Below are 115,343 nucleotides of genomic sequence, written 5' to 3' on the forward strand. Positions count from 1 at the left end.
CGCAGCAGCAGGCAGCGCGGCGGCAGAGTCCGCAGCAGCACGCACTACAGCGGCGGGGCGCGCAGCGGCAGGCAGCACGTCGGCAGGGCGCGGGTCGGCAGGCAGCACAGCGGCAGGGCACGCGGCGGATGGCAGCGCGGCGGCGGGTACGCCGAGTAACTGTGCTCGGTCGGCGAGGTCGGTTGCGGTCCACTCGCGGGCGGCCGTGGTGAGCGTCTCCCACGGATCGTCGGCCACCGAATCCAACCCCAGGATTGCGGGCACGGAGTCGACATCGTCTTGGCGGCTCAAGGTGATCGCGCACCAACCGTCCGAGGTGCGCAGCAATCGACCGGCTCCGCCCGCCGTCTGCTGACCGCCGCGTCGTAGGTTCAGCAATCCGGCTCGACCGGCCAAGAGCAGCCCCGGATCGGCACGAACCTCGGCGCCGATCTGCGCGGTGATTCGTGCCAGCGCCTCGGCGGTTTCGAGGAGTAGTCCGTATGCCGCCGCCGGCGAGACAGTAGGAGCGCCGTCGGGGCGTCCGGTCAGATCCATGGCGCCGGACGCCGCCCAGGCGAGCGCCGCGCACTCCGGCTGCGTTTCGATCGGGCGCGACAGGACATCGGACGGGCACAGCGACCGCACCCAATCTCGCAGCACCGCTGCCGTAGCCGAGGTATTCGTGTGCGATCAACTCCTCGTCTGTTCGACCGCGTCGACCATGCCCCACTCCAGTGCGGCCGCCGCGGTCAATCGCTGTTCGGTCAACATCAGCCAGGCCGCGCGCCAGCGGCCGATCCGCCGCGGCACGCTGACGGTACCGCCCGCTCCGGGCACCAGACCCATCCGCAGTTCCGGGAATGCGAAATAGGTATCGGGGGCGGCGATCACCGTGCCCGCGAATGCGGCCACCTCCGCGCCCGCACCGATGCATGCTCCGTGGACGCGCACCGTGACCCGGTCCCGGATGCGGTCGATGATCCGCCATGGCGCCCGGTCCAGCCGGACCAGATACGCAGCCACCAGATCCGTCGCCGTACCGAATTCGTCCAGATCGCCCCCGCTGCTGAAAACTGGTCCGGCCCCGTTGATTTCGACGGCCGTGAGCGCGGGATCGAGGTCGGCCAGGCGCACCGCCTCCAGCAGGTCCTCACGCAGCCGCATGCTGAGTGCATTGCGTCGCTGCGGGTGATTCAGCGTGATCGTCAGGCGATCGTCGTCGCGGTGCGTCCGGACCAGGGCATGCTCCGGTGGTGTGACTGTGCGCGCCGCGCCGCGCTCGGCCAGCCAACGCTCGAATTCGTTGCCACCGAGGAGCATCGAATACACCGCTGCCTCCGCCGCCAGCGCGGGCACGGTCGGCAATCGCACCGTCTGGCGCAGCAACTGTCCACACGCGACGGCCGCGCGGGGCGAATGCTGCACCGCCGCCCCCAACAGATCGAGCGCGGCATCGATATCGTCCACCACAACGGCCTGCGGCAACGGGTTCGCCGCGGCATCCGTGGTGAGAGTCAGCGTCGTCGCCGCCAGCAGTGGCGTCAGGCCGGGTGTCGCAGGCCCACGCAGCACCCCGATGACGAGCGGTAGCGCCTGATTCATCCGTTCGGCGGTCCGGGCGATTCGGGCCGGTGGTTGCGTACCGAATGCGTCCAGCGGGACCACCACCATCGGGGTGGCCGGAGTTCCGTCCGCGGTGAGGTCCACCGCGAACTCGTCGAATAAATCGATCCCCGAATCCGGCATAACTAAAAGCTAGCCGCGTCGACGAGACGGACCAACTGCATCGACGCTCCAGTCGTCCGTGGTCGGAACCGACCGGAAAGAGTATACCTAATCTGGTTAGAGTAGCTCACGTCCGATTCTCGACCCGGAAGGCCGACAATGACCGATCAGCCCGATGTCCTCGTGGAACGCACCGACACGATCGTGCGGCTGACCCTCAACCGCCCCGACCGGCTCAACGCCCTGACTGCCGACATGATGAACGAGGCCGCGACGGCCGTCGAGAAATTCGGCGACGATCCGACCGTTCGGGTGTTCGTCGTGACCGGCAACGGACGCGCATTCAGCTCGGGAGCGGATCTTTCCAACTCGGCCAGCAATGGTCCACAGGTCGCGACGATCGACGCGGCCAACCGATTGATCCGCGCCCTGCGCGCCGCGCCCCAACCGGTGCTCGCGGCGATCAACGGTCCCGCGGTCGGCGTCGGATGTTCACTGGCACTGGCCGCGGACATCACCGTCGCCCGCGAATCCGCCTACGTCCTGCTCGCCTTCGCCAATGTCGGCCTGATGCCCGATGGCGGTGCGACCGCCATGGTCCCGACTCTGATCGGATATGCCCGCGCCGCCCGCATGGCCATGCTGGCCGAGCGCATTCCCGCACCGCTGGCTGCCGAATGGGGTTTGATCGGCCAGGTGGTGCCCGATACCGACTACGATGCCGAAATCGCAAGGCTGACAACCAAGCTCGCCAACGGACCGACGGCGGCATACACCCGTACCAAGCGCGCATTCAACGCGATGGCCCTCGCCCAACTCGACCAGGCGCTCGACCTGGAACGCGAAGGTCAGTCCGCCCTTTTCGAGACCGCTGATGTCGCCGAGGGCATCGCGGCGTTCAAAGCCAAACGCACGCCAGGTTTCATCGGCCGCTGACCGAGTTCGTCAGATACCACAAAATTCAGCGGAACCTGTTTCAGAGGCTTCACAAAAGCCCTGCTCAGCGCGGATAGCACAGCGCCACTGTGTGATTGACACCGAGGAGGACGACTCGTAGCTTCGGCGGACCGGAACGCGATCCGGCCCGACGAAGGGAACTCAGCGTTGATACGGCGTGCGTGGTCAGATCTCTGGTCGGTAAGAACTTGGTGGCGCGCAATGACTTCGGCGACGGCGAGTGTCGCGGCAGCAGCCGTGCTGATGCCCGCGCACGCGGAGCCGAGCGACGCCGAGCGAGCCGAAGTGCCGGTAATCTCGACATCGGCGATCGCCTCGGTCACCGAATCCGTTGTAACCGTGCGGATTCCGCTGCCGGAGTCGGCCGGACCGCATCCGAGTGCCTGCGACCAACTGTCGTATCTGCGCTACCGCGACATCGCCGGTCCGCCTCGCTCGGCCGATGCGGACGCCGTTCTGGTCGCCCAGCCCGGCATCTTCGAAGGTGCGGGAGCGTTCGACAGCGTCGCCCGTAACACCGTAGCCGCGGCCGCGGAAGTCGGTCGGCACGTGGAATTCTGGGCGCTGGATCGCCGTTCCAACTGCCTCGAGGACCACACCGGAATCCACGCCGCCCGCGCCGACGGAGACGTCCATCGCGCTGTCGACTACTACTACCGCAACGCCGAGATCAACGGTCACCGGTTCGAAGGCTATCTGCTCGACGACCGTTCGGCCTGGCTCGGCCACCTCGGCATCGCACAAACCGTGCAGGACGAATTCGACCTGCTCACCGCCGAGCTGCCGGATCCCACGGTACGCGGACAGAAGGTGCTGTGCGGCGGCCACTCGCTCGGCGGCATCGTCACCGGCGTATTCGCCGAATGGGATTTCGGCGGCGTCGCCGGTGGTGATCAATGCGCGGGCTATTTCGCACTGGACTCCGCGATCGACACCTCGCTCTCCGCGCTCAACGGCATCCCCGACATGGTCGATCTGTCCATAGGCGGCCGCGGCTACGATGCCGTGACCGCCGGGCTCGTCAGCGGCGCACTCCCGCGAGTGCTGGCACTACCGGCGGTCATCAACCCGGAGACGATGAACCTGCTCGGCATCGCGGGGCTGGCCGCATATCTGGCGCCGGACACCGAATCCGATCTGGCACACGACATTCCGAACAGCCTCAACCAGGACGCCACCTATCGGGTGCTGATGTCACGCGATGCCGCGACCGCGGCCACCGGCTCGCCATCGGTCCGCGACTTCCGAGTCACCAACGCCGCCGTGCTCGGCGCCTTCCTCGACGCCAACTCCCAGCCACTCGCACTGCTGCAAACCGGGTTCGGATTCTTCGACGGTGGCCCGGTAGCCGAGAAGAACTTCCCGGTTCCCGGCGACATCGCCGCGATACCCGCGCTGCACGGACTGACCGGCACCATGCTCGGTCCCGATCGCAAGGCGATCCCGGCAGCCCCCAACGGACCGCTCTACACCTGGCGCGACTACGACCAACTCGCCGATGTCGCCGTACCGGTCGACAGCCACGGGGTCCCGTTCACCGATTCCGGACAGGAGGTCACCGACCTGCGAGACCTCTCGCGCAGTCTGGCGGCACAGCCCTTGGACTTCACCGAGTGGTACTTCCCGACCAAACTGGCCAGCGATACCTACCAACTGCACGCCCCCGACATCGCTCGGCACACCACCCATCCCGGCGCCATCGACGCCCACCCCACCATCAATCTGATCGGCGGCTCCGGAATCGCCCTCGCCAGCGGACATCCCGGCCGCGGCAGCACCGTGATCGCCCCCGGCTACCACCACCTCGACGTACTCACCGCCGCCACGAACCAGAACAACCGGCAACCCGAAATCGTCTCCACCACACTCGCCCGCTTCGTCCTCGACACCACCGGTCCACACTGACCGAGGGACGATGGTGTACCCAGGTACACCATCGTTTCGGGACCTCACTCCCTGGGCTCGCCCCTGTGGCGACGGCATCGTTGATGCCAACGAAGTCGTCGGCCGCGCACCGAGCCGACGGTGAATCCAGAGAGGACAGCCAGCATGGCAACGATGAAGTCGGTTCAGACCAGCACACCCGGCGCGATCACAGTGGTCGAGGAGCGGCGCCCGACGCCTGGCGCGGCCGATGTGCTGGTGCGGATCCGGGCGTGTGGAATCTGTGGCACCGACGCGACCTTCGTGCATATGGGCGGTATGCCGAAGGTGCTCGGGCCGCAGGTCAAGGCCGAGGCCCTGACGCCGGACCAGATGCGGCCGGTGCTGCTCGGCCACGAACCGGCAGGCGAGATCGTCGAGGTCGGAGCCGATGTCACCGGCCTGCAGATCGGTGATCACGTGGTGGTCAATCCGCAGGCCGCCCCGTCGGGCATCATCGGTTGCGGCGGACCGCTGGGCGGTATGAGCGAATATCTGCTCATCGAGAATGCCGTGGTCGGCACCAGCATCGCCATCGTGCCGGATTCCGTGCCCTTCGCCGTGGCCGCGCTCAACGAGCCGATGGCCGTATCGCGGCATGCCGTGAACCGCTCCGAGGCGAAGCCGGGTGATAAGGCGATCGTCTTCGGTGCGGGCCCGATCGGGCTCGGCGCGGTGATCTGGCTGAAGCTGCGCGGCGTCGAGCACGTTGTCGTCGCCGATGTGATCGCCTCCCGGCTCGACAGCGCCCTCGCGGTGGGCGCGGACGCGGTCATCGACTCCGCCACCGAGGATGTCGCCGCCCGTCTCGGTGAACTGCACGGTTACGGGAGCAACGCCCTCGGCGCACCGCGCCCCGACACCGACATCTACATCGATGCCGCCGGAGTCGCCGCCGTCGTCAACACCGCCCTCGCCACCGGCAAGTGGGGCGCCAAACTGGTCACGGTCGCCGTGCACAAGAGGCCCGAACCGATCGACCTGGGTGCCATCCTGCGCAACGAGATGACCATCATCGGTTCCCAGGGCTACCCCTCCGAGATTTTCGAGGTCACCCCCGAGATCAGCGAGCACGCCGACCGCTTCGCCCGGCTCATCAGTCACCAGGTCCCGTTCTCCGATGTGCAGAAGGCGTTCGAATTGGCCCTCACCCCTGGCGCTGCGGAAAAAGTGGTCGTCACCTATGAATGAGCCGCAGCCTGCTTCCGCGTGCCGAGATCGGCGCTGGCGGGCCAGGGTCACCTGAAATAGCATTCTCTGAAATTAGAGAGCTGTTCTCATACCTGGCCCCGACTCGACAAGGACTGTGAATGACCGAAGTTACGGCGCGGCAATCCGAACACGCCGAGCCCACACTCCGCACCACCGCAGGCGCGGTCCGTGGGCGACGGGAGAACGGCTTGGTCGTATTCCGCGGGATTCCGTTCGCGCGGCCACCGGTCGGTGCCGCGCGCTTCGCGGCACCGCAGCCGGTCGCCGAGTGGAATGGCGTGCGGGATGCCTTCGAGTTCGGCCCACCGCCGCCGCAGGAGACCTCGTTCGGCAACCGCTCCGGCAGTGTCGTCCTGCCGAAGGGCGACGACTGGCTCACCGTGAACGTCTGGACACCTGATCCCGACCCAGCTGCCCGTAGGCCGGTGCTGGTTTGGATCTACGGCGGCGCCTACAAGCTCGGTTTCTCCGGCAGCCCCGGCTACGACGCGCAACATATCGCACGCGACGGCGACCTCGTGGTCGTCACGCTCAACTACCGGCTCGGTATCGAGGGTTTCGCGCGCATCGACGGCGCACCGGCCAACCGCGGTCTGCTCGACCAGGTCGCCGCCCTCGAGTGGGTGCGCGAGAACATCACCGCGTTCGGCGGGGACCCCGATCAGGTCACTGTCTGCGGGGAATCCGCCGGCGCCGGGTCTATCGCGGCGCTGCTGGCCATGCCGAGCGCGGCCGGACTGTTCCGGCGCGCGATCCTGCAAAGCCTGCCGGGCACGTTTTTCTCCGACGAGCTAGCCACCGATATCGCGACCGCCCTCGCCGCACAGATCGATCTGCGGCCGACGGTGACGGACCTGTCAGGTGCGGATCCATGGATGTTGACCGACGCGGGAGCCAAGGTCGGCGCCTCGATGCGGCAGTACCAGCGATGGGGCGCGGTTTCCCACACCATTACCGCGTTCTCGCCCGTGGTCGACGGTGACGTACTGCCGAAGGCGCCGTGGCAAGCGCTCGCGGATGGCTCCGCCCGCGATGTCACGGTGGTCGTCGGGCACAACCGGGACGAATTCCGGCTGTTCCTCGCCCTCAGCGGCCAACTCGGCACGATCGATGACACACAGGCGGCGCACGCCCTGCAGGCGTTCGGCCCGGGATCCGACGGTGCGCACGCATACCGCACGGCATTTCCGTCCGCCGGACCGGAAGAGCTGTTCGAACTGGTTCAGACGGACTGGCTGTTCCGGATGCCCGCACTACACCTGGCCAATGCCCAGGCAGCAGGCGGTGGCCGCGTCCATCTGTACGAGCTGACCTGGCCCGCGCCGGGCAACGGCGGCGTCCTCGGCGCCTGCCACGGCCTCGACGGACCACTGTTGTTCGCCGCCTTCGGCGCCCACCTCGGCCCGCTGCTCCTCGGTCCCGAACCGTCGGCCGAAGCCCGGGAACTGTCGGCGTATATGCGTAGGCGCTGGAGCGAGTTCGCCAGGACCGGCGAACCGGGCTGGGCCGCTTACGATCCGGAGCAGCGCCTGACTCATATCCTCGATGCGAACCCTTCGGTCATCCGCTACCCCGAGGAAACCTCGCGCGGTCTGTGGCGCGACCACGTCTTCGCGGCGCTGCCACTGCTCGGTTAGGGCGCTCGGTGCGGTGCTCGCGGCGGATAGCGCTCGCGGCGGGGCCGCACCGAGGATGGCCGGGCAGATCGACCGGCCCAGACCTCAGCCGAGAGTCTTTGTCGTGCGGGCTACTTCGCTGGTGTTCGTAGCGCAGCCGATCCGGCGATCGGACCAGCCGCACTACGGAACCAGCGGGGCGATCACCGGAGCGTAGTCGGTGATCGCCCCACCGGGGCAACTGCGTGAGGTTACGAATGGGCCGGAGCCGCAGGCGCATCGGTGCCGTGCTGAGCCTGCAACTGGTTGTACTTCTGTGTTCCGGCAGCAAGACCGACCGGGATAGCCAGGGCGAGACCGCCGACCGTAGCTCCGAAGCCGCCCACCGCGACCGCACCGATCAGGCAGGTCGCCGCGAGCGCGGGGACCGTCAGCGTGCCCGCCGAGATGAGCGTCATCAGCGTGCCGCCCGTTGCCATGCCGAACGGACAGCCCACTACCGCGCCGAGCACCGAACCCACCGCGGAACCCACTGCAAAGGCAGCACCCATATGCGGGTTCGCAGCCTCGACAGCCTGATTGAAGTTCGACATAGGATCACCCGCCACCGGGGCCGCGGCTGCGGTGATCGGAAGCGCCGCAGCTGTGGTGGGCGAGTCGGAGACAGCCGGTGTCGAGTCGGCCTCGTCCTGGATCGGAGATCCGGCAACCGTCCGGCCCGTAGCATCACGGACGTCGAATTGGCCCTGCTGCATGACTACGGTGCCGAAAGGTGTGCTGAGCACCGACTTTCCGACGGCGAGGTCGTCGCTGAAATGCACGCCGGGCGCAACGTCGGTGATGACGGATTGATTCTGCTCGGCATCGACGGCCACCGCGGTATCCGCGTCGGCGCGCGCGGTACCGGCGGCGATCGCGACCGCTGCCGCGGTCAAGGTGGTGACGGCCATGCCACGAGTCTTGAGGTTCATTGTTATCTATCTCCTGGGTCGGGTGAGCTACTGGGCCGAATCGGGGTTCGGGACCTCTTCGGCGATCAGCCCCTTGGAATGCAGCGAGTTGTATTGCTGGCCAAAGGCATTGCTCATCGCGGGTGAGCCGGTCACGATGCTGCCGACGGTCCCACCCAGGAAGCCGAGGGTGCTCGCACCGATGATGCAGCCGCCGACTATCCCTACCGGTGTCAACACGGCCGTCGGGAGCGTGAGGGCACCGCCGGTCACCGCGCCCAACGGGCACCCGACGACCACACCGATCGTCGTCCCGACCACCCGGCCTGCCGTGGAATCGTTGGCGAAGGCGCCAGTGATCGAGGTGAAGGCGTTCAGGTATTCCTGCCCGGGATCCGCGGGCGTCGCACCGGCCTGCTGGGAACTATCGACTACCGCGACGGAGGACGGCGTGGCGGCCTGGTCCGGTTCGGCGGTCGCGGTTCCCGCGCAAATCGTGCTGGCCACGACCGCAACGGCCGCCCATCCGGCCGCCTTGGGTATCTGATGCATGTTGCTGCCTCACTGATATTGGAGCTGAAGAAGAGCGAGAATCACGATCTCATAGAACGAGAATGCTGATACCAGTAAGGGTGCAGCCGAGAAATAGAAAGACATCATGCCTACATGCAAGATTGGCATGGCGACGCACACGATAACCAACTTCTTCCCTACGCGAATCTCTCTCTCCGTTGAGAGAATGTCATTCTTGCAAGGGATGCGGGCAGTTAGAGGTGCTTTTGCGAATATTTGGCGGCTACTGTTGGCCGGGCAGCAAGGTGAGAAATAGCGCGTGCGCATCGGCGCACAGTCGGTCGCCGTCGTGCAGGGTCGCGACCAAGAAGATCTTGCGCCCCTGCTGCCGCTCGACTCTGGCGCGGATGGTCAGCTCTGTATCGAGCGGGGTAATGGACCGGTAGTCGACGGTCAGTGATGCGGTGCGGATCGCCGCCCCCGAATAGGCGACCCCACTCATGCCGAGCACGGTGTCGAAGGCGAGCGCGATATGTCCGCCGTGCACCGCCGAATTGCCGCCGAGATGGAAGCGGCGAAAGGTAATACGAGCCGATACGCCGTCGCGGTCGGAGCGGTCCACGACGAACGGCGGCAGGGTGATGTTGCCGTTCGCGGGCACGTCGGGCCGAACCCAACCGGGCACCGACCATTCGTCGACCAGGACCGTGTCCAACAGTCCGTTGAGCTCCTTCAATGTGGTGATGGATTCCAGCGCCACGTCATCGGAGGGGCAGGCCAGTCGCACACGGTCCATCAGGCCGCGAATTTGTTCGATGAACTCCCCGTAGTGCGGACCGCCACGGGAGATATCGGGGGTTCGATCCAGCGACCGAGACCGTGCCGGCCGAAACCCACCTTCGTGGTGCTCCTCGGTGGGTAACGGCTCGAACTGGCTCTCATCCATGAGAATTACATTATCGCCCGGCCCTGCCGCACTGCGGACCGCCGCCCGCCCTACGGAACGGCAGCACCGTCGTGGGTGATGGCCTTTCCGTTCAACTGGTCACCCAGTTGCGCGAGATCGTAGGACTGCCTGGCCAGCCAGAAGCGCAGGAATCCGGTCAGCGAATAGCGCAGGAACAGCGCCGATCCGACCACGCTCGCGGCCACGCCGCCGAGTGCGAGGGTTATCGCATCGCGTTGTGCCAGTGGGTCTTTGGTGCCGTGCGCCATGAAATAGGACACCACGGCCACCAGCAGGCCGAGCACCATGAGGGTCACTCCGGTGCGCAGCCACAGCACGGCCCGGCCGGCCGCGGGGTCGGGAATCTTGGCTTCGTTGAGTTCGCGGACGAAGCGGTCCGCACGTGTTTCGGTCATTCGGAGCTTCCTAAGTAGAGGGCCGCCAGTTCGTCGCGGATGCTGTCGGGGTGGCCTTGTTTTTCGATGCGACCGCGCACGAGCACGGCCGCGTGGTCGGCGATATCCAGTACCGCGGCGGCGAACTGCTCGACGACCAGGACGGCCACGCCCTGGCGGGCGATTTCGGCGACCTGCTCGTAGAGCTGACCGACCACCAGCGGCGCCAACCCCATGGACAGTTCGTCGAGCATGAGCACCGCCGGATCGGTGGCCAGGCCGCGGGCCAGAGCGAGCATCTGCTGTTCGCCGCCGGACATGGTGCCTGCCGTCTGATCGGCCCGCTTCCCGAGAATCGGGAAGCGGGTGAAGGCGATCTCCTGGATCTCCTCCCGGGAGCGACCCGTGAAGGTCATCATCAGCAGGTTGTCGCGAACCGACAGATTGGGGAATACGCCGCGTCCCTCCGGGATCAGGCATACCCCGGCCCTGGCCAGGTCGCGTGGGTCGGCACCGGTCATATCGCGTCCGCCCAACCGAAGTTGGCCGGACGCGACCGGATGCACACCGGCGGCGACCTGCAGTGTGGTGGTCTTGCCCGCGCCGTTCGGCCCGAGCAGGGCGACCACCTGACCCCCGACGACGCTCAGATCAATGCCGTGCAGCACCGTGATCGCGTCATAGGCCGCGCGCACCTCGCGCAGTTCCAAAAGCGGGCCGGCGACGAGATCCGGTGTCGCCGGTGCTGTTTCGATGCTGTCCACGGTCATGCCGCCCCCAGATAGGCCGCGAGCACGGTTTCCTCGCGCCGGATCACCTCGGGTGGGCCCGAGGCGATGACCTTGCCGAGGTCGAGTACATAGACCTCGTCACAGACATTCATGACCAACCCCATATCGTGTTCGACCAGCAGCACCGCCGTCCCGTCGGCGGCCAGCGAACGCAGTAGCGCCGCGAATCGTTCGGTCTCGCTGTGGTCCTGACCGGCCGCGGGTTCATCGAGCAGGATGAGTTCGGGTCGCGCGGCCAGCGCCCGGCCCACCTCGATCAATCGGCCGGTCCCGGTCGGTAGCGCGTCGGCACTGCTGTCGGCGACTTCGCGCAGATCCAACCGTTCGATGATCTCGTCGACGACCCGGGCGGCATGCCGACGCTGCGGCCCGAGTTCCGCGGCGACCAGCAGATTGTCACGAACGCTCAAGCGGCCGAACAGTTCCAGCCGCTGGAAGGTGCGAGCCATCCCGAGCCGGGCGCGGCGGGCCGTGCCGAGCCGGGTGACATCGCGCCCATTGATCAGCACCCGCCCCGAGGCCGGTTTGCGCAGACCACAGATCACGTCGAAGAACGTGCTCTTGCCCGCACCGTTCGGACCGATCAATCCGGTGACACGACCGGCTTCGGCCACCAATCCCGCGCCGTCGAGCGCGCGGTGGCCGCCGAAGACGACGCTCACATCCTCAACTTGCAGCAGCGGTGGCACGGCTCAGCACCTCCTCGTCCTTGGTCCGCCATGGCCGCCGAATCCCCCACCATTCGACCGGTATTTCGGGTTCAGCCCGCACGCGCTGCCGCGCGATCCAGACGCGGGCTCCGACGACGACGAGCACCAATCCGAAGAACAAATGCCAGCCGGTGATCACATCAGCCAGTCGAAGCACCCACAGCAGCACCGAGCCGACCAGCACCACCGGCATCACCACACGATCGCGGAACATCGGCAGCCATTCCTCCCGCATGGTGGCAATCGCGCCCTGACCGAGCATGCCGCCCGCGAAGGCGATACCGCCCAGCGAAGGCAGCACCTGGGACAGGTTCAACAGCGACGGCCAGAGCACCGGAATCACCAGCAGCGGCCCGGCGTAAGCCACGCCGGTGAAGAAGCCGCTGCCGACCGCGCCGAGACCGGCGATCACCACGATCAGGAAGATCGGCAACCCGGAAACCAGGTTGAAGTGATCGGAGGTGACCGCCCGCAACTGCATGCCGTACAGCGCACCGCCGAGTCCGGCGATGGCCGCCGAGAGGGCGAACACCAGTACCTTCGCCATCAGCAGATCGCCGCCGAGGGTCGCGTACGCGGCCTCGCTGTCGCGCATCGCGATCAAACGTCGCCCGAACCGGCTGCGCCGCAGCATCGCTATCGCGAAGCCCGCCGCCGCCAGGCATACCGCCGCGAATACGGTCACCTGGGCGGTGCTGTCGAGATGCAGGCCGAACAGTCGTGGCCCGACCAGACTCACCGAGCCCTGTTCGAAGAAGTTGATCTCCACGCCGAATATGTGCACGGTCGGCAACGTGAATACCCACCGGTCCAGGACGACCGAGAACGCCACCGTCGCCAGGGCCAGATAGACCCCGGACAGCCGGAGCGCGGGCAATGCGATCACCGCACCCACCGCACCCGCGACAGCCATTGCCAGGAGCAATGCCCACCACTGCCCGTCCGCGCCGTACTGGGCATAGATGACCGCCCCGATTCCGGCGATGCTGAGCTGACACAGCGAGATCTGCCCCGCGTATCCGGCCAACGGCACGAACGACAACCCGATCACGCCGAAGGCGAAGATCTGCCCGTAGGTGATCAGATCGGCCTCGCCGAGGACCGTGGCCAGCACGACGCCCAGCGCCACGACCACCGCCGCGAAGGCGGCCGATCCCGAAACCGTCGGCAGCGGAACCGGACTGAGCCGCCGATCCCGACCGCGCAGCCGACCGTGCGGGAACAGCAGCAGCGCGATGAACAACAGCAGCGCGGGCGCGGCCAGCCGCAGACCCGGCAGATATTCGTTCTGTGGCAGGTAGCCGGTGAGGTAGCTCTCCAGACAACCGACCACGATCGCGCCGAGGAATGTCATCGGCAGGCTGCGCAACCGGCCGAAGATTGCCGCGGTGTAGGCGCTGACGATCAGCAGCGACAACTGTGGTGCATCGAGTGCGACGGTCGGCGCCACCAGGATGCCGCCGATCGCCGCCAACTCGATGCCCAGAATCCACGCCACTCGGTTCGCCCGCCGCGGGTCGGCGCCGGTCAGACCCACCAGTGCACGATCGTCGACCGTGGCCCGCATCTCCGCACCGGTCCTGGTGCGGTACAACAAGATCCGCAGGCCAACGGCCACCGCGATCGCGACCGCCATCGTCAATGCCTGATGCCAGGTGATGGTGACCACGCCGAAGTGCACCGGTCGCTGATCAGCGAAGAACTTCGGCAGAGTGCGGGCGGTGTTGGGATCCCACACCCATTGGGCGAGCAGGATCAGACCACTCAGCAGAGCAATGGTCATCACCAACTTCTCCGCGTCACCGAGGCCCTGGGTAGGGGCCAACGCCTTCGCGAAGACCAAGCCGAACAGCGGCGCGAAGACCAGCAGCACCGCGGCGACGGCCAACGGCGCGGGCACGCCCCAGCCGATATGCAACTGCCAGTACACGAACGCCGAGACCATGCCCGCCGCACCGTGTGCGAAATTGAAAACACCGGTTGTGGTGTAGGTGAGCACCAGGCCGCTACCGATGATCGCGTAGATCGCCGCGGTGCTCAGCCCGACGATGCCGAAGGCGAGGAATTGCTCCATTCCCGGACGACTCCGCTACTTGAAGTCGTTGATGCTGAGGCCGACGTCGGCGAGGGTCAGGCCCTTGCCGTAGTCGTTCTTGTACACGTACGCGTCCATATCGCATCGGTACGGGCCGTTATCGGGTTTGAAATCGGCGGGCTGCTGCCAGCCCTGCGGGGTCGCTTGCACGATGTTGTAACACTTCGGCAGCGCTGCCCCGGTCGGCCGCTCATCCGCCGGCGCCTGCAGGCCGCCCGCGGTCCACGCCGTCTCCTTGACGGCGGCGTCGTAGACGCACTTGCGGGTCAACTGGTCACCGCAACCCGCGGCCGATTTGGCGAAGAGCAGCCACGCGGAGAACGCACGCAGTACCGGGTAGGTGACATCTTTACCGGGGGCGTACTTGGCGAACAGATCCTTCACCAGCTTGACTTCCGGCACTGTCGCGGCCGCCTCGACCGGCGCGACGCCACCCAGATCGGCGAAGTTATTCTGCCCCGCAAGGGATTTGCCGGCCAACTGCAGGAACTGCGAGTTGTAGGCGTTGCTGTTCGCGTCGATCCAGTCCAGCTTGTAATCCATCCCGGTCAGCACATCCTCGAGTTTGGCCAGACTGCGGAAATCGCCGAGGAAGATCAGACCCTTGACGCCCTTGCTCTTGATCGACTGCGCATACGGTGTCCAGTCCGCGACGCCCATGGCCGGATAGAGCTCGTTGTAGATCACCGAGGCGTTCATCGCGGTCAGCGATTCCTGGTATTTGGGCACCATCACCTTGGTCGACGGCGAATCGCCGGTGATGATGCCGACGGCACCGGCGGAGGCCGGATAGGTCGCCATCAGCCACTGGTTGTAACCGATGTAGGGGTTGTATGGGCGAGATATCGAAACACCGCCACCGACCTGTAGGTCGGATCCGGAGTTCTTGACATCGACGATCTGCGCCGGGAAGTCCGGCAGCAGGCACTTCAACCGATCCTCGGTGCCGAGCGAATCCAGCGCGGCGCCGCCACCGACCAGCGCGAAGTCCTCGCGGCAGGCCTCGATCATCCGCTGGCGGACTTCCCTGAGCTTCGAATCGCGCACGGTGGCCACCAGCTTGCGCCCGCCGATACCGCCGGCGGCATTGCACCAGGAGGTGAAAACGTTTGCCGCATCGATGAATTCGGTGTTCTTGGTGAACCCGACGTCACTGAAGACACCGACCTTGATCTCGCCCGCGGTCACGCCCTGCGCGGACGAACTCGACGGCTTACCGGCCTGGCAGACGTTCTTCAGATCACCGAAGTCGCCCGACGCAGTCGAGCTGGTGGTGTTGGTGCCCTCGACTTCCTCACCACCACGACTACAGCCGGCCGCCAGCAGCGCGGCTGCCAGCAGAGCAACGAGTATTCGCTGCGATTTCACGTTTCCTCCTCTATGGGACGCCACCGCGATCGGTCGAGGCCCGCGTCCCTGTCCTTCATCGAGCGGCGCCCCTACCGGATCTGGTGCTCTCGCCGCTGGGAAAGCAGCTTTCCACATTAGGAGAATCAAGACGGTCGATTTGGGAAATGTGGACTACATCAAACTTCCGCGACTGCTCGACCAAGCCCACCCCGCGACAACCCGCACGCACGCGATTGCCACCAGACAGGAATGAGAATAGGATTCTCACAAATAGTGAAGGAGGATCTCATGTCGGCGCAAACTCCGTTGCCGTATCCGCTGTTCGACGCGGACAACCACCTGTACGAGACCAAGGAAGCACTGACCCGCCATCTGCCCAAGCGGTACGAGGGCATCATCCAGTACGTCGAGGTCAACGGCCGGACCAAGATCGCGGTGCGGGGACAGATCAGCGAGTACATCCCCAACCCCACCTTCGAGGTGGTCGCGCGTCCGGGCGCCATGGAGGACTACTTCAAGAACGGCAACCCGGAGGGCAAGAGCCGCCGCGAGATCTTCGGCAAGCCGATGAAGGCCATCGACGCCTTCCGCGAGCCCGGGCCGCGCCTGGCGCTCATGGACGAGCTGAAGGTCGACCGGAGCCTGATGTTCCCCACCCTGGCCAGCCTGGTGGAAGAGCGCCTGCGCGATGATCCGGAAGCCATCCACGCCATCGTCCATTCATTGAACCAGTGGATGCACGAGACCTGGTCGTTCAATTACAAGGACCGGATCTTCGCGGTGCCGGTCATCACCCTGCCGATCGTCGACGAGGCCATCAAGGAACTGGAGTGGGTGGTCGAGCACGGCGCCAAGGCGATCCTGATCCGCCCCGCTCCGGTGCCGGGCTTCCGCGGCCCGCGCTCGTTCGCGCTGCCGGAATTCGATCCGTTCTGGAAGCGGGTGGTCGAACTCGGCGTCGCCGTGACCATGCACACCTCCGACAGCGGCTACGCCCGCTACACCCAGGAATGGGACGGCGCCAACGCCGAGATGCTGCCCTTCGTCACCAATGCCTTCAGCATGGTCAACGAATGGCGGCCGGTGGAGGACGCCGTGACCTCGCTGCTGTGCCACGGTGCACTGCTGCGGCATCCGGAGCTGAAGGTCGCCATCATCGAAAGCGGCGCTGCCTGGCTGGGCCCGCTCATGAACAAACTGTCCGAAACCTTCAAGAAGGCGCCCGAAGGCTTCGGCATGCAGAACCCGATCGAGACCATCAAACGCCAGATCTTCGTCAGCCCCTTCTACGAGGAGGGCGTGAGCGACCTGATCGACCTCATCGGCGTGGATCGGGTGCTGTTCGGGTCCGACTACCCGCACCCCGAGGGCCTGGCCCAGCCCACCCACTTCGCCGACATGCTCACCCATCTGCCGGTCGAGGATCAGGCCAAGATCATGGGCGGCAACCTGGCTGGTCTGCTCGGCGTATGAGTGGTCAGGCCCGGAGGCGGCAGCGAAGCGTAACCACGCAGGGCCCCGCTCATGCGCCAAGTAGGCACAGCGTATGACCTGGGAGACCATCCCGCAGATGGTCATGAGTGCGGCCGACCGCTTCGGCGGCGCCGAAGCGGTCGTGGACGGACCATTGCGGATCAGCTTCACCGAACTGGCGGAACGTGTCCGCCGGGCCGCGGGCGCCTTCGCGAACGCCGGAGTCGAATCCGGTGACCGAGTGGCGATCTGGGCGCCCAATTCGGCCGAGTGGATCATCGCGGCATTCGGATTGCTGAGCGCGGGTGGCGTGCTCGTCCCGGTCAACACCCGGTTCACGGCCGAGGAGGCCGACGATATCGTGCGCCGCAGCGGGGCGAAACTGCTGCTGGTGCAGCAGGGCTTCCTCGGCGTGGACTACGCGGGTCCGGACGGCGTACCGGTGATCGACCTGAAGTCGGAATTCCTGCCCAGCGGCGCGCCGTTCGAACGGCAGGTGCGCGGCGCGGATATCGCCGACATCATCTATACCTCGGGCACGACCGGAAAGCCCAAGGGCGTCATGATGAATCATCTGCAGACCCTGCGGCTGTATTCGGAATGGTGCGAGCTGGCCGATCTACGGGAGGGCGATCGCTATCTGATCGTCAATCCGTTCTTCCACACCTTCGGATACAAGGCCGGGATCATCGCGTCGCTCATCCGCGGCGCGACGATCCTGCCGGTCCCGGTCTTCGATGTCGATCGGGTGCTCGAGCTGGTCGAGCGCGAGCGGGTGACGATGCTGCCCGGTCCGCCGACCCTGTATCACTCGCTGTTGCAGGCCAAGGACCGTTACGAGCTGTCGTCGTTGCGGACGGCGGTCACCGGGGCCGCCGATATTCCGGTCGAACTGATCCGCCGGGTGCACGAGGAGTTGCCGTTCCGATCGATCATGACCGGATACGGGCTCACCGAGGCGGGCACCGCGACGGCGTCGCGCCCCGGCGACACCTTCGAGCAGATCGCGACCACCGTCGGGACCGCCTGCGACGGCATCGAAGTGCGGATCGCCGATGACGGCGAGGTGCTCGTCCGCGGGTACTCCGTCATGCAGGGCTACCTCGACGATGCCGAGGCGACCGCCGCTGCCATCGACCCCGAGGGCTGGTTGCACACCGGCGACCTCGGCAGCCTGGATTCCGACGGACGGCTGCGGATCATCGGCCGTAAGAAGGATATGTTCATCGTCGGCGGCTTCAATGCCTATCCGGCCGAGATCGAAGGCGTCCTCCTCGAGCATCCGGCCGTCGCGCAGGTAGCGGTGATCGGCGTTCCCGACGAGCGGCTCGGCCAAGTCGGAAAGGCGTTCGTGGTGGCCACCGGCCCGATCTCCGAACAAGAACTGATCGGCTGGGCCAAGACCCGCATGGCGGGTTACAAGATCCCGCGTTTCGTGGAGTTCCGAGAAGCGCTGCCGTTGAACGCCACCGGGAAGGTGATGAAGGATCACCTGCGGTAGGCCTACCGCAGATTCCCGATCACCTTAGCCCCGAATTCGGCCAGCGTCTCCGGTGCGGCGAAATCGGTGAACCACACATAGAACCGCTCGACGCCCAGCTCGACGAGGTCGCCGAAGTGTGCGGCGAGTTGTGCCGCGTCACCGACGACAAGGCCGTCGACCAGCTGACCGAATCGCCGAGTGCTGCGCGCGTGAACCTCGGCGGCATCCCGGCCATGGCCGACGAAGCCGACCATCTGCTGGACGGATGCCCGCGCCGATCCGATCTCGGGCAGCAGTTCGGTCAGCCGATTCAGTTGCGGCGCAGGCAGATTCCACCAGGTCGCATAACCGCGCGCCAATTCAAGCAGGGGCGCACTGGTGCCGCCGATGACAATCGGAATCGGTGTACTCGGTGCCGGCACCTGCACCGGTCCCTCGGTATTCGGTGCGCCCCAATATTGGTGCAGCAGTTCCAGACTGCGCCGCAGCCGATCCCGTCGCGCGGGCGCTCGGTCCCGGGTGATATCGAATCCCACCAGTTCGTGCGGTACCGAACCGGCGCCGAGGCCGAGTTCGAATCTGCCGCCCGACGCCTCCTGCAGCGTCACCGCCTCCTTGGCGAGCACCGCCGGATGCCGGAACGAGTCGCACAACACCAGATGTCCGATCCGCAGCCGCTCGGTTCGCGCGGCCACCCATGTGGCCACCGTCATCGCCTCCCAGAGCGGCAGTTGTTCGGCGCCGGGCGCGACCAGATGGTCGATGAACGCAATGCCGTCGAACCCGCTGGCCTCGGCCACGCGGGCCCGTTCCACGATGTCGTCGACGCGCAGCTTGATCTGCGGCAGGAACAGAAACCACTCGGGCGTCGGATTGTTCACAGCGCCAGGCCACCGTCGACGGCGACCGTCGCGCCGGTCATCGCGCTGCTGTCGGGCCCGGCCAGAAAGGCGAGGACGCCGGCGATCTCACCCGGATCGAGCAACCGTCCGATCGGCTGTTGGCCGGCGAATCCCGTCACGTCGGGCAGCCGGTAGAGGCGCGCGATCTCGGCCAGCAGTGCGGTATCGGCGGAGCCTGGACTCACCGCGTTCGCGGTTACCCCGGTACCGCCGAGTTCCGCACCGAGTGCCCGAATCAGTCCTGTCACACCGGCTTTCGCCGCACAGTAGGCGGCAAGCTGAGGCAGACCCTTCGTCGCGGCGGCCGAAGCGACGGCCAGGAACCGCCCCGATCGCGGTGCGGGCCGGGCCAGCAGTGCCGGAACGGCCGCCCGCGCCAGATTCACGACCCCGCCCAGGCAGACATCCAGGACCGCGCGCTCCTGCTCGATCGGCATCTCCCACAACGGAACTCCACCGGCGATCACCCCTGCCGCTGCGACCACCGCATCCAGCCCGCCCCAAGTACCGACCGCCTCGGCTACCGCGGCCTGCAGCGCAGATGGATCGCGCACGTCGGCGATATACGGTCGCACCGCACCGACCCGGTTCACCCGACTGCCCGCATCGGTCGCCACCGCGACGAGTTCGCGTTTACTTCCCATCGGATAGGGCAGCGCGGGATCGTCGCTCGCCAGATCCACCGCGAGCACCGACCAGCCCCGAGACGCCAATTCCAGCACCGTCGCCGCCCCGATCCCCCGCGCGGCGCCGGTGACCAGCGCGACCCGCCGATGCTCCGAACGCGAAGTCACGCCGACCTCCGAACCGCCGGATGATCGGCAACCGGTCGATGTCGATGCGGATAATCCTGCGACAGCTTCGGCGCAGCCAGGCGGTCGATCCCGGCCGGCACCGAATCATCGCGTCCACCTACACGTTCCGTACCCGCCCCGCTGCGCTGCGGCCCACGCAGTTCGGTGCACAGTTCCGAGTTCTGCCAGATGGGTTCGAATCCGCCTGCGGCACGGATGTTTCCGGCGCGGTACCGGTCGGGGCCGGCGAACGGACTCGCGTAGACATAGCCGACCGGGTCGATCAGACACATCATCCGGCCCGCGCCGGGCACGCTCGATCCCGGCAGTGATTCGCCGAAGCCGGACAGATCGTGCTCGCGCAGCCAGTCGTCGAGCATTCGCCGCTGGTTCGCCGTCGGGTGCAACTCGTCCCAGGTGTCCGTGCCGCGGCCCGACGGGCGCAACGGGTTCAGTCGCAGCTGCGCACCGAACATATCGGCAATCGCCTCGAGCGCGTCGAGATGGCCGACGTTATATCTGGTCACGGCGACGGACAGCTCGAATCCATAGACGCCCGAGGAGGCGAGTAACTCCATCGCGCGCACCGCCGCCCGGTATGCCCCGGTGCCGCGCACCGCGTCGTTGACCGCCTCGGTCGCGCCGTCGAGGCAGATCCGCACGTCGATACTGCCGTTCCCGGCGATCCGCCGCGCGGCATGGGGAGTGATCCGAATTCCATTGGTGGAGAACTTCACTCCGATGCGCTTGGCGGTGGCGTAATCGACCAGTTCCCAGAAGTCCGGGCGCACGGTCGGCTCGCCGCCGCCGATATCGACACGGCAAATGCGCATCCGCTCGAATTCGTCGATCAGCGCCTTGCATTCGCCGGTGCTCAGCTCACGCGGATCGCGGCCGCGAGTGCTGGACGAGCAGTGGATGCAGGACAGATCGCAGGCGTGGGTCAGCTCCCAGGTCAGGCAGGTCGGCGCCGCGACGGTTTCGCTGGTGTTGTCGATCATGGGGACTCCCGCGTCATTGCTTGCGCCACCAAGGTGGGAAATGCTGTTCTCGCCACAGGATAATGACATTCTGCAATGGAAACAAGGAAAACGGGGCCGCACCCATTCGGAATCAGGCGACGGCTTCCTCGCCGACGAGGGTGGTGCGGTGCATCAACCGGCGTGAGCTCACCTCGTAGGGCTGGGCACGGTGCAGCATGCCGGTGTTGTCCCACACAACCAGGTCGCCGGGCCGCCATTGATGCCGCAGAGCGAACCGCGGCTGGGTCGACCATTCGAGCAAACGATCCAGCAGCGCCCGGCTCTCGTCGGCCGGCAAGCCGACGACCTGTGCCGCGGTCGCGCCGATCAGCAGCGACTTGCGGCCGTTCTTGCGCGTCCACACCAGCGGATGCACGCGGGTCGGCACCTTCGCCCAAGCGGCTCGCTCCCGATCCGTCGGATCAGGATTGGCCAGCGATTGCGCATGCGCGAAACTGTGCACCACGCGCAGGGTTTCGAGTTCGGTCCGCTCCGCATCCGGCAGCGCCGCGTAGGCGGCGAAGGTATTGGCGAATTCGGTGTCACCGCCGTCGGCGGCCACCTCGAGTGCGGTCAGCAGGGTGGCCTGCTGCGGGACCGCATCGGTCGCGCCATCGATATGCCAGAAGAATGTGCCCTCCCGATAGGCGGCCAGCACGCTCTTGGCCGGATCTCGGGTAATGGCAGATACCTCCGGATGCGACTTCTCCCCGCCGAACGGCGCGACCACCACCTCGCCGAGCAGGCGGCTCAGCGCAACGAGCGCGTCATCATCGATATGGGCGTCGCGGTAGATCACCACCCCGGATCGGTCGAGGGCAGCCCGCAGGTCGTCGGCAACGCGCCGGTCGGCGAGTTGGCGGCCGGACAATCCGGTGATTTCCAGTCCGATGTGGTCGGTCACGGGGATGGCGGTGACGGTCATGATGCGCCTCTTCGGTACGGCAGCACGTGGGTCGATACCCTGCACATGCTGAACAAGTGCCCAAACTCGATAGGTGCATATGCTTAACACCGTGACGGATGACAGGTCAAGGGGCCGCGCGAGCACGGACGAGTCGACGACCACGCGCGGTACCGCCCGGGTGCGCCGCGTCGGCGCGGAGGATTCGGCCACCCGGCTCGCCATCCTGGATGCCACCGCGCGGATCATGCTCGAGCAAGGACACGCCGCGGCGACGTCACGGCGGGTCGCCGCGCTGGCAGGGGTCAAACCCGCGCTGGTGCACTACTACTTCCCGACCATGGACGACCTGTTCCTGGCGGTATTCCGCCGCGGCGCGGAGGCCAATCTGGAGCGGCAGCGCCGAGCCGTGTTCTCCGAGCAGCCGCTGCATGCACTCTGGCAGCTCAGCCGGGAACCGTACGGCACCCGGCTACAGCAGGAATTCATGGCGCTGGCCAACCAGCGCCCGGCCATCCGGACCGAAATCGCCGCCTATATCGAACGTTTCCGCGATATCCAGGTGACCGCGCTGACCTTCATCGCCCGGGCCAACGGTCTCGACCTCACCCAGCTGCCGCCGGTGGTGATTTCACTGCTCATCGCCAGCGTATCCGGGGTCATCGCGACCGAGAACGCCGTCGGCGTCACGCTCGGCCACGCCGATCTGGTCGCATTCGTCGAGCAGTACCTGGACAGGTTCGAGGCGACCGCACGCACCGCGACCACGATCGAGGCCGCGGATTCGTGATCCGCGGCGTGTGCTCAGTCCGAGTTTGAGCGCTAGTTCAGCATCCGAACCGAGGTAGCACGCGGCTCCGACAGCCCGCGGTCGATATCCGGTGGGAATTTGTCGACCACGCCCGCGCGCAGGGTGTATGGTCGATCTCACTGCGAGAGTGGCATTCTCCCAAATGAAGATTGACCATCTCTCCGCTTGTCGAGATCGGGGTGACGCACACCCCCGGCGTCGCACGAACAGCGAGGAGTCACGTGAACATCGACGACATGATCCTGGTGAGCATCGACGACCACGTCGTCGAGCCGCTCGATATGTTCGACGGCCGGGTACCGAAGAAGTGGGCCGATCTGGCGCCGAAGGTGATCGTCGACGACAAGGGGGTCGACCGGTGGGTCTACCGGGGAAAACCGACGGGTGTCACCGGGCTCAACGCAGTCGTTTCCTGGCCGCCGGAGGAGTGGGGGTACGACCCGGCCGGTTACGCGGAAATGCGGCCCGGTGTCTACGACATCCACGCCCGCGTACGGGATATGAACGCCAACGGCATCCTGGCCTCGATGTGCTTCCCCACCTTCGCCGGATTCAGCGCCGGTCACCTGAGTCACTTCAAGGACGAGATCACCGTCGCGATGATCCAGGCATACAACGACTGGCATCTCGAGGGCTGGTGCGACATCTACCCTGGCCGGTTCATTCCGAACGCCATTCTGCCGCTGTGGGATCCGCAGCTGGCCGTCGCCGAGATCCAGCGCGTCGCAGCTAAGGGCTTCCGTGGTGTCACGATGGCGGAACTGCCGCACCTGCAGGGCAGCCCCAGCTATTTCGACGAGGACTTCTGGGGACCGGTCTTCGGGGCGCTGAACGAAACCGGTCTGGTCATGAACCTGCATATCGGCACCGGATTCGGGGCGCTCAAGCTGGCGCCGGACGCGCCGATCGACAATCTGATGTGCCTGGCGCCGACGGTCTCCCAGATCACCGTCCAGGATCTGCTGTGGGGTCCGGCATTTCGCAACTATCCCAATCTGAAGGTGGCGCTGTCGGAGGGCGGCATCGGCTGGATCCCGTTCTTCCTGGATCGCTCCGATCGCCACTACACCAATCAGAGGTGGCTGCGGCGCGACTTCGGCGGCAAGCTGCCGAGCGAGGTCTTCCGCGAGCACGTGATCGCCTGCTACGTCACCGACCCGACCGCACTCACCTATCGGGACGCCGTCGGGATGGACATCATCGCCTGGGAATGTGACTACCCGCACTCGGACTCGCTGTGGCCCGACGCACCCGAATTCGTGCTGAAGGAACTGAACGCCGCCCACGCCGACGACACCGATATCAACAAGATCACCTGGCAGAACGCCTGCCGTTTCCTGAATTTCGATCCGTTCGAGCACACCCCGAAGGAGCAGGCCACCGTCGGCGCGCTGCGAGCGAAGGCCGCTGGTTGGGATACCTCGACGACGACGCGGCAGCAATACGCCGAAGCCTATGCCCAGCAGGCACACTGATCGAGGAATGACGATATGAAGTTGATGGTTTTCTCCCGCCCGCAGCCCGGCCGGGACGAGGAATACAACACCTGGTACGGCGAAGTCCACGTACCCGAGATGCTCGCCATCGATGGCGTGAAATCCTGTACGCGCCATCGTCTTCGGACCACCGAGGACCAGCCCACCGAATATCTGGCCGTCTACGACATCGACGGTGATATCGACACCGTGATGAAGGAACTGATGGCCCGGTCCAAGGACGGCCGGATGCGGCTCAGCTCGTCGATCGATCCGGCCAACACGCGGATGACGATCTGGGAGCCGATCTGACCCGCAGCCTACGGGCAATTATCGACAAAGAATGTAGGTGATCGCGCATGTTGACGCTGCGTGACGGGGAACAGATGCCGCTGATCGATACCAGCGTCCATATCTTTTTCCGGTCGAATCCGGATTTCCGGAATTTCCTGCGCGAACCGTTTCGCAGTCGTGGGATTCCGGATGTGGAGATGGACTGGTATGGCGCGCCGGGCGGGGAATACGCGCCCGGCACCACCGGGCCGGGTGGTCACTATCCCGGCTCGGACCCGAATGTCGTCGGTCGGCATCTGTTCGATCGGCGTGGCGTCGATATGGCGATCCTGCATCCGATGACGCGTGGCATTCTCCCGGACCGGCATCTGAATACGGCCGTCCTGGCGGCCCACAACGAGATGATGGTGACCCGCTGGCTGGAATCAGGTCACTACGCCGAGCGATATCGCGGCACGCTGCGGGTGAATCCGGACGATATCTCCGGTGCGGTGCGCGAAATCATGCGCTGGCAGGGACATCCGCGGATCGTGCAGCTCGGTATCCCGCTGCAATCGCGGGAACTGTACGGGAAACCGCAGTACTGGCCGCTGTGGGAGGCGGCGCAGGAAGCCGGGTGGCCGGTTGCGGTGCATATCGAAACCGGCAGCGGGATCGAATTGCCGCCGACACCGTCCGGGCATCCGCGCACCTACGAGCAGTACGCGGCGTTCATGCCGCTCAATTACATCTACCACCTGCTCAATATGATCGCCGAGGGCGTATTCGAGCGCTTCCCGAAGCTGCGGTTCGTCTGGGCCGACGGCGCGGCGGACATGCTGACGCCGTTCATGTGGCGGATGGACACCTTCGGTCGGCCGCATCTGGAGCAGACACCGTGGGCGCCGCGCATGCCGAGCGACTATCTGCCCGATCACGTGTACTTCGTACAGGGCCGCATGGACGGACCTGGCGAGGTCGAATTCGCCGGTGACTGGCTGAGTTTCACCGGTAAGGAAAACATGATCATGTTCGGCTCCAGCTATCCGCACTGGCAACTCGCCGATCCGGCGCTGCTGCCGTCGGCCTGGAGTGCCGAACAACTCGCCAAGGTCTGCTGGCGCAATGCCGCCGAGCTCTACGGCATAGACGTCCCCACCGCGGCCGTGCGGTGACTCCCCCTGCTGGATGAGCGGAGGCAACGATGACACAGGCAGCGACTCGACCGCGGGTGCCGAGCACCGAGCTCGTTCCGGTGCGAGTCGTCGACTCTGACGTGCACCCGGTTCCCCGGCCGGGCCAGATACTGGAATATCTGCCGGAGCCGTACCGGAGCAAGATCGTGTCCCACAAGGTGGGCAGCACGATCTATTACGACGCACCGGATTTCGCGCACGCGTTCGCGATGCGGGTCGACGCGTTCACCCCCGACGGCGGCTTTCCCGGCAGCGACCCGGATATGGCATTCCAGCAGTTGATCGTGGAGGCCGGTTCGGATATCGCGATCCTGGAGCCGGGTATCAAGGCCGAACGGCTGCCGGAATGGACGCAGGCCATCTGCGGCGCGCACAACAGCTGGCTGGCCGAGCATTGGCTCGACGGTCACAACAACTGGCATCAGCGCTGGCGCGGTTCGATCTGTGCGGCGGCCGAGGATCCGGCGGGCGCGGTCCGCGAGATCGAGAAGTGGGCCGGACATCCGTATATGGCGCAGATCCTCATCCGCGCCGAGCCGCGGCCCGCATGGGGCGACCCGCGCTACGACCCGGTGTGGAAAACGGCGGTCCGCCATGACATTCCGGTCAGCTGCCATCTGTCACGCGGATTCGCTGAGACGCTGCCCGCGCCGCCGGTCGGCATTCCGAGTTACAACCACGACTTTATGGTCAGCTATTCACTTTTGGCCGCCAACCAGGTGATGAGCCTGATCTTCGACGGTGTCTTCGACCGCTTTCCGAAACTGCGGATAGTGCTCGTGGAGCACGCCTTCACCTGGATCCTGCCGCTGATGTGGCGGATGGACGCCATCTACGCGGCGCGCAAGCCGTGGCTGGATATCACGCGCAAGCCGTCGGAATACGTCAAGGAACACATCAAATTCACCACGCAGCCGCTGGACCATCCGGAGGACAAGACCGAGCTGACCAAGGCGCTGGAATGGATGGAGTGCGAGAAGATCCTGCTGTTCTCCTCCGACTATCCACACTGGACCTTCGACGATCCCCGGTGGCTGATCAAGCATCTGCCCGCGCCCGCGAGGGAAGCGATCATGTACCGCAACGGAATACAGACCTATCACCTGCCGGAGTCGGTGCCCGCGCTGCCCGGACAGACGAGGGTGTGGTGAGGTGAACGAACCGAGACTGGCGCGGGGTCGCGAGCATGTGGTGGCCACGGTTGCCGAGATTCCGCCCGGCACCCACAAACTCGTGCCGATCGGGCGATACGGCGTCGGTGTCTACAACGTCAACGGCACCTTCTACGCGATCACCAATTACTGTCCGCACGAAGGTGGACCGCTGTGCTCGGGCCGTGTCAGGGGGCGCACCGTGGTCGACGAGTCCGCACCGGGTGATGCGGTGGAGGTGCGCGATCAGGAATTCGTCTACTGCCCGTGGCATCAGTGGGGTTTCGAACTGGCCACCGGCACCACCGCGGTCAAACCGGAGTGGAGCATCCGCACCTATCCGGTGCGGGTGGTCGGCGAGGACATCCTGATCACCGCCTGAAGGAGCAACGATGCCAACGGTCGAAGTCAACGGCGGCGATATCGTCTACGAAATCCTCGGTACAGCCGGACAATTGATCGTGCTGACGCCGGGCGGCCGGTACAGCAAGGATTTTCGCGGTGTGCGGCCACTGGCCGAGGCGCTGGTCGCGGGCGGTCACCGGGTGCTGCTGTGGGACCGGCCCAACTGCGGCGCATCCGATGTGCAGTTCTTCGGCCCGACGGAATCGCATATGCGAGCGGAGAGCCTGTACGGACTGCTGCGAGCCCTCGACACCGGACCGGTGGTCCTGGCCGGCGGCTCCAGCGGCGCTCGCGATTCGATGATCACCACACTCCAGTACCCGGATATGGTCACCAAGCTCATCCTGTGGAATATCGTCGGCGGTGTGCCGGGCCTGTTCAATCTCGGCGCCTACTATGTGCTGCCGAATTTGATCGCCCTGCGCGGCAAGGGGATCGAGAGTCTGGTGGAACTGCCGGAGTGGCAGGAGCGCATCGAGCAGAACCCGAAGAACCGCGACCGGTTGCTCGCCCTGGATCGGGCCGAACTGAATCGAGTGCTGCTGCGCTGGCTCGACGCCTACGTCCCCAAGCCGGGGCAGACCATCCCGGGTGTCCCCGATGATCTGTTCGCCGACATCGAGATTCCCACCCTGATCATTCGCGGCGGCAAGGATGATCCGGACCATCCCAAGCGCACCTCACTCGAAGTGCACTGCCTCATCGAGGGTTCCATGCTCATCGATCCGCCGTGGCCGGAGGATGCCTGGGAGCGCTCGTTCGAGGCGCGGGCCCGCGGGGAGGACGTCGGCGGATTCGATACCTGGGTGCTGGCCGCACCGGCCATCCTGGACTTCATCGCGGGCTGACCGCGGTTCAGTCCACGATCAACTGGACCTCGCAATTCAGCGCGGCCTCCAGCGCGGTCCGAATCCGGCTCTCCGGAATGCCTCCGATATCCGCGGCCGCGATCCGCACGGTGACGATGTCGTAGCCCTCGCCGCTGTCGACCCGGGACAATTCCCCGGTAATCCCGAAACCGGCCAATACGCCGTGCGCATCGTCATCGGTGCCGTGACTGACGAAGGTGGCCGGTCCGGTTTCCGGCCGGGTGCCGAATATGTCGGCACACAGAGCGGCGACGGTCTCGCGCAATTCGGCAGCGTCGGTGCCGGGGAGCGAAACCCGCAGTTCCCGATGCTGCTCGGTCGGCATCGATAGCACCCGCATCCCGCTCTTGTTCGCCTGTGCCGCAAAGTATTCCGAACGTTCGCGCAGCGTTTCCGGCGCCAGCTCGCGCGCCGGATCGACCGTGAGTCGAATAACCGCGATCCGCATATCTTCAGAACCCGAGATCGGCGAGCAGCCGCTCGCTTTCGGACCAGAGGCGGGCGGCGGCGGCATCGTCGAGGGCGACCGGTGCCGGTGTTTCCACACTCTTCCGGTGGAAGTAGCGCCCACTGTCGCGACCGCCCTCGGGATCGCTAGCCAGCCACGTCAGGGTCTCGGCCGGTTCATCCGGAGGCACCGTATCGGCCGCGGCCATATGGGCTCGCATCGCCGTATCGCCGTGTGCGGCGAAATTACTGGCGACGACACCCGGATGCATGGCCTGCGCGACGATCCGGTCAGGTGCCGCACGTCGCGCCAGTTCGCGGGTGAACAGAATATTGGCGAGTTTCGCACGGCAGTAGGCCGCTGTCGGGTGAAAGGCGTTCAGGCCCTGCGGATCCGCCCAATCGAAGCCCTCGGTCGCACGGTGCGCGCTCGACGATACGGCGAGCACACGCACAGATCCGGATGGCAGGCCCGCCGCACTCTTCCGCAGCAGCGGCATCAGTTCTCTGGTCAGTAGGAACGGGGCGAGGTGGTTGGTGGTGAAGGTCGCCTCGGCGCCTTCCGCGGTGATGATCTTCCGGTCCCGCACGCCACCCGCATTGTTGATCAGGACATCCAGACGCGTTGTGCGGCTCGCGATCTCGGCGGCCAGGCGCGCCACCTCCGTCATCAGGGTGAAGTCGGCGCGCACCATGTCGAGGCCGCCGCCGTCGCGCGCGGCGGCCGTGATCCGCGTTCGCGCGGCTGCACAACGCTGTCGATCGCGACCGACACCGATCACCTGCCAGCCGCGTGCCACCAGCTTTTCGGCGGTCGATGCGCCGATGCCGGAACTGGCTCCGGTCACGACCGCGACCGGACGATCTACCTCGAATGTCAAAGTCATTGCCTCTCAGTCATTTCAGCGGGGCCGAAGGCCGTCGAGCAGGAGGCCGACGGTGAATTGGACCCGCTCGTCGAGTTGTCCGGGAGTGGGTGGGCGACCGGCCACAATGGAGCGCACCTGACCGCCGACGACCATGCTCATGAACGCGCGGGCGGCCTGATCGGAGTTGGTCGCGGCGATCGTCCCGGCGGCGATCGCGCGGTCGAGGACACCGGCTACGAAGTCGACCACCGGCCCGGCACTCAGTTCGTAGTTGGCGACGAAGATCTCCGGAAAACGATAGCTCTCGGTATTGATAATGCGTTGCAGGCGTAGCCCGTTCGGGGTCATCACCTGGTCGATCCGCAGCCGAGCGACGGCGGTCAGCGTCTCGGCCAGATCTCCGTTATCGAAGCCCGCGAGCACGTCCGGGGGCACGACCTGCCGCTCGATGGCGCGCCGGACCGCGGCGAGGAATAGCGACGCTTTTTCGGGATAGCGGGCGTAGACGGTGCGTTTGGTCATATTCACGCGACCGGCGATCATCTCGATCGTCGCCAGCTCATAGCCGTGCTCCAGGAACAGATCCAGTGCGGTATCGAGCAATTCCTCGTGCCGCGCCTCGGCCTGTGCCCGAGTAGGCCGCCCGGCCGCGCGCCGAATGGGCGGTCCGACCTCGGTCATCTCCACCGCCTCGAAATTGCCGCTTGCGTCATCGTGCCTCCGATCGCTAATAATGATACGCATGAGTTGCCATTTTTCCAGCGGGCAACGTCACCGGGAAGGACTCCCCCGTGAGCTCAGCCATCGAAACCCTGACACGGCTGGCCGATGCCGCCGATCGTTTCGACCATTCCGCCGCCGACCTGCGTGAAACCCAGGTCGCGGCACTCGACGAAAAACTCCGACAGCACCACGACCGGATCAAGCTGCTGGGCCACCGCGCGCGGGAGGCCGGTATCACCGAGATCCGCGACCGCGCGGATATGGTGCCGCTGCTGTTCCCGCACTCGGTCTACAAGAGTTATCCGGAAAGGTTTCTGATCGAGGAGAAGTGGGATCGGCTCGGCAAGTGGCTCGGCACCGTATCGCCCTATCCCATCAGCCCGATCGAGACCTCGGACATCGCCGATATCGACGACTGGATCGGGCGGCTGCAGGCCGCTGGGCACTACGTCTCCTGTTCCAGCGGAACGACCGGTAAGTCGGCCATGCTGCTCGCCTCGGAGCGGGATATGGAATGGTCGCGCAAGGATACGGTCAATGTCTTCTCCTGGGGTTCGGGTGTGCGGCCCGCACAGGACCGGCGGATGGTCGGGATCGCCGCCACCGCGTCGGTCCCGAAGAACACCGTCATCGCCGCGGCCCAGCAGGCGGCGTTCGGTGATCCGGCCAAAGAGCGTTTCCGCCTGCCCATTCCACCGATCACCGTCGGCTCGCTGACCAAAATGGTGGTGCTGCGCAAGAAGATCGCCGACGGCACCGCGCGACCGGAGGAACTGGCCGATTTCGACCGGACCTCCAGGGAGCGGCAGGAGGCGCTCGACAAAGCGATGATCGCCGGTGCCGAGGCGCTCGTGCGATACCGCGCGGACAAGCTCTATATCTCGGGCATGTGGAATGCGCTGTACCAGGTGGCCGCGATCGTCCGCGATATGGGCTACTCCGCCGCGGACTTCCACCCCGACAACTGCCTTTATGTCGGCGGTGGCCTCAAGCGTGCCCAATTGCCACCGGATTACCAGCAATTCGTCCACCAGACCTTCAATATCCCGGCCGACCGAGACTTCCAGAACTACTCGATGCAAGAGCTCAATTCCGGAATGCCCAAGTGCCGCAAGGGCGATCGCTATCACATACCACCATGGATCGTGCCGTTCATCCTCGATGAGGACGGTGCGACGCCATTGCCGCACGAATCCGGTGAAATCGAAGGCCGCGCCGCATTTTTCGATCTCTCCCTGGACGGACGCTGGGGCGGGATCATCACCGGCGACAAGATCGCACTCGATATCGACCCCTGTGCCTGTGGCAACAAGGGCCCGTCGGTCCGCAATGACATCGTCCGATACGCCGACATCAAGGGCGACGACAAGATCGGCTGCGCCGGAACCGTCGACGCGTACGTACGGGGGCTGTCGTGACTATCGCAGACACCGTGGCGGCCGCGCCGTTCTTCCTGCGCGGCGAATTGTTAGAGGGTGACGACGTCACGCATCGCTCGCGCGATCTGGGCGTCACCTTCGCGACACCACGCATCCCCATGGACCGCGCAGTGCATCCGCGCAGCGAGGTGCCACCGCTGCTGAATGTCCCGCTCGCGGAGATCATCGATTTCCTCGTCGAGACCGGCCGACGGCTGCGCGCCCCCGAAAACCCGTTCGTGCGCGACTGCATCGACCGGATGTCGTCCACCCATGTGCTGCCGCGCGCCGTGCTGCAGGCACAGGTCATGGGTGCGGCGGGCTATCTCGACAAGCGGCTGCTCGAAACCGTGGTCGAACAGAATTTTCCGAACCCGCGGGCGCTGGACGAGTGGATTCCCAAGCGCGACTTCACCGGTCGCCAGAGTTTCGTGCGGGCATTCGCACCGCGGCTGATCCATGTGCTGCCCGGCAACTCCCCCGGCGTCGCGGTGAAATCCATTGCCCACGGCGCACTGGTCAAGGCGGTCAATCTGTTCAAGATGTCGTCGAGTGATCCGTTCACCACGGTCGCGATCCTGCGGACCATGGCCGATATCGATCCCGGCCACGCCATTGTGCGGTCGATGTCCGCGCTCTACTGGCGCGGCGGCGACGATGCGGTGGAGCGGGTGCTGTACCGGCCGCAGTATTTCGACAAGATCGTCGCCTGGGGTGGCGGCGACGCGATCGACAACGTGATCAAATATCTCGGGCCGGGCTTCCAACTGGTGTCCTTCGACCCGAAGACATCGATCTCGATGGTCGGCCGGGAGGCCTTCGCCTCGGATGAGGCACTCGACCGGGCGGCGGAACTCGCCGCCGCCGATGTGATGGTGCTCAACCAGGAGGCCTGCGTCGCAAGCCGTTTCGTCTATGTCGAGGCCGATCAGGCCGACGCCGACCGCTTCTGCGCACGGCTGCACGCCCGCATCGTCGACAAGGCCGCCGGATCGGGCGACACCCGGCCGCTCGATATCGATTTGCGCGAGCAGATCGACACCCTGATGATGCTCGACGACGAGTTCCAGGTCTGGGGACGGACCGACGGCAAGGGACTGGTGATCCGTTCCGATGAACCCGTGGATTTCCACCCGATCAACAAGACCGCCAACGTGGTTCGCGTGGACAGCCTCGACACGGCGATGAAATACGTCAATGTGGCGACGCAGACGGTCGGCTTCTTTCCGTTCGACCGGATGGCCGACTACCGCGACCGGCTGGCCAGCGGCGGCGCACAGCGCATCGTCCGCCTCGGCGAAGCCGGACCGAGCACAATCGGCAACCCCCACGACGCCATGTACCCACTACACCGCTTCGTGCACTGGATGGCCCACGAAGACGGACTCGCGCCCTACTAATGCCCCGTCTGCACGCCGAGCGCAGTCGAAAGGTGGCTCGCCACGCCGTCCGACACCGCAATTCGACTGCGCTCGACGGGATGGTGCCACGGACGAGGCACTAGCCGGCCCGATCCCTCTTTGCGGCGTGGTCGTGGTCGGCGTCGGGCAGCCGGACCGCGACCCGGACCTGGAGCGTCAGTGAGCGGGTCGGCAGCACCATTACCGCGCCCAGCGCCGCGGACCGCCGCACCGCGACGGCATGTGCGCCGACCGGCCCCCACCACCAACTCCAGCCACAGCCGTGCAATGCCAGAATGCGGGCGGTACTGGTGAAGTCCACGGCCTCGAGTCCGACGGCGTCGATGAACAGCCCGCTCAGCGCGATGGATCCGAACAGCATCGACGGTGAGACCCCGTCACAGACCACGTGCACAGTCCCTGCGGGGCCGACACACCGCGCTGCCCGGTCCAATACGGCACGACGACTTTTCGCGCTGCCCGAAACCAGCGCGACGGCTTCCGGCCCCGCGGTCAAGCGCCGGGTCCTTCCAGGATCGTCACCGCCGACACCGCCGTCGGCCCACCTAGGTTGTGCGCCAAGCCGATACGCGCACCGTCGACCTGATTCACCGCCGTGCCGCGCAACTGCTGGAACAACTCGACGCACTGGGCCACGCCGGTCGCCCCCGGCGGATGTCCCTTGGCCTTCAGGCCGCCGCTCGGATTCACCGGCAGCGCGCCGCCGACCTCGGTGACTCCGCTCTCGATCAGTTTCGCGGCCCCGAATCGCTCGGCGAAGCCGAGGTCCTCGTAGCTGATCAGTTCGATACCGGTGAAGAAGTCGTGCACCTCGGCGACATCGACATCCGCGGGAGTCAGACCCGCCATCGAGAAGGCCGCCTCGGCGGCTCGCACGGTGGCGGGGAAGGTCGTCATATCCCGCTTGTGCTGGTGCATCACCGAATCCAGGCCGAGGCCGACACCGCGGATCCACACCGGGCGATCGGTGTAGCGGTCGACCACATCCGCCGCGGCGAGCACCAGCGCCGCCGCACCATCGCTCTGCGGTGCGCAGTCGTAGAGCCCGAACGGTCCGGCCACGATCGGCGCCGCCAGCGCCTGTTCCAAGCTGATCTCGAAACGCAAGCGGGCCTTGGGATTACGCACACCATGCCGGTGGTTCTTCACCGCAACCATGGCCAAATGCTGTCTGGTCGCGGGCGATTCGTGCAGATATCGGGCCACGTGCAGCGCGAATCCGACGGGCGCGATCAGGCCGAGTGGGTAGTCCCATGCCATATCGCGGGCCATCGCCTCCCACTCCCACAGCATGTCCTTCTGCGCGGTCTCGCGTAACTTGTCCGCGCCGACGACAAGGGCCACGTCGAAAGCACCGGAGGCAATGCCGAACAGGGCATTGCGCACCGCGTCATTGCCTGTCGCACAGGAGTTTTCGACCCGGGTCACCGGCAGATCCGGGAGCCCGAGCGCATCGGCGACAATCCCGGCCGGGAATCCGTCGGTATTGCCCATCGCACCGAACCAGGCCGCCTGCAGATCGGAGGTGGCCAACCCCTTATCGATGCTGGCGGCGCATTCGGCGAACGCCATCGGCACCAGATCCTTGACGCCGAGGGCGAAATGCTCGGCGAAGGGCGTCATACCCGCACCGACGATGGCTACTTCCCGCACCGCGCGACCTCCGGTTCGAATGCATATCCATAATCGGGCACCCCCGAGCGCACCGCGACCCGGCGCAGCACCATGCGCCCACGGTCCCCGATCGCCACGGTGCCCGGATCGGTGCCCGTCACCTTCGCCAGCGCCCGCACCCCGACACCGTCGAGTTCGATGATCACCAGGGTGTACGGACTTCTCAGCCCAGGCACCGGGATCGCGACAGTGGCCTCGGTGTACACGGTGCCGGTGCGCGGCAGCGGCACCAGTGTGTAGTCGGTGCTCAGACCGCCGTCCGAGGCGACCCGATAGCGCGGTGGGAAGTCCAGTTCGTCACTGCCGGAGTGTTTTCCGGCCTCCCAGCGCACCTTCGCCTCGAATGCGCGCTCGTAGGCGGCCAGCGAGATCGGAAGCTCGGATCCCGGCCACAGGTCGCCTTCGGGCAGCTCTCTGGCCGTCGACTCGCGCCGCTGCAGCACGGCCGTACCGGTGGCCACCGTGATACCGGACAGGCTGGCCTGCTCCACCCCCACCAGCAGGCCCGTGCTGCCCCATTCGGCCATGGCCGCCAAGGCGAACAGTCCGGCGCTGGCGCCCACCGTCGGCAGCGACGGCGGGCCGCCGAGGCACAGCGCGGCCGCCTGTTTGTCGTCGACCCCGGCCACCGCCACCGGCGTATCCAGCCAGGCCGCAGCCAGCGAGGCCAATAAGCCGCGCGTGTGCAGCAGTCGCGGATCGCCGTAATCGTGCACGGCCCCAACGGCATTGCGGGTCCGCACCGGCAGGCTGCGCGCCACCCGGGCGGCGGTGCGCACCTGCATGCCGTGATCGGAGATCAATGCCGCGGCCGCGCCCGCGGGTTCGGTATCCACCCCGATGATCAGGGTGCGCGGCCGGGCGGAACTGAGCGAGTCGAGGGTGGCGGGCGCGCCACCGAGCCGCTCGATCACCTCCAGTTCCGGATCCAGCCCGAGTCCCGCCAGCAGGACCGCGGCATTACTGCTTCCCACCAGCGGCAGATCGCGACTGACCACGATCACCCGTTCCACCGGACCGGCGTCGTGCAGTGCGGCGCGGCCGGCCTCCACCGCCAGGGTGATCGCGTCCTCGTCGTCACCGAGCACCCGATGGCGCTGGGTGCCCCAGCACGGCAGGTAGGTACCTATCGAAGCTATGTAGGTCATGGGTACTCCAGCGAATTACGTGATCGCACCCGCGGTTTTGAGCGCGATGATGCGGTCCCAGTCCAGGCCGAGTTCGAGCAGGACCTCGTCGGTCTGCGCGGCGAATTCCGGGCCGGGACGCAGGTCGGGGGCGGCGAGATCGAACTGCACCGGACTCGAAACCAGCTGCAGCTCACCGGCTTTGCGGACATATTCGTTCGCCTGCACCTGCGGATCGTCGATCGCCTGGAGCGCGTCCTGCACCGGCGCCCACGGCCCGGACAGGGTCGCGAAACGCTCGGTCCACTCGGCGAGCGTGCGGGTGGCGAACACCTCGCGCAGGATCTGCACCGCCGCAGCGGTATTGGTCGCGATCGCGGCGGCATCGGCGAACCGCGGATCTTCCACGAGGTCCGGCCGGTCGATATGTCGGCATACGTCGGCCCAGAACTTGCCGGGCTGCAACATGACCAGCGACAGATACCGACCGTCCTTGGTGGCGTACAACCCCGACAGCGGATTCGACGGTGAACCGTGTGATCCGGTCGGAAATGCGCGCAGCGGCTCCCCCATATACGCCGAGAGCGCGATGGTGTGCCCCATCGACCACAGCCCGCTGCTCAGCAGCGACACATCCACGATCGACGGCTCGCCCGTGCGTTCCCGCTTCAGCAGCGCGGCCGCGATGCCGCCCGCCAGATTGGTTCCGGAGATGGTGTCACCGAATGCCGGACCGGGTGGAGGGATCAGTCCGTCGATATCGGGCGGGGTGATGGTGGCGGCGACGCTGCCGCGGCACCAGTAGGCGGTCATGTCGTAGCCGCCTTTATCGGCCTCCGCGCCGCGCGGGCCGAGACCGCTGCCGCGGGCATAGATGATCTTCGGGTTCACCGCGCGAATGTCGTCGACATCGATACCGAACTTGCTTCGGTGCTGCGGCAGGAAACTGGTCAGGAATACGTCCGCGGTCTCGGCCAGGTCGTGGATCACCGTCCGGCCCTCGGGCACCGACATATCGACCCCGATACTGCGCTTGCCCCGATTGGCATGTTCCACATTGGGATTGGGGTCGCCCTCGACCTTGAATGTGGCGATCTGACGCAGCCCGCGCTGCGGGTCACCGGTGACCGCGTGCTCGACCTTGATCACGTCCGCACCCCAGTCGGAGAGCACGGCGCCCGCGGAGGGCACGAACCCGTACATCGCGACCTCGAGGACGCGGATCCCGTCGAGTGGCCCCGCGCTCATCGGACCGCCGCCGCGAAGGTCTTGATCTCCAGGAATTCCGTCAACCCGTCGACTCCCATCTCCCGGCCGATGCCGGACTGTTTATAACCGCCGAAAGGTGCGTCGGCAGCGAAGTAGTTGCCGCCGTTGATGCTCATGGTGCCGGTGCGGATACGCCGCGCCACCGCCAGCGCCCGCTCCTCGTCGGCGCTGAACACGCCGCCGGACAGGCCGTAGATCGAGTTGTTCGCGATCCGTACGGCATCGTCGTCGTCCTCGTACGGGATCACCGCGAGCACCGGCCCGAAGACCTCCTCCTGGGCGATTTCGCTGTCCGGATCGACACCTGCCAGCAGCGTCGGCAGGTAGAAGAAGCCCGGATCGACCTTCTTGCCACCGGTTACCAGTTGGGCACCCGCCGCCACAGCGCGCTGCACCAAGCCGTCGACCTTGTCGCGCTGGCGCTCGCTGATCAGTGGGCCCATATAGGTTTTCGGATCGGCGGGGTCGCCGTAGCGCACGTGCGCGAAATTCTGTGCGACCAGTTCCACGATCGCGTCGTGGTCCTTGCGCGGCACCAACAGCCGGGACGTCAACGCACAGCCCTGCCCGGCATGGACGACAATGCTGAACGCCGCGAACTGTGCTGCCGTCCGGTAGTCGGCGTCGTCGAGCAGGATCGCGGCCGATTTGCCGCCGAGCTCGAGGAACACTCGCTTCAGCGTCTCGCTCGCGGCGGCCATGATCTTGCGTCCCACCGGCGTCGAACCGGTGAAGGTGACCACGTCTACATCGGGATGGGTCGTCATCCGTTCGCCGACAGCCACATCCGAGGAGGTGAGCACGTTGACCACACCGGCGGGAATGTCGGTGTGGCGCGCGATGATCTCGCCGAGCGCCAGGGTGGCCAGCGGCGTATCCGGTGCGCCCTTGAGCACCACCGTGCAACCGGCCGCGAGCGCGGGCGCGAGCTTGGCCAATGCGAGCTGATGCGGATAGTTGTAAGCCGCGATGGCCGACACCACGCCCGCGGCTTCCTTCTCGACCCAGCGCCGGTGGCGCTGACCCCGGATTTCGATATCGCCGAGGTCCTCGGTGAAGGAGAACTTCGACAGCAGTCCGGCGTAGAAGCGGACGATCTCGAAGGGAATCTCGAGCTGGTTACCCTGCGTGAGCTGCCTGGTCGCGCCGACCTCCGCGATCGTCAGCTCCCGCAGTTCTTCGACGTTATCGCGAAATGCCTGGTAGAGCTGTTCGAGGCAGTGCGCGCGGAATGCGGCGTCGGTGGCCCAGGTCGTGGTGTCGAAGGCCCGCCGGGCCGCGGCGATGGCCGCGTCGGTCTCGGGAAGGCCTGCCTCCGGTGCGTACCCGTACACCTCGCCCGTCGCGGGATTGAGTGAGGCGAGCGTGCGCCCGGTCTCGATCAACTGTCCATCGACGAGCAGCCGCCGGGTCGGAATCTGCTCCGTCCGGGCGGCCACTTCTTCTTGCACTGACATCCGGTCTCCTCCGCTACGCAATGGAAACTTCATTCTCGCTATTGGAGAATCATACGTTCATCGCTTGCGCGACTGTAGCAACAATCCCGAAATAGGCAACCAATGTCGCGCGCGGATGACATCGGTGCTCGCATGTCGATTCCCCCCATCACCCGGGAAGTCTTGCGCGTACGATCAACGCGAGAGTACGGTTCTCAACATCCGGAAGGGAGATTCTTGCGTGAAAACCGCTGTGGTCACCGGAGGCGCCTCGGGCATCGGCCTCGGCATCGTCGAGCGCCTGCGCGCCGACGGCCTGAACGTCGCCACCCTCGACGTGAACCCGTCCGCCGAGGACGATTTCGCGTATCAGGCCGACGTGTCGAAACCGGACGAGATCGCCGCGGCGTTGACCGATGTGCGCGCGAAGCTGGGTCCGATCACCGTGCTGGTCAATGCCGCCGGAATCGAGAAGTACCGCCGCTTCCAGAACCTCACTTTCGAGGAGTGGCAGCGCATCATCGATGTCAACCTGCACGGCGTATTCCACACCGTCCAAGCCGTTCTGCCGGATATGACGGCCGCGAACTGGGGACGCATCGTCAATATCTCCTCCTCCAGTACCCACTCCGGCCAGCCGTTCATGGCGGCGTACGTGGCGGCCAAGTCCGGACTCAACGGCCTCACCAAATCGCTTGCGCTGGAACTGGGTCCGTACGGGATCACCGTCAACGCGGTTCCGCCGGGCTTCATCGATACCCCCATGCTGCGCCGGTCCGAGGAGAAGCAACTGCTCGGCGGAACCATCGAGGAGCACATCCAGCGCACCCCGGTGCGCCGGGTCGGCCGCCCCGCCGATATCGCCGCCGCCTGCTCGTTCCTGATCTCCGAGGACGCGGGCTACATAACCGGCCAGATCCTCGGCGTCAACGGCGGCCGTAATACCTGAACCCGCCCGTGCCTCGGCACGGGCGGTGCAGCCCAGAAGAAGTAGGACCGAAAGGAACAGCCGTGGGACGTGTGGAGGGCAAGGTCGCCTTCGTCACCGGAGCCGCGCGAGGCCAGGGCCGCAGCCACGCGGTGAAGCTCGCCGAGGAGGGTGCCGACATCATCGCGGTGGATATCTGCCGTGATATCGAGAGCATCCAGTACTCGCTATCGCGACCGGAGGATCTCGAGGAGACCACCCGTCTCGTCGAGAAAACCGGTCGGCGCATCATCGCCGAACAGGCCGACGTGCGCGACCGAGCGCAACTCGCCGCGGTGATCGAGCGCGGTATCGCCGAATTCGGCCATCTCGACATCGTGGTGGCCCAAGCCGGCATCGCCGGTATGAAGGGCGAGCCGCAGTGGCAGGCCTGGACCGATGTCATCGACACCAACCTGATCGGCGTCATCAACGCCGTCCAGGCGGCGCTGCCGCATCTCGGCGCGGGCGCATCGATCGTCGCCACCGGTTCGACCGCGGCGCTGATGGACTTCTCCAAAGTCGATCAGCCGGGCAAGGATCCGGGCGGTGTCGCCTATATGGTCGCCAAACGCCTTCTGTCGCAATACATCCACGAGATCGCCACCCACTTGGCCGCGAGCAGTATTCGGGCCAATGTCGTGCACCCGACCAATTGCGACACCCCCATGCTGCACAGCGAGCCGATGTATCGGTCGTTCCGGCCGGATCTCGAACATCCCACCCGCGCCGACGCCGAACCCGCCTTCTTCGTACAGCAGGCCATGCCGGTCCCCTATGTCGATCCGGAGGAGATCAGCAACGCGGTGTTGTTCCTGGCCTCCGATGAGTCCCGTTTCATCACCGGTACCCAGCTGCGGGTCGATGGCGGCGGCTATCTGAAGTGGTACGACTACCGCGTCTGAAGGGAAGAAATACCGTGAAGGTTCGAGTCGATGACGAGCGCTGCCAGGGGCACACCCTGTGCGCGATGATTGCCCCGAAAGTGTTCGAACTCAGTGAAATCGACGGGCATTCGTCACCGGTCAGCGAAGACGTTTCCGCCGATCAGCAGGACAACGTGCGCGAGGCCGTCCGGTCCTGCCCCGAGCGGGCGATCTCCAGCACCGAATAGAGGAACCGCCGATGACCGAAATCGCATCCGATGCCGAGCGCAGACAGCCGGAATTTCATTTCGATCGACACACCCCGCAATATCGCGGACAGTTCGTCGACATCACCCAGCAGATGCAGAGCGAGTGCCCGGTCGCCTGGACCGAAACCTACGGCGGACACTGGGTGGCCGCGGGTAACCGCGAAGTGTTCGAACTGGCCCGCTGCCCGCACATCTCCAACGACAACGACCCCAATGGGGAGCGCCGCGGCTACAAGGGGATTTCCATTCCGACGCCGGAACGCGGCCAGGGTATTCGCGCGGGCATCCTGGAAATGGACCCGCCCGAACAGCGGGAACTGCGCTCGGCGCTGAATCCGTATCTGTCCCCAGCGGCGGTGCAGCGCTGGATTCCGTTCGTCGACGAAATCGTGCGCGCCAGTATCGACGAGCAGATCGAAAGCGGCAGTATCGATTTCGTCGACGAGTTGGCGAATATCGTGCCCGCGGTGCTCACCCTCGCGATGCTGGGCATCCCGCTGGACAAGTGGACCATCTACAACGAACCGGCGCACGCCTCGGTGTACACCCCACCGGATTCGCCGGACACCCCGCGGATCGCCGAGATGCACCGCGCCATGGGCCTTGACCTGCTGACGAATTATCTGGAGGTCAAACAGAATCCGCGGCCGGGCATGCTGCACGCCGTCGCGGAGTCCACCCTGAACGGCGAGCCGATCTCCGATATGGACGCGCTCGGCATGCTCAGCCTCATTATCGGCGGCGGTTTCGACACCACCACCGCTCTCACGGCGCACGCATTGGAATGGCTGTCGGAGAATCCGGATCAGCGCGAATTGCTCAGCCGCGAACGCGATCTCATGCTGGATTCCGCGACCGAGGAGTTCCTGCGCTACTTCACCCCCGCACCGGGTGACGGCCGTACCTTCGCCCAGGATTGCGAGGTCGGGGGCAAGCGGTTCGCCGAGGGTGAGCGGCTGTGGCTGTCGTGGGCGATGGCCAACCGGGATCCCGAGGTGTTCGACAACCCCAATGAGATCGATATGGAACGACGGGGCAATCGGCACTACAGTTTCGGTCTCGGCGTGCATCGCTGCATCGGTTCCAATATGGCGCGCATGGTGTTCAAGCGAATGCTGCTCGCGGTGTTCGACCGGATGCCGGACTATCGCTGCGATCCCGAAGACGCCGTACATTACGACACCATCGGCGTCATCCAGGGTATGCGGCATCTGCCTGCCGCCTTTACCCCCGGTCCCCGGCTGGGCGCCGGACTCGACGAAACCCTGGCGAAACTGCAGCGCATCTGCGATGAGCAGCGACTGGCCGAACCGGTCACCGTGCGCAAAGGCGACGCCCAGATCTGACGAAAGAGCGAGGAGGCGATATGGGCGAAGCATCGGGACGTCCACTGCCATTGCTCACCCTCGAGAACGAGTTCTTCTGGACCTCGGGGAGCGATGGCACGCTGCGCATACAGGAATGTGAATCCTGTGCGGCACTGATCCATCCACCGCAGCCGGTGTGCCGGTACTGCCGTGGACACGAGATGGGAGTGCGTGCCGTCTCCGGCTTCGCCACACTCGCCGGCTTCACCGTCAACCACCGTTTCGGTGTGCCGGGACTGCCCGCGCCCTACGTCGTGGCGCAGGTCGCGCTCGAGGAGGATCCGCGAGTTCGGCTGACCACCAATGTGATCGACTGCGATCCGGCTGCCCTGGTTCTCGGTATGCGACTCGAGGTGGTCTTCCAACAGGACGACGACGTCTGGCTGCCGCTGTTCCGGCCCGTCGAAACACAGCCGGAACCGGCACCGCTGCCCGTGGACGATATTGCGCCACAAGAGTTCTGGCGGCACGTTCGGCCCATGGTGCGCTCGGAGAAATTCGAGGACCGGGTCGCGCTCACCGGTATCGGTATGTCGCCGATCGGGCGGCGGCTGCAGGTTCCGCCGCTGCGGCTGACCATCCAGGCCTGCGAACGCGCGGTCGCCGACGCCGGATTGACACTCGACGATATCGACGGCCTGTCGACCTATCCCGGCGGCGGCAATATGGGCGGATTCAGCGAGGGCGGTGTCACTGCCCTGGAGTCCGCCCTCGGCATCCGGCCGACCTGGTACAACGGCGGCATCGAAACCTTCGGCCCCGGTGGGGCGGTCATCGCGGCCATGCTCGCGGTCGCGGGCGGGCTCGCCAGGCATGTGTTGTGTTTCCGCACCCTGTGGGAAGCCACGTTCAACGATCTGATGCGTACCGGCAAGATCAAGCCCTCGAGTGGGCGCACACCCGGCTGGATGGCCCCCTTCGGCGCCACCTCGGCGGCACATACCTTGGCGCAGAACGCACAACGGCATTTCCATCGCTATGGCACCACTCGCGAAACCCTCGGCTGGATCGCACTGAACCAGCGCGCGAATGCCGAACTCGAGCCGACCGCGATCTACCGAGATCCGATGACCATGCAGGACTACCTCGAGGCGCGCACGATCACCACCCCGTTCGGGCTCTACGACTGCGATGTGCCTTGCGACGGCGCGATCGCGGTCATCGTCTCGAGCGTGGACGCGGCGCGCGATCTGGCCAAACCACCCGTTCTGGTGGAGGCGGTCGGCACCCAGATCATCGAGCGCATCGAATGGGATCAGAGCACCCTCACCCACGAACCACAGGTACTCGGCCCGGCCGCGCACCTGTGGACCCGAACCACGTTGCGTCCCACCGACGTAGACGTCGCCGAGTTGTACGACGGCTTCACCTTCAACTGCCTGTCCTGGCTGGAGGCCCTCGGCTTCTGCGGTATCGGCGAGGCCAAGGACTTCCTCGACGGCGGTAAGAACATCGCCCGCGACGGCCTGCTCCCGCTCAATACCCACGGTGGCCAGCTCTCGCACGGCCGCACCCACGGCATGGGCCTGCTGCACGAGGCGATCCTGCAGTTGCGCGGTGAAGCCGGTGCGCGTCAGGTTGCCGACGCCCGCATCGGTGTGGTGTCGAGCGGCGGGCTCACCCCCGGTGGGGCAATGCTGCTGCGGAGCGATTCATGACGATTGCCGGATCCGATTTCTCCCTGCTCACCGACGACGACCCGATTCCGGTGGTCACCGAGGTCGACGGCATCCCGATGTCCGGGTTGTTGGCCGAGGCGCCGACGCCGCGGGCGGTGCTGCTCGCCCTGCACGGCGGGGCCACCACCTCTGCGTATTTCGACTGTCCGGACCATCCGCGACTGTCACTGCTGCGGCTGGCCGCCGCGGCGGGATACACCGTGCTGGCCCTGGACCGGCCCGGATACGGCAGCTCGCACACGCATGCCGACGAACTCGCCGACCCACAGCGCCGAGTCGATCTGATGTACGCGGCGGCCGAGCAGCATCTCGGGTCGCGGCCCCGCGGCGCGGGCACCTTCTTGCTCGCCCATTCCGCGGGCAGCGAACTGGCGCTGCGGATGGCGGCCGACGAGCGCGGCCGTGAGTTACTCGGCCTCGAATTGGCCGGGACGGGTTTGGAACATCAGCAGGAGGCCTACGACATCCTGTGGGGACCGGATCCGCAAGGGCGTCGGCGCATGCGGCGCGACGGCGTGCCGGGCGGCGTCACCGAACTGCTGTGGTATCCGGCCCGGCTGTACCCGCCCGAGCTGGTCGGCGGTGCGCGGATCGGATCCTATGGCCCACGCTACGAAGGGAATTCGGTCGAAGACTGGCCGACGGTCACCTTCCCCACGCTTGCCGCCGAGGTTCGGATTCCGGTGCGGTTCACCGTCGGCGACCACGAACGGGTATGGCGCAACGACCCCGAGGCACTCGCCGCGGTCGCCAACCGGTTCACCGCCGCGCCCAGGGTGGTGCTCAATGTCCAGCCCAACAGCGGACACAACCTCAGCATGGGACATACGGCCGCCGCCTACCACCTCGGGCTGCTGGCCTTCGTCGAAGAGGCCGCCGTCGCCCGGAGCACCGGCGAATTCCACGGCCCGGCAATACAATTCAACGGCGCCACACAGGAGGAGAACTGATGGACGTCGTCGATGTCGCCATCGCACTCGTGCGAGTCGTCGTGGGTGGCACCATGATCGCCCACGGGGTCAATCACTGGGTGGGCGGCGGCAAGATCGCGGGCACCGCGCGCTGGTTCAGCGGCCTCGGACTACGCGGTGGCGTCCTGCACGCGTGGCTGAGCGTCGTCACCGAAATCGGTGCCGGCGTGTTGTTGATCGTCGGGCTGCTGACTCCGCTGGCGTGTGCGGCGGTCATCTCGGTGATGGCGGTCGCGGGCCTGCTCGCCCACCGCACCAACGGATTCTTCGTATTCAAAGAGGGTTACGAGTATGTGCTCGTGCTCGCGGTCGTTTCGCTGGCGCTGGGGCTGCTCGGTCCCGGGTGGCTGTCCATCGATCACGCCGCCGATATCGAGATAACGGGTTGGGCCGGTGGCGGCATCGCCCTCGGGGTCGGCCTGGTCGCCACCGCGGGCCTGCTCGCCGTGTTCTGGCGGCCCGAAGCGAAAGGCGAAGCGTGATGCGGGTCGGATTCATCGGACTCGGCAGCCAAGGTGCGCCGATGGCACGCCGGATCGTCGACTCCGGATATGAGACAACGCTGTGGGCACGGCGGCCCGCCTCGCTCGAGCCGTTCGCCGATACGGCGGCGAAGGTCGCCGCATCACCAGCGGAACTGGCCGGCGCGAGCGATCTCGTCTGCCTCTGCGTGGTCGGCGACGCCGACGTCCGCGAAGTCGTGACCGGCGCCGACGGCGTACTGGCGGGCATGGCCGCGGGCACGATCCTCGCCGTGCACAGCACGGTGCATCCGGACACCTGCCGCGAGCTCGCAGATATCGCTGTGGCACAGGGGGTTTCGATCATCGACGCACCGGTCAGCGGTGGCGGCGCGGCGGCTGCCGACGGCCGGTTGCTGGTGATGGTCGGCGGCTCGACCGATATCGTCGAACGCGCTCGCCCGGTATTCGAGACCTACGCCGAGCCCGTCGTCCATCTGGGCCCGCTCGGCGCCGGACAGACCGCCAAGCTGCTCAACAACCTGCTGTTCACCGCGAATCTCGCCACGGCGGCAAGCACTCTCGCGCTCGGCACGGCGATCGGTATCGATCCGGCCCGCCTCGGCGAGGTGATCTCGCACGGTACCGCCGACAGCTTCGCGCTCGGTCGTGTCGTCTCCGCGGGCGGCACTCTGGACCGGATCGCCGCGCACGCCGGGCCGCTGCTGCGCAAGGATGTCGGTCTGATCGCGGACCTGGCCGCCGCCGCGAGCGCCGAACCCGGCATCGTGCTCGACGCCGCGGACGCGACCCTCGCGATGATCGACCATCCGCGCTGATGCGCGTCGGATTCCTCGGCGCCGGGCGAATGGGGCGTCCCATGGTGGAGCGGCTGGTCCGGGCCGGACATGAGGTGTGCGCGCTCGGCCGGTCACTCGATGCGCGCCGGGCCCTCACCGAGATCGGCGCGCAGGCGGTATCCGCCCCCGCGGCCGTCGGGACCAACGCCGATCTGGTCATCGTGTGCGTCTTCACCGATGAACAGGTTCGAGCGGTATGTCTCGGCACACCGCTGCTCGCCGCCATGCCATCCGGTTCGACTCTGGTCCTGCACACCACCGGCAGTCCGCACACGGCGGCGGCCATTGCCGCCGAAGCCGTTGCCTCACATGGCATCCAGGTGCTCGACGCGCCCGTCAGCGGCGGCCCACCCGATATCGCGGCCGGGCGACTCACCCTCTTCGTCGGTGGCCCGGTCGAGACCGTGGACCGGGTCCGGCCCGTGCTGGCCGCCTACGGCGACCCGATTCTGCACGTCGGTCCGCTCGGCGCGGGCCAGCGCGTCAAGTTGGTCAACAACGCCGTATTCGCCGCACAGCTCGGAATACTCACCGCGGCAGTGGATCTCGGGAAACAGCTGGGCGTTGCCGAGACCACCCTGTTGGCCGCGCTGCCGCACGGGAGCGCGGCAAGTCGCGCACTGACCGGTGTCGCGGGCCGGGGTTCGGTGGCCGAATTCAGCGCATCGGTAGGTGAATTCGTCGGCAAGGATGTCGCGGCGGTCCGGTCGATCGCCGCCGAACTCGGCACCGATCTCGGCCTACTCGACGACGCGATCGACAACCGGCACTGACGAATACAAGGGCGCCCCGGACCTGCTGCCGGTGCAGGTTCGAGGCGCCGTTGCCACCGCGCCACGCTGCGCGGGTGAGCCATCAGACTCCGGCGGGGACTTCCGCTTCGGTCTGCTCGGCCGGACGGGCGGCAATCACACGACGGACCGGAATGGCCATCGCAACCAATGCCGCCAGGACCGATACGCCACAGCCGATCAAGAACGCGACGCGGAAACCGTCCTCGGTGGGGATGCTGTGACCGCCGACCGTGACGGTCAGCTGTGCGAGCACCGCGCCGACCACGGCCGCGGAGATCGAGGTGCCGATCGAGCGCATCAGGGTATTGAATCCGTTGGCGGCGGCGGTCTCCGACTGCGGCACCGCACCCATGATCAGGGCGGGCATCGCGCCGTAGGCGAAACCGACACCCGAGCTGCAGATGATGTTCACGATCAGCAGTCCCCAGGTGCTGCCCATCAGGACCTGCGCGGAGCCGTAACCGATGGCCATGATGACGGCACCGACCACAAGGGTGAACTTCGGACCGCGCAATGCCGACAGCTTGGCGCCGACTGGAGAGATCAGCATCATCATGATTCCGGCGGGAGCCATCCACAGTCCCATCGCCATCATCGACTGGCCGAGACCGTAACCGAGTGAACTCGGCAGCTGCATCAACTGCGGGACACTCAGCTGCAACGCGTACATACCGACGCCGATGGCGACCGTCGCGAGATTGGTGACGAGCACCTGCGGCCGAGCGGTCACCCGCAGGTCGACCAGCGGCTCGACGGTCCGCAGTTCCCACCAACCCCACACCAGCAGCAGCACTACGGCCGCGACGAACAGGCCGAGAATGCTGCCGCTCGTCCAACCCCACGTCGCGCCCTTGGACACGGCGAGCAGCAGCGACACGAGGCCGGCGCCGAGGAGTACCGCACCGAGTCCGTCGAAACGACCCGACGGCCCTTCGGCAATACCCTCCGGGACGATCAGCGTGATCAGCGCGGTGGCGACCGCGACCAGCGCCGCCGCCGCCCAGAACAGCACCCGCCAGTTGCTGTACTCGGTGACCGCCGCCGCCAACGGCAGACCGAGCGCGCCACCGATACCGAGCGAAGAGCTGATCAGTGCGATGGCCGAGCCGAGTCGCTCGGGCGGCAGCACATCCCGCAGCAATGCGACGGCCAGCGGGATGGTGCCGAAGCCGAGGCCCTGCAGGCCGCGGCCGATGATCATCGGCAGCAATGAACCCGCCATGGCACAGACCACCGAGCCGACGATGAGCGGCACGGTCGAGGCGATCACCATCCGGCGCTTGCCGAACATATCGCCGAGGCGTCCGGCGACCGGAGTGGCGACCGCACCCACGAGCAGGGTGACCGTGACCACCCAGGACGTATTGGCCGCCGAGGAATTCAGAATCTGCGGCAACTCGCCGAGCAATGGCACCACGAGCGTCTGCATCAGCGACGCGACGATGCCGGTATAGGCCAGCACGGCCAGGATGGCGCCCGGCCGGACAGCGGAATCAGGCTTGTCCACGCAAATCTCCCTCGGACTCACAACAATCAGCGTGTATCGTACACTACATGTGTATCATGCATTCCACGTGAACAATACACGCACTGTGTGTGATGCACATCTCCGAGGAAGGAAGGCATGGACAAGCGCATACAACTGATCGAGTTCGAGACCTTGCTACTCGGCCACTACCGACTGAGCCCGCAGCATCGGCGCACCGATGACCCGCTCGAGCGCAGCTCATATCTGCTACTGAGCCGACTGCGGATCCAGGGCCCGATGTCGCTGCGGCAGCTCAGCGACGCCCTGGGATTGGATGTGTCGACGCTGCATCGGCAGACCGCCACACTGCTGCGCACCGGACTCGTCGAACGCATCCCCGACCCCGACGGCGGTATCGCGCGCAAGTTCCGCGTCACCGCCGACGGAGGTCAACGCCTCGATCGGGAGCGTGCTGTCATCATCGAGGTACTGGCAGCGGTGACGCAGGATTGGACCGCCGAGGAGCGCGCCGAATTCGCCTGCTATCTGGAGCGTTTCAACAGCGATATCGAACGGCTGTACGGACGGACATGGCCGCGCCCGGAGCCGATGCCCGCCCGGTAGGTCGCTCAGCTGACCAGCGTGTCGTGGCCTTCCCAATACTGGGCGCGCAGCCGGCGTTTGTAGAGCTTGCCACTGGGATCACGGGGCAATTCGGTGACGAAGTCGACCGTGCGCGGGCATTTGTAGGAGGCTAGTTCCGCGCGGCAGCAGGCGATCAGCTCGGCCGCGATCTCGGCACCGGCGGCAGCCGGATCAATCAGTTGGACAACGGCTTTCACCGCCTCGCCCATTTCCTCGTCCGGCACGCCGAGCACGGCGACGTCGGCGACCATGGGATGTGCGGCGAGGACGTTCTCGGCCTCCTGCGGGTAGATATTGACCCCACCGGAAATGATCATGTGGGCCTGGCGATCGGTCAGGTACAGATAGCCGTCGGCATCCAGATAGCCCATATCGCCCAGGGTGCGCCACCCCTTCTCATGAGTCACCGAAGCGGTCTTCGCGGCATCGTGGTGATATTCGAACGGCCGTCCCCCACCGAAATACACCACCCCGACCTGGCCGAGCGGCAACTCCTCGCCGTCCGCGCCGACAATGTGACACTCCTGCGCAGGTCTACCCACCGAGCCCGGATGTGCCAGCCACTCCTCGGCGCTGATGTAGGTGTTCCCGACATCCTCGGTCCCGGAGTAGTACTCGCTGAGGATCGGTCCCCACCATTGCAGCATCTGCCGTTTCACCGGCACGGGGCACGGCGCCGCCGAGTGGACCACATTCACCAGGCTGGAGATGTCGTAGCGTTCGCGTTCGGCCTTCGGCAATCGCAGCAGGCGTACGAACATCGTCGGCACCAGTTGCGCGTGCGTGACCCGATGACGCTCGATCAGCTCCAGACATTGCCGAGGGTCGAAGCGTTCCATCACGATCACGGTCGCGCCGATTCGATGCCACGACATCGAGAACACCAGCGGTGCACCGTGATACAGCGGTGCGGGCGACAGATAGACCGCATCCGCACTGGCGCCGCTCACCAGCAGACCCCGCGCGATCTGCACCGGCGCCGAATCCGGATCGCCGAGCGGAGCTGCGGGCAGCGGTTTGCGAACTCCCTTGGGCTGCCCGGTCGTTCCCGAGGAGTACAGCATCTCCCGGCCCTCGCATTCGTCGGAGCCGAGCGGATACGGTGATGTCGCCGTCAGCACATCCTCGTACTGCTCGAAACCGACCAACTCCCCCACCGCCACGATTCGGACCGGGAGGGCGGAGAGGTCGAGCTCGGCCACCACCTCGGCCATGGACTCGCTGGCCACCAGTGCGGTGGCGCCGCAGTCGTCCAGGATGTACTGCACCTCAACGGCTTTCAGATGCCGGTTGATCGCGGTATAGTACAAACCGCAGCGCTGCGCCGCCCACGCGATCTCGAGAAACGGGCGATTGTTCTCCATGAGAATCGCGATGTGGTCGCCGACCGCGAGCCCGCGCGAAAGCAGGGCCCTGGCGAACCGGATCGACCGCTGCTCCAACTGGGCATAGGTCACCACCTCGCCACTGGACGCCAGCACGATCGCCGGGCGATCCGGCGCCCGATCGGCATGCCAGCCGGGCGTCATCGGTGCCGCGGGTGTCCGCACAACGTCGTCGCCCGCCACTGGATCACTCTGTTCGGCAATGTGATTCTCGGCCATGGAACAACACGCTTCCTCGGATTGAATGCCGGTCAGCTGATATCGGCGGCCGCATCGAACCGGTCAACTCGCGGTGATGGCATGCTCCGGGCAGGCCGACACCGCGACCAGGACGGCGCCGGCGAAGTCGGCCGGAACGTCGGGAGTCCGCACCTCGGCGTAGCCGTCGTCGTTGAGGGTGAACACCTCCGGGCACAACGACAAGCACACCCCATGTCCGCGACAGCGGTCGGAATCGACCGAGACCTTCATCGGGTACCACCTTCCGCGATATCGAATTCCAGATGCAGCGCGGTCAGGCCGCGCAGGACGAAGGTCGGCACATACTCGTACTCGCGTGCGTCGGCGGCGCCGTGCACCGCTTCGTCGATGCGGATATCGGTCGTGCGGTCCAGCAGCCGCTCGATGGCCACGCGGGCCTCGGCCCTGGCCAGCGGTGCGCCCGGGCAGGTGTGGATGCCACGGCCGAAAGCGATGTGGGTGCGGGCATTCGAGCGCTCGGGATCGAAGGTCGACGGACCGTCGAAGCGGCGCGGATCCCGGTTGGCGCCACTGTTCACCACCATCAGGGTGGTACCGGCGGGCAGGTCGACCCCGCCGACGCTGACCGGCACCCGCGACAAACGGAAGTCGCCCTTGACCGGGCTCTCCATGCGCAGCACCTCCTCGACGAAATTGGGTATGCGCGAGTGGTCTTCGCGCAGCCACCGCTGCAGTTCCGGCTGTTCGGCGAGCAATTTCAGCGCGGAGCTGAGCAGTCGAACAGTGGTCTCCTGACCGGCCGAGAACAGGTTCGTGGCCACCCGGACGACATCGAGCACCGTGGGTTCCGAGCCGTCCGGGAACATCGTGGTCGCCATGCTGCCGAGAACATCGCCGCGCGGTTCGCGGCGCCGGTCCTCGATGTAGTCGGCGAACTTGCCGTAGAGGAATTCGATCGGATTGTGGTGCATGGATTCACCCTCGGTGCTGCCGAGGGTGGAGCCCTCCCGGTGCGGGTCGCGCTGCAATGCCTGCAGGAATTCCTCCTGGTCGGCCGCGGGCACGCCGAGTAGATCGGCGATGACGTACAGCGTGAACGGTCCGGCGAAGTCACGGATGAAGTCGCCGCGGCCGGGTGCGAGGTAGCTGTCGAGCATCCGGTCCGCGAGCGTCCACATCGCGTCCTCGTTCTCCTTGAGGCGCTTCGGGGTGATCAGCCGCATCAGCAGGCCGCGATGCTGGGTGTGCACCGGCGGGTCCAGGGTCGGCAGCTGGTCGCTGAACGGCAGTTTGTCGCGGTGCTCGGCGATCAGCGCATCGATATCGCCCTCCAGCGGCACCGGGAAACCGGGGAACGGACCGGTCACCGAGGTGCAGGAGGAGAAGTGCTGGGTGTCGTTCAGCACCTCGAGCGCCTCGTCGTAGCCGGTCACCATGTACACGCCGTGGTGGTTCTCGCGCGCCACCGGGCACTGTGCCCGCATGGCGTCGAAGTACGGATACGGATCCGCTATGAGCTCCCGCCCGAGAAAGAAATCCATCTCCTCGAAGTCGTTCACCACTGATGGCTCCCTTCGCCACCGCGCGCTCGTCATGGACCTACCGACCGGCACGCGAGAATGCTACTCTCGATAACTGTTGAATCCGATTCTCACATCGGTACGGGAGACCGTCAAATAGGAGACGGCGGCGCGCGGTTTCCGACCAGCGCGTCTCAGTCCGGTGAGCAGGTGCTCAGCGGTTGATTCGGAGGACCGAAAATCATGAGTGTCGAGCCGACCGGCGATCAGCGGTTGTTCCAGACGACGACCCGCGAGTTCCTCGACCACACCGTCCCGATCGAGACGGTGCGCGAACTCGCCGATGCCGCATCGGGTTTCGATGACCTGTGGTGGCGACGGGGCGCGGAGTTGGGCTGGACCGCGATGCTGGTGCCCGAACATCTCGGGGGCGGCTCGATTTCCGGTCAACCGATGACCGAACTCGCGCTGGTGGCCGAGGAGTTCGGTCGCACCTGCGCGCCCGGCCCGTTGATCCCCACCAGTGCCGTACTCACCGGACTGGCGGCCACGGGCGATCGGTTCGCCGATGTGATCGCCGAGATCGTCAGTGGGGACGCGATCGCCGCGTGGGCGCTCTACGAGCCCGGCCACGGTTTGGATCTCACCGCCCCGGACACCCGGGCCGAACCCGACGGTACCGGCTACCGGCTCACCGGACTCAAGGACCGCGTCGAAGCCGGTGACCGCGCCGACCTGTTCCTCGTCACCGCACACGGCCCGGACGGCCCGATCCAGCTCCTGGTGCGCGCCGATACCCCGGGCGTGACGGTCACCCCGACCTGGACGCTCGACCTCGTTCGCCGTACCGCCCGGGTCGAGTTCGCGAATGTCTTCGTCGGCGCCGAGGCCGTGGTCCAGCAGGGCGAAACCGCCACCGCGGCAACGCAATCGCAACTGCATATCGCAGCGGCGCTCAGCGCCGCGGAGTCGGCCGGCGCCGCCCAGCGCGCCTTCGACGCCACCGTGACCTGGATGTTCGACCGCTACACCTTCGGCCGCCCGCTGGCCTCCTATCAGGCCCTCAAACACCGCATGGCCGATAACAAGACCTGGCTGGAGGCCTGCCATGCGACCGCCCGCGCCGCGGCCGCGGCCATCGACGAAAATCACTCCACGGCAGCCGAATTCGTCAGCGTCGCCAAATCGTATGTCGGTACGAAGGCGCCGGTGATCGTCCAGGACTGCGTCCAGATCCACGGCGGTATCGGCGTCACCTGGGAACACGACCTGCATCTGTTTCTGCGGCGAGTCACCTACGGCCGGGCCCTGTACGGCACCCCGGAGGAACATCACCGCCGTATCACCGACCTACTCGTTCGGAGCGCCGCATGACCACCGATCTCGAACCAGTGGACAGCTTCCGTGACCGTGCCCGGCGCTGGCTGAAGGAAAACCTCCCGCCCACCACGCAGACCTACACCGGCGCGGACCACGACGAAGTGTGGGATCGCGCGCGCGAACTGCAGCGCATCCTCTCCGACGGCGGCTTCGCCGGTATCTGCTTCCCGAAAACCTATGGCGGCCAAGGGCTCACACCCGCCCACCAGCAGGCCTTCACCGAGGAGTCGCTCGGCTACGAGATGCCGCTGGTGCTGAATGTGCCGACGCTGGCGATCTGCGCGGCCACCCTGCTCGAGCTGGGCACCGAGGAGCAGAAGCGCGCGCATCTGACGGCGGTGCTGCGCGGTGCGGAGATCCTGGCCCAGTTCCTGTCCGAACCACGTGGCGGCTCGGATCTGGCCGGGCTGACCACCCGCGCCGATCGCGACGGTGCCGAGTGGATCCTCAACGGCTCCAAGATCTGGAGTTCGGGCGCCTATGCCGCCGACTACGGGCTGTGCCTGGCCCGCACCGATTGGGACGTGCCGAAGCACAATGGACTCACCCTTTTCCTCGTCCCGGTCGCCGCGCCGGGCGTAACGATCCAGCGGATCAAACAGGTCACCGGATCGACCGAGTTCTGCCAGGAGTTCTTCGACGATGTCCGGCTACCCGCCGACGCCGTGATCGGCGAGGTCGGCGACGGCTGGGCGGCGGCGTCGCGGCTACTGAATCACGAACGGGCCGCCATGGGCGGCACCTCGCCCTACACCAGCGGCCAACGCCCCCACCTCGGCGTTGAGGCCACCACGTTGGTCGACTTGGCGCGCGCGACCGGCCGTCTCGACGATCCGCGGGTGCGTGCGGATATCGGGGCGGCCAGGGCCATGATCGTGGTCCGCAACCAGCTCATCGCGCACGTTTCGCACGCCGTCGGCACCGGCGCACTGCCGCCCGCGGCCGGATCCATCGTGCGCCTGTTCAGTGCCGAAAATGCTTTGCTGCAAACCGATTCCGCGGTCACGATCGCGGGCGCGGCGGCGGTGACCGGCGATCCGGACGGTCCGGGCATCGGCCAACTCGGCATCGACTATCTGTTCCGCAACGCCTGGAGCCTGGCCGGCGGCAGCACCGAAATGGCCCGCAACATCATCAGCGAACGCGTACTCGGCATGCCCCGCGAACACGCCGCCGACCGCGACGTGCCGTTCAACAAGGTCGAGCGAGGTCGTTGAGTGACGGGTTGGTTCGAACAGCGCAGCGGCCTCGACGGCACCGTGGCCGTGATCACCGGCGGCGCAGGCGGTCTCGGGCAGGCGATCGTGCACGATCTGGTCGCCAACGATGTCCGGCCCGCAGTCCTCGACCTCGATGCCGAGGCAGCCGAGGCCCTGCGGCACACGATGGCCGACCGCGACGCCCTGGTGCAGGTCGGTGACGCCCGCGATCCCGATACGCTGGCGGCACTGTTCGCCGCCGTCGACGACCGCTGGGGTCGGCTCGACACACTCGTCAATGTCGTCGGCGGCACCTTCCGTGCGCCGTTCACCGACACCACACCGAAGGGCTGGGACGCGCTGCTGCGCACCAATCTGCTGCATGTATTCCACTCCTGCGCACTGGCGGCGCCGCGCATGCGGGCCGGTGGGCGCGGCGGCAGCATCGTCAATATCACCACCATCGAAGCGCACCGTGCCGCACCGGGTTTCGCCGTCTACGCCGCCGCGAAGGCGGCCGTCGAACAGTTCGGCCGCACCCTCGCCGTCGAACTCGCACCGGACCGGATCCGGGTCAACAGTGTGGCCCCGGACTTCGTGCCGACCCCCAACCTCGCCAGGTTCTCGCATGGCGACGGCGCCATGTCCGATCCCGCCGGGGCCCGGGTCGCCATCCCACTGGGCCGCCCCGGTCAGGTCACCGATGTCTCGAACTGCGTGGTGTTCCTCGCCTCGGCCCTTTCGGCCTACCTCACCGGTACCACCCTGCACCCCGACGGTGGCACCTCGGCATCGGCGGGCTGGTTCAACTGGCCGGATACCGGTTGGGCCAATTACGCTCCGCTGCGCTATCTCCAGAGTTGATCGGGGTGATCGCGCGCAGGCAGAACGCGGTCGTGCGGTCGATATCGGCGGCGGTCGGCTCGACCCGGCGCCAGAGGAAATCGGTCAGAGTGCCGACAGTCGCGTGTGCGACGAGCCCGGCATCGAATTCCGGGTCCTGGCTGCCCATTTCGGCGAATGCGCCGTGCAGCAGTGTGGCGAGCCGACCGCTCGGCGTCGGCGATCCGGCATCGAGATCCGGGGCCGACCCGCCGGCGTTCCACAGCACCGCCCTGGTCAACGTCGCCGTGGCCTCGGCGGCCTGGGACAGCACCGCCTCGACCCAGCGTCGCACCTGGTCCTCCGGTGTATCCGCCGTGCGCATTCGGCGGCCGGCATAACGCACCAGGCGCTCGGCGCCATCCTCGATGAGCGCGGAGATGAGTGCGTCCTTCGACGGAAAGTGCCGGTAGAAGGCGTCATTGGACAGACCGGCGGCCGCGACGATATCGGCGACACGCGGGCGCGACGCGGTGCCGCTGGCGCGGATGACGGCCAGTGCGGCATCCAGCAGGCGGCGCACCTCATCGGCGTAGGTCGCCTCCCGTTTGGCGAGAGCCCGCGCTGCGATGCGGCCCACCACATCGACCTTTGGACCCGCAAGACTATTCTCGCTCACAAGAAGAGTATTCTCAGAATTAGGAGTCGGCGCAAATGCCCGAGCGTGTCCTCACCCTGCAGGGTGCGACGAACTTCCGCGACCTCGGTGGCTATCCGACCGTCGACGGCGGATACACCCGCTGGGGCATGGTCTATCGCTCCGACGCTCCGCACCGGCTCAGCATCGACGACCTCGCCATCATCGAACGCCTGGGGCTGCTGGTCGCCTACGACCTGCGCACCGACGAGGAACGCGACCGGTCCCCCTCGGCCCTGCCCGCCACCGTGCGCCGGATACCGCTCACCATCGGCGGCACCGCCGCCCACACCCGGGCCAATGCCGAGATGATCCGGACCCGGCCCGCCGAAATTCCCGACGACTTCCTTGCCGAAATGTACCGCCGGATGGCCGATTTCGACGCCGGCATATTCGGGCGGATCCTCAACGAGCTTGCCGATGCCGACGGTACACCGGCGCTGATCCATTGCACCGCGGGCAAGGATCGCACCGGCGTCGCCGCCGCACTACTGCTTGCGGCACTCGGTGTCGACGAGACGACGATTCTCGACGACTATGAACTCAGCGCCATCCACTTCACCGACCGGCGCCTGCCCCGCCTACTGGCCCGCCTGCCCGAGGATGTCGACCCCGCACGCTACCGCGCAGTTTTCGGTGCACCGCGACTGGCGATGTCCACCCTGCTCACCACACTGCGGGAACAACACGGGAGTATCGAGGGCTATCTGCGTACCAGGGCCGGGCTGTCGGCCTCCACCCTCACCGCGCTGCGCGACCGGCTGGTCCAGTCAGCCGTTTCGTGACTCCGCCCGGTACCCGGCAACGAAGTCGGTGGCCTGTTTGTGCAGATGCCGCAACAGGATCTCCTGGTCATTGAGCGGGAACTCGGTGATCGCCCGTGATTCGAGCATGGTCTGGGTCGCCTCGAGGGTGTTGCAGTCCTGCAGGCCGAATTCCTTGAAGGTGAGCGCGGCCAGTTCCTGACGCAACCGGTCGGTGGCGTTGCGCGCGGGGGCGAAATAACAGGTGCCCTCGAAGATGTGCTTGTTGTAGGCGGTCGGCCAGTAGTGATACGTCAGATACCAGCCCGGCGCCCACACGACGATCATGAAATTGGGGAAGAAGACGTAGGAGTCCAGGCCCCATGCCCGGTGCCGGGCGGGGTTCAGGCCGGGTGGCAGATTGTCCAGCGCGGGGATGTCCGGGCGATCCCAAGCGCCGAAATTGCCGCTGCGCAATGCCCTTTCGATCGGCTTGACCATATTCAGGTCCTTCGGCGGCGCCATGCCACCCCACGAGGACACCATGCCGTGCGGCCCGTCCAGTTCGTAGTGCAGCGCCTCGAAGCCGAAGTTCGACAGCTTCGACGACTCACCGGACACGTACTGCTTCGCGTGCAGGATGGGCGCGTGGTAGAACTCGGCGAAGGCGTCGATGTAGAGCTTCCAATTGCTGCCGACCTCGGCCCGGTACTTGTACACCTCGGTCATCTCCCCGAACGGGTAGCCCGCCAGACCCTCGGCGAACTTGCCGAGATAGTCGGTCAGCGGCGCGGCATCGTCATCGAGATTGACGAAGATGAAGCCCTCCCACACCTCGCAGCGCACCGGCTTCAGGCCGAACCGGCTCTTGTCGAAGTCGAAGAACTCCTGCTCCTGCTGTACGAAGGTGGCCTCGCCCTCGAGACTGTAGCGCCAGGCGTGGTACTTACAGGTGAACTGTCGGCAAGTACCGGCAGTCTCCTGGCCGGGATAGTCGTCCCAGACCAGCTTGTTGCCGCGATGACGGCAGACATTGTGGAAAGCGCGGATTTGCCGGTCGTTGTCCTCGACGATGATCAGCGACGTGTTCACCACCGCGAGCTCTTTGGTGAAGTAGCTGCCCTTGCGTGGAAGCTGTTCCACCCGACCGACATTCAGCCAGGTCCGCGCGAAGATCGCCGCACGTTCGAGCTCGTAGTGCTCCGGCGAGATCGAGTCCTCGAACGACACCAGGCCGGTGCCCAGCTCTGGATAGTGCTCCGTCCACGACCCCTCCGCGGGCTTCGCGAAATGCGGCATCTGTAGCTCCCGTCCCATCTGACGCCGCGACCAACCTGGGTCGCCGACACAGGTCGAATGCTAGTCGATCGTAAAGCAGATTGCTAGTCGATCGTAAAGTGATTTCCTTGCCGATCGTAAATCAACCACCTTGCTGCTCGTCAAGTACAGTCATATTCACCACGACGGGCTCGAGGGGAAGGAAAGGTATGACCACCGCAACCGAGGCAGCCGATGTCGCGCGGGAAATCGACAGTCGGCAACGCCTTCTCGACGTCGCGGTGGCACTTTTCATCCGGCACAGCTTCGCCGGCACCTCGCTGCAGATGATCGCCGACGAACTCGGCTTCACCAAGGCCGCGATCTACTACCACTTCCGCACCCGCGAACAACTACTCCTCGCGGTGCTGCAACCACTACTGCAACAACTCCGGTCGGTGATCGAGACCGCCGAACAGCAGCGCACCGCCCGTACCCGCGCGGAGTCGATGCTGAACGGCTATGCCGAACTCGCCGCCGCGAGCCGATCGATCGCCGCCGTCGTGACCACCGATCCCAGCGTCATTCGCGTGGTGCGTCAGCAACCGGACTGGCGCGAGGTGATCGATCGGCCGGTGGCGCTACTCGCGGAACCCAACCCTGGACCGGATGGTGTCATCGCGGCCACCGCGGTGCTGACCGGCCTGGCCGGTGCTGCGTCCGGCGCACCGAGCGATGTCGACCAGGAGACTCTGCATCGACAACTGCTCGACATCGGCCGCCGGATACTCGGACTGCGTAGACCGCGAACCCCGTGACACCGCACCGCATTTCGGGAGTGCTATCCCGGCGCCTCGAACCCGCCGATCTTCTGCTCGAGCAGTTCGGCCAGCCGCAGCGGGGTGCGGTCCTCGAACATCGGACCGATGAGCTGCACTCCCACCGGCAGACCCTCGGAGGACCGGCCAGCTGGTATGGCGGTGGCAGGCAGTCCGGGCATGGTGGCCAGACCCGCCCAGACGGACTGGTCGATGTACGGGTACTCGACGCCGTCGATGTCGATCCGGCGTTCCCCGCGGTTGTGGTCGTGCGGGAACGCGGGAATCGAGGTGATCGGACACACCACGGCATCGAACTCGGCGAAGAGCTGCCGCCAGCCCTGGCGGTGCAGTTCGCGGCGAAGGTTCGCCTCGATCCAATCGCGGTGGCTCGAGACCATGCCGCGCAGCCGTGCCGCGTCGAGACCCTGGTCGTCGGCGCTCAGCCCGGCGGCGCGGCTCCGCAGCTCCTCGTACGCCTCGGCGGGAAAGCGCGCGGCGAAGTTCGAAAACATCAAGTGTGCGTAGAGCGTCGCGGCTTCGGTCAGGTCGGGCAGTAGCGGACTGTGCGGTTCGACGCGGGCACCGACGTCGACGAGCGCGTCGGTGACTCGGTTCAGCGCGGCCCGCACAGCGGACCCGGTCGGAATGAGCGGATGGTCGTCGAGGACCAGGACACGGAATTCGGAGAGCCGCTCATGGCGCGCGGGCGGCAGAGTCATGTCGTAGGCGACGCCGAGCGTCAGCGGGTCCGGCCCGGCCATCACCTCCAGCAGCAATGTGAGGTCGCGGGCGGTGCGCGCCATCGGACCACAGACGCCGAGGTCGCCCTCGGACGGCAGCGCCGGTGCGGACGGCGGGACCATACCGCGACTCGCGACCAGCCCGAATGTCGGTTTGTGTGCGTAGACGCCGCAGAAATGCGCCGGGTTGCGCAGTGAACCCGCGAGGTCGGAGCCGATAGACAACGCGCCGAAGCCCGATGCCAGCGCCGCCGCTGAACCACCGGAGGATCCGCCCGACGTGCGACCGTGATCCCACGGGTTATTGGTGGTGCCGTAGATCTCGTTGAAGCTCTGCCAATCTTGCAGCATGAACGGCACATTCGTCTTTCCGAGAATCACCGCGCCCGCGGCCTTCAACCGCGACACCGCCACCGCGTCCTCAGCGGGCAGATAGTTCGCGTACTGCGGCATCCCCCAGGTCGTGGGCAGCCCGGCAATGTTGTAGGACTCCTTGACCGTCACCGGAATACCGAGCAGCGGCCGGTCCTCACCGCGAGCGCGCGCCTCGTCAGCACCGCGCGCGGCGGCACGCGCACGGTCGAAATCCGGCACACAGATCGCGTTGATCGCCTTGTCGTCCCGCTCGATTCGGGTGATCGCCTCGTCGGTCAGTTCCACCGAGGTCACCTCACCGGCACGCAACGCAGCTGCGAGCTCTTCGGCCGACCGAAAACTCCACTCCATCAGACCGACCCTACCGACCGCCGCACGCGCTGAACCCGCTCCTGCGCGAACTATGTGGCGACGCTTGATTTTCCGCGGGCCGCTCAGGGCTGGCCGTCCCGCCGTGCGGAGGGGAACAGGCGCTCGACGGCGGTGACGATCGGCGGCTCGGCGGGCCGCAGCCTCCCGACGCCGCCTAATGGGATAGGGCGTCAGCGCTTCATTTGCCCCGCCATCGCCATCAGTGCGTCGCGCCGTGGCATCGAGAGGAGCGTTTCGAATGTCGACCGGTAGTAGTCGCTGCTGATGAAGACGGGACCGTCGGAGAGATTCTCCAGGGTGAGTTGCGCTACTTCCTCGGCCGACATCACTTCGGGCAGTGTGGACATGTCGATGCCCTGGTTGGCTGCGGCTTCGGATTCCGTTGCGCCGGGGCATAGTGTCAGGACATCGATTCCTTCGGGCTGGAGCTCTGCCCACAGGCCTTCGCCCAACGCTTTCACCAGCGCCTTGCTCGCCGAGTAGGCGGCGGAATATGGGCAGCCCATGAGGGCTTCGACCGAACTGGTGAAGATCAGGCCACCGCGACCGCGCTGACGCAGGCGCGGGATGAAACCGTGGGCCAACTGCATCGGCACATGACAATTCACCATCAGCATGTCCGCCATCGCCTGCGGATCGTTGTCGGCGTGCGCACCTTTCATACCGAAGCCGGCGTTGCTGACCACCAATCCGACATCGAGCGCGCCGGTAGCGTCGAGCATCTGCTGTGGGGCCGTTGGTGCCGAGAGGTCGATCTGCACGGCCCGCACCTGGACGCCGTGTTCTTGCGACAGCTTTGCCGCCAACTCCTCCAACCGGTCGAGTCGACGTGCGACCAGCACAAGGTCCAGCCCCATCGCCGCCAGCACCTCGGCGAACGCCTTGCCGATACCCGATGACGCCCCGGCAACGAGCGCCACCGGCCCGTACTGGTCTTTGAAATCGCCGATATCCAATCGAGCCTCAATTCCACGTTCCCACTGACGAATCCAGCTTCGTTATATCGGATTCGCCCGGCGCCGAGCAGGCCACCATCCACCGGGTGGAACGGCTCGTCATCTTTTCGTCACACCGCGGGAAAGGCGATGGATTTGAGCTCGGTGTACTGGTCGAATCCGGCGGTGCCGTTCTGGCGTCCCACACCGCTGGCCTTGTAGCCGCCGAACGGGGTGTCCGCGCCGTAACCCGCGGTGCCGTTGATGCCGATGAAGCCCGCGCGCAATCGTGCGGCCACGGCCAGTGCGTGCTCCACCGATCCCGACATCACGTTGCCCGCGAGGCCGTACGGACTGTCGTTGGCTATGCGAACCGCATCGTCCTCGTCGTCGTACGGAATGACGACCAGCACCGGACCGAAGATCTCCTCCTGGGCGATGGTCATCGAGTTGTCCACATCGACGAAAAGCGTTGGCTCGACAAAGAATCCCCTGTCGAAGCCTTTTGGTTGCTCGGCGCCGCCGACGAGCAGCGTGGCACCTTCGTCGATGCCGGTCCGGATATAGCCGCGAACGCGGCTGCGTTGCTTATCGGAGATGACCGGACCACACAGCGTGGCGGGATCCTGTGGGTCGCCCGGTGCGACCCCCTCATACATCGCCTTCAGAATCGCAACCCCCTCGTCATACCTCGACCGCGGCAACAACAGTCGAGTGGGATTGGCGCAGCCCTGGCCGGCATGCATGCACGGCGCAATACCCATCATGCAGCCCAAGGCCAGGTCGGCGTCCTCCAGGACGATGGTCGCCGACTTGCCGCCGAGCTCGAGGAACAGGCGCTTCATTGTCGCCGCGCCCTTCGCCATGATCCGTTTACCGACGGCGGTGGAACCGGTGAAGGAGATCATGTCGACTTTCCCCGACAGCGTCAGCTCCTCACCGACCAGATGATCCGATGCGGTGACGACATTCACCACACCCGGTGGTATGTCGGTCTTTTCGGCGATCAACCGGCCGAGCCGGGTGGCATTGAACGGGGTGTCCGGTGCGGGCTTCAGCACGACGGTGTTGCCGGTCGCCAATGCTTGACCGACCTTGTGGATGGTGACCTCGAAGGGGAAGTTCCACGGCACGATCGCGCCGACGACGCCCACCGGCTCACGCCAGACCTGCCTGGTCGTGTGCACGCCTGTGACCGACACCAGGGCATCGCCGAGGGAGGTTCGCCACGGATAACTGTCGATCAGCTCGGCCGGATACCTGAGCGCATCCGCCAGTGGCGCGTCCAGTTGCGGACCCATCGTGATCGCCCGCGGGCAGCCGACCTCGAGTATGAGTTCCTCGCGCAATTCCTCCCGCTCGGACTCCAATGCGTCCTGCAACTGCAGCAGACAGCGTTGCCGGACGGCATGATCGGTGGACCATGTCGTTTCGTCGAAGGCTCGGCGGGCGGCATCGATCGCCGCCCGCATATCGAGTACCGACGCGTCGGCGACCGCACCGAGCACCTCCTCGGTGGCGGGGTTGATGTTGTCGAATGTCCCGGCCCGGCCGTCGGCGAGTTCCCCGTCGATCAGCATCCTCGATTCGAAACGAACCCGGGGATGGGAGCCGACGGGGTGGGTGAACGCGGTGTCAGGCATTTCTCTCGCTCTCATGCGACTGGAGGTCGGCCGGTCGCGGGTGGCTCGCGGCACCGGATCGTGGAATCCCCAGCATCAAACGGGTCAGGTGGTGCAAGACCGACGCGGGCAGAATGCGACTGGCGATCAACAGCATTCGCGCATCCGGGCCCACTGCGCGGCGCACGAACGGCGCGGTGCCGCCGAGCGCTCGGCCGAGTCCGGCAGCGAACTGTTCCGGCGAGCGGGCCGCGTACTTCATCGCCGCCCGCCCGCGCCGGTCCATGGTGCGGTGATGGCGGGCGTACGGCCCGTCGAGATCCCGGCAATCGGTGGTCCCCGCGTCGGTGATGATGTCGGTGTCGTAGGTGCCCGAGACCAGGACCGTGACACCGACGCCGAACGGTGCGACCTCGATGGCCATCGATTCACCCCACCGCTCGAGCGCGCCCTTGACCGCGGAATACGCTGCCGTAGCGGGCATTCCCCGCACACCGGCCTGGCTGGAAACCAACACGATGCGCCCACGGCCCGCCGCCCGCATCGCAGGTAGGAGAGCCTTGGTGAGTGCCACCGGGCCGAACAGGTTGGTCGCGAACATCCGCTCCCACACGCTCACCGGTGTCTCCTCGACCATTCCGGCCGCGGAGATACCGGCGTTGTGCACCACCGCGTAGGGAGCACCGACGGCACGGACAATGGCAGCCGCGGCCTCCTCGATCGACGACGGGTCGGTCAGGTCGAGCTGGACGCCGATCAAGCGGGGATCATCGTGTAGCGCACCGGTTTTCGCGCGCAGCTGGTCGAGCCCGGTATCGACGGAACGCATGGCTGCGACAACTCGCCACCCCCGCCGGTAGAGATACGCCCCTGCGGCGAGTCCCAGACCCCTCGAAGCACCGGTGATGACAACGCTGCGCGATTCGTTCGGCATAGAACCTCCGTGTCGTTCGGCGCGAACTGAAACCTAATATTTGTTCAGAGACTAGCGACGGATGGATCGATCGGTCAATCACTATCGGTCCCATACCACTTCGAGGTGCGGCGGGGACCGGAAGAACGTGCCCGCGACGTACGGCTCAGGCCTCTCGGGGTCGAGCCGCAGCCCCGGCAACCGGTCCAATAGCGCTTCGAAGATCACGGTGCTCTCGAGCCGGGCGAGATGCATGCCGAGGCAGACGTGCGCGCCGTGACCGAAACCGATGTGCGGCTTGCGTTCCCGGAAAATGTCGAAGCGCTCGGGATCACCCCATCTGCGCTCGTCGTGATTCGCACTGCCGAGGTTGACCGCCAACAGCGAACCCGCCGGAATCGGTACGCCGTGGAACTCGATATCACGTGTCGTCTCGCGCATGAAGTTGAGCAGCGGCGTTTCCCAGCGGATACCCTCCTCGATCGCCTGGGGCAGCAGGCCGCGGTCGGCTCGGACCGCGGCCTGCTGATCCCGATGAGTGAGCAGTGCGAAGGCCAAGCTGGCGGTGGACCGCGAGGTGGTTTCGGCACCCGCGGGCAAGAGGTTTCGCAGGAACCCGTAGATCTGCTCATCGGACATCTTGACGCCGTCGATGTCGGCCTGCGCCAGCACAGTGATCATGTCGTCACGGGGCACGCGCCGGCGTTCGGCGAGGATACCGACGAAGTACTCACGCAACTGCGCCGAGGCCCGCAGTGCGGTGTCCATATCCGAGTGGAATCCCAGCAGCTCGATGGCCAACCGGTGGAACTCCGGAATATCGGATTCGGGCAATCCGATGAGCGCCGCGATGACCCGCACCGGAATCGGCATGAACACCTGCTCCACCAGATCGGCCCGCCCGACATCGCGAACCCTGTCGACGGTGCGCTGGACCAGTGGACGGACCAACTCGCCCGCCCAGCGCCGCATCGACGAACGGGCGAAAGCGAATTCGTGCAGCTTGCGATAGACCTGATGCTCGGGTTCCTGCATCTCGAGGATCGTCGGCCCCTGCAGCGGACGCACGATCGCCTCGTAGCACCGCGTGCTGAAGGTCTTGTTGTCGGTGAATACGGACTTCACCGCGTCGAAGGTGTATGCCGAAAAGATCTGCCTGCCGTCTGCCGGATTGTCGAATACGGACATCTCCGGCCACCCCGGATGTACCGCCGCCCGCGCCCGCAATTCGGCCAGCATCGGATACGGCGACGCATCCCCGTCGGCACCCATGCCCGCATCGAATCTGGCCTGCGCATCCTTGACCCCCTGTGTCAGTTCATCGGCCATGTGACGACTCCTCGGTACCTAACTTTTGTTCGGATCGTAACCGTTCGCAAAGTGATCCATCGGCCGTTGACCAAATATCTGTTCAGAGCTACAGTCCGAACGAACGGTAGACAAGGAGCGCGGTATGGACATGAACGACTTCGTACTCGTCTCGGTAGACGATCATCTCGTCGAACCGCCGGACATGTTCGACAACCACATCCCCGCCAAGTACAAAAACGACGTGCCCAAGCTCATCCAGCGAGCAGACGGCACCGACGCGTGGGTGTTCGAGGGCCAGGAAGCCACCAATGTCGGCCTGAACGCGGTCGCGGGCCGACCCCCGGACGAGTACGGCGCCGAGCCGACCAAACTCAGCGAGATCCGCGACGGCTGCTACAACATCCACGAGCGCATCCGCGATATGAACGCCAATGGCGTTGCCGCGGCGTTGAATTTCCCGTCCTATCCCCAATTCTGCGGCCAGTACTTCGCCCGCGCCAAGGACAAGGACCTGGGCCTGGCCGTACTGCGCGCCTACAACGACTGGCACATCGACGAGTGGTGCGGCACCTACCCGGGCCGAATGATCCCGCAGGCGCTGCCCCCGATCTGGGATCCGGAACTCATGGCCGAGGAAGTGCGGCGGGTGGCGAAGAAGGGCTGCCACGCGGTGACCTTCTCGGAGAACCCGACCAAACTGAACTATCCGTCACTGCACGACCCGCACTGGGATCCGTTCTGGCAGGCGTGCAGTGACGAGGACACCGTGGTGAACCTGCATATCGGTTCCTCGTCGAGCGTGGTCATCACCTCGATCGACGCACCGGTCGACGTGATGATGACCTTGCAGCCCATGAGCATCGTGCAAGCTGCCGCCGACCTCATCTGGTCGCCGATGCTGCGCAAATTCCCGGATCTGACCTTCGCGCTATCCGAGGGCGGGATCGGCTGGGTGCCGTACTTCCTCGAACGCGTCGACCGGGTGTACAAGATGCACCGCGCGTGGACACACCAGAACTTCGGCGATCGGCTGCCCAGCGAGGTTTTCCTCGAACGCATCGCACTGTGCTTCATCGACGACGGCTTCGGCGTCGAGAACCGGCACAAACTCAACCTCGACATGGTCGCCTGGGAATGCGATTACCCGCATTCGGACTCGACGTGGCCACTGGCTCCGGAGACGCTGGCCGATTACCTCGACGGTGTGCCCGACGACGAGATCGACAGGATCACCCACGCGAATGCGTTGCGGCTGTACTCCTTCGACATGTTCGAACATCTGCCCAAGCAGGACGCCACGGTCGGCGCACTCCGGGCACAGGCCGCCGACGTCGACCTGGGATTCCGTTCATCCGAACGCCTGAAGAAGACCGGTACCGATACCGTGACGGTCCTCGACCTGGCCCGGCAACTGCCGACACCGTCGGCTTGAGACCCTCTGCTACCGTTGAACAAACATTGGGTAGCCCAGATTGTCAGGGGCCCCATCACGGCGGCGAGGTGTCGGGGAGGTGTTGTGGCGCGTGGGCAGGGCAAGCCGGCGCAGCGCGATGCGAAGCCGCGCGCCATCGCCGCCGATATCGGCCACGCCTACGACGACGGCACCCGACGCACCGAGATCCTGCAGACCGCATCATCCCTGATCGCAACCTCGGGGCTGCGCACGTCGCTGCAGGAGATCGCCGACGCGTGCGGCATCCTCCCCGGCAGCCTGTACCACCATTTCGAATCCAAGGAAGCCATCCTCGTCGAATTGCTGCGCCGCTATCACGCGGACCTGGACCAGGTCGCGCAGCGGGCACAGGACCGGTTGAACCATCCGGACTCGCGACCGCCTTTCGACCGAATCGTCGAGCTCGGTTCGGCGATCGCGCAGTGCGCGGTCGCCCATCGTGCCGCACTGCAGATGTCGTTCTACGAGGGACCGAGCTCGAAACCCGAACTCATCGAATTGACCAGGCAGCGACCGACCGCCGTACTCGAGGCAATGCTGCAAACCCTGCGCGCCGCGAGGTGGAGCGGCTATCTGAGGGCCGATGTCGATCTGCCGATACTGGCCGATCGGATCTGTCAGACGATGCTGCAGGTCGGTTTGGACGTCATCCGGCACAAGGGATCGCCGGATCAGGTGGCCACCCTGTTGTGCCGAATTCTGTTGGAGGGCTTGGCCACACGGCAATACACCGATGCGGAGCTCGACCGTTCCGCCGCCTTCCTCGCCGCCGACGAAGTCGTCCGGAGCTGGTCCGAGGAGAGCGAGCCCGATAACAAGGCGGCTCGTGTCCGCGCGGTCGCGCGAGCCGAATTCGGTCGCCGCGGATATGAGAATACGACCGTCCGCGATATCGCGGCGGCCGCGGGACTCGGCACCGGAACCGTGTATTGGCTGATCGGCTCGAAGGAGGAGCTACTCGCCTCGATCATGCAGTCCTTCGGCGAGAAGATCGGCCTCGGCTGGACGAATGTCCTGCGGTCGGATGCCTCGGCGGTCGAGAAGCTGGATGCGCTGAGCTGGATCAATACCAACGCGCTAGAGCGTTTCGGTGACGAGTTCCGCATCCAACTGGCGTGGATGCGGCAGTCGCCGCCCGACACCCCGAATCCGGGCTGGCTCTTCACAAAGCGGCTGCGACAGATGAAAACATTGCTCGCCGAAGCGATTCGATCGAATGAGATCAAGGTCGACAGTCCGTCGAACGAGATGCTCGCCCGCTGCGTGATCGCCGTGGGTTGGATCCCGGAGAACATCCTGCGGGATATCGGGACTCACGCATCCCAGATTCACGTCCGCGACACCGTGTTGCGCGGCGTCATCGACCGAGCGGGCTGATTCGCGAGAACCAGCAGCCCGGCACACTGGCGGGTCTGACATGAACAAATGTTAGGTTTAGGAGTCTCCGTGACAACTCCCCTGCGAACAGTTGTCTGGTCGACCGGCGGCGTCGGCTCGATCGCGATCGACGCCATCCGTCGACGGCCGGATCTCGAACTCGTCGGCGTGTGGGTCCATTCCACGGACAAGGTGGGCAGCGATGTCGGCGAATTGATCGGCGGCGAACCACTCGGCATCACGGCGACCAACGATGCCGACGCCCTGATCGCGCTGCGACCCGACTGCGTCGTGTACGCCGCAAGCGGACCCGAACGCGACGCCGGTGCGGTTCCCGACTACGTCCGGTTACTCGCGGCGGGGATCAATGTTGTATCAACGACTTCCACCAGCTTGGTGTATCCCCCGGCGTACTACTCGCCCGAATGGCGCGACCAACTCGAGGCCGCCGCGAAGTCCGGCAATGCGTCGTTCTATGCGTCCGGCATCTTTCCGGGATTCGGGTCGGATCACCTGGCATTGCTACTGGCCACGCAGTCCAAGACGATCCGATGCGTCAAGGCGACCGAAGTCGCGTTGAACGACCACTACCCGGTGGCCGACGTGATGATGGACGGGATGGGTTTCGGCAGGCCGCTGGATTTCGAACCGATGCTCGCGACCCCGGGATTCATCGAAATGGCTTGGCGGGCACCGATCTACCTGATCGCCGAAGGGCTCGGCGTCGAGGTGGAGCAGGTGCACGGAGCACTCGATCGACAAACCACAGAGCGGGATATCGAGGTCGCTTTCGGCACGATCGAAGCCGGAACCTGCGGCGCCGTGCGCACCCGAGCCGCGGGCGTCGTGAACGGCCGCGAAGCGATCGTGATCGAGCACATCATCCGGATGTCTCGCGATGCGGCACCGGACTGGGCGACATCGGAATTCGATGCCACCTACCGGGTCGACATCGAGGGCGATCCGGATATCCACTGCGCGATGAACCTGGGTGCCGCCGCCGGGCACGGAGCCGGGCACGCCGCGATGACGGCGACCGCGATGCGCGTCGTGAACGCCATCTCCTACGTGGTGGACGCGCGAGCCGGGTTGCTCAGCTCCCTCGATATGCCGACAACACTTCCGCGGCACGCATTCGACTGAGCGTGTCAACCCTCGACGAGAATGATATTCTCAGAATCAGGAAGGAGAACTGCCGGTAGCTCTCGCCGTCAACTCCGTCTGGAGCGATTTACGCGACCGCGCCACGGCGAATTCGACGAAATGAAGCTTGGACCTGGTATTAATCGTCGGAGCCTACACGCTGATGGCTATGCGTTGCGTTCAGTCGGAGTCGCCCGAAACCGACTTATCCCAGATCTTGCAAGCGGCGACTGAATGGAAGCCACATGCTGAGCAGCGATAAGCAGGCGGGCATCGCCGCACCTGCATGGACCCAGGCGGAACTACAGCGCCTGATGGATGTCGAGCCGTGCGGCGCCGGCCGATATCTGGCCCCGGCCCACGGTGCGACGGCCCGCGATGTGGTCGAAGCCGGACAAATACTCGGCGACGCGGTGGTGGCGGCGGCCAAACATATACCGCACCAACGCGTTACCTCGGCATCGATGATCTTCTCGCGCGCGGCCGCACATACGGCCCCGCTCGATATCGAGGTCGCTGCGCTGCGATCCGGGCGCACCTTCACCACCGCGCAGGTCACCATCCGCCAGCACGATTCGCCGCGCTGCGCTGGGATCGTGCTGCTCGATTCCGGTGCGCCCGACCTGATTCGCTCGGCGGCCCCGATGCCGCGAGTCGATCCGCCGGATCGGCTGCGCCCACTCGCGATTCCGGGCACCGAGGTGGACGGCCGCGATATGCGGGCGGTCGACGACGCCTACGATCCGGATCCGAATCGGGTCGGCCCGCCGGAGTTGTTCGTCTGGACGCGATTTCGCGACACACCGGAGCACGACTACCTCCACGCCGCGCTACTGACCCAGTCCAGCACCCACTGGACGGTGGCCGCCGCGCTGCGCCCGCACGCGGGTTTCGGTGAGGCGATGGCGCATCGGTCGATCTCGACCGGAATCACGATGGCCACTATTACTTTCCACGACGAGGTCGACGTGACGCAGTGGCTGCTGTACGCCACCCGCGTCACCTACGCCGGGCGCGGCCACGCCCAGAGCGAGGGCCAGGTGTATACCGAAGAGGGGGCCGTGGTCGCCTCCTACAGCGTGCACGCGATGGTGCGTGGCCTCGAACCACGCGCCACGTCCTCCGTCACACTGCTCTGACCCACAGGAGACCTCTTGGAGCCATCGGGCTATCTCGACCGGCCGGACTACCGCGTCGATATCCGGCGCATCCGCAATCTGGTCCGGGTCACTTACGGCGATCGGATTCTCGGCGAGTCGACCGCGAGTCTGCTTGTCGCGGAACAGGATCACGGCATCGTGTGCTACCTGCCCGCATCCGATGTACGCTTCGACCTGCTCGTCCCCCACGAGCAGACCTCGCGCTGTCCGTTCAAGGGCACGGCGCGGTACTGGCGTCCGGCCGATGGTCCGGATCCGATCGCCTGGGAGTACGCCGAGCCCTATGCCGAGGTCGCGATATTGAGCGGCCACATCGGTTTCTATCACGATCGGGTCCGCGTCGAGGTCGGCGTGGCGACCCCCGCGGTCAGCCGGTGATACCCGGGCCGCGCGTCAGATGTGGTAGTCGTACCACCTGAGGTAGCCACCGGCATCCACCCGCATCTGCATACCCGTCACGTAGCGTGATTCGTCCGATGCGAGGAATACCACCATCTCACTGATGTCCTCGGGCTCCACATAAGGCACCGGCATCACCTGCTGCACCGGGAAGGCCACCTCGGCATCCTCGCGCGTGGGATTCTCCAGATCCGGACGGAACGCGCGATACATGGGCTCGCTGTGCAGCATCGGCGTATTGCAGTTGGTTGGGTGAATGACATTGGCACGAATCTTGCGTGGGCCGAACTGTGCCGCGAACTCGTGCATGTATTGGGACAGCAGGCGTTTGGACAGCGGGTACGCGATACCGCCCGGATCGCTGCCGGGGACGTCCAGTTTCTTCGTGTCCATCAAGCCCGCGGTGGAGCCGGTCGCGATCACCGACGCGCCCTCCCCCAGATGCGGCAGTGCCGCCTGAACGGCGTTGATGGTGCCCATCAAATTGGTGGCGATCACGTCGCACCACGCCTGATCCTGCGGTTCGCCCCTCATCCCGGCGATACCCGCCTGGGCGACCACGATGTCGAGCTTGCCGAATTCGGCGACACCACGCTGGACTGCTCGACGCATCTGTTCCGGGTCCCGCACATCGGCCTGGATCGTCAGAACGCGTCCGCCGGCCTTCTGCACCAGCCGGGCGGTTTCATCCAGATCTTCCGGTCGCGCCAAGGCGTATCGGATCGTCTCGATATCGCGACACAGATCGACCGCGACGATATCGGCGCCCTCCTCCGCCAGTCGCACCGCGTGACTTCGCCCTTGGCCGCGGGCCGCACCCGTGACGAATGCGACCTTGCCTGCAACACGCCCCATCTCGATTTCCCTTCGCACAGTTTCGATTTCGATGCCCCCATCTGACTAGTCAGCTTACGGAACGAATATTCGGTTCACAAGTGAAACCGACATAACCGCGACCGTGATCAATTACCGAGATAGGCATCGACGAGTTCGACAAGTCCGGCCGTCACGGCGGGGTCATCGCTGAGCGGACCGGCGATCGCCGCCAGTGCCGCACCGCGCGGGTCCAGTCCCTCGGCGATGAGTCGGCCGGCCGTGACCAACACCCGGGTCGAGGCGACCTCACGGAGCCCGACACCGTCGGCGCGGCGGATGGCGTGACCTATCTGCACCAGTCGCGCGGCCGTCTGCGGATCGACACCCGCTTCGGCGGCGACGATCTTCTCCTCCACCTCGATCGGCGGGAAGCCGAGCTCGATGGCGACCATGCGCTGGCGCGTCGAATCCTTCAGATCCTTCAACACACTCTGGTATCCGGGGTTGTAGGACACCACGAGACAGAAACCCTCGGCGGCGTCGAGCGTAACGCCCAGCCGATCGATGGGTAGCTGTCTGCGATGGTCGGCCAGTGGATGGAGCACGACCGTTGTGTCCTGTCGGGCTTCGACGATCTCGTCGAGGTAGCAGATCGCGCCCTCGCGCACCGCGCGCGTCAAAGGTCCGTCCACCCAACGTGTTTCGCCACCGTGCAGCAGGTAGCGGCCGACCAGATCAGCGGTGGTCAGGTCATCGTGGCAGGCGACGGTGATCAGCGGCCGCCCGACGACGTGTGCCATCGCCTCGACGAATCTCGTTTTCCCACAACCGGTCGGCCCCTTCAGCATGACCGACAAACCCTGCCGGAATGCCGCCCTGAAGACCTGTTCCTCGGTACCGACCGGCACATAGTAGGGACGTAGCGAAACTGTCATGGGGGTCTCCTCGAGATTGTCTGCTGCCGAAGGTCTGCCGCACGAATTGCGTCGCGGAGTAATGGACCGATAACCGGCACCAGATCGTCCGGCCCGGGCACGGTCGCATGTGCGGCGGTTCCGAAGACCCGGCGAAGTGCGGCGAGTTCCGCACCGGCACCGATACTCAGGCACAGACAACCTGTGCCGTGCGCGCGGGCCTCGGCCAAGGCACGCCGCGCGTCGGCCTCCGCATACGGGCCTTCGTAACCGTGGTCGTAGGCGAATCCATCGGAGAGCACGACCAATATGCGGCGAGTCGTCCCACCGGAGGCCTCCAATAGTGCGGTGCCGTGCCGGATTACCGCACCCAGGCGCGTATACGCCCCCGGCACGAGCGCGCCTAGACGGCGCAGCGCGGGCAGGTCGAGGCGATCGTCGAACCTCTTCACCCGCACCAAACGGACAGCGGATCGCCCGTGGGAATAGAAGCCGTACAGTGCGACTCGATTGCCCAGACCGTCGAGCGCGGTGGTGAGCGACGCGGCCGCGGCTCGCTGGAGTTCGTGCACCGACGCTCCGCCGGTGCTCGGCATGGCCGTCGAGCCGGAGACATCGAGCAGGACCAGAACCGCGAGATCGTGTCTGCGCCGGACACTTTCGATATAGACCGCACCGTCGGGCGTCGCCCCGGTCAGGGCATCGACCCGCTCCTCGACGGCCGCGTCCACATCCAGATCGTCACCTTGCGGCCGTCGATGACGGCGCTCCAGGCTCAGGCCCAAGCGGGCCAGCGGTCGATACAGTCCGGGACCGGTGACCACGACCGGTGTGCCGAGATCGCGCGGATCCAGCTCGGTCACGGTGCACCAGTCGGGCCGGTAGCGTCTGCGGCCGAGATCCCATTCCGGGTACGCGATACCGCGACGTCGGATCGCCGGTACCGCAGCACGCAGCGCGGCGGTACCGATCACCGGTCCGGTGCCGCGCAGACGCGCCGCGGCGACCCGCATGACTCGCGGCCGGTCCCCACCGGTGGCGCCGCCCTGCGAGGTGCGGCCGAATCCGATCATGCGCTCGAACAGCCTCGATAGTGCCCCTCGACCGCCGACCAGGTCGATGCTCAACGATGGGGCCGCCGAATCGTCTTCGGTTTCGGATTCGGGCTTCCGGCGAGCGGTTTCGTCGTCGACCGAATGTTGCCCGAGAGCCGCCGCGCCGACCGGAGGGCTTTCCGAGGCCACCGTCAGGCGTTCGGGATGGATAGCGCCGAAGCTCCGAGGCGGATCAGGCAGCGGATCGGCTCCACGCGCGACGGCCAACGATGCCACAGCCGAACCGACGCGCCCAGCCAGTTCAGCGTCGACGAGCGACTGCACCGACCATGGCAGCGCGAGCCTGTTGACAGCCAAGGCCCGATGGCCCTCGATCGCCAGGTATCGCCGGGCCAGCGCGGGCCGACGGGCCAGTGGCCGAACGACTTCGGGCGCGAGGCTACCGGCGGCGAGCAACGATGCCAGCACGGCGACAGCCGTGATCTGCTCCCGGATCGGGGCAGCCGGATCGAGGTGGACGCGGCTGCCGTCGGTCCAGGCGAGTTCGCCGGCCTGTGCCGAGGCCACCTCTAGCGGCCGACCGGCGATACCTGAAGCCAGCAATCCGAATCGGTCCGGGTGCCGCCCGGGATCAGGGCCGACCGCGATCATCCGATTCCCACGGCTCGTCCCGCCGCCGACGCGAATTCGGCAGGCCGAGCTCGCCGCCGACCTCAGCCATTGTTCACTCCGCAGCGGCCGCCATCCGCGGGCGGGGTCACGGCGGGGCGGCCGGATTGCGCGCTCTCCCAGCCGGCCCAGATCCCGGCGGAGTATGGGCCGGGCTGTCCGGCCTTCTCGTAGAAGCCTTGCGGGTCATACACTTTCGCCTCCGGAAACGGCCATGGACAGGCCACCGATGTGGCGACTCGCGTATCGCGAATGAGCGTGAAACCAGCCCCGTAGCAGAAGTACGCGACGTTCACGATCACGAACATCACCATGAACGCACCCAGCGCGGGCCTGCCGCGGAACAGTCGCACGCGCAGCGCCAATTTCTCGGCGACGGTACGACCGGTGTCGTCCCGATAGAGCAGCACGCCCGCCGGGATCATCACGACCGTGACGAGCGCCGACTCCCAGATCAGCGGAAACTGGTACGACTCACCGGTGAATACCGAACCGAACGGAATGACCTGCGAATAGATGTACAGCTGAGTCCGGACCAGAAAGCATTCCAGCAGTGCGTCGAAGACGAACCCGATAGCGAGAATCAAAGCGGCCAAGCAGATCAGGGGATGCCGCCAGATGAACGAGCCGGGCGCCCGGCGGGCCTGAATTCGTCGCAGCAGCCAGATTGCCGGAAAGAACGGTCCGAGATAGAAAGTCGCGTAACCGATCACGATGAACGGCTCGACCGTCGGCGACAGCGATACCAGCGGCCAATGCGGCGGCCAGTGCCACAGTTGCGGGTTGTAGACGGCGTACGGCGCCCAATTCATGATCGGGTCCTGCCACACGATCGCCGTTGTCACCAGCACCATCAACAGCACCGGGTGGCGCGGATGGCGCCGCCACATGACCACCACCACCGTGATCAGCGCGACCATCATGACGACGGTCCCGATCTCGTGCAGCGTGATCCAGTGGTCCCAGCCGAACAGCGGCCGCACCGGACGGGGCGCACCGCTCACTTCGGGGTTCGCGATGCGCGGATCGTCGGCGCCGCGCCGGGCGTTGGCGGCGATCAATCCGATCACTACAACGATCACCGCCACCACTGCGATCGGCGGCCACCTTCGTGCCGCCTGCCCTCCTGCGGCCGGATCCGTTGTGCCGGTCGATATTTCGCTCGTATCCGATTTCGACGATGTCATGGTTTCAGTCCTCACCGAATCGCGCGACGAGATGCGAATTCTGTCCGTCCGGATCCAATTTGCGGGCAACGAGATAACCGGCGCCCATCCAGCCCCGCCGAGTCCACTTCCCGAAGGAAAGCCGGGTCCCGGGTGCACCCGCGGCGGCGGGGAGCATCTTCACCCGCTCCATGGCCTCCTTCACCCCGCGCGGCGACAGCGGATGAGCGTCGGCGAACGCGTGCAGCAGCACGGTCGCGATATCCCGGTTCATCACCGGCACGCAATACTGCGGACGGCGTCCGTAGGCAGTCTCGTATTCGTCCAGGAACCGCTGTCCGACCGCGTTTCCCTCGTCGTACTGATCCACACCCGTCCAGCCGAGGAACGCCCGCCACAGAAGCGGATTGATCCAGGCATTCTGGAATGCGGTGCCCATGAAGCGGGGCGGGTCCCAGTCGAGCGCGTGCAGCGCGGGCGTGACCATGGTGACGCCGAATCCGAAGCCGCAGTGCACAATTGCGCTCGCCTTGGCTTCCTGCAGTGTGCGCACCGCGGGGCTGATGTCCTGGGCCGTCTGCGGGATCTGCGCCTCGGCCACGATCCGGATGCCCTGCTCCCGGCACACGCGGCGAAAGTTCTTGATGTAGCTCTCGCCGACCAGTGACTGTTCGACGAGTGCGCCGACGTCGGTGTGTCCGCCCTTGGCCAGCAGATGTGCCCAGAACACCGGTTCATCGGTCATCGAGCCCTGCGGCAAGGCGAATGTCCACTCACCGAGCCAGTCGTCGGTCCCGGACACATTGATCGCCGGAACGCGGAATCGCCGTTCGATCTCCTCGCGGGTGGGGACCGCATTGTCGGTGATGTGCGGTCCGAAGACCGCCAGGCAGCCCTCGTCGACGAGTTCGCCGTAGGCGTCGATCACCGCCTTCACCGAGCCCTTCGGCAACCCCTCCACCTCGCGGAACACGATCTCGACGGGGCGGTCGATGATGCCCTGCCCGCGGCCCTGTTCGAAGACCAGATCGAATGGGCGGGTCAGATCCGCGCGCATCTCGGGCGGATAGCCCTCCGGGAGTCGGAAGTCGAACAGATAACCGAGTTTGATCGGCTCGGCAGTGCTTTCGTAGGCCACGTCACTCTCCGTCCGCACGGCCATTCTCAGGCCGAACCTAAAATTCGTTCAGAATGTAACGTAGCGGTTCCGGCGCCGTCAACGGATCGATCAGGCCTGCTTGATGCCAATTCCCAAGCGTTGCACCTGACCTGGTCGGACGGCCTCGATCGTCCGCAGAGACCGTTGACGCGACCATTCGACTCACCTACGCTGACCCGGAACGAATATTCGGTCAGATGCGAGGAGAAGCCGTGGACACCCCTGTTCGGACCACGACCGACGATGCGAATGCCGACCAGGATCGCCGCGCCGGCGACGACAGCGACTTCGAAGTGTTCGACGATGCCGTCGCGGGCGATGTCCGTGACCCGTACCCGGAGCTGGCCCGCGCCAGGCAAACCAATCCGGTGCAGCGACTGGACACATCGAACATGCCGCACGCCGACAATCAGGCGGTGTTCTTCGTCTACGGCTACGACGACATACTCGAGGTGCTGCGCGACGGGGCGAAGTTCTCTTCCGGGCACATCATCGACATGCTGCTCGGCGACATCATGGGCAAGCACATCATGCTCGGAATGGACGATCCCGAACATCGTCGCTACCGCGGGCTGGTATCGACCGCGTTCCGGCAGAAAGCGTTGGCGCGCTGGGAAACCGAACTCGTCGGCCCCGTCGCCGACGAACTCATCGATGGCTTCGCCGACCGCGGTCGAGCCGAGCTGGTCAAGGAATTCACCTTCCCGTTCCCGACGAAGGTGATCGCGGGCATGCTCGGGCTGCCGCGTGAGGATTACAAGCAGTTCCAGCGCTGGTCGATCGCCATTCTCAGCTTCCACACCCAGCGCGAGCGGGCCGTCGCGGCCGCACAGGAGGTCAAGGAATACCTCGCCACAATTCTCGATGAACGGCGCCGGTCCCCGCGGGAGGATTTGATCAGCGATCTGGCCCGCGCCGAGCTGGACGGTGAGCGCCTGACCGACGAGGAGATCTTCTCGTTCCTGCGACTGCTGTTGCCCGCCGGTGTCGAGACGACCTACCGCTCCACCGGGAACATGCTGATGACACTGCTGTCGCGCCCGGCCGAACTCGAAGCGATCCGCACCAATCGCGCGCTCGTGCCACGGGCGATCGAGGAGGTGCTGCGGTATGAGACGCCACTGCTGAATATCACTCGATTGGCCACTCAGGACACCGTGCTGTCGGGTGTTCCCATCCCGGCAGGGTCGACGGTCATGCTCATGCTCGCCGCGGCGAATCGGGACGAGAACCGCTGGCCGGATCCGGACCGCCTCGATATCGTCCGCGCCTCGCGGCCGCATATGTCGTTCGGTCAGGGCGCACATCTGTGCCTCGGAATTCACTTGGCGCGCACGGAAATGCGTGTTGCGCTCAATCGGTTGCTCGATCGCCTGCCCGATCTGCGCCTCGACCCGGACGGCGACGACCCCCATATCCGCGGTCAAGTGTTCCGCTCGCCCACCGCACTGCCAGTGCTGTTCGGGTAGGTCCGCGTGGACTTCTCCCTGCCCGCGCACGTCGAGGAATTCCGAGACGAGCTGCGCACCTGGTTGGCCGAGCATTTGACCGATGACATCGTGGCGGCGAGCAAGCACATCGGCGACGACCCCGCCGCGTTCGAGATCGTGCGCGACTGGAATCGCACCATGGCCGACGCCGGATGGGGCGCCGTGTCCTGGCCGGAAGAGTACGGCGGTCGTGGGGCGGGCCCGCTGGAGCAGTTGGTCTATGTGGAAGAAACGGTGCACGCTCGTGCTCCGCTGCCCGTCAATATCATCGGCCTGAACAATATCGGCCCGGCGATCATGCACTACGGGACACCTGAGCAGAAACGAACGCTGCTCCCGCGCATGGTCCGCGCGGACGATATCTGGTGCCAGGGCATGTCCGAACCCGACTCCGGCTCGGACCTCGCATCACTGCGCACCCGCGCGCTGCGCGTGGGCGAAGAGTACGTGGTCACCGGTCAGAAGATCTGGACCTCGCTGGCCCAGCGCGCACACTGGTGCCAGCTGTTCGTCCGCACCGATCCGGCAGCCCCCAAACACCAAGGCATTTCGTGCCTCATCGTGAATATGAGACGGCCCGGAATCAAGGTGCGGCCGCTGACCACGCTGACCGGCGAGGCCGAATTCGCCGAGATATTCCTCGATGAGGTACGGGTGCCGCGCACCGCCCTACTCGGTCCGGTGCACCAGGGCTGGCAGGTGGCCACCACCACGCTCGGCCACGAGCGGGCCAATGCCGCCCGGCTGTATTCGGAACTGCAGGTCCGGCTCGACGATCTCGTCACCGACCTCGACGAGACCGGCGGCGATGGCGACGCCCCGCTGGACGATCCGACCACCCTGCATCGGCTCGGGGAGGTGGCGGTGCGGATCGCATTTCTCGAAGACCTTTGCCGCCGAGCGGTTTCGGCGGCGATGGCAGGCAGCGACGCGATCGGTTCGGCCAGCCTCGCCAAGACCGTATGGGGCGAGCTGGGCCAAGATCTGGCCACGCTCGGTTTCGATGTGCTCGGTCCGCATGCCGCCGGCGGCAAGTGGGCGAAAATGCGGTTGGCCGCACGCGCCCTGACCATCGCGGGTGGCACCACACAGATCAACAAGAACATCACCGCAACTCGCGCCCTTGGACTGCCGCACCGATGAACCTGGAATTCACCGAAGAGCAAGTGGCCTTGCGCGACCTGGTTCGTCGCTTCCTTTCCGAAAAGGCGTCGATCACCGAACATGTGCGCACGATGCTCGACCATCCCACCGGCACCACGCAGCCGCTGTGGCAGGGCCTGGCCGACCTCGACGTCACCGGCCTGCTCGTCCCGCAGGATTACGGCGGCGCAGGCGCCACCATGGTGGAAGCCGGAATCGTGCTCGAAGAAATGGGTCGCGCACTGGATCCGGGGCCGTGGCAATCCACCGCGGTCGCCGCGACCCGAACCCTGGCCCGGCTCAACGCGACCGAGCACGCGGCCGATGTGCTGACAGGCATCGCCGACGGATCGGTGACCGCCACGGTCTGCTTGCCGCACGCACAAGACGTCGTCGCGACTGCGCTCGGCACCGACTCGTTGGTGACCGGCACATTCACCGCGGTACCCGATGCGGCGGCCGCGAACGTGCTGCTGGTACCCGTCCCGACGGCAACGCGCATATCGTTGTTCGTCGTCGAAATACCTTCGGCCGGCTTGGAAATCACGCCCCAACCCACCGTGGACCGGACCCGCAAGCAATTTCGGGTGACTCTGGTGAACACGCCCGCTCGACACCTCGGCACCGCGCCGACGGCGGGCCTCGCGGCAGTGATCGACGACGTTCTCATCGCATCGGCCGCCGACGCTCTCGGTGCGGCACAACGCATTCTGGAACTGAGCGTCGACCATGCCAGGACCCGTCAGCAATTCGGCCGCCCGATCGGCGCATTCCAGGCGGTTCAGCACCTGTGCGTCGACATGTTCGAAACCGTGGAATTGGCTCGCGGCGGCGTGCTGCGCGCACTGTGGGCCGCCGATTTCGCCTCGGACGAGCACCGGCACCTGGCGGCAATCCGCACCAAGGCCTTCGCCGGCCGACTCGCGACCGTCGGCGAAGCCGCGATCCAGATCTTCGGCGGCATCGGCTTCACCTGGGAACACGACGCCCATCTCTACCTGGAGCGGCTACTGAGCTGGAGCGCGTTCCTCGGTGGACCAGACCGGTACCTGCGGGAGATCGGATCACACGTCGCCCGGGGCCGTCAACGGACGGCTACACCGCGCAGCACGGTATCGCGTGCGTGAATGAGCGCGGCGCGCTTACCTATCCGGCGGACGATTCCCTCGGGCATCCAGGTCAATTCCAGGACGCATCGCGCGGTCAGTTCGGCCGCCGGGTTGGCGAGGCGGATCTCCCCCTGCTCGGCACCGGTGCCGAGCAGGGTCCGCAACTGCCGAAGCACCGCCGGAAACGACATTCCGGGATTGCTCACCTCGGGCGGCGACTGACGTAGCCAGGTCAATTGGATCTTGAACTCGTCATTGAACCGGTCCACGACATTGATGTGCAGCCAGGCCAGCGCGTCGAGCTTCTGGACAGCGGTCGAATCGGAGCTGAGCGCGGCCTCCCAGCCCGCGACGGTCTTCCTCGAAAACGAGCTCATGATCGAGGCGAGCAGTTCCTCTTTGGAGCCGACCGCCCGATAGACGGACCCGATGCTCATGCCCGCGGCCGCGGCGATATCTCGGATCGTGGTGACCTCATAGCCGCGGCGGCCGAATTCCGTCCGCGCGACCTGACGGATCAAGGCAACCTTGCTTTCCGCGTCGGCCTCGTCCGTCTCGTTCCACAGTCGGATGACTCGATCGACCGCGACCAAAGCATCCGACTTATCCAATTCGCCGTTCTCCGGCGACGCCGTGGCCACACCGTACAGCAGGATCTCGCAGAACAGGTCGGCCACCCGATCGACCGCCGTGTAGCGGTGGAACAAATACAGGCCCACGTGCAGAAACGTCTGGCACATTCGATCGGCTAGCGTCACCAGATCGATACCCGGACGAATGAATCCGATCGACCGCCCGGCGCGCAGCGTCTCCAGCACGGCGAATTCGATCGCCGTCGCACCACGGCTGGTCAACCGCACCAGCTCGAGCCCGGCGCCCGCCGACGGCTCATAGAAGGTGAACTGCAGGGCGGCACTGTTTCGGGCGGCGCATTGTGCGATCGCCTTACCCAATTCGACGATATTATCCGGGGTGAATCGGGAACCTTTCAGGTCCGCTAGCGCCGTCTCCGCCACGAGATCGATTTCGGCGTGATAGCGCTGAACCAACTCGACGACGATGGCTTCTTTCGAACCGAAATGGTGATAGAGACTCTGCGGTTTGATACCGCATGCATCCGCTATTTCCTGCAGCGAGGTGCGCAAGCCGGAGGAGGCGAACAGGCGAGAGGCCGTCTCGAGAATTTCATCCTTTCGGCGGCCATCGGTCGACAACGCACCGACGCTCGTTTTCACCCCGTGCCCGACTCTCACTTGCCCGAGCCTACCGGACGATGATTCGGGCTCCTACTCCTGATCGGCCATGTCATCGGATGCCGTAATGGCAAGTGTCGGACAGGAAGCCACCGCCGCTCGGATGTCCGGCCAGGCCTTGTCGTCGGGTGCCGGATCGATGACTTCGGACAGGTCGTCGTCACCGACTTCGAAAACGGTCGGCGCGATGGCCGCGCACAGCGCGTGCCCTTCGCATTTCTGCGGATCGACAGATATTTTCATACATATCTCCAAGCGTTTGTGCTCAGACGTACAAGCCGCCATTGACGCCGATGAGTTGCCCGGTGATGAAACCGGCCTGATCGGAGCACAGGAATTCACATGCGGCGGCCACATCCTCGGCGGTTCCGGCGCGACGCACCGGCGTCACCGCGGCAATCGCATCCAGACCGGGGAACCAGCCCGCCTTCGTCGCCTGGTGTGCCATGGGTGTATCGATGATGGACGGCGGAATCGAGTTCACCGTGATGCCTTTCGGCGCCAACTCGGCGGACAACGCCTTCGTCAGGGCGATCACGCCGCCCTTGGACGCAATATAGTGAGCCATATTTGCGGCACCGGATTGTGCACTGGACGACGATATCGTGACAATCCGGCCCCACCCCGCCTCGATCATATCCGGGACGACGGCTTGAATGCATGCGAAGGTGCCGGTGAGGTTTATCGCGATAATTCTTTCCCACTGTGTTCTCGTGATGTCGGTGACCGGGGTGTGCTCCTGAACACCCGCGCTGGTGACGATTATCTGCACCGGACCGAATTCGCTGCGAACGCTCCCGATCGCCTCGGCGACCGAAATTTCATCGGCCACGTCCACCGCGTAGGTCAATACCTCGATGCCGACAAACCGCAATTCCGCGGCGACCTCGCCGAGCGCCTCGACATCGCGGTCGAACAAAGCCATGCGGTGCGGGCCTCGGGCTAATTGCCGAGCTACTGCCGCCCCGATCCCGGACCCGGCTCCGGTCACAACGGCAACTCGTTTCGCTGTGTCCTGTGTCATCACTGCTCCTCACCGATGCGAAATGCGATCAACCGACCGGGGCGAATTCCACATGCAATGCGCTGAGCCCGCGCAAGATGTACGTCGGCTCATATGTGTAGCGCCGGGCGTCGGCCGGGCCGTGCTCGGATTCGGAAATCCTGATATCGCGCCAGCGCTGCAGGATCCGCTCGAAGCTGATGCGCGTCTCCATCCGGGCGAGCGGGCCGCCGGGGCAGGTGTGGATGCCGCGTGCGAATGCGATGTGCTCACGCGCGTTCGCACGGTCGTAACGGAACTCGTGCGGATCCTCGAACCGGCTCGGTTCCCGATTGGCAGCACCAGGAGCCACCATGACCATGGTCCCGGCCGGAAGGTCGACGCCGCCGAGTTTCGTTGTCGTGCGGGCCAATCGGAAATCGCATTTGACCGGAGCCTCCATGCGCAGGCACTCCTCGACGAAACCCGGAATGGCCGAACTGTCCTCCCGCAGTATCTGCTGCAGGTCCGGCCGTTCGGCGAGTATGCGCAGACCGGATGTCATCAGCTTGGCGGTGGTTTCCTGACCGGCGGCGAACAGGAAGGCGGCCAAATGGACGAGTTCGTCGACGGCGGGCAGTGCACCGTCCGGGAATTTCGCAGAGGACAAAGCGGTCAGCACGTCGCCACTCGGATTGCGGCGGCGCTCCTCGATGTAGGACGTGAACCGGTCGGCGAGAAATTCGAGCGGATTGCCTACCATCGCTTCGCTCTGCACGGCTCCCGGCGGTGTCTGCGACGCGAGTGCCTGCCGAAAGTCCGGATAGTCGCGTTCAGGTACACCGAGCAGATTCGCGATCACCAGCATCGCGAGCGGCTGTGCGTATTCGCGCAGGAATTCGAGCTCGGAGCGGGTGTCGAACTCATCGAGCAGCTGATCGGCCTGCCGCCACACGAATTCCTCGTTCTCCTTCAGCCGCCGCGGCGTGAACAGGGTTTTCAACAGGTCGCGTTGCGCGGTGTGCTCGGGCTGGTCGAAGGTCACCATGTGCTCGTGCAGGGGGAATTTCTCCCGATGCTGTTCGATCAGCGGCCCGATATCGTCACCGGCCGGCTCGAATGGCAGCGGCGGGAAGGGACCCGTCGGCGCCACGCAACTCGAGAACACCTGATGGTTGCGGTACACCTCCACCGCCTCGTCGTAGCCGGTCACCGCGACGACGCCGTGGTGTGGCTCGCGAAAAACCGGACATTGCGCACGCAACGCGTCGAAGTACGGGTGCGGATCGACAACGGTCGACATGTCGGTGAAGAAATCGATTTCGTCGGACATGCTCACGGCAGGCTCCTAGCGAGAAAAGCACCGCACGGCCCACCGGCCATCACGGGAGGACATCCCCGCCGGTCGAGGCCATGCTAACCAAGTGCTCAGCATCAATTGCTGAGCACATGCTTAGCACGCGCGGCCGAGCCCGGTCAAGGCATGCATCCAGTGCGCGGGCTGCCGTCGGCGATCAGCGGGCGGGGTTACTCGGGCACAGGCAGCGGACCGAACCGGTCCAGCTGCCGTTCGACGAACTCCGTCATCGCCGCATGCGCGCTCGTCATCCCGAACCCGTTCTCCAGGACCATGGTTCGAGACACACTCGCCATCACGAACGCCACCACTGCGGCGGGCCACTCGGCGGAGTCGACGCCGTAGCGCTCGAGCAGCTTCTCCATCGCCGCGACCTCGGCCTCCCGGAAGCGCCTCGAATAGTCGGCAAGCGCGGCGCGCACCACTTTTCGATGGTTGGCCAGCGCGACGAACTCCGTCGTCAGCGCACCACTGGCCGCCGCCTCCAGGTTGAACTGCCACAGCGCACGCAACGGATCCGGCGACTGCAGGGCGGCCGCCTGGCGCTTCAACCCCTCTTCGGCGCGCCGCTGGAAAACCGCGAGAAACAGGTCGTCCATCGTGCGGAAGTAGTAGTAGACGAGCTGATATTTCAGTCCGGCCTTGCGCGCGACACTGCGCGAACTCACTGCGGCATAGCCTTCTTCGAGCATCAGCTGCTCGGCCGCATCCAGCAGTACGGCGCGATTCTTCGCATCGGGCGTACCGATCCTCCTCGGCGATGCCATCACAACAACCTCCATAACCCTCGTCATCGACTCGACGTCGACCTCGCCCGCAAGTGTTGACTACGCCGAACCCAACATGCTAACCATATGCTCAGCATTGCTCGCTGAGCACATGCTCAGCACGGGCCCCGTCGGCGGTGGTCACCGTACGCGCGGCCAGCCCCGAATCGAGGTAGACGATGAGCGAAGCCGACGCAACGGAGCAGTTCGTCTTCGCCGCGGTCGCGGACGAGCGGCGGCGAATCGCGGATCTGCTCGACGAATTGGATGAAGCACAGTTGGCGACGCCGAGCCTCTGCGCGGGCTGGGATATCAAGACGGTGGCCGCACACCTGGTCAGTGTGCTCGCAGACAGTTTCTGGACGTTCCAATGGCGGACAGTGCGCCACCGGAGTCTGGCCGCTGGGATCGATGAGCTGGCACGGCGTCGCGCGCGGGAACCGGCCGCGGAGATCGCCGACACACTGCGTCGCTGTGCCGATCGCCCGATCAGTCCGCCACTGTTCGGGCCACTCGACCCGCTGGCCGACATCGTGGTGCACAGCGGCGACATCAGGATCCCGCTCGGCCTGCCCTTCGCTCCGGACCCGCGGCGGGCTGGTCTGGCGCTCGACTTCCTGACCGGACCCTGGCGGATCGGCTTCGTGCCGTTGGGCCGACTGCGCGGTATTCGCCTGTGCGCCACCGATATCGACCGGGCGTGGGGGCGGGGCGTTGAGCTTCGTGGGTCGGCGGCCGCTCTGCTCATGAGCGTCGGTGGCCGCACCGCACTGCTGCACGAGCTCGACGGCCCCGGCCTGTCACTGCTGCGCCGCCGGTTGTCCGGCTAGTTCGGCGGATCCGTGAGTATGGGCGGACAGCAGGGCGGAGTGCCGGGCATGGATACGCCGAACGGCTCCACCAATTGAGCCGCAGCCACGCACAGTCCATACGAGAAGGCAGGACCGGCTGTCGCCCGGCCTCCGCAGGTACTTTCCGGATCCGACGCGGCGAAAAATGCGCACAAGGGGCGAAAGTATCCGCTCAGGCCGGCTTCCGGCAGACCTCCGACGCGGTGGGCGGGTCGGCCCCGCGACGTGCGCAGGTCATCGCCGCGACGGTGGTGGCGTGATCGAGGACATCGGCGAGCTCCGATTTCGCGATGTCGCGCAAGGCATTCCGCCGATCGGCACCGAGCAGATCGCGCCGGTACAGGCCCGCAAGCAACCCGGCCGAGAAGGCGTCACCGGCGCCCACGGTGTCGACTACCGGAACTTGTTTGCCCGACCGGTACATCGGCGTCGGGTCAGCGCCGGTCGCGGCGAGGCAGCCGTCGGGGCCGAGGGTCACGACCACCAGGGCGGGTCCGTGCGCAGCCCAGTCCACCAGGATGTCCTCCGGCGCAGTGTGCGGATACAGCCACGCGAGATCCTCGGCGCTGACCTTGATCACGTCGGCGAGCTGCAGCAGCACCTCGATACGCTCGCGGGCGATGGTGCGAGCCATCAAGCGCGGCCGGAAGTTCGGATCGTAGGAGATCGTCGCCGTCCGCCGGGCCCGTTCCACCAGGCGCAGCAGCGCCGCCGCACCGGGCGGGAGCATCATTGCCAGCGAACCGGTGTGCAGCGCTACCACCGCATCGTCGACGGCGTGCGCCAATTCGGCGTCGGTCCACTGCCAGTCCGCGGTGGCGTCGATGCGGAAGTCGTAGTGCGCTATACCCATCGCATCCACGTCGACCACCGCCAGGGAGGTCGGTTCGGCCGCGGCCACGACATGGTCCAGGCTGATATCGTTGTCCCGCAGGTATTTTCGAATCCGCCCCCCGAGCGGATCCGTGCCGAGGCGAGCCAGCATGCGCACCGGCGTGCGCAACCGCGCCAGACCCACCGCGACATTGGCCGGACTGCCGCCCGGCACCGCCTGGAACTGCCCCGGCACCCCGGTCGGCATCAGGTCGACGAGCGCCTCACCGGCGACCGCGACGATCCGCTCAGCTGCGGACACGGTGCGTGTCCACCTCGGTGCCGGCCATCGCCCCGGTCATGATCGCGACCGCGTCGGACATGGAGAATTCGTGTGGTTCGATCACCGCCACCCGGCGGCCGAGTCGCTGAATGTGCACGCGGTCGGCGATCTCGAACACATTGGGCATATTGTGGCTGATCACGATCACGGCCAGGCCGCGGTCTCGGACCTCGTGAATCAGGTCCAGCACCATACCGGTCTCCTTGACCCCAAGCGCCGCGGTCGGCTCGTCCATGATCACGACATGCCGGGCGAACGCCGCACTGCGCGCGACCGCCACGCCTTGCCGCTGTCCCCCGGACAGCGTTTCCACGGCCTGCTTCATGGACCGGATGCCGATCTTCAGATTCGCCATGTGCTGCTGGGATTCTCGCACCATGCGGTCCTTGTCGATCATCCGGAACACCGATCCGAGAATGCCGCGGCGGCGCACTTCCCGGCCCAGGAACAGATTGTCGGCGATGTCGAGCGCGGGCGCGACCGCCAGATCCTGGTAGACGGTTTCGATGCCGGCACGGCGAGCGTCGACGGGCCGCCGGAAACGCACCCGCTTGCCGTCGAGGTAGATCTCGCCCTCGTCCGGGATCAGCGCACCCGACAGCGCCTTGATCAGGGTGGATTTCCCGGCGCCGTTGTCGCCTATCACCGCGAGAATCTCGTTCGGATACAGCTCGAAATCCGCCCCGTCGAGAGCGGTGACGTGGCCGTAGCGCTTCACCAATCCCTTCGCCTGCAACACCGGAGCCTGCTGTTCGCTCACTTCTGCCTCCCGCGGTTGAACTGGTCCACGGCCACCGCCGCGATCACCAGGATGCCGGTGATCAGGGTCTGATAGATCGACGGAACTCCCATGAGCTGCAGCCCGTTTCGGATGATGCCGACGATCAGCGCGCCCAGCAGTGTGCCGATGACGCTACCGCGCCCGCCGAACAAGCTGGTGCCGCCCAGCACGACCGCGGTGATCGAGTCGAGGTTGTCGGTCTGCCCCGCGTTCGGGTCGCCGACACCGGTGCGCGCCACCAGCAGCAGCGCCGCGAGGCCGTAGATCAGCCCCGCCGCGGTATATACGCCCAGCAGCACTCGCCGCGTGTCGATTCCGCTCAGCCGTGCCGCCTCCGGATTGTTGCCGACGGCGTAGACGTGCCGCCCGGCCGCGGTCTGGCGCAGCACATACCAGGCGAGCGCGAACAGCACCAGCATCGCCACGGAACCGTAGGTGATATCGGTGTCGCCCAGCGGGAACGTCTTGTCGAAGTAGGTGAGCGTCCCGGGGAGACCGGAAATCGTCTGCTCTTCGGAGTAGATGTGCGTGAGGGCGAACGCGATGCCGTAGGTGCCGAGGGTCACGATGAACGGCGGCAGCTTCACCAGACTCACCAAAGAGCCGTTGAGCAAACCGAACCCGGCCGTGAGCGCGAGCCGAGCACGATCGCCACCAGTGGCGGCAGCCCGGCGTCGACGGCCAATTTGGTGATGGCGATATTGCCCAGCGCCATCACCGCGCCGTTGGACAGGTCGATGCCCGCGGTGAGGATGATCAGTGTCTGGCCGATCGCCAGCGTGCCGACCACCATCACCTGCTGCACGATCAGCGAGAAGTTGCCGCCGGTGAGGAATCGATCGGACTGGGCGGCGAAGAAGACGACGGCGATGATGATCGCCGCGATCGGCCCGAAGTTGGGGATGGCGAGCAAGCGAGTGAGAGCCGACGGTTTCGGCTGCGGCGGCGCCTGCGAGCTGGTGGCGGTGCTCATGTGAATCCTTGCTGCTCCTTGCGGTTACGACGGCGGGGCCGCGGCGCTCACCCCCAGCAGTTGTCCAGGCCGTACTGCACGTCCTTGGAGTCCACGCCCGCTTGCGGTTTCGCGGTGATCAGCGTGACGCCGGTATCGGTGTAGCCGCTGACCTTCTTGCCGTTCTTGGCGTAATCGACGACCGCCTTCACGCCCTCGCTGGCCATCTTCAGCGGGTACTGCTGCGAGGTCGCCGCGATCTTGCCGTCCTTGACCGCCTGCACACCGCTGCAGCCGCCGTCCACCGACACGATCAGGGCGGCGTTCTCCTTGCCCGCGGTCTTCAGCGCGGTGTACGCACCCAGCGCGGACGGCTCGTTGATGGTGTAGACGAGGTTGATGTCGGGATCCTTCTGCAGGCAGGTTTCCATGGCGGTCTGCGCCTTGGCCTGGTCACCCTGGGCAGGTTGCGCGCACACCACATTCGGCGCGGTGACGTCCTGGGTCATGTCCTGGGTGGCCTGTGCGGTGCCGTAGCCGGACAGGAAACCGTTGTGCCGCAACACACCGACGGTGACGCCGGGGTTGAGGTCGATCATTGCGATCTTCACCGGCTTGTCGCCTTCGGCAGCCTTTGCGTACTTGCCGATCAGCTGCCCCGCGGTGAAGTTGTTGGTTGCGAACAGGGCGTCGACGGCGCTCTGCGGGTCGGTCGGGGTGTCCAGCGCGATCACCTGCACCCCCTTGGCGCGCGCCTTCTCGACGGCGGGCACGATCGCCTTGGTGTCGCTGGCGGTGATGAGAATGCCCTTGGCGCCGGCGTTGACCATGTTCTCGATAGCCGTCACCTGGCTGGCGTTGTCCCCGTCGAATTTGCCTGCGGCGGTCAGCAGTTTGACGCCCGCGGCATCGGCCTCCTTCTGGGCGCCCTCCTTCATCTTGACGAAGAAGGGGTTGGTGTCGGTCTTGGTGATCAGGCCGACCGTGATCTGCCCGGAACTGGAGCCCTTGCCACACGCGGTAGCAGAGAGGGCGAGGGCGCTGACGGCCAGACAGACGGCGGCGAGGCGGACGGCACGAGAGGACATCGATGTGCTCCTGCGATACTGGTATGACAACGTTGTCATGACGATAGAACGTGATCAAGCTCACGTCTAGGGGGATCTTTTAAGATGTTGGCCGAGAACAGCAGCGTTCCGCGACCCATAGGAGAAGGTGGCAATGTCAGCGTTGTCAGACCGCTTGCCGCGCCGGAGCGCCACCATGCGCGAGGTCGCCGCGCTGGCGGGGGTCAGTATCAAGACAGTGTCGCGGGTGGTGCGCGGCGAGGGTGGCGTTTCGCCGGAACTGGCCGCACGGGTAACCGATGCCGCCGCAATGCTCGACTATCGGCACAATCTCGCCGCCAGCACGCTACGCGGCCACGGCCAGAAGACAGCTGCGATCGGCCTCGTGCTGATGGATGTCGCCAACCCCTACGCGTCGGCACTACATCGCGCGGTCGAGGATTTCGCGCACGGCCGTGGCACTTTGGTGTTCGCGGTCAGCAGCGACGAGGATCCCGACCGGCAGCGGGAAGTCCTCGACGCCCTGCTGTCCCGGCGCGTGGACGGGCTGATCGTGATGCCGGTAGGCGCCGACCACGGCGCGCTGCTCCACGAGCAAAGGCGCGGCACGCCCATCGTTTTCGTCGACCGCGCGCCGGCCACCGCTGAAATCGACAGTGTCACCGTCGACAACCACGACGGCGCACGTCGCGCGATCGAGCATCTGGCCGCCCATGGGCACCGGCGGATCGCGTATCTCGGTGACCTGCAGACGATCTGGACCGCCGCCGAACGCTACGCCGGCTACGTCGAGGGTCTGGCCTGCACGGGAATCCCGCTCGACCCCACCCTGATCTGCGCCGACCTGCACTCACCGGAAGTAGCCGAGGCAGCCGCGGACGCCCTGCTGTCTCGCCCCGACCGCCCTACCGCATTGTTCAGCGCGCAGAACCTGGTCACCGTCGGCGCGCTGCGCGCCATCCAAAAGCGCGGCCTGCAAACCGAAATCGCGCTCGTCGGCTTCGACGACCTCCCCCTGGCCGAACTCCTCTCCCCTGCCCTGACCGCGGTCACCCAGAACCCATCGAGCATCGGCCGCACCGCCGCCGAAATCCTGTTCACCCGCCTCGACGGCGACATCTCCGCACCCCGGCACGAGGTGATCCCGACTCGTCTTCTCGTTCGCGGGTCCGGGGAAATAGCGCCGCCCGGTATTCGGGCCGACGACTAGCCGGCGTTCCGGCTCCGCGATACGCGTGTCCCGCACAACGATCCAGCCGTCAACGTGGCTATCGCCGCGGCGGGCAACCACCGACTCGGCAAGTCGCCCATAGGGCGGCTGCGGCATGAACACAGTGTGCCGCAATGAAATACGCCAGAAACGACGATACGCCGGCCAGACCGTCACCAATTGCAATTTTCTTTTCTGTTGCCCGGCGGTATTCGGGAATCGAGATACACATTCGCCTCACCTTGTCGCTCCAGTACACCACGAGCTATAATTATAATTGTATTCTGTGGATATATCAGGAAATGAAAGGAGAGAATCATGACGAAGATTTCGGAAAAGGTCCATGAACTTAGAGACCACGCGGAGCACGCGGAGAAGGAGATAGCGGCGGCCCAGAAAGAAACTGGGAAGAAAGTGGATGCCGCTATCAGCTCCGCCAAAGCGGAGGCGAAAATCAGGCAGGATAAATTCAAGGCGAATGTCACAGCAAGGAAGGCCGCCGCGGCTTCCGACTGGGAAACACTCCAGGCGGAGCACAACAAGCGGGTCGAGAAAATCAAGAACACTATTGCGACCAAGAAAGACGCTCACGACCTGAAGGTCGCAAATCGCCGAGCCGATGACGCAGAGGGCTATGCCTCGGCTTCGATCGACTACGCCTTGATGGCAATTGACGACGCCGAGATCGCCACCCTGGAAGCCATTGACGCTCGGGCTTATGCAGAATCGTTGACCTAGTGCCGCGTCAACCAACGCACGGTAGGTAATTCGGCAGTCGGATTTTGGAGTCTACGGCGAAGTCGCGTTTGGGTTCGGTGTTCTGATCAGATGTGGCCGGTCGCCTGATGCAGGGCGCCGAACAGGTGGCGTACGCCCCGGGTGCGACGGTTGGTCGCGGCTGCCGCTTCGGCTTACGACAACGCTGCCAGCCGCGACCGGGGTGCAGCTGCAGGGTTCAGGAACCCGAATTCGTCGACACATATCACGTGCCCATCATCGGGTGGGTTGTCCGGACGAGCGGCGGCGGATTCCGAATCTGCTCAACTTCCTGACCGGACCCTGGCAGATCGGCTTCGTACCACTCGGCCGACTGCGCGGAATTCGCCTGCGCGCCACCGACATCGATCGGATGTGAGGGCAAGGCGCTGAAGTTCGTGGGTCGGCGGCCGCTTCGCTGCTGCGCGTCGGTGGCCGAACCGCACTGCTACACCAACTCGATGGCCCCGGACTGCCTCCGCTGCGTCGCCGGCGGTCCCTCCTCCAAAGGACGCGACAACACGACAACACGACGCGGACAGCTCTCAGACGCCGATCCGCGCAATCAAATCGACAGCCCCCGCACCATGACGAGCCAAACCGTGCATGATCGCGAAAGCATCTACGTAGATCGCGATTTCCGACGGGCGGGTGATCGTCAGCTCCGCTGAAATGGTCTCGACCATCACACGCTCGGCGTCGAAGATCGCGAACCCGTGCGAGCCGACCGACGCATCGACAGTCGCCGGGACGATCCCCAAGTCGACCCGCGGATTGGCTGCGTGCTCGATCAGGGCGCGGCGCTGCTCGACCATGATCTCCGACGATCCAACCGTCTGATGCAGAGCAGCCTCGCCGATGACGAACGAGAATCGGCGTCGACCTGTGCGTAGCACACGCTGTCGGGACATCCGTACGGCGACCGCTTCAGCGATGTCGTCGCGGCCACCGGGGACGAGCGTGCGGCAGGTCGTGAGCATCGCCGCCGCATACTCCGGTGTCTGGAGCAGTCCGGGCACTACCCACGATTCAAACCACCTGACGTTTTGGGCACGGCCCTCGATCTCGAGGGATTGCCGCTGTCGGTGGGCGCGGCCGGACGCGACGACGCGCCGCCACTCGAGGTACATGGATTGCAGGTTGCGGAGGGTGGCCACCAGGTCGTCGTAGACGAGAGGGGAATCGGTGGCGCGGCACCAGGCGAGTAGGTCGTCTTCGCTGGGTTGCTGCTTGCCCAGTTCGATGCGGGACACCTTCGCGGGATGCCACCCGCACGCTTCGGCGAGCTGCTTGCCGGACAGGCGGGCGTCCCTGCGAAGCTCGCGCAAGCGAGCCCCCAGAGCCGCCCTTGCCTGCCCGACGCTGCCACTCACTGTGCCGCGTATTCCAATCGGTAGTCGGCGCGGTCGATGCCCTGCTCCCACAGCCGACGCCACCCCGCACCGGCTACCGCGACGATGTCCGGATCCGTGGTGACGGCGAGGCCGACCGCGTCGCCTGTCTCGTCGACAGTGTTGAACGCGACTCGTTCGTCATCGAACAGCCAGTAGTCATCCTGCGGGATGTGGCCGGTCACGAGATACCGGGGGAGATACCGGATCTGTTCGCCCGCTGCGGCATTCGGCGCGCACGCATCGAGCAGCCACGCCGTGTACTCGGTGTGCGGCACCGACACCACTCGCACCCGTGCCACGGTCACACCGCGCGCCACTGTTTCGGCGACCAGGGCGCACCACTGGCGACCGCCGTCGGTCTCGACGATGTCGCGGGATTCGCGCCACCGCACCAGCGGTTCGTACTCGTCCGGCACCTGGTAGGAATCCTGCACTTCGACATGCACGGCAGACACCTTCGCTGCCCGGAAGTACTCGGCGTAGATGCCTTCGCCCGCGAGTTCGCCGCTCACTGCGCGCATCGTGGAACCTCCACAGCGGTCTCGTCGGGATCCAGGGTGAGCTTCGCCCGAATACTGTCAGGCACAGGGGTTCCGGCGACGAGCAGCAGACCGGGGGTCTTGGTGGTTTCGACACGCAATGCGGCTCCGGGCTCAGCCCAGTCGAGAAGGGCATGAGGTACGAGGACGGCGTGCCCGTCGCGGGTGTGAAGTCCTTGGACGATCAAAGCGTCCGGGCCGAGCGCATACAACGCCGGGCAACCTCCATCTTTCGATCCCGACCCGAGCAATCGCAGTTCGTTGGTCATCGCCTACTCCTTGTTCGCGCAACTCTACGTGTGTGCATCCGCAATTCTCCCTGGTCACCTCGACGATTGCAGAGGATTACCGCGCAATCTGCCGCAATTCTGTGTCGCCGCTGTTTGCCTGCGCCATAGCGTCTTTCGTGGCCCCGCCGTCGGGTCGACGCCACACCGCCCCCTCATCCGGTGAACCACTCGCCCGCATGGGATGGCCCGAGTGGGCGGCAGTCCTCGGCGGTGGGCGCTCACCGACCGGACGACCGAAGGGACGGGAGATGAACCTTCCCGTACGACGCGACGACGAAGACGCTCGGAAACTGGCGCTCGCCCCGGAGGGCGCCCCGCGCTACCTCCAGCACGACGACGGATCATGGGATCTAGTCGACGAAGACGGGTGGCTGATTGATCCCGAAGAACTCAGCGAACTCCACGCCGACGCCACAGCCGCGATTGCCGCTGCGACGGTCGAACCGATCGATGTAGACCTTCTGACCGAAGTCCGCCAGGGCCTTCTGTCCATGCCGTCAGTGATCGACATACAGCCGATCTCCGTGCGAGACAACGAGGTTCGATGATCAGCGACGGGTGGATCATGCTCGGGATGATGCTGGCAATCGGCCTGCCGCTGGGGGTTGTGGTTGCGGTGATCGTATGGCCCGAGCACATCCCAAAAGACCGGACCGTGGACGCCATCCGGGAGCGGGTCGAAGCGGAGGAATCCAACCGCGCGACAGGCGATTTCTGACCCGCAGACAGCGGTCAGTAGATAGATAGGGGAAGTGATGAGGAATCTGATCAGGGTGGCGCTGCTCACCGGATTCGGCATCGGCTCAACGCTCGTCGGGGGTGGCGCTGGTACCGCGTCGGCCGACAACATCACGTGTTTCATCCACGCGATCGAGCCATGGAAAACCGACCACAACTCGATAGCCCCAATCAACTTCGGGTTCAAGGTGCACTGCACCGGAAAGCCCGCGTTGCGCAACGTGACTACGAAGCTGTGGCGCTACGACCCGACAGACGGCAAGCACTACGTTCACTCCGAACGCAACGACACGAGCACCGATCCCGACGTCGAAACGCTGTACTCGGCATCATGCTCGTCGGCCGGGATCCTCTACCAGTTCCACACCGAGGCGATCGTGAACGCGTTTAATGGCAACTGGGACCGCGAACCCGACAACAGCAGCACCATCGCGGCAATCTGCTGACAACAACGGAAGGGCGTAGCCGATGACGACTCTCGAGCAACACCCAGCGGTCGCAGTGGCAACCCAAGCCCTCGCGGGCAGTGACCGGGACCTGAGCCCGGTCACTGCCGTCATCCGCGACGATGTCGCCGCCGTCCTCATCGACGGCGTGCAGGGCCGATGGATCGTGTTCGCTGATCCGCGCGACGGCGAATGGTTCGTGGAGGGCACCACGTTCGGTGCGCCGCGACCGGCCGGGCCGCGTAGCGACCGCTCACCGGATAACATGCCGCTCCAACGTTTGCGAGTCAGGTTCCACAGTGACGGCGAGGGCGGCGAAGGCTGGTTAGCCGTGACCGGTCTCGCCGCCTATGACGCAGTGTCGGTCTCAATGGGCTCCGGACTCGACGAAGCCGTCGCATCCGTCACCGATGACGGTCTCGTCTTCGCCGTCATTCGAGCGCGCGCGGATGATGATCCGAGCGTCTACGTGAACACCCGTGACGGACGGAGCATTTCGGCCGTAGCACGCGAAAGCCGATAGGACCCTACTTCGTCGTCCGCGTGGGCTGGTGACCGTAGTCGGGACGGAGGGTCACGAGGTACTCCCGGAGGGTGTTGCAACAGGCGACGCCGTAGGCCACGATTCGGCTGGGGTCGCTCGGGCTCCGGTGCACCTGGGCGATGATTCCGGTACGGCGCACCGCCGCTGGATCCGCGGGCTCGACACCGCGCCCATGCGTGTCCGACCACCAGGTGACCCGGTCGCCCAACGCGAGAGATGTTTCGAACATACTTTCGTGTATCCCATACGCCTCAGTTTCGTGTCGTGCCGCGCGAAAGCTGAGAGGATCGACCGGTCTCGGCGGCGGTGGAACTTCAGCGGATCCCGATTCTGACCACCGATTACGCTTGCTCCCTGCTCCGAATGGCCCGTCCGGCAGCTCTCTGCACCCAGAGCGCGGCTTGCTGCAGAGCTTCGTCGGTGAACGTACCGGCAGGCGGCCAAACGACCTCGTTCACGGTTGGCCACACACATACCATTTCCGACGAGTACGGAAACGAGGGAGAAACGAGGCCCGGCGGATCCCAAAGCACCAGCACGACCAAGCGGTCGATCACGAACGTAGTCGTGCCCAACTTGACGATCTGTTGCCCTGTCGCGTCAGAGATATCCGCCTTCGCGTGGTAGGACCGACGATCCCATCGCGTGCCTTCGTGCCTACCGAGCCATACCCGGTTCATACTCAATGCTTTACGGGCGTGATAGAAGGCTATGTCGTCATCCGGGCGGGAAGTTTTGGTGCTTTCATCGGTGAACTGCATCATGATCGAGGTCTTCACCGCCCAGCGTGCGACCGTCTCTTGGTCGGCAACCGACAGCACATGCTTTGACGCGTCTTTCATCATCGGCAAGAGCAGCGGTTTCGCTGCCTCCTCGAGCCTCGACATCCAGCCGCCGTTGCAGTGATCTCGACAGACTTTCCGCACCTTTCGCGAGGTAGTCGGACCTTGCCGTACCCGATGCTCCGGGGGGAAACCGCAGCGGCATCAGCGATTAACGCGTGGGTGATCAGCTGAGACGAGCTATCGCCTCCCGGATGGGAAGTGGCGCGGCGAATCCATTGAGGCCAGATGTCCTCCTTCGAAAGACCCGTCGAGCCACAAAAGACACATCGCCCCGCCTGCCCGTTTCCCATGTGTAGATCCTCCCGCATCCACTGAGGTCCTGACCAACTTGTTTCCGCTGCACCCGTTCACATGTTGACCGCCGATAAACAACCGTTATCGAGGGTCAGAACACGGATTCAGCTGTTCACGGAGTCTTAGGACGCTGCTTCGGCTTCTGCAGGCGGGCGAGATTGGCGGGCTCGATATAGAGGTACCTGATCAACCCCAGCACGAGGTTTTGCAGCTCCTGGGCCTCCACGACCGAGACCGCCTCGTAGGCCTCCTGATGTGCACCGGCGTTGCCCACAACCCGGATATGTGTCGCCCAGTCGCCGAAGCTCGGGATGAGTGCCCCGTCGGTGACCATCTGCGCAATCCCAGCGGCGAGGGTTCCGTCGAGCGCTTTTCGCGCGGCGGCGCTGCCCTTGTCCTTGACAATGTGGGCCAGTGCGTTGCGGAACATCGCCACGGCCGCGTTCGGGGCCACGACGGTAAGGCAGCGCAGGCCCTCATGAAAGGCATCAGCGATGTCATCCGGAACGTCGGCCATGTCGGTGGCACTGCCGGGTGTGGGCCACCAGTGCAGCGGCGTTGCCTCAAACTGTTCGGACGCGATTTGATTTCTTCGACGACGACGGTCCCCTGCTCGCACCCGTGGCAGGTCAACGGCACAACTCGCTGCGGCGGTAGATACCGGGTTTCGTTCCCGGTTCGAACGGGAGTCTTCTTGCGGATCTGGACCGGGTCGCACACCTTGAAGTTGCTGATCCGACCGCACCGCGGGCGGGGACCGGACGGGTCGCCACTGTAGGGAAGGCCGTCAGGATTGCGATCGTCTTCGTCGTCAGAACCCTCGCCACTCGGGGCCATGATCGTCTGAGATGCCATGGCGAAGATCTTCGCGGACGGCACCGACATTCCACCACCGAATGGGAGCACATACCGCGAGCCGAGCCGCTGATCCCGACTAATAGTCGAATAGCTGTGGCGGTGTCTCATCATCGGACTGCTTTGCGTTAATAGCCGCTATCTGTCGTCTCACCCTCCGCAGCACCATGAATGCCGGATACAGGGACATGGTGCATATGGCGAGTAACGGCAGCGCGTAATTGAGGGTGGTCCTGAACGCAAATGCCCAGTCCATCTCCCCCCACCAGTACGCCTTAGTCCAAGTAGGCCCGATCCATAACACGTACACCAAGCTAATTCCGGCACCAAGCATCAGCCAAGATCGCGCCAGGCGTCTGCTTGCCATAGCAACACGCAGGTCAGCGTTCAACTCCTCAGCGGTCCGTGTCGGTTTCGGATCGTTGTCTTCCGTGTCACCTTCGGCCGCTCGTATCTGCGCCAGGGCATAGTCGATTGACCTGTCTATCGAGTCGAGCCCGTCGCGTCCATCCGGCCAGGCAGCACGCGCCTTCGTCAGCAGGTCGAGGTGTTCGTATGGAGTCTTTTTCGAGTTGCGAAGCAGGTACCTGCCAGCGATGAGCGCGCCGACACATGCCGCGATCACCGCTCCGGTGCCTTGGACGAATGGTCCGTAGTCCTTCCACTCGATCGCGAGAACCGTTGCCGCCCCTGTGTTCACGCCGACATCCTGGCAGCCTCACCGCCTATTCGCCACGGTTCGCCTGCAACCTGCCGAGGACACGCCCCAGATCGCCCGTGAACGCCCGCTGCGGTTCCGGTCCGACCTTCGGACCCCCGTCCAGTAGCGGTTCCGGCCGGCTGCGTCGACGCAGGGGCCTATTCCGTGGTTCCTGCGTTCGGGCCTTGGAGGCGAACAAAGCCTTTGCGGCCGAACGGGCTTCCTCCGACGCGGGCGGCGCAACCGTCAACGCGGGTTGGAACTTCGCCGCGAACGGCACCGGACGCGCCAACCGAATCAGCGCGGTCACATGTGCGGGCATGATCCGCTCCGTCGACACCGCGTTGTGCGCTCGAATCGCCTCCAGTGCGGCATCACGCTGCCAACCAACCCTGGTAGCGGCGTCGAGCCCGGCTATCCGGCTGGTCCGGCTCGGCCATCCGGGTTGGACTCGGTGCGGCAGCGGGTGGGGTCCGGCCTCGGAGCCGACCGGGTGCCAATGCGCTGATGGCGAGTGCGGCGGCCAAGGTCAGAGCGCCGAGAATGGCAGCCGCTTGGCGGACGCCGTGGACGAATGCGGCCTTGGCCGCGTCGGCGAGCGGTTGCGCTTGCGGGCCTAGATGTTCGGCCACGGTCAGTGCGCCGACCAGTGAGCCCGAGACCGGACCGCGCAACTGTTGTGGGAGTATCGGCAGGATCGTCGCGACCCGATTGCTGTAGCCCGCGGCGAGAACGCTACCGGCCAGTGCTATTCCGATCGCGGCGCCTACCTCGCGCGCCACGTCGTTCACCGCCGCCGCCACGCCGTGCTGGTCGGCGGGCACACCCGCCATGATCGCGGTCGTGGCGGGTGCCGCCGACAAGCTGATGCCGAAGCTGACGATCAACAGCGGCCAGACAACATCGAAATAGGTGGCATCGACCGACAATCGAGCGACTGCCAAGAGCCCGACGCCCAGCAGCGCGAGGCCGCACAAGGTCTGCAGCCGCAATCCGATTCGTTCCGCGAGCCACGGTGAGATCGGCGAGACGGTCACGAAGGGGATCGTCATCGGCGCCATGGCCAGCGCCGAAATCAGCGGACGGTAGCCGAGAATCAATTGCAGGAACTGAACGACGAGCATGAACATGCCGAACGAAACCAGGAACTGAATCGCGACGGAGGCGGTGCCGGTGCCGAATCGACGGTCGGCGAACAACCGGACGTCGAGCAACGGATGGGCCACCCGCGATTCGATCAGCACGAATGCGCCGACCGCCACGACTCCACCGATTGCGGCACCGATCACCAACGGATGCGACCAGCCAAGCTGCGGTGTCTCGGTCGCTGCCGCCACGATCATGCCGACGCCGATCGCCGAGGTCACCGTTCCCCACGGGTCGAAACCGGGCCGCGACGACGCGATCGATTCGGGGATAACGCATCCCGTGGCGGCCAGCAGCGCGCTGCACACGCTCATCGCCGCCATGATCGAAAGCCAGGACCAGAACTGCAACAACAAGCCGGAACCGAGGATCCCGCCCACGGCACCCATACCCACCGCACCGGCCCACATGCCGACGGCGACGCCGCGCCTGCTCTCCGGCAATCCGGCGGTGAGCAGCGACAGCGTCGACGGCATCACCAGGGCGGCGCCGACCCCGGCCGCCGACCGAGCCGCGATCAGCCATATCGGACCGTCGAACAGCAGCGGCACCGCGGAAAACAGTGCGAACACTCCGAGACCGATCAGCAGCATCCTGCGGCGTCCGTACCGGTCCCCCAATGCGCCGCCGGGCAGCACCAGACAGGCCAGCGCCAGGGTGTAGCCGTCCACGATCCAGGTCAGCTGCTGCTGGGTGGCGCCGGTGACCGCGGCGATCTCGGGCAACGCGGTGTAGAGCGCGGCCATCGAAGCGACGACCAGCGCCACCGCGGCACAGGACAGCAGCAGCGCCCACCGCTGCAGGACGGACAAACGTGTCGCGGTGGAGTCCATATCCTGCCCTACTTGAGCATCATGCCGCCGTCGACCGGTAATGCCACCCCGGTGATGTAGCGGGCCTCGTCGGAAGCAAGGAACAGCACCGCATTGCTGATATCTTCCGGCTCCACCCAGGCGATCGGCAGCACGTGGAACATCTGCGCGACGGGGATGAAGTCGTCGACGGTCGGATTCTCCAGATCCGGCCGGAACATGCGGAAGGTGGGCTCGTTGAGCAGCATCGGCGTCGCCACATTCGTGGGGCAGATCGAGTTGACGCGAATGTTCTTGTCCCCCACCTCCATTGCCAGTGAGCGCATGATGCCGATGACACCGTGCTTGGCGGTGGCGTAGTGGCCGATATTCGGGACGGCGCGCAGGCCGCCGATCGAGCTGGTGAGCACGATCGATCCGCCGCGACCGCCAGCGATGATATGCGGCACCGAGACCCGGGTGGTCATCCAGACGCCGGTCATATTGACGTCGATCATGTCGCGCCAGGTCTGTTCGCTCATCTTGTCCATCGGGGCGCCATCGCTGGCCAACCCGGCATTGGCCACCACGATGTCGAGGCGACCGAGTTGTGCGACACCGTCGTCGACCACAGCCTGCATGGTCTCCAGATCACGCACATCGGCCTCGACGGCGACGATGCGCCTGCCGGTCGCCTCGACCAGCGCGACCGTTTCGGCCAGGTCGTCCGGTGTCGACATCGGAATGGTGACACCGTCGAGCTGCTTACAGACATCGACGGCGATGATGTCGGCGCCTTCCTGCGCCAGTTTCACGGCATGGCTGCGACCTTGGCCGCGTGCGGCACCCGTGATGAAGGCGACCTTGCCCTCGACTCGTCCGGTCATCGGTATCACTCCCTGGGTTCATGGCCGCCGACCCGGTGCCGACGGCGCAGCAACAGCAGAACTGTCAGCAGCACGGCGGCGAGGGCGACCGCGCCGTAGCGCGCCGCACCGCTCATTCCGCTGGCGGCGAGCAGATCGATCGGTGCTGCGGACACGCGAGGCTCGGCGACCATCCCCGATTCGGCACTGTGCTCGACTTGCCCATCAGCCGAAGCGGATTCGGGCTCGCTGGGCACCCCGGCGGTGATCTCGGCCGCGAGGTTGGTGGCGAACGTTCCGATGAGCGTGCCGGCGACCTCGGCGAGCGCGCCTCGGCCGAATTGGGCCGGTTTACCCGTGACGGCGAGGTCGGTGTCGACGAAAACCTCTGTCACGCCTCCGCTTTCGACGAGTCGACAGGTGATCGTCGCCTTCGCGGTGCCGTTGCCGCGCGCCTCTCGCCCGCCGCCCTCGAGCACGGCGATCCCGGCCGCCTCGTCCTGCGCGGCGATCTTGATGGTGCCGGTATAGGACAGGGTGACCGGCCCGAGTTTGACCTTGATCTTGCCGCGGTAATCGTCGCCGTCGCGCCCGGTGATGGTGGCTCCGGGGACGCAGGGGGCGATCCGCTCGAGGTCGAGCAGCACCCGCCAGGCTCGTGCGGCGGGGGCGGGTATGCTGAAGGTGTTCTCGAACTTCACGCGGACTCCTTCGCGATCGATTCCGCGGCCGCACGAACGGCTTTCACAATCCCCTGATATCCCGTGCACCGACAGACATTGCCGGACAATGCTTCTCGGATCTCGTCATCGGATGGATCCGGACTTTCCCGCAGGAATGCGGTCACGCTGGTGATGAACCCCGGTGTACAGAAACCACATTGGAGTCCGTGACAGTCACGGAACGCGGCCTGCACCGGGGACAGGCGGCCGTCCGGCGATGCGATCCCCTCCACGGTCGTCACCTCCGCACCGTCGGCCTGCACGGCCAGGACCAGGCAGCCACGCACCGCCTGCCCGTCCAGCAATACCGTGCACGCACCGCACACCCCGTGCTCGCAGCCCAGGTGAGTCCCGGTCAGCCCGCATATTTCGCGCAGGTAGTCGGCCAGCGTCAGCCGAGGTGGCACCCGATGGCGCCGGGCCCGCCCGTTGACCCGAACCTCGATATCGATGTCAGTCATTGCTTGCCTCCTCAACGGCGCGGCGCCAGGCGCGCGCCACCATGACGGCCCCGAGCCGTTTGCGGTAGTCGGCGGTGCCGTGCAGATCGGACGGCACCGCGTCCAACGGTCCCGTCGCCGCATGACCGACCTCGTCGGGAGCGACTTCGGCGATGTCGCGGCCGATCAGTTCCGCCTCGAGGGCGGTGGACCTGCTCGGGGCGGGTCCGAGTCCGAAAAGACCGATACCGCACCGGTCTATGCGGGAGTCGGCGTCGAGGCCGACGGCCACGGCAGCGCCCGCCAACGCGAAATCGCCACTGCGGCGGGCGAATTCCTCGATCGCGAAGCCACACCGGCCGCGCCGCGCCGGAAAGACGATCCCGGTCAACAGTTCGTCGGCGGCCAGTTCGGTGCTCCACATGCCGGTGAAGAAGTCCGATGCGGACAGGGTGCGGCGCCCGCGCGGCGATTCAGCCTCGATTCGCGCGTCGAGAACCATGGCCACCACCGGATATTCGGCCGCGGCATCGGCGTGCGCGATCGAGCCGCCTATCGTGCCGCGGTTTCGGATCTGGGGATGACCGATCAGCGGGGTGGCCCGTGCCAGCAGTGGCGCCGCTCGGTTGACTTCCGCGGACCGGCCGACCGTGGTGTGGGTGGTCCCCGCACCGATCCACACCGAGTCCACGCGCGACTCGATACCGCACAGTTGATCAATGCGGCGCACGTCGACCAGATGCTCGGGGACCGCCAACCGCAATGCCAGCATCGGCACCAGACTCTGCCCACCGGCGATGAGCTTCGCATCGTCACCGAGTTCGGCGAGCAGCTCGACGGCCGCCATGGTGGAGGTCGGCGCGTGATATTCGAACGGCGCGGGCTTCATGCCGGCACCGCCCCGGTTAGACCGGTGCGCGCCTGGTCCACCAGTGCCACGATCGCCGCGGGCGAGAGCGGCAGCTGGCCGACCTCCACGCCGAACGGCGCCAGGGCATCGACCACGGCATTGATCACCGCGGGCGCGGACCCGATGGCACCGCCCTCGCCGACACCCTTGAAACCGCCGGGACCGGGGCTCGGTGTCTCGACATGCCCGACCTCGATGACCGGCACCTCGGTCGCGGTGGGCAGCAGGTAGTCCATGAAGGTTGTGCTGATCGGATTCCCGCTGTCGTCATAGGCGAGGTGCTCGTACAGCGCGCCGCCGATGCCCTGTACGGTGCCGCCGAAGATCTGACCCTCCACCACATCCGGATTGATCATCGGCCCGCAGTCCTCGCTGACGATGTAACGCAGCAATGTCACAGCACCCGTTTCTATGTCGACCTCGCAGGTGCACACATGGGTCGCGTTGGCCCAGATCATCATGTGCGGCGTCCGATATCGGCCGCTGGCCTCCAGGCCCGCGGGCACGCCCGGCGGGAGGTCATATCCGTTGAAATAGGCGATATCCGCGATCTCGGCCAGCGTCATCGCCACCTCGGGCACGCCGCGGACCCACGCCCGACCGAGGGTCAACTCCACGTCCGCCACGGGTGCGCCCAGTTTGTGCGCGGCAATCGCCACTATCCGCTCGCGCAGCACGGCGGCCGTCTCCGCGATCGCCCCGGCCAGCATGGAACCCGACCGGCTGCCGCCGGTGCCGCCGCCGAACGGTGTCAGTGCGGTATCACCTTGAATCGTGTGGACATCGGCGATGTCCACACCGAGCGCGTCAGCGGTCAGCTGAATGACGGTGGTCTCCAAGCTGTTTCCCGACGATCCGCCCGAGACATACACATTGACCTTCCCGGAGGGTTCGATCCGAATGGTCGCGCCTTCGGTGCTGTGCAACGGCGTGCCGCCGGTGGTCGGTTCGAGGTAGGTGCAGGTGCCGACCCCGAGATAGCGTCCGTCCGCTCGGGCGCGCCGCTGCTGGTCGCGGAAGGCGTCGTAGTCGAGCATGGCCAGTGCCTGCTCGAAGGTCTCGGACGGCGACACATCGGAATACGGCATGCCGTTGGGGTTGAATGTCGGAAACTCATCCCGTCGCAACATATTTCGTCGTCTCAGTGCCACCGGATCCATCCCCATCCGGCGCGCCGCGGTATCCAACAGCACCTCGCGGGCCACCGACTCGAACTGCCAGGGACCGCGATAGGCGACACGTCCCACGGTGTTCGAATACATAAGCCGCACATCAAAAGTCGCGGCAGGCACCCGGTACGGTCCCGGGAACAGCATCCCGACCGGGATGGCGGCTGTCAGCGGTGACGGCGTCGGGTACGCGCCGACATTCTGCACGTAGTCGATGGCGGCGGCGAGGATGGCGCCGTCCGCGTCGAAGGCCATGCGGACATCACCGTGCTCATGCCGGGCCATCCCGCCCGCCATCAGGTTCTCCTGCCGATCCTCGATCCATTTCAGCGCCACCGGCAGCTTGCGGGCGGCCAGCACGACGCAGGCGTCCTCACGCAATGGCGCCGCCTTGAGCCCGAAGCCGCCACCGGTATCGCGCATGATGACCCGCACGCAGTGTTCATCGATGCCGAGCAGCCGGGCGCAGAAACCGCGGATCTCATGCGGCACCTGCGTGGATGCCCAGACCGTCAACTCCCCGCTCGGCGCAGACCATTCCGCGATCAGGCCCCGCGTCTCCATCGGCACCGGCGCGTAGGCCTGCTGAAAGATCTGCTGCCGCACCACATGTGCCGCAGCACCGAAGATCGGGTCCAGCTCCGCCGCCGGGCGCCCGCTCAACGCGCCGGCCAGATTGCCCGGACACTGCGCATGCACCAGTTCGGTGGTTTCATGCGCCGTGCGGTAGTCGACAACCGGCTCGAGCGGTTCGTAGTCGACAATCACCAACTCGACCGCATCCTCGGCCACATACCGGTCGATGGCGACCACGAGGGCGACCGGATCACCGACGAACCGCACCTCGCCCTCGGCCAGCGGCGGCCGCGGCACCGGCGGCAGTCCGGGGGCGTCCAGCGAGTACGACAACTGGTGCACTTCCGGATTCAGGTCGGCGGCCGTGAGGACGGCATACACCCCGTCGAGCGCCAAAGCCTCCGCGGTATCGATGGCGACGATGCGGCCACGTGGGATCGGACTTCGGACGAAGCAGGCGTGCAGCATGCCCGGCCGATGCACATCGTCGACAAAACTGCCCGCGCCGGTCACCAATCGGAGATCTTCGACCCTGGGCACCCGGGTGCCGACGAATCCGGCCGACGGCGCTTCCGTCACCTGACGAAGCCCGATATCTGTCATCAGGCGGCCCTCCCATTCATTGTGCGGAGCGTTGCCGCCACCACCGGGTAAGGGGGTTCGGAAACGCGCCGCCGGAAGAAATATGCACTACGGGGATGAAAATCTGGGAGCAGGGAAAAAGGGCATCGCATTCCGTTCGAGATCACTGCGAGCCGGCACCCTCGGAGCCGCTCATCGCCGCTGAGGAATTGTCTAGCACCGCGCCTATAACGGTGTCAAGAGTGTAATATGCCTGAACTGAGAATTATGATCTTATCTTGGGCACTTATGGTTCTTCCACAGCACCTACCGCCGCGCCGATGTCGTCGAGAGGGTCGAGCATGCGGGAACTGACCGCGTCATTACTGCGCTGGCATGCGACCGATACGCAATACGCGCTCGCGACCATCGTCGGGGTGACCGGCAGCGCGCCCCGACCGGCCGGCGCCACGCTCGCCGTCGATACCGCCGGAACCGTCGTCGGCAGCATCTCGGGCGGTTGCGTCGAGGCCGCCGCATACGATCTGTGCCGAGAAGTCCTGCGCTCGGGCATACCGATGCGAGCGAGTTTCGGATACGCCGACTCCGACGCCTTCGCGGTCGGCCTGACCTGCGGCGGCACTATCGATGTGTTCGTCCATCGGGTGCGCCCGGTCGACTATCCGATCGTCGAGGCGGCGCTGCGAACGGGCCGGGTGGCGCTGGTTCGCGATCTGGACAGCGGGGCGGTGACCACGGTCGATCCGAACCGCACCGTGGGAGCGCCGTTGGACGATGGCGTCGCCGCCGAGGTCCGTGCCATGTTGGACATCGGCGCCACCGGCGTACGCCGGATCGGCTGCGACGAGGGGGAATCGACGATCTTCGTCGAGTCCTTCGCCCCACCACCACGGATGATCGTCTGCGGGGCAACCGATTTCGCCGCGGCGGTGTGCCGGGTGGGCGGCCTGCTCGGCTATCGGGTCACGCTGTGCGATGCGCGTGCGGTATTCGCGACCAGGGATCGTTTTCCGGATGCCGACGAGGTCGTCGTCCGCTGGCCGCACCGCTACCTCACGGACACTCCGATCGACGCCAGAACCGTGGTGTGCGTCCTCACCCACGACCCGAAATTCGATATCCCACTGCTGGAGATCGCACTGCGACTGCCGATCGCCTACGTGGGCGCCATGGGTTCGCGGCGCGCCGACGCCGACCGCCGGACCCGGCTGCGCGCGGCCGGAGTCACCGATGCCGAGCTGGCTCGCCTGCACTCCCCGATCGGCCTCGATCTCGGTGGGCGGACCGCCGCCGAGGCCGCCGTCGCCATCGGCGCAGAGATCGTCGCGGTCCGGCACGGCGGATCGACGCGGCCACTGCACGCCACTGATCGGCCGATCCATCCCGCCGCGGAGCCGGGCCGCCGCCGACCGAATACCTCGAGATTCGATCTCGAAAGCGTTCCATCGACTCAGTAACACGGTTACCATAGTAACCGTGTTACAGTTCTCGCGTGAGTCGGACAGCAGCACGGATTCCGTCGAAGAAGATCATCAAGACCGTGCTCGCCCTGTTGCAGACCGACGGCTACGACGCCGTTCAACTGCGCGAGGTAGCGCGACGCGCCCACGTATCGCTCGCCACGGTGTACAAGCTGTTCCCTACCAGGGACGCGTTGATCATCGCCGCGGTCCACGAGTGGATGGCCACCAACACCTATCCCGATATCGCCCCGCCCATACCCGAGGAATCGATCGGCGATGGCGTGATACGGATCCTGCGACATGTGTTCGAACCGTGGGAGCGCAACCCCACCATGCTCGAAGCGTTCTACCGGGCCAACTCGGCCCCGGGCGGTGCGCGCCTGAGCATCGATGGGTTCGCGACTGTCCTACCGGTAGCCGCGCAGATCTTCGAAGGTGCCGATCCCGATTACATCGAGGACATGACACTGATACTGCCCAATATGGTCTACGCCCTGATCGGGCGGGTCGCGGACAAGACTCTCGATGTCGACGAGATCCTGCCGATACTCGAGCGCACCGTGCGACGGCTCACCGCGGACAACACGGCGCAGGACCGGGCCGTACGCGAGCGGCGCAGCGCCACCGACCAGCCGGAGCCGTTGGTGCTGGGTCCGGAGGTCGCCGCGCCGTTCATATACGACCGGAACGCCGACGCATCGGCGGCGGCGCAGGATGGCGCCGTGCCTCGACCGAACGCGGGCTAACAGATCCCGAGCACTGCCCTACCGTCCGCCGGGTCGCGGCAACACCGCGCCCCAGTGGTAACGGGGGGTGGTATTTCTGATCGTAAATCCGATCACTGAACAGAAATAGAAATTATCGTGAACGGGTGACCGAAATTATCGGTTCCCGAATTCGATGCACCCTCCGATTACCGCGCGGTTCGGGTGCGACTCAGCGTACCCGAAATACGAATCGGCAGCCGCGAAAAATATTTACTCGCACCTATTGACCGAATCTGTGGCCGCGCGCACAATCATCGGCGTAGCGAGTCGGATCGGAAGACCGGATTCGATTTCGAGCAGCTTTCTCCGCATTGCGCTGCCACCATAATCCCACGAAAGTGATTTCGCGATCGATGTTGATCCCGCACACTCCCGCGCCGGCCGAACCCGGGCTACCTCACAATGCGGTGGCAAATGGAATTGTGACAATTCACTTGGACGGTGCCACGACATCACAGCCCGGCCGAGCCGGCGATACGGTGCTCGAAACCGCACGCCGGGCCGGGTTGACACCACCGTTTTCCTGCGAGGCAGGCAACTGCGGAACCTGCATGGCCACCCTCGTCGACGGGCGGGTCGTGATGAAGGTGAACGACGCGCTGACCGATGACGACGTCGCGGCCGGCTACATCCTCACCTGCCAGGCCGTTCCCCAGACCACCTCGATCACCGTGGAATACCCGTGACCTCCCGACCCAGGAGCCGACGATGACCGATTTCGACACCATCGACTACTTCACCGATCCGGCACTCGTGCCCGATCCCTATCCGTATTACGACCACCTTCGCGCCAAGTGCCCGGTGACGCGGGAACCGCACTACAACGTCCTCGCGGTGACGGGATACGAGGAAGTTTCCCAGGTCATGCGCGACGCCGACACGTTCTCCTCGTGCATCGCGGTAGGTGGCCCGTTCCCACCGCTGCCGTTCGAGCCCGAGGGCGAGGACATCAGCGCGCAGATCGAGCAACACCGCACCCAGCTGCCCATGTACGAGCACATGGTCACGATGGATCCGCCACAGCACACCTATGCACGGTCGGTGCTGAACCGGCTGTTGACACCGGTGCGACTGAAGGAGAACGAGGAGTTCATGTGGCGGCTGGCCGACCGCCAGCTCGACGAATTCCTGGCCAACGGCCGCTCCGAATTCGTCGCCGAGTACGCGAAACCGTTCTCGCTCTTGGTGATCGCCGACCTGCTCGGCGTTCCGGAGCAGGACCACCAGGAGTTCCGGGTCGTGCTCGGCGCCGATCGGCCCGGCAGCCAGGTCGGTGCGCTGGACAAGGTGTCGGTCGGCATGAATCCCTTGGAGTGGCTCGACGAAAAGTTCAGCGGCTATATCAGCGATCGGCGACGCGAGCCGCGCGACGATGTGCTGACCTCGCTGGCGCTGGCGAAATATCCGGATGGGTCGACCCCCGAGGTCATCGATGTGGTCCGTTCGGCGACCTTCGTATTCGCCGCGGGCCAGGAGACGACCGCCAAGCTGCTCGCCGCCGCCGTGCGCGTACTCGGTGACGATCCGGAGCTGCAGCAGGCGCTGCGTGCCGATCGCAGCCGCATCCCGGTATTCATCGAGGAGACGCTGCGCATGCACGCCCCGGTCAAGAGCGGCTTCCGGCTCGCCCGCCGGAACACCGAAGTCGGCGGCGTCGACGTACCGGCCGGATCCACGCTCATGGTCTGCCCCGGTGCGGCCAACCGCGACCCGAGCCGGTTCGAGAACCCGCACGAGTTCCGTCTGGATCGCGCGAACTTCCGCGAGCACATGGCCTTCGGCCGTGGTGTGCACTCCTGCCCCGGTGGTCCGCTGGCGCGAGTGGAGGGTCGGGTATCGCTCGAACGCATCCTGGATCGGATGCTGGACATCACGATCGATGCCGACGAGCACGGTCCCGCGGACGATCGCCGCTACCGCTACGAGCCCACCTACATCCTGCGCGGGCTCACCGATCTACACATCCGGTTCACGCCACGAGACGCATCCGCGCCGCGAGAGTGAGTTGGTTTTCGTGTCGATCATGTTCGAACCCGACGGCCGAGGCCCCTCCTCGGTTCGTCTGCTGGTGACCGGTGTCTGCTGCGCCGTCGTCATCGCGGCCGCTGCCACCGTGATGGTCGCGAATTCCCGTGGGGCACTTCGCAAGACCGTGACGGTGACCGCCGTCATGGCCAATGTGGGCGATGGGCTGCCCACCAAGTCGGATGTGAAATTCCAAGGGGTTCGGGTCGGGTTCGTGACGGCGGTGACGCCGGCCGCCGTCACCGGCATGAACGATGTCCGAATCGAGCTGAGTCCGCACTTCGCGCAGGCGATTCCGGGCACGGTAACCGCGCGGGTGGTGCCGAGCAACGTATTCGCGGTGCCGTCGGTACAACTCGTCTACAACGGTGCGGCGGCGCCGCTGAGTTCGGATGCCCGGATCAGCCAGGATCACAGCCTGGCGACCGTGCGCCTGCAGACCTCGCTCGATCAGCTGCGGCGGATCATCGCCGCGGTCGGTCGGGAGGACACCGACAACGCGGTGGGCATGTTGGCAACCCTCGCCGAGGCCACCGAGGGGCGCGGCGCCGGCATCGAGAATGCGGCGGCACGGCTGCGCGATATCGTCGTCGAACTGGACAAGGTCGTCTCCGTGGACGCGGCGCCGTCCACGCTCGACTCGCTCTCGGCCGCGATGCGTGAACTCCAGTCGACGGCACCGGATCTGCTCGACGCCATGCACCACGCGATAGTCCCGCTGCAGACGCTGGCAGAGCAGCGGGCGAAACTCACCGCGCTGCTGTCCGGCGGCCTGAACACGCTCGGCACCGTCGGCACCGCACTCGACCACAACACCGACAAGATCATCGATATCACCACGCATATTTCACCGGCCCTCGGCGCACTCGGTGACGGCGCGAGCAAATTTCCGCAGATCAGTACTTCGCTCACGCGAATGACCGGCCGGTTCAACGAGTTGTGGAATCCGCAAACACAGCGGATCAACGCGCGCGTCATTCTGCAGCTGACACCCAACCGGCAGTACACGTCGGCGGACTGCCCCCGCTACGGCGAGCTGGCCGGTCCCAATTGCGCGAGCGTCCCCACGGCACCCGCCTCGACCGAAGGCTTGCCGCCCGGCTTCGATCCACGCCGCTTCCAGCCACCGAACTCCCTGCTGAGCAGCGATATCGGGCCGGTCGGCAGCGCCGCCGAACAGGAGCGGATCGCGGGCATCCTCGGCGGCGAACCCAATGCCGCCGCGGACATCCTGTTCGGTCCGCTCGCCCGCGGCGCCACCGTCGCGATCACGCCGGACCCGAACGAAGGCACCCGATGAACTACCGCGGATCACTGCTCGTGCTTATCGCCTTCCTCATCAGTTCGGCGCTGCTCAGCTGGTCGGTCGCCGTCACCCTCGAGCGCGGCATCAGCGGCGAAACCACCAGGTACTCCGCACTGTTCACCAACGTATCCGGCCTGCGCGTCGGCGATGACGTCCGGATGGCCGGGGTGCGGGTCGGCCGGGTCGAATCGGTCGAGTTGGCGGGGACGCTCGCGCGGGTCGGTTTCCGCATCCACAGCGATCAGGTGCTCACCGGGAACACCACCGTATCGGTGACGTATCAGAACCTGATCGGTCAGCGCTATCTCGGTGTGGCGATGGGCAACCACGGCGACCCCACCGTACTGAAACCGGGCGCCGAAATCCCCGTCGACCACACCGAGCCGTCGTTCGATATCTCCAAGCTGCTCAACGGTTTCGAGCCGCTGTTCGGCACGCTGGACCGGACCGCGGTCGACAACATCACCGGCGCCCTGATCAAGGCATTGCAGGGCGACAACGGCTCGATCACCACGCTGATCGCCGAGACGACCCGGCTCGCGGAATCGTTCGCCGGGCCGGACGAGGTACTCGGCCAGGTCATCTCGAACCTCGCCACCATCGTGGGCAACCTCGCCCAGCAGAGCGGGAATCTGACCACCGTGATCGACCGGACCCGATCCGTTTTCGAAGGCCTGCAACAGAATCAGCAGGCATTGTTCGATTCCGTGGACCGGATCGCGACGGTGGTCGGCCGGGCGTCCGAGATCGTCGCCGCCGACCAGCCCACCCTCGTCGACTTCCTGAATCGGGAACCGGGATTCGCGCAGCACTTCCTGGACAACAAGGCGAAGTTCGAGTACCTCGGCTACAACCTGCCGATGATCCTCAAAGGGCTGGCCCGCATATCGCAGGCAGGCGGTTACATCGACGCCTACGTCTGCGATGTGACCCTGTCGATCGTCCCGGGTCTGACACCGCTGATTCCGCAAATAGTCGACGCGGTGACCCCAGGCGGGGTGGCCCAACACACCTCCAAGTGCAGGTGACCACATGCGTATACCGTGGAATCACAAGGGCCGCACGCGAATCGGGCGTCGGCAACTCGAAGACCTCAACAGGCCATGGCTCGGATTCACCGCGATCGCCCTCCTGGTCGTCGCGGTCGTCGCCGCACTGGTCGTCAATTCGCTCGATATCGGTGAACGCCGCCTGGAGGCCGACTTCGCACAGGCCGCGCAGCTCGGTGCCGGCGATCAGGTGACCGTGGCGGGGGTGCCGGTGGGCCATGTGGTCGGGCTGCGCTTGGCCGGCGACCACGTGACGGCAATGCTGAGCATCGCCGACAATGTGGCACTCGGCCCCGCCACGACCGCGGCGATCAAACTCACCACCTTGCTGGGCAATCGGTACGTGGAACTTGCACCGGCCGGTGCCGGTGCACTGCCGAATGGCCGAATCCCCTTGGCGCAGACCAGTGTTCCCTACGATCTGCAGTCGGCCCTCGCCGACGCGACGACCACCTTCGATCAGGTCGATGCCGACAAGGTCGGGCAGGCGCTCACCGAACTGTCCACCCAGCTGCACGGTTTGCCGCAGCTGATTCCGTCGGTGATGCAGAACATCACGACGCTGTCCGGTGTGATCGCCGAGCGTCGCGGGCAGATCGGCACACTGCTGACCAGCACGAGCCAACTCACCACGGTCATCGAGAACCAGCGGGCCGGCCTCGGCGTGCTGGTCGACCAGGGCCGCGACCTGCTGCGGGAGGTCGCGGCAAAACGGCAGGCCATCGCGGCTCTCATCGCGGCCACCAGCAATGTGGTGCGGACGCTGCAGCCGATCGTCGTGGACGACCAGCCGGAAATTCAATCGCTGCTCGACAACCTGAGCCAGCTGGTGCAGATGCTCAGCCGGCACGACGACCTGCTGCGAAACATATTGCAGATCCTTCCGGTTCCCTGGCGCAGCTGGGCGGACGTGACCGGCTCCGGGCCCGAACTGGACGCCAACGCGTCCTCGGGAGCGTTCGTCGACTCCTTCATGTGCGCGCTGGTCGGCCGCGCGCAGGTCCAGCTGCCGCCCTATTCGGAGGACTGTCGATGAGATCATTACCCCGTCCCTTCAAGCTGGTTCTCATCCTCGCGGCCACCGCGCTGATCGTCGGCGCGGCCAGCGCTCCGCTTTCCCTGCTGAATCGCGAAACAGTCACCGTGACAGCGCATTTCGACAGTGCCGCCGGTGTTTTCGTCGGGAATCCGGTGGATGTACTCGGCATGCGGATCGGCGAAGTGGCGAGCATCGCGCAACGCGGCTCCTATGTCGAAGTGACGATGAACGTGGATGCCTCGGTGCGGATTCCGGCCGACGTCACGGCGGTGACCGTGTCGGACTCGGTGCTGACCGACCGGCACATCGAACTCACTCCGGTCTACCGCGGCGGACCGACACTGGCGGACGGGGCGACGCTGGGTACCGATCGGACGAAGACTCCGGTCGAATTCGACAGTCTGCTCGCGATGGCCGACAAGCTGTCCACGTCACTGCAGGGCGACGGGCAGGGGCACGGCCCGATCGCCGACGCGGTCGATGTCGGTGCGGCGGTGGCGACCGACAACGGCGAGCAGATCAAGGCCGCGCTGGATCAACTGTCCCGCGCGATGCGCATGGGCGACGATCACGGCGCCGCCACCAAGAACGCCATAACCACGCTGGTGCACAACCTCGATTCGCTGACCGCCGCGGCCGCGAGCAACGACCAGACGATTCGCGAATTCGGCGCCGGAGTCCGCCAGCTGAGCGACCTGCTCGCCGAACAAAACCTCGGCACCGGCGACACCGGCCCAAAACTGAACGAAATCATCGCCCGGACAACCGATCTCATGCAGCGCAATCGCGGCACGCTGGCCGGTACGGCGAGCGGAGCCAACGTCATCTTCCAGAGTCTGTCGGACTACAACCGCAACGTAGCGGAATTCATGGACCTGTTCCCGCTGGTCGTCGACAACGCCTATGCCGTGATCGACCCGAATGTGGGCGCCGGCCGGGTGCACGTGAATGTGGACAAGGTCGCATTGGACGGGCAGATGGTCAAGCAAGTGTGCAACCTGCTCGACCTGAAACAGCTCGGCTGCAACACCGGGAAGATGTCCGATATGGGGCCGGACTTCGGCATCGTGGCCATGCTGGCCGGAATCGCGGGTTTGCCGAAATGAGCACCAGGAAAACAACATTCACCGCTGCCGCCGTCGCACTCGTGGCCGCGGCTCCGGCGAGCGGGTGTTCGGTGGGGCTGGACCGGATGCCGCTGCCCGCGCCATCGGTCGGATCACACAGCTTCGCACTGACGGCTACCTTCGCCAACGCGCTCAATCTGCCGACCAAGGCCAAGGTGAAGGTCGACGGCGCCGATGTCGGGGAGGTCGAGTCCATGACAGCACGCGACTATGCCGCCGTCGTCACCCTGCGGATCCGATCCGAGGTCGTGCTACCGGCGGGCACAACCGCCGAACTGCGCTCGGCCACACCGCTCGGCGATGTGTTCGTCGCACTCGACCCGCCACCGAATCCGGCTCCCGGTGCTGGTGTGCTGCACGATGGGGACAGCATTCCGCAATCGTCGACCTCGGCGGCGGCCACCATCGAGGAAGTGCTCACGCGGGCGGCATTGCTGGTCAACGGCGGCGTGATCCGCGATCTGACGAAGGTGATCAACGGTCTCGGCGCCGAATTCGGTGGGCGGGGTGATCGCATGGGTGAGCTGATCGCCCAGACGACCGCATTGGTCCAGACCCTCTCGGCACGATCGGACCAGATCCGGGCGGTGGTCCACGACACCGCCGCACTGACCGCCACCGTTGCGGCGCAACAGTCGGTGGTGAACGACGTAGTCGCCGCTGCGGGCCCGGCCCTGGATGTCGTGGCCGCCAGCACTCAGGACATCGTGGATATCGCCGCCCAGTTGAATCGGATCGCCGGCCAGCTCACCAAGTTCCCGTCGATCAACGGCACCGGAAAGCGCAGCCTGGTAAGCGATCTCAACAATCTCGCCGCCGGACTCAACACCGCCGCGACCGACCCCGGAGCCAGCCTCGACGGGCTGAATTACACCCTGGCCCTTGTCGGTGGCAAGGTGGCCAACTCCACCGCCGCCGGCGCCGACGCCGATATCTACCAGATAGCGCTCGGCGCGGTGCCCGACCCGAACTTCCCGGGCAACCCGGAAGCCCGGGTGCCCGACCAGACCGACTGGGCCGACTTCGCCGGTTCGTTGGCGTACACGTTGGGCCGGTTGTACGGCCGAGTGATCGGGCCGGGACGATGAAGCGCCCGGAGCCGAATCGGTCCTTCGAGGTGCGCGTGGAGTCGGCGGCGAGCGTGGCCCTCGCGGTCACCGACCGGTTGGTCCGTCATCGGCTGGTCGTCTCCTTGATCGCCCTGGTGGCCACGCTGATTGTGGGGGCAACGTATGTCGTGTTCGGATCGCTCGAGCTGAACCCGTTCGCCTCGACCTATCAGATCCGGGTCCACCTGGCCCAATCCGGTGGTCTGCTGCCCGACCGGGACGTTACCGTGCGCGGTGTCCGCGTCGGCCGGGTGACCTCGGTCGATCTCGACGGCAACGACGTGGTCGCGGTCGCATCGATCGAGGCAGGCGCCAGGATCCCGACCGACAGCACGGTCCGGGTGGCCGGACTCTCACCGGCCGGTGAGCAATACTTGGATTTCGTCCCCGCCACCTCCAGCGGCCCGTATCTGGCCGCCGGTGCGGTCATCGGCGCCGACCGGACCACGGTGCCGGTGCAATTGGCCCAGTTGCTCGGC

The 115,343-nt window shown here is 65.8% G+C and carries 117 protein-coding genes and 1 pseudogene (1 of these 118 running past the window's edge); 56 read left to right on the forward strand and 62 right to left on the reverse strand.

Annotation, left to right across the window (positions count from 1 at the left end; translation table 11 throughout):
- Both ON44_RS45670 and ON44_RS45675 read right to left on the reverse strand, forming a co-directional pair.
- Window positions 1-642, reverse strand: a pseudogene (locus tag ON44_RS45670) (hypothetical protein); the annotation flags it as partial.
- Between the two features lie 30 nt (window positions 643-672).
- A complete protein-coding gene (locus tag ON44_RS45675; protein ID WP_051183427.1) occupies window positions 673-1,728 on the reverse strand; it encodes an enoyl-CoA hydratase/isomerase family protein in 1,056 nt (351 codons plus the stop codon).
- Between the two features lie 138 nt (window positions 1,729-1,866).
- On the opposite strand from ON44_RS45675, the gene ON44_RS45680 reads away from it, so the two are divergent.
- The 4 genes from ON44_RS45680 (at window position 1,867) to ON44_RS45695 (ending at window position 7,436) form a co-directional block, all read left to right on the forward strand.
- A complete protein-coding gene (locus ON44_RS45680) occupies window positions 1,867-2,643 on the forward strand; it encodes an enoyl-CoA hydratase (protein WP_040701723.1) in 777 nt (258 codons plus the stop codon).
- A gap of 222 nt (window positions 2,644-2,865) precedes the next feature.
- Window positions 2,866-4,569, forward strand: a complete 1,704-nt coding sequence (locus tag ON44_RS45685; RefSeq protein ID WP_040701725.1) for a hypothetical protein — start codon at window positions 2,866-2,868, stop codon at window positions 4,567-4,569.
- A 153-nt stretch (window positions 4,570-4,722) separates the two neighbouring features.
- Entirely contained in the window at window positions 4,723-5,778 is a 1,056-nt protein-coding gene (locus ON44_RS45690; protein WP_218007791.1) for a zinc-dependent alcohol dehydrogenase, read from the forward strand.
- A 119-nt stretch (window positions 5,779-5,897) separates the two neighbouring features.
- Window positions 5,898-7,436: a carboxylesterase/lipase family protein gene (locus ON44_RS45695; protein ID WP_040701728.1), complete on the forward strand. Its 1,539-nt coding sequence runs from the start codon at window positions 5,898-5,900 to the stop codon at window positions 7,434-7,436.
- 230 nt (window positions 7,437-7,666) lie between these two features.
- On the opposite strand, the gene ON44_RS45700 is transcribed toward ON44_RS45695, so the two are convergent.
- The 8 genes from ON44_RS45700 to ON44_RS45735 form a co-directional block, all read right to left on the reverse strand.
- Window positions 7,667-8,386, reverse strand: a complete 720-nt coding sequence (locus ON44_RS45700) for a hypothetical protein (RefSeq protein ID WP_040701730.1) — start codon at window positions 8,384-8,386, stop codon at window positions 7,667-7,669.
- Window positions 8,387-8,413: 27 nt separating this feature from the next.
- A complete protein-coding gene (locus ON44_RS47625; protein WP_051183428.1) occupies window positions 8,414-8,917 on the reverse strand; it encodes a hypothetical protein in 504 nt (167 codons plus the stop codon).
- A gap of 244 nt (window positions 8,918-9,161) precedes the next feature.
- Window positions 9,162-9,824, reverse strand: a complete 663-nt coding sequence (locus tag ON44_RS45710; RefSeq protein WP_040701732.1) for a PaaI family thioesterase — start codon at window positions 9,822-9,824, stop codon at window positions 9,162-9,164.
- 50 nt (window positions 9,825-9,874) lie between these two features.
- Window positions 9,875-10,240, reverse strand: coding sequence for a hypothetical protein (locus ON44_RS45715; protein WP_040701735.1), 366 nt, complete (start codon window positions 10,238-10,240; stop codon window positions 9,875-9,877).
- Entirely contained in the window at window positions 10,237-10,989 is a 753-nt protein-coding gene (locus ON44_RS45720) for an ABC transporter ATP-binding protein (protein WP_051183429.1), read from the reverse strand. The genes ON44_RS45715 and ON44_RS45720 overlap by 4 nt, the downstream gene beginning before the upstream one ends.
- Window positions 10,986-11,699, reverse strand: coding sequence for an ABC transporter ATP-binding protein (locus ON44_RS45725; protein WP_040701737.1), 714 nt, complete (start codon window positions 11,697-11,699; stop codon window positions 10,986-10,988). Before ON44_RS45725 ends, ON44_RS45720 begins: the two co-directional genes overlap by 4 nt.
- On the reverse strand, window positions 11,677-13,794 hold the full coding sequence (locus tag ON44_RS45730) for a branched-chain amino acid ABC transporter permease (RefSeq protein WP_040701740.1): 2,118 nt from the start codon (window positions 13,792-13,794) through the stop codon (window positions 11,677-11,679). Before ON44_RS45730 ends, ON44_RS45725 begins: the two co-directional genes overlap by 23 nt.
- Window positions 13,795-13,809: 15 nt before the next feature.
- A complete protein-coding gene (locus tag ON44_RS45735) occupies window positions 13,810-15,183 on the reverse strand; it encodes an ABC transporter substrate-binding protein (RefSeq protein ID WP_040701742.1) in 1,374 nt (457 codons plus the stop codon).
- Window positions 15,184-15,453: 270 nt separating this feature from the next.
- Between ON44_RS45735 and ON44_RS45740 the strand changes: the two genes are divergently transcribed.
- Both ON44_RS45740 and ON44_RS45745 read left to right on the forward strand, forming a co-directional pair.
- A complete protein-coding gene (locus ON44_RS45740; protein WP_040701893.1) occupies window positions 15,454-16,638 on the forward strand; it encodes an amidohydrolase family protein in 1,185 nt (394 codons plus the stop codon).
- Between the two features lie 73 nt (window positions 16,639-16,711).
- Window positions 16,712-18,139, forward strand: a complete 1,428-nt coding sequence (locus ON44_RS45745) for a FadD3 family acyl-CoA ligase (protein ID WP_040701743.1) — start codon at window positions 16,712-16,714, stop codon at window positions 18,137-18,139.
- 2 nt (window positions 18,140-18,141) lie between these two features.
- Here ON44_RS45745 and ON44_RS45750 read toward each other — a convergent pair whose 3' ends face one another.
- The 4 genes from ON44_RS45750 to ON44_RS45765 all read right to left on the reverse strand — a co-directional run bounded on the left by ON44_RS45750 (window position 18,142) and on the right by ON44_RS45765 (window position 21,764).
- Entirely contained in the window at window positions 18,142-19,002 is an 861-nt protein-coding gene (locus tag ON44_RS45750) for an LLM class flavin-dependent oxidoreductase (RefSeq protein ID WP_040701744.1), read from the reverse strand.
- Entirely contained in the window at window positions 18,999-19,817 is an 819-nt protein-coding gene (locus ON44_RS45755) for a mycofactocin-coupled SDR family oxidoreductase (protein WP_040701745.1), read from the reverse strand. Before ON44_RS45755 ends, ON44_RS45750 begins: the two co-directional genes overlap by 4 nt.
- The gene (mftC, locus tag ON44_RS45760; protein WP_051183430.1) at window positions 19,814-20,818 is read right to left on the reverse strand and encodes a mycofactocin radical SAM maturase; all 1,005 of its coding nucleotides are present in this window, start codon (window positions 20,816-20,818) and stop codon (window positions 19,814-19,816) included. The genes ON44_RS45755 and mftC overlap by 4 nt, the downstream gene beginning before the upstream one ends.
- Window positions 20,819-20,930: 112 nt before the next feature.
- The gene (locus ON44_RS45765) at window positions 20,931-21,764 is read right to left on the reverse strand and encodes a TauD/TfdA dioxygenase family protein (RefSeq protein ID WP_040701746.1); all 834 of its coding nucleotides are present in this window, start codon (window positions 21,762-21,764) and stop codon (window positions 20,931-20,933) included.
- 160 nt (window positions 21,765-21,924) lie between these two features.
- On the opposite strand from ON44_RS45765, the gene ON44_RS45770 reads away from it, so the two are divergent.
- The 7 genes from ON44_RS45770 (at window position 21,925) to ON44_RS45800 (ending at window position 27,902) form a co-directional block, all read left to right on the forward strand.
- A complete protein-coding gene (locus ON44_RS45770; protein WP_040701747.1) occupies window positions 21,925-22,533 on the forward strand; it encodes a TetR/AcrR family transcriptional regulator in 609 nt (202 codons plus the stop codon).
- A gap of 242 nt (window positions 22,534-22,775) precedes the next feature.
- Window positions 22,776-24,029, forward strand: coding sequence for an amidohydrolase family protein (locus ON44_RS45775; protein WP_040701748.1), 1,254 nt, complete (start codon window positions 22,776-22,778; stop codon window positions 24,027-24,029).
- A 15-nt stretch (window positions 24,030-24,044) separates the two neighbouring features.
- Complete coding sequence (locus tag ON44_RS45780) at window positions 24,045-24,341, forward strand: DUF4286 family protein (protein ID WP_040701750.1); 297 nt, start codon at window positions 24,045-24,047, stop codon at window positions 24,339-24,341.
- Window positions 24,342-24,388: 47 nt separating this feature from the next.
- Window positions 24,389-25,477 carry an amidohydrolase family protein gene (locus ON44_RS45785; RefSeq protein WP_040701752.1) on the forward strand — a complete coding sequence of 363 codons (1,089 nt, stop codon included), beginning with the start codon at window positions 24,389-24,391 and terminating at the stop codon, window positions 25,475-25,477.
- A 29-nt stretch (window positions 25,478-25,506) separates the two neighbouring features.
- Window positions 25,507-26,649: an amidohydrolase family protein gene (locus ON44_RS45790; protein WP_040701754.1), complete on the forward strand. Its 1,143-nt coding sequence runs from the start codon at window positions 25,507-25,509 to the stop codon at window positions 26,647-26,649.
- Window position 26,650: 1 nt separating this feature from the next.
- Window positions 26,651-27,031: a Rieske (2Fe-2S) protein gene (locus tag ON44_RS45795; protein WP_040701758.1), complete on the forward strand. Its 381-nt coding sequence runs from the start codon at window positions 26,651-26,653 to the stop codon at window positions 27,029-27,031.
- A 10-nt stretch (window positions 27,032-27,041) separates the two neighbouring features.
- Window positions 27,042-27,902: an alpha/beta fold hydrolase gene (locus ON44_RS45800; protein WP_040701760.1), complete on the forward strand. Its 861-nt coding sequence runs from the start codon at window positions 27,042-27,044 to the stop codon at window positions 27,900-27,902.
- A gap of 7 nt (window positions 27,903-27,909) precedes the next feature.
- Here the strand turns inward: ON44_RS45800 and ON44_RS45805 are convergent, their stop codons facing one another.
- The 3 genes from ON44_RS45805 to ON44_RS45815 are packed head-to-tail and all read right to left on the reverse strand — an operon-like array spanning window position 27,910 to window position 29,983.
- Window positions 27,910-28,371, reverse strand: coding sequence for a hypothetical protein (locus ON44_RS45805; RefSeq protein ID WP_040701762.1), 462 nt, complete (start codon window positions 28,369-28,371; stop codon window positions 27,910-27,912).
- 4 nt (window positions 28,372-28,375) lie between these two features.
- On the reverse strand, window positions 28,376-29,257 hold the full coding sequence (locus ON44_RS45810; protein WP_040701764.1) for an SDR family NAD(P)-dependent oxidoreductase: 882 nt from the start codon (window positions 29,255-29,257) through the stop codon (window positions 28,376-28,378).
- Between the two features lie 15 nt (window positions 29,258-29,272).
- A complete protein-coding gene (locus ON44_RS45815; RefSeq protein WP_245567584.1) occupies window positions 29,273-29,983 on the reverse strand; it encodes a TetR/AcrR family transcriptional regulator in 711 nt (236 codons plus the stop codon).
- 47 nt (window positions 29,984-30,030) lie between these two features.
- Here ON44_RS45815 and ON44_RS45820 point away from each other — a divergent pair, with 47 nt between their 5' ends.
- Together ON44_RS45820 and ON44_RS45825 are read left to right on the forward strand one after the other, a co-directional pair.
- Entirely contained in the window at window positions 30,031-31,380 is a 1,350-nt protein-coding gene (locus ON44_RS45820; RefSeq protein ID WP_040701766.1) for a hypothetical protein, read from the forward strand.
- Window positions 31,377-32,780: an acyl-CoA reductase gene (locus tag ON44_RS45825; RefSeq protein ID WP_040701768.1), complete on the forward strand. Its 1,404-nt coding sequence runs from the start codon at window positions 31,377-31,379 to the stop codon at window positions 32,778-32,780. The genes ON44_RS45820 and ON44_RS45825 overlap by 4 nt, the downstream gene beginning before the upstream one ends.
- Before the next feature lie 100 nt (window positions 32,781-32,880).
- Here ON44_RS45825 and ON44_RS45830 read toward each other — a convergent pair whose 3' ends face one another.
- From ON44_RS45830 to ON44_RS45850, 5 genes are read right to left on the reverse strand one after another with little or no spacing between them, the layout of a single operon-like run.
- Window positions 32,881-33,297: a hypothetical protein gene (locus ON44_RS45830; protein WP_157187650.1), complete on the reverse strand. Its 417-nt coding sequence runs from the start codon at window positions 33,295-33,297 to the stop codon at window positions 32,881-32,883.
- A complete protein-coding gene (locus ON44_RS45835) occupies window positions 33,294-34,454 on the reverse strand; it encodes a thiolase C-terminal domain-containing protein (protein WP_040701770.1) in 1,161 nt (386 codons plus the stop codon). The genes ON44_RS45830 and ON44_RS45835 overlap by 4 nt, the downstream gene beginning before the upstream one ends.
- Entirely contained in the window at window positions 34,442-35,623 is a 1,182-nt protein-coding gene (locus ON44_RS45840) for an OB-fold domain-containing protein (protein WP_040701771.1), read from the reverse strand. The genes ON44_RS45835 and ON44_RS45840 overlap by 13 nt, the downstream gene beginning before the upstream one ends.
- Before the next feature lie 15 nt (window positions 35,624-35,638).
- Entirely contained in the window at window positions 35,639-36,850 is a 1,212-nt protein-coding gene (locus ON44_RS45845; RefSeq protein ID WP_040701772.1) for a CaiB/BaiF CoA transferase family protein, read from the reverse strand.
- A complete protein-coding gene (locus ON44_RS45850) occupies window positions 36,847-38,328 on the reverse strand; it encodes an aldehyde dehydrogenase family protein (protein ID WP_040701773.1) in 1,482 nt (493 codons plus the stop codon). Before ON44_RS45850 ends, ON44_RS45845 begins: the two co-directional genes overlap by 4 nt.
- 220 nt (window positions 38,329-38,548) lie before the next feature.
- Between ON44_RS45850 and ON44_RS45855 the strand changes: the two genes are divergently transcribed.
- The 9 genes from ON44_RS45855 to ON44_RS45895 all read left to right on the forward strand — a co-directional run bounded on the left by ON44_RS45855 (window position 38,549) and on the right by ON44_RS45895 (window position 46,520).
- Complete coding sequence (locus tag ON44_RS45855; RefSeq protein WP_040701775.1) at window positions 38,549-39,256, forward strand: SDR family NAD(P)-dependent oxidoreductase; 708 nt, start codon at window positions 38,549-38,551, stop codon at window positions 39,254-39,256.
- 62 nt (window positions 39,257-39,318) lie between these two features.
- Window positions 39,319-40,179, forward strand: a complete 861-nt coding sequence (locus ON44_RS45860; RefSeq protein WP_040701776.1) for a mycofactocin-coupled SDR family oxidoreductase — start codon at window positions 39,319-39,321, stop codon at window positions 40,177-40,179.
- A gap of 14 nt (window positions 40,180-40,193) precedes the next feature.
- Window positions 40,194-40,388: a ferredoxin gene (locus ON44_RS45865; RefSeq protein WP_040701778.1), complete on the forward strand. Its 195-nt coding sequence runs from the start codon at window positions 40,194-40,196 to the stop codon at window positions 40,386-40,388.
- An 11-nt stretch (window positions 40,389-40,399) separates the two neighbouring features.
- Window positions 40,400-41,755, forward strand: a complete 1,356-nt coding sequence (locus ON44_RS45870) for a cytochrome P450 (protein ID WP_040701780.1) — start codon at window positions 40,400-40,402, stop codon at window positions 41,753-41,755.
- Window positions 41,756-41,775: 20 nt separating this feature from the next.
- A complete protein-coding gene (locus ON44_RS45875) occupies window positions 41,776-43,434 on the forward strand; it encodes a thiolase C-terminal domain-containing protein (RefSeq protein ID WP_040701782.1) in 1,659 nt (552 codons plus the stop codon).
- Complete coding sequence (locus ON44_RS45880) at window positions 43,431-44,405, forward strand: alpha/beta fold hydrolase (RefSeq protein WP_040701784.1); 975 nt, start codon at window positions 43,431-43,433, stop codon at window positions 44,403-44,405. The genes ON44_RS45875 and ON44_RS45880 overlap by 4 nt, the downstream gene beginning before the upstream one ends.
- The gene (locus ON44_RS45885; RefSeq protein WP_040701785.1) at window positions 44,405-44,908 is read left to right on the forward strand and encodes a DoxX family protein; all 504 of its coding nucleotides are present in this window, start codon (window positions 44,405-44,407) and stop codon (window positions 44,906-44,908) included. Before ON44_RS45880 ends, ON44_RS45885 begins: the two co-directional genes overlap by 1 nt.
- On the forward strand, window positions 44,908-45,726 hold the full coding sequence (locus ON44_RS45890; RefSeq protein WP_040701786.1) for an NAD(P)-dependent oxidoreductase: 819 nt from the start codon (window positions 44,908-44,910) through the stop codon (window positions 45,724-45,726). Before ON44_RS45885 ends, ON44_RS45890 begins: the two co-directional genes overlap by 1 nt.
- A complete protein-coding gene (locus ON44_RS45895; protein ID WP_040701788.1) occupies window positions 45,726-46,520 on the forward strand; it encodes an NAD(P)-dependent oxidoreductase in 795 nt (264 codons plus the stop codon). The genes ON44_RS45890 and ON44_RS45895 overlap by 1 nt, the downstream gene beginning before the upstream one ends.
- Window positions 46,521-46,602: 82 nt before the next feature.
- Here the strand turns inward: ON44_RS45895 and ON44_RS45900 are convergent, their stop codons facing one another.
- Complete coding sequence (locus tag ON44_RS45900; protein WP_040701789.1) at window positions 46,603-48,048, reverse strand: MFS transporter; 1,446 nt, start codon at window positions 48,046-48,048, stop codon at window positions 46,603-46,605.
- 117 nt (window positions 48,049-48,165) lie between these two features.
- Between ON44_RS45900 and ON44_RS45905 the strand changes: the two genes are divergently transcribed.
- On the forward strand, window positions 48,166-48,633 hold the full coding sequence (locus ON44_RS45905) for a MarR family winged helix-turn-helix transcriptional regulator (protein ID WP_040701790.1): 468 nt from the start codon (window positions 48,166-48,168) through the stop codon (window positions 48,631-48,633).
- Between the two features lie 5 nt (window positions 48,634-48,638).
- Here the strand turns inward: ON44_RS45905 and ON44_RS45910 are convergent, their stop codons facing one another.
- From ON44_RS45910 to ON44_RS45920, 3 genes are all read right to left on the reverse strand, one after another.
- On the reverse strand, window positions 48,639-50,183 hold the full coding sequence (locus tag ON44_RS45910) for an acyl-CoA synthetase (protein ID WP_040701897.1): 1,545 nt from the start codon (window positions 50,181-50,183) through the stop codon (window positions 48,639-48,641).
- 138 nt (window positions 50,184-50,321) lie between these two features.
- Window positions 50,322-50,510 carry a ferredoxin gene (locus ON44_RS45915; protein WP_040701791.1) on the reverse strand — a complete coding sequence of 63 codons (189 nt, stop codon included), beginning with the start codon at window positions 50,508-50,510 and terminating at the stop codon, window positions 50,322-50,324.
- The gene (locus ON44_RS45920; protein WP_218007792.1) at window positions 50,507-51,802 is read right to left on the reverse strand and encodes a cytochrome P450; all 1,296 of its coding nucleotides are present in this window, start codon (window positions 51,800-51,802) and stop codon (window positions 50,507-50,509) included. Before ON44_RS45920 ends, ON44_RS45915 begins: the two co-directional genes overlap by 4 nt.
- Window positions 51,803-52,003: 201 nt before the next feature.
- Between ON44_RS45920 and ON44_RS45925 the strand changes: the two genes are divergently transcribed.
- Genes ON44_RS45925 through ON44_RS45935 form a run of 3 tightly spaced genes read left to right on the forward strand, consistent with a single transcriptional unit; the run spans window position 52,004 to window position 55,203 of the window.
- A complete protein-coding gene (locus ON44_RS45925) occupies window positions 52,004-53,134 on the forward strand; it encodes an acyl-CoA dehydrogenase family protein (RefSeq protein ID WP_040701793.1) in 1,131 nt (376 codons plus the stop codon).
- Complete coding sequence (locus ON44_RS45930) at window positions 53,131-54,357, forward strand: acyl-CoA dehydrogenase family protein (RefSeq protein WP_040701795.1); 1,227 nt, start codon at window positions 53,131-53,133, stop codon at window positions 54,355-54,357. The genes ON44_RS45925 and ON44_RS45930 overlap by 4 nt, the downstream gene beginning before the upstream one ends.
- Window positions 54,358-55,203 (forward strand): SDR family NAD(P)-dependent oxidoreductase, encoded by an 846-nt coding sequence (locus ON44_RS45935; protein WP_040701797.1) that lies wholly within the window; start codon window positions 54,358-54,360, stop codon window positions 55,201-55,203.
- Here ON44_RS45935 and ON44_RS45940 read toward each other — a convergent pair.
- Window positions 55,145-55,840, reverse strand: coding sequence for a TetR/AcrR family transcriptional regulator (locus ON44_RS45940; RefSeq protein WP_051183431.1), 696 nt, complete (start codon window positions 55,838-55,840; stop codon window positions 55,145-55,147). The genes ON44_RS45935 and ON44_RS45940 overlap by 59 nt on opposite strands.
- Window positions 55,841-55,875: 35 nt before the next feature.
- Between ON44_RS45940 and ON44_RS45945 the strand changes: the two genes are divergently transcribed.
- On the forward strand, window positions 55,876-56,643 hold the full coding sequence (locus ON44_RS45945; RefSeq protein ID WP_051183432.1) for a tyrosine-protein phosphatase: 768 nt from the start codon (window positions 55,876-55,878) through the stop codon (window positions 56,641-56,643).
- Here ON44_RS45945 and ON44_RS45950 read toward each other — a convergent pair.
- On the reverse strand, window positions 56,629-57,900 hold the full coding sequence (locus ON44_RS45950; RefSeq protein WP_040701903.1) for an aromatic ring-hydroxylating oxygenase subunit alpha: 1,272 nt from the start codon (window positions 57,898-57,900) through the stop codon (window positions 56,629-56,631). The two genes, ON44_RS45945 and ON44_RS45950, sit on opposite strands and share 15 nt — an antisense overlap.
- A gap of 188 nt (window positions 57,901-58,088) precedes the next feature.
- Between ON44_RS45950 and ON44_RS45955 the strand changes: the two genes are divergently transcribed.
- Window positions 58,089-58,676, forward strand: a complete 588-nt coding sequence (locus tag ON44_RS45955; protein WP_040701799.1) for a TetR/AcrR family transcriptional regulator — start codon at window positions 58,089-58,091, stop codon at window positions 58,674-58,676.
- 23 nt (window positions 58,677-58,699) lie between these two features.
- On the opposite strand, the gene ON44_RS45960 is transcribed toward ON44_RS45955, so the two are convergent.
- From ON44_RS45960 to ON44_RS45980, 5 genes are all read right to left on the reverse strand, one after another.
- Window positions 58,700-60,145 carry an amidase gene (locus tag ON44_RS45960; protein WP_040701800.1) on the reverse strand — a complete coding sequence of 482 codons (1,446 nt, stop codon included), beginning with the start codon at window positions 60,143-60,145 and terminating at the stop codon, window positions 58,700-58,702.
- Window positions 60,146-60,336: 191 nt separating this feature from the next.
- On the reverse strand, window positions 60,337-61,122 hold the full coding sequence (locus ON44_RS45965; RefSeq protein ID WP_218007793.1) for an SDR family NAD(P)-dependent oxidoreductase: 786 nt from the start codon (window positions 61,120-61,122) through the stop codon (window positions 60,337-60,339).
- A gap of 110 nt (window positions 61,123-61,232) precedes the next feature.
- Window positions 61,233-62,681, reverse strand: a complete 1,449-nt coding sequence (locus ON44_RS45970) for an aldehyde dehydrogenase family protein (protein ID WP_040701802.1) — start codon at window positions 62,679-62,681, stop codon at window positions 61,233-61,235.
- A 55-nt stretch (window positions 62,682-62,736) separates the two neighbouring features.
- Complete coding sequence (locus ON44_RS45975) at window positions 62,737-63,657, reverse strand: SDR family oxidoreductase (protein ID WP_051183433.1); 921 nt, start codon at window positions 63,655-63,657, stop codon at window positions 62,737-62,739.
- An 81-nt stretch (window positions 63,658-63,738) separates the two neighbouring features.
- Entirely contained in the window at window positions 63,739-64,965 is a 1,227-nt protein-coding gene (locus ON44_RS45980; RefSeq protein WP_040701804.1) for a cytochrome P450, read from the reverse strand.
- A 124-nt stretch (window positions 64,966-65,089) separates the two neighbouring features.
- Here ON44_RS45980 and ON44_RS45985 point away from each other — a divergent pair, with 124 nt between their 5' ends.
- The 5 genes from ON44_RS45985 to ON44_RS46005 all read left to right on the forward strand — a co-directional run bounded on the left by ON44_RS45985 (window position 65,090) and on the right by ON44_RS46005 (window position 70,458).
- On the forward strand, window positions 65,090-66,379 hold the full coding sequence (locus ON44_RS45985; protein ID WP_040701806.1) for an amidohydrolase family protein: 1,290 nt from the start codon (window positions 65,090-65,092) through the stop codon (window positions 66,377-66,379).
- Window positions 66,380-66,514: 135 nt separating this feature from the next.
- The gene (locus ON44_RS45990) at window positions 66,515-67,777 is read left to right on the forward strand and encodes a TetR/AcrR family transcriptional regulator (protein WP_040701908.1); all 1,263 of its coding nucleotides are present in this window, start codon (window positions 66,515-66,517) and stop codon (window positions 67,775-67,777) included.
- 69 nt (window positions 67,778-67,846) lie between these two features.
- Window positions 67,847-68,920: an NAD(P)H-dependent amine dehydrogenase family protein gene (locus ON44_RS45995; protein ID WP_040701808.1), complete on the forward strand. Its 1,074-nt coding sequence runs from the start codon at window positions 67,847-67,849 to the stop codon at window positions 68,918-68,920.
- A gap of 245 nt (window positions 68,921-69,165) precedes the next feature.
- Window positions 69,166-70,059 (forward strand): acyl-CoA thioesterase, encoded by an 894-nt coding sequence (locus ON44_RS46000; RefSeq protein WP_051183434.1) that lies wholly within the window; start codon window positions 69,166-69,168, stop codon window positions 70,057-70,059.
- Between the two features lie 15 nt (window positions 70,060-70,074).
- Window positions 70,075-70,458, forward strand: a complete 384-nt coding sequence (locus ON44_RS46005) for a DUF427 domain-containing protein (RefSeq protein WP_040701809.1) — start codon at window positions 70,075-70,077, stop codon at window positions 70,456-70,458.
- A 15-nt stretch (window positions 70,459-70,473) separates the two neighbouring features.
- Here the strand turns inward: ON44_RS46005 and ON44_RS46010 are convergent, their stop codons facing one another.
- From ON44_RS46010 to ON44_RS46030, 5 genes are all read right to left on the reverse strand, one after another.
- Window positions 70,474-71,334: a mycofactocin-coupled SDR family oxidoreductase gene (locus tag ON44_RS46010; protein ID WP_040701811.1), complete on the reverse strand. Its 861-nt coding sequence runs from the start codon at window positions 71,332-71,334 to the stop codon at window positions 70,474-70,476.
- 107 nt (window positions 71,335-71,441) lie between these two features.
- Window positions 71,442-72,230 (reverse strand): CbbQ/NirQ/NorQ/GpvN family protein, encoded by a 789-nt coding sequence (locus ON44_RS46015; protein ID WP_040701813.1) that lies wholly within the window; start codon window positions 72,228-72,230, stop codon window positions 71,442-71,444.
- Window positions 72,227-73,915: a nitric oxide reductase activation protein NorD gene (locus ON44_RS46020; protein ID WP_040701814.1), complete on the reverse strand. Its 1,689-nt coding sequence runs from the start codon at window positions 73,913-73,915 to the stop codon at window positions 72,227-72,229. The genes ON44_RS46015 and ON44_RS46020 overlap by 4 nt, the downstream gene beginning before the upstream one ends.
- Window positions 73,916-73,977: 62 nt before the next feature.
- The gene (locus ON44_RS46025) at window positions 73,978-75,120 is read right to left on the reverse strand and encodes a spirocyclase AveC family protein (RefSeq protein ID WP_040701815.1); all 1,143 of its coding nucleotides are present in this window, start codon (window positions 75,118-75,120) and stop codon (window positions 73,978-73,980) included.
- Window positions 75,121-75,124: 4 nt separating this feature from the next.
- Window positions 75,125-76,237: an ABC transporter substrate-binding protein gene (locus ON44_RS46030; protein WP_040701911.1), complete on the reverse strand. Its 1,113-nt coding sequence runs from the start codon at window positions 76,235-76,237 to the stop codon at window positions 75,125-75,127.
- Window positions 76,238-76,551: 314 nt separating this feature from the next.
- Here ON44_RS46030 and ON44_RS46035 point away from each other — a divergent pair, with 314 nt between their 5' ends.
- From ON44_RS46035 to ON44_RS46045, 3 genes are read left to right on the forward strand one after another with little or no spacing between them, the layout of a single operon-like run.
- On the forward strand, window positions 76,552-77,727 hold the full coding sequence (locus ON44_RS46035) for a cytochrome P450 (protein ID WP_040701913.1): 1,176 nt from the start codon (window positions 76,552-76,554) through the stop codon (window positions 77,725-77,727).
- A 6-nt stretch (window positions 77,728-77,733) separates the two neighbouring features.
- Window positions 77,734-78,891 carry an acyl-CoA dehydrogenase family protein gene (locus tag ON44_RS46040; RefSeq protein WP_040701816.1) on the forward strand — a complete coding sequence of 386 codons (1,158 nt, stop codon included), beginning with the start codon at window positions 77,734-77,736 and terminating at the stop codon, window positions 78,889-78,891.
- On the forward strand, window positions 78,888-80,018 hold the full coding sequence (locus tag ON44_RS46045) for an acyl-CoA dehydrogenase family protein (RefSeq protein WP_051183435.1): 1,131 nt from the start codon (window positions 78,888-78,890) through the stop codon (window positions 80,016-80,018). The genes ON44_RS46040 and ON44_RS46045 overlap by 4 nt, the downstream gene beginning before the upstream one ends.
- Here the strand turns inward: ON44_RS46045 and ON44_RS46050 are convergent.
- From ON44_RS46050 to ON44_RS46070, 5 genes are all read right to left on the reverse strand, one after another.
- Window positions 79,976-81,253: a TetR/AcrR family transcriptional regulator gene (locus tag ON44_RS46050; RefSeq protein WP_245567585.1), complete on the reverse strand. Its 1,278-nt coding sequence runs from the start codon at window positions 81,251-81,253 to the stop codon at window positions 79,976-79,978. The genes ON44_RS46045 and ON44_RS46050 overlap by 43 nt on opposite strands.
- Window positions 81,254-81,286: 33 nt before the next feature.
- A complete protein-coding gene (locus ON44_RS46055) occupies window positions 81,287-81,496 on the reverse strand; it encodes a ferredoxin (protein ID WP_040701817.1) in 210 nt (69 codons plus the stop codon).
- A 22-nt stretch (window positions 81,497-81,518) separates the two neighbouring features.
- The gene (locus ON44_RS46060; protein ID WP_040701819.1) at window positions 81,519-82,277 is read right to left on the reverse strand and encodes an SDR family NAD(P)-dependent oxidoreductase; all 759 of its coding nucleotides are present in this window, start codon (window positions 82,275-82,277) and stop codon (window positions 81,519-81,521) included.
- A gap of 28 nt (window positions 82,278-82,305) precedes the next feature.
- Entirely contained in the window at window positions 82,306-83,574 is a 1,269-nt protein-coding gene (locus ON44_RS46065) for a cytochrome P450 (RefSeq protein WP_040701821.1), read from the reverse strand.
- A 188-nt stretch (window positions 83,575-83,762) separates the two neighbouring features.
- Window positions 83,763-84,359, reverse strand: coding sequence for a TetR/AcrR family transcriptional regulator (locus ON44_RS46070; protein WP_040701917.1), 597 nt, complete (start codon window positions 84,357-84,359; stop codon window positions 83,763-83,765).
- A 179-nt stretch (window positions 84,360-84,538) separates the two neighbouring features.
- Here ON44_RS46070 and ON44_RS46075 point away from each other — a divergent pair, with 179 nt between their 5' ends.
- Window positions 84,539-85,189 (forward strand): maleylpyruvate isomerase family mycothiol-dependent enzyme, encoded by a 651-nt coding sequence (locus tag ON44_RS46075; protein WP_040701822.1) that lies wholly within the window; start codon window positions 84,539-84,541, stop codon window positions 85,187-85,189.
- Between the two features lie 193 nt (window positions 85,190-85,382).
- Here ON44_RS46075 and ON44_RS46080 read toward each other — a convergent pair whose 3' ends face one another.
- From ON44_RS46080 to ON44_RS46095, 5 genes are read right to left on the reverse strand one after another with little or no spacing between them, the layout of a single operon-like run.
- Complete coding sequence (locus ON44_RS46080; protein ID WP_218007794.1) at window positions 85,383-86,345, reverse strand: carbohydrate kinase family protein; 963 nt, start codon at window positions 86,343-86,345, stop codon at window positions 85,383-85,385.
- Window positions 86,332-87,126 (reverse strand): ATP-binding cassette domain-containing protein, encoded by a 795-nt coding sequence (locus ON44_RS46085; protein ID WP_040701824.1) that lies wholly within the window; start codon window positions 87,124-87,126, stop codon window positions 86,332-86,334. Before ON44_RS46085 ends, ON44_RS46080 begins: the two co-directional genes overlap by 14 nt.
- Complete coding sequence (locus ON44_RS53330) at window positions 87,123-87,743, reverse strand: ABC transporter permease (protein ID WP_245567586.1); 621 nt, start codon at window positions 87,741-87,743, stop codon at window positions 87,123-87,125. The genes ON44_RS46085 and ON44_RS53330 overlap by 4 nt, the downstream gene beginning before the upstream one ends.
- Entirely contained in the window at window positions 87,740-88,120 is a 381-nt protein-coding gene (locus tag ON44_RS53335; protein ID WP_245567587.1) for an ABC transporter permease, read from the reverse strand. The genes ON44_RS53330 and ON44_RS53335 overlap by 4 nt, the downstream gene beginning before the upstream one ends.
- A 47-nt stretch (window positions 88,121-88,167) precedes the next feature.
- Entirely contained in the window at window positions 88,168-89,187 is a 1,020-nt protein-coding gene (locus ON44_RS46095) for a sugar ABC transporter substrate-binding protein (RefSeq protein ID WP_218007795.1), read from the reverse strand.
- A 133-nt stretch (window positions 89,188-89,320) separates the two neighbouring features.
- On the opposite strand from ON44_RS46095, the gene ON44_RS46100 reads away from it, so the two are divergent.
- The 3 genes from ON44_RS46100 (at window position 89,321) to ON44_RS53650 (ending at window position 91,511) form a co-directional block, all read left to right on the forward strand.
- Window positions 89,321-90,376 carry a LacI family DNA-binding transcriptional regulator gene (locus ON44_RS46100; RefSeq protein ID WP_040701828.1) on the forward strand — a complete coding sequence of 352 codons (1,056 nt, stop codon included), beginning with the start codon at window positions 89,321-89,323 and terminating at the stop codon, window positions 90,374-90,376.
- 318 nt (window positions 90,377-90,694) lie between these two features.
- Window positions 90,695-91,114, forward strand: a complete 420-nt coding sequence (locus ON44_RS46105) for a hypothetical protein (RefSeq protein WP_040701831.1) — start codon at window positions 90,695-90,697, stop codon at window positions 91,112-91,114.
- Between the two features lie 262 nt (window positions 91,115-91,376).
- Window positions 91,377-91,511, forward strand: a complete 135-nt coding sequence (locus ON44_RS53650) for a hypothetical protein (RefSeq protein WP_281006304.1) — start codon at window positions 91,377-91,379, stop codon at window positions 91,509-91,511.
- Between the two features lie 166 nt (window positions 91,512-91,677).
- On the opposite strand, the gene ON44_RS46110 is transcribed toward ON44_RS53650, so the two are convergent.
- From ON44_RS46110 to ON44_RS46120, 3 genes are read right to left on the reverse strand one after another with little or no spacing between them, the layout of a single operon-like run.
- On the reverse strand, window positions 91,678-92,556 hold the full coding sequence (locus tag ON44_RS46110; protein ID WP_373283311.1) for a helix-turn-helix domain-containing protein: 879 nt from the start codon (window positions 92,554-92,556) through the stop codon (window positions 91,678-91,680).
- The gene (locus ON44_RS46115) at window positions 92,502-93,047 is read right to left on the reverse strand and encodes a DUF6879 family protein (RefSeq protein WP_051183437.1); all 546 of its coding nucleotides are present in this window, start codon (window positions 93,045-93,047) and stop codon (window positions 92,502-92,504) included. The genes ON44_RS46110 and ON44_RS46115 overlap by 55 nt, the downstream gene beginning before the upstream one ends.
- Entirely contained in the window at window positions 93,035-93,334 is a 300-nt protein-coding gene (locus tag ON44_RS46120) for a hypothetical protein (RefSeq protein ID WP_157187652.1), read from the reverse strand. The genes ON44_RS46115 and ON44_RS46120 overlap by 13 nt, the downstream gene beginning before the upstream one ends.
- Before the next feature lie 269 nt (window positions 93,335-93,603).
- Between ON44_RS46120 and ON44_RS46125 the strand changes: the two genes are divergently transcribed.
- Genes ON44_RS46125 through ON44_RS46135 form a run of 4 tightly spaced genes read left to right on the forward strand, consistent with a single transcriptional unit; the run spans window position 93,604 to window position 95,062 of the window.
- A complete protein-coding gene (locus ON44_RS46125) occupies window positions 93,604-93,903 on the forward strand; it encodes a hypothetical protein (protein WP_040701836.1) in 300 nt (99 codons plus the stop codon).
- Window positions 93,900-94,073 carry a hypothetical protein gene (locus tag ON44_RS51235; RefSeq protein WP_157187653.1) on the forward strand — a complete coding sequence of 58 codons (174 nt, stop codon included), beginning with the start codon at window positions 93,900-93,902 and terminating at the stop codon, window positions 94,071-94,073. The genes ON44_RS46125 and ON44_RS51235 overlap by 4 nt, the downstream gene beginning before the upstream one ends.
- A gap of 55 nt (window positions 94,074-94,128) precedes the next feature.
- Window positions 94,129-94,539: a hypothetical protein gene (locus tag ON44_RS46130; RefSeq protein ID WP_157187654.1), complete on the forward strand. Its 411-nt coding sequence runs from the start codon at window positions 94,129-94,131 to the stop codon at window positions 94,537-94,539.
- Between the two features lie 22 nt (window positions 94,540-94,561).
- Entirely contained in the window at window positions 94,562-95,062 is a 501-nt protein-coding gene (locus ON44_RS46135) for a hypothetical protein (RefSeq protein ID WP_157187655.1), read from the forward strand.
- A gap of 4 nt (window positions 95,063-95,066) precedes the next feature.
- Here the strand turns inward: ON44_RS46135 and ON44_RS46140 are convergent, their stop codons facing one another.
- From ON44_RS46140 to ON44_RS46190, 11 genes are all read right to left on the reverse strand, one after another.
- Entirely contained in the window at window positions 95,067-95,312 is a 246-nt protein-coding gene (locus tag ON44_RS46140) for a hypothetical protein (protein WP_157187656.1), read from the reverse strand.
- Between the two features lie 112 nt (window positions 95,313-95,424).
- A complete protein-coding gene (locus ON44_RS46145; protein ID WP_040701842.1) occupies window positions 95,425-95,970 on the reverse strand; it encodes a hypothetical protein in 546 nt (181 codons plus the stop codon).
- A 364-nt stretch (window positions 95,971-96,334) separates the two neighbouring features.
- Window positions 96,335-96,739 carry a DUF4145 domain-containing protein gene (locus ON44_RS46150; protein ID WP_051183438.1) on the reverse strand — a complete coding sequence of 135 codons (405 nt, stop codon included), beginning with the start codon at window positions 96,737-96,739 and terminating at the stop codon, window positions 96,335-96,337.
- 417 nt (window positions 96,740-97,156) lie between these two features.
- Window positions 97,157-97,777 (reverse strand): hypothetical protein, encoded by a 621-nt coding sequence (locus ON44_RS46155; RefSeq protein WP_040701843.1) that lies wholly within the window; start codon window positions 97,775-97,777, stop codon window positions 97,157-97,159.
- Window positions 97,778-97,802: 25 nt separating this feature from the next.
- A complete protein-coding gene (locus tag ON44_RS46160) occupies window positions 97,803-98,099 on the reverse strand; it encodes a hypothetical protein (protein ID WP_157187657.1) in 297 nt (98 codons plus the stop codon).
- A 52-nt stretch (window positions 98,100-98,151) separates the two neighbouring features.
- The gene (locus ON44_RS46165) at window positions 98,152-99,756 is read right to left on the reverse strand and encodes an MFS transporter (protein ID WP_040701845.1); all 1,605 of its coding nucleotides are present in this window, start codon (window positions 99,754-99,756) and stop codon (window positions 98,152-98,154) included.
- Between the two features lie 8 nt (window positions 99,757-99,764).
- Complete coding sequence (locus ON44_RS46170) at window positions 99,765-100,601, reverse strand: mycofactocin-coupled SDR family oxidoreductase (RefSeq protein ID WP_040701847.1); 837 nt, start codon at window positions 100,599-100,601, stop codon at window positions 99,765-99,767.
- Between the two features lie 5 nt (window positions 100,602-100,606).
- Window positions 100,607-101,281 (reverse strand): SRPBCC family protein, encoded by a 675-nt coding sequence (locus ON44_RS46175; RefSeq protein WP_040701849.1) that lies wholly within the window; start codon window positions 101,279-101,281, stop codon window positions 100,607-100,609.
- A complete protein-coding gene (locus ON44_RS46180; protein ID WP_040701852.1) occupies window positions 101,278-101,763 on the reverse strand; it encodes a (2Fe-2S)-binding protein in 486 nt (161 codons plus the stop codon). The genes ON44_RS46175 and ON44_RS46180 overlap by 4 nt, the downstream gene beginning before the upstream one ends.
- The gene (locus tag ON44_RS46185) at window positions 101,756-102,631 is read right to left on the reverse strand and encodes an FAD binding domain-containing protein (protein ID WP_040701855.1); all 876 of its coding nucleotides are present in this window, start codon (window positions 102,629-102,631) and stop codon (window positions 101,756-101,758) included. The genes ON44_RS46180 and ON44_RS46185 overlap by 8 nt, the downstream gene beginning before the upstream one ends.
- A complete protein-coding gene (locus tag ON44_RS46190) occupies window positions 102,628-105,000 on the reverse strand; it encodes a xanthine dehydrogenase family protein molybdopterin-binding subunit (RefSeq protein WP_040701856.1) in 2,373 nt (790 codons plus the stop codon). The genes ON44_RS46185 and ON44_RS46190 overlap by 4 nt, the downstream gene beginning before the upstream one ends.
- Before the next feature lie 320 nt (window positions 105,001-105,320).
- Here ON44_RS46190 and ON44_RS46195 point away from each other — a divergent pair, with 320 nt between their 5' ends.
- The 10 genes from ON44_RS46195 to ON44_RS46240 form a co-directional block, all read left to right on the forward strand.
- Window positions 105,321-106,436 carry an XdhC family protein gene (locus ON44_RS46195; RefSeq protein ID WP_051183439.1) on the forward strand — a complete coding sequence of 372 codons (1,116 nt, stop codon included), beginning with the start codon at window positions 105,321-105,323 and terminating at the stop codon, window positions 106,434-106,436.
- 35 nt (window positions 106,437-106,471) lie between these two features.
- Window positions 106,472-107,188 (forward strand): TetR/AcrR family transcriptional regulator, encoded by a 717-nt coding sequence (locus ON44_RS46200; protein ID WP_063721742.1) that lies wholly within the window; start codon window positions 106,472-106,474, stop codon window positions 107,186-107,188.
- 362 nt (window positions 107,189-107,550) lie between these two features.
- The gene (locus tag ON44_RS46205) at window positions 107,551-107,895 is read left to right on the forward strand and encodes a 2Fe-2S iron-sulfur cluster-binding protein (protein WP_040701923.1); all 345 of its coding nucleotides are present in this window, start codon (window positions 107,551-107,553) and stop codon (window positions 107,893-107,895) included.
- A 22-nt stretch (window positions 107,896-107,917) separates the two neighbouring features.
- Window positions 107,918-109,213 (forward strand): cytochrome P450, encoded by a 1,296-nt coding sequence (locus tag ON44_RS46210; RefSeq protein WP_040701857.1) that lies wholly within the window; start codon window positions 107,918-107,920, stop codon window positions 109,211-109,213.
- 19 nt (window positions 109,214-109,232) lie between these two features.
- The gene (locus ON44_RS46215) at window positions 109,233-110,534 is read left to right on the forward strand and encodes an MlaD family protein (RefSeq protein ID WP_040701858.1); all 1,302 of its coding nucleotides are present in this window, start codon (window positions 109,233-109,235) and stop codon (window positions 110,532-110,534) included.
- Window positions 110,531-111,568 carry an MlaD family protein gene (locus ON44_RS46220; protein ID WP_040701859.1) on the forward strand — a complete coding sequence of 346 codons (1,038 nt, stop codon included), beginning with the start codon at window positions 110,531-110,533 and terminating at the stop codon, window positions 111,566-111,568. The genes ON44_RS46215 and ON44_RS46220 overlap by 4 nt, the downstream gene beginning before the upstream one ends.
- A 4-nt stretch (window positions 111,569-111,572) precedes the next feature.
- The gene (locus tag ON44_RS46225) at window positions 111,573-112,625 is read left to right on the forward strand and encodes an MCE family protein (protein WP_051183440.1); all 1,053 of its coding nucleotides are present in this window, start codon (window positions 111,573-111,575) and stop codon (window positions 112,623-112,625) included.
- Entirely contained in the window at window positions 112,622-113,734 is a 1,113-nt protein-coding gene (locus tag ON44_RS46230) for an MlaD family protein (RefSeq protein ID WP_085998752.1), read from the forward strand. Before ON44_RS46225 ends, ON44_RS46230 begins: the two co-directional genes overlap by 4 nt.
- Window positions 113,731-114,843, forward strand: coding sequence for an MCE family protein (locus ON44_RS46235; protein ID WP_040701860.1), 1,113 nt, complete (start codon window positions 113,731-113,733; stop codon window positions 114,841-114,843). Before ON44_RS46230 ends, ON44_RS46235 begins: the two co-directional genes overlap by 4 nt.
- Window positions 114,840-115,343, forward strand: the 5' portion of a protein-coding gene (locus ON44_RS46240; RefSeq protein WP_051183441.1) for an MlaD family protein. It continues 792 nt past the right edge of the window; the window shows 504 of its 1,296 coding nt (coding positions 1-504); its start codon is at window positions 114,840-114,842; the stop codon falls past the right edge of the window. Before ON44_RS46235 ends, ON44_RS46240 begins: the two co-directional genes overlap by 4 nt.

Source organism: Nocardia vinacea NBRC 16497, assembly GCF_000308835.1.
GTDB lineage: Bacteria > Actinomycetota > Actinomycetes > Mycobacteriales > Mycobacteriaceae > Nocardia > Nocardia vinacea.

Coding starts and splice junctions, on each gene's coding strand:
- ON44_RS45800 (WP_040701760.1), top strand. CDS start 27,042: ATGCCAACGGTCGAAGTCAACGGCGGCGATATCGTCTACGAAATCCTC.
- ON44_RS46215 (WP_040701858.1), top strand. CDS start 109,233: ATGTTCGAACCCGACGGCCGAGGCCCCTCCTCGGTTCGTCTGCTGGTG.
- ON44_RS53335 (WP_245567587.1), bottom strand. CDS start 88,120: ATGAGCACCGCCACCAGCTCGCAGGCGCCGCCGCAGCCGAAACCGTCG.
- ON44_RS45690 (WP_218007791.1), top strand. CDS start 4,723: ATGAAGTCGGTTCAGACCAGCACACCCGGCGCGATCACAGTGGTCGAG.
- ON44_RS46235 (WP_040701860.1), top strand. CDS start 113,731: ATGAGCACCAGGAAAACAACATTCACCGCTGCCGCCGTCGCACTCGTG.
- ON44_RS45745 (WP_040701743.1), top strand. CDS start 16,712: ATGACCTGGGAGACCATCCCGCAGATGGTCATGAGTGCGGCCGACCGC.
- ON44_RS45710 (WP_040701732.1), bottom strand. CDS start 9,824: ATGGATGAGAGCCAGTTCGAGCCGTTACCCACCGAGGAGCACCACGAA.
- ON44_RS45720 (WP_051183429.1), bottom strand. CDS start 10,989: ATGACCGTGGACAGCATCGAAACAGCACCGGCGACACCGGATCTCGTC.
- ON44_RS45975 (WP_051183433.1), bottom strand. CDS start 63,657: ATGCCGAACGAATCGCGCAGCGTTGTCATCACCGGTGCTTCGAGGGGT.
- ON44_RS51235 (WP_157187653.1), top strand. CDS start 93,900: ATGATCAGCGACGGGTGGATCATGCTCGGGATGATGCTGGCAATCGGC.
- ON44_RS45845 (WP_040701772.1), bottom strand. CDS start 36,850: ATGAGCGCGGGGCCACTCGACGGGATCCGCGTCCTCGAGGTCGCGATG.
- ON44_RS46100 (WP_040701828.1), top strand. CDS start 89,321: ATGTCAGCGTTGTCAGACCGCTTGCCGCGCCGGAGCGCCACCATGCGC.
- ON44_RS45805 (WP_040701762.1), bottom strand. CDS start 28,371: ATGCGGATCGCGGTTATTCGACTCACGGTCGATCCGGCGCGCGAGCTG.
- ON44_RS45850 (WP_040701773.1), bottom strand. CDS start 38,328: ATGTCAGTGCAAGAAGAAGTGGCCGCCCGGACGGAGCAGATTCCGACC.
- ON44_RS45700 (WP_040701730.1), bottom strand. CDS start 8,386: ATGAACCTCAAGACTCGTGGCATGGCCGTCACCACCTTGACCGCGGCA.
- ON44_RS45785 (WP_040701752.1), top strand. CDS start 24,389: ATGTTGACGCTGCGTGACGGGGAACAGATGCCGCTGATCGATACCAGC.
- ON44_RS46115 (WP_051183437.1), bottom strand. CDS start 93,047: ATGCGCGCAGTGAGCGGCGAACTCGCGGGCGAAGGCATCTACGCCGAG.
- ON44_RS45675 (WP_051183427.1), bottom strand. CDS start 1,728: ATGCCGGATTCGGGGATCGATTTATTCGACGAGTTCGCGGTGGACCTC.
- ON44_RS45685 (WP_040701725.1), top strand. CDS start 2,866: ATGACTTCGGCGACGGCGAGTGTCGCGGCAGCAGCCGTGCTGATGCCC.
- ON44_RS46170 (WP_040701847.1), bottom strand. CDS start 100,601: ATGACCGGACGAGTCGAGGGCAAGGTCGCCTTCATCACGGGTGCCGCA.
- ON44_RS45970 (WP_040701802.1), bottom strand. CDS start 62,681: ATGCTGATCGACGGGGAACTCGCCGACGGCCGGGCCGGGACATTCGAC.
- ON44_RS46135 (WP_157187655.1), top strand. CDS start 94,562: ATGACGACTCTCGAGCAACACCCAGCGGTCGCAGTGGCAACCCAAGCC.
- ON44_RS46055 (WP_040701817.1), bottom strand. CDS start 81,496: ATGAAAATATCTGTCGATCCGCAGAAATGCGAAGGGCACGCGCTGTGC.
- ON44_RS45680 (WP_040701723.1), top strand. CDS start 1,867: ATGACCGATCAGCCCGATGTCCTCGTGGAACGCACCGACACGATCGTG.
- ON44_RS46120 (WP_157187652.1), bottom strand. CDS start 93,334: ATGACCAACGAACTGCGATTGCTCGGGTCGGGATCGAAAGATGGAGGT.
- ON44_RS46185 (WP_040701855.1), bottom strand. CDS start 102,631: ATGAAGCCCGCGCCGTTCGAATATCACGCGCCGACCTCCACCATGGCG.
- ON44_RS46125 (WP_040701836.1), top strand. CDS start 93,604: ATGAACCTTCCCGTACGACGCGACGACGAAGACGCTCGGAAACTGGCG.
- ON44_RS46180 (WP_040701852.1), bottom strand. CDS start 101,763: ATGACTGACATCGATATCGAGGTTCGGGTCAACGGGCGGGCCCGGCGC.
- ON44_RS45895 (WP_040701788.1), top strand. CDS start 45,726: ATGCGCGTCGGATTCCTCGGCGCCGGGCGAATGGGGCGTCCCATGGTG.
- ON44_RS45730 (WP_040701740.1), bottom strand. CDS start 13,794: ATGGAGCAATTCCTCGCCTTCGGCATCGTCGGGCTGAGCACCGCGGCG.
- ON44_RS45740 (WP_040701893.1), top strand. CDS start 15,454: ATGTCGGCGCAAACTCCGTTGCCGTATCCGCTGTTCGACGCGGACAAC.
- ON44_RS46015 (WP_040701813.1), bottom strand. CDS start 72,230: ATGACAGTTTCGCTACGTCCCTACTATGTGCCGGTCGGTACCGAGGAA.
- ON44_RS45905 (WP_040701790.1), top strand. CDS start 48,166: ATGGACAAGCGCATACAACTGATCGAGTTCGAGACCTTGCTACTCGGC.
- ON44_RS45885 (WP_040701785.1), top strand. CDS start 44,405: ATGGACGTCGTCGATGTCGCCATCGCACTCGTGCGAGTCGTCGTGGGT.
- ON44_RS45945 (WP_051183432.1), top strand. CDS start 55,876: ATGCCCGAGCGTGTCCTCACCCTGCAGGGTGCGACGAACTTCCGCGAC.
- ON44_RS45880 (WP_040701784.1), top strand. CDS start 43,431: ATGACGATTGCCGGATCCGATTTCTCCCTGCTCACCGACGACGACCCG.
- ON44_RS45695 (WP_040701728.1), top strand. CDS start 5,898: ATGACCGAAGTTACGGCGCGGCAATCCGAACACGCCGAGCCCACACTC.
- ON44_RS46025 (WP_040701815.1), bottom strand. CDS start 75,120: ATGACATCGTCGAAATCGGATACGAGCGAAATATCGACCGGCACAACG.
- ON44_RS46225 (WP_051183440.1), top strand. CDS start 111,573: ATGCGTATACCGTGGAATCACAAGGGCCGCACGCGAATCGGGCGTCGG.
- ON44_RS45875 (WP_040701782.1), top strand. CDS start 41,776: ATGGGCGAAGCATCGGGACGTCCACTGCCATTGCTCACCCTCGAGAAC.
- ON44_RS46010 (WP_040701811.1), bottom strand. CDS start 71,334: ATGGGGCGTGTTGCAGGCAAGGTCGCATTCGTCACGGGTGCGGCCCGC.
- ON44_RS46150 (WP_051183438.1), bottom strand. CDS start 96,739: ATGGCCGACGTTCCGGATGACATCGCTGATGCCTTTCATGAGGGCCTG.
- ON44_RS46045 (WP_051183435.1), top strand. CDS start 78,888: ATGAACCTGGAATTCACCGAAGAGCAAGTGGCCTTGCGCGACCTGGTT.
- ON44_RS45915 (WP_040701791.1), bottom strand. CDS start 50,510: ATGAAGGTCTCGGTCGATTCCGACCGCTGTCGCGGACATGGGGTGTGC.
- ON44_RS45910 (WP_040701897.1), bottom strand. CDS start 50,183: ATGACGCCCGGCTGGCATGCCGATCGGGCGCCGGATCGCCCGGCGATC.
- ON44_RS45950 (WP_040701903.1), bottom strand. CDS start 57,900: ATGCCGCATTTCGCGAAGCCCGCGGAGGGGTCGTGGACGGAGCACTAT.
- ON44_RS46210 (WP_040701857.1), top strand. CDS start 107,918: ATGACCGATTTCGACACCATCGACTACTTCACCGATCCGGCACTCGTG.
- ON44_RS45955 (WP_040701799.1), top strand. CDS start 58,089: ATGACCACCGCAACCGAGGCAGCCGATGTCGCGCGGGAAATCGACAGT.
- ON44_RS45810 (WP_040701764.1), bottom strand. CDS start 29,257: ATGACTTTGACATTCGAGGTAGATCGTCCGGTCGCGGTCGTGACCGGA.
- ON44_RS46165 (WP_040701845.1), bottom strand. CDS start 99,756: ATGGACTCCACCGCGACACGTTTGTCCGTCCTGCAGCGGTGGGCGCTG.
- ON44_RS46230 (WP_085998752.1), top strand. CDS start 112,622: ATGAGATCATTACCCCGTCCCTTCAAGCTGGTTCTCATCCTCGCGGCC.
- ON44_RS46220 (WP_040701859.1), top strand. CDS start 110,531: ATGAACTACCGCGGATCACTGCTCGTGCTTATCGCCTTCCTCATCAGT.
- ON44_RS45790 (WP_040701754.1), top strand. CDS start 25,507: ATGACACAGGCAGCGACTCGACCGCGGGTGCCGAGCACCGAGCTCGTT.
- ON44_RS46140 (WP_157187656.1), bottom strand. CDS start 95,312: ATGTTCGAAACATCTCTCGCGTTGGGCGACCGGGTCACCTGGTGGTCG.
- ON44_RS46195 (WP_051183439.1), top strand. CDS start 105,321: ATGCGGGAACTGACCGCGTCATTACTGCGCTGGCATGCGACCGATACG.
- ON44_RS45980 (WP_040701804.1), bottom strand. CDS start 64,965: ATGGCCGATGAACTGACACAGGGGGTCAAGGATGCGCAGGCCAGATTC.
- ON44_RS45930 (WP_040701795.1), top strand. CDS start 53,131: ATGACCACCGATCTCGAACCAGTGGACAGCTTCCGTGACCGTGCCCGG.
- ON44_RS46095 (WP_218007795.1), bottom strand. CDS start 89,187: ATGTCCTCTCGTGCCGTCCGCCTCGCCGCCGTCTGTCTGGCCGTCAGC.
- ON44_RS45840 (WP_040701771.1), bottom strand. CDS start 35,623: ATGACCTACATAGCTTCGATAGGTACCTACCTGCCGTGCTGGGGCACC.
- ON44_RS45780 (WP_040701750.1), top strand. CDS start 24,045: ATGAAGTTGATGGTTTTCTCCCGCCCGCAGCCCGGCCGGGACGAGGAA.
- ON44_RS46160 (WP_157187657.1), bottom strand. CDS start 98,099: ATGCCCGCACATGTGACCGCGCTGATTCGGTTGGCGCGTCCGGTGCCG.
- ON44_RS47625 (WP_051183428.1), bottom strand. CDS start 8,917: ATGCATCAGATACCCAAGGCGGCCGGATGGGCGGCCGTTGCGGTCGTG.
- mftC (WP_051183430.1), bottom strand. CDS start 20,818: ATGATCGACAACACCAGCGAAACCGTCGCGGCGCCGACCTGCCTGACC.
- ON44_RS46075 (WP_040701822.1), top strand. CDS start 84,539: ATGAGCGAAGCCGACGCAACGGAGCAGTTCGTCTTCGCCGCGGTCGCG.
- ON44_RS46105 (WP_040701831.1), top strand. CDS start 90,695: ATGACGAAGATTTCGGAAAAGGTCCATGAACTTAGAGACCACGCGGAG.
- ON44_RS45925 (WP_040701793.1), top strand. CDS start 52,004: ATGAGTGTCGAGCCGACCGGCGATCAGCGGTTGTTCCAGACGACGACC.
- ON44_RS45960 (WP_040701800.1), bottom strand. CDS start 60,145: ATGGAGTGGAGTTTTCGGTCGGCCGAAGAGCTCGCAGCTGCGTTGCGT.
- ON44_RS45985 (WP_040701806.1), top strand. CDS start 65,090: ATGGACATGAACGACTTCGTACTCGTCTCGGTAGACGATCATCTCGTC.
- ON44_RS46190 (WP_040701856.1), bottom strand. CDS start 105,000: ATGACAGATATCGGGCTTCGTCAGGTGACGGAAGCGCCGTCGGCCGGA.
- ON44_RS46060 (WP_040701819.1), bottom strand. CDS start 82,277: ATGACACAGGACACAGCGAAACGAGTTGCCGTTGTGACCGGAGCCGGG.
- ON44_RS45870 (WP_040701780.1), top strand. CDS start 40,400: ATGACCGAAATCGCATCCGATGCCGAGCGCAGACAGCCGGAATTTCAT.
- ON44_RS45890 (WP_040701786.1), top strand. CDS start 44,908: ATGCGGGTCGGATTCATCGGACTCGGCAGCCAAGGTGCGCCGATGGCA.
- ON44_RS46000 (WP_051183434.1), top strand. CDS start 69,166: ATGCTGAGCAGCGATAAGCAGGCGGGCATCGCCGCACCTGCATGGACC.
- ON44_RS46070 (WP_040701917.1), bottom strand. CDS start 84,359: ATGGCATCGCCGAGGAGGATCGGTACGCCCGATGCGAAGAATCGCGCC.
- ON44_RS45815 (WP_245567584.1), bottom strand. CDS start 29,983: ATGCGTATCATTATTAGCGATCGGAGGCACGATGACGCAAGCGGCAAT.
- ON44_RS46145 (WP_040701842.1), bottom strand. CDS start 95,970: ATGTCGAGGCTCGAGGAGGCAGCGAAACCGCTGCTCTTGCCGATGATG.
- ON44_RS46020 (WP_040701814.1), bottom strand. CDS start 73,915: ATGATCGCGGTCGGCCCTGATCCCGGGCGGCACCCGGACCGATTCGGA.
- ON44_RS45765 (WP_040701746.1), bottom strand. CDS start 21,764: ATGACCGTCACCGCCATCCCCGTGACCGACCACATCGGACTGGAAATC.
- ON44_RS45715 (WP_040701735.1), bottom strand. CDS start 10,240: ATGACCGAAACACGTGCGGACCGCTTCGTCCGCGAACTCAACGAAGCC.